We start from the raw sequence: 115,343 nt of genomic DNA, 5'->3' as shown, positions 1-115,343 counted from the left end.
CCGAATTTCAATATTCAATAAATCAAAAAGCTATAACTAATAATGAACGTAATCACAGTTAGGTTTCATCATTACAGTGACGTATTAAAAAAAGAAACACACTATTGAGTATTTGAAGAAATCGGCATTACTATAACGCTGATGTTAGAAACACACGTATTTGCCATTATCGATGCCATCAATGGTCCAGTTGCCCACGCGATAGCGCACCAAACGTAATGTAGGAAAGCCAATGTGGGCGGTCATGCGTCTAACTTGGCGGTTCCTGCCTTCACTGATTGTGATAGACAACCAGCTAGTAGGAATAGCTTGACGAAAACGAACTGGCGGGATCCTGTCCCATAGTTCAGGTGGGTCTATAGCCACAACTTTTGCGGGTTTGGTCATACCGTCTTTAAGCTCAACGCCGTTCCGTAAGGCGTCTAGCGCGGCCTCGTTAGGAATACCTTCAACTTGTACCCAATAAGTTTTGCTGGTCTTGGCTTCGGGGTGCGCCAGTTTATGTTGTAGTTTTCCGTCGTTAGTCAGCACCAATAACCCTTCGGAATCTCTGTCTAATCGACCGGCAGCATATACCCCAGGTATATCAATATAGTCTTTGAGGGTTTCTCGGCCGTCCGCATCGGTAAATTGAGACAGTACTTGAAATGGTTTGTTGAATAATACGATTTTGCTTTCGTTTGCCATGGTGTGAATAATTACTCTTATTCGAGGGATACTTTCTATTGCAAAAGCCTATCACAATGCGCGAAAAACTGCCCAAATAAGACACGGCTAAAACCAAAAAGGGCATAAAAATATGTGGGAAATTCGGTGAAATTCAGGCAAGTCGTCGGTTAAGACAATGGTATGACTTGTAACTAAAAGTTTCGACCTTATACTAATGTTCGCAGTTATAAAAATAACAGACTGCCCATTCGTGTTGAGTGCATGAAGGTTGCGTTAATCTCAGCACGAGGACGAAAACAACAAGTGGTTCTGTTGTTAAGTGCAACAGAACATAAAACATCAATTACGTATCGTAGTGACCGAAGGCTTTCCACATGCTTTGTGTTAGTGCGACTAATGGACTAAAACGGTAGTACGCTACCGACAACATTGAGGTACATAATGACCAAGTCTAAGATCATCTATACTAAAACAGATGAAGCGCCAATGCTGGCGACGTACTCGTTGCTTCCTATTATTAAGAAGTTTGCTAGTGCCGCTGATGTTGAAGTAGAGCTAAGCGATATCTCTCTTGCAGCCCGTGTTTTGGCTACTTTCCCCGAGTTTCTTTCTGAAGAGCAACGTGTGAATGATACGTTATCTGAACTTGGTGCGATGACGCAAGATCCTGAAGCTAACATCATTAAGCTACCAAATGTAAGTGCGTCTATTCCTCAGTTACGCGCCACTATCGCTGAACTTAACGAAAAAGGCTTTAACGTACCGGCTTTCCCAGATTCGCCTAAAACTGACGAAGAGCAAGATATTCGTGAGCGTTACGGCAAGGTATTAGGTAGTGCAGTAAACCCTGTATTACGTGAAGGTAACTCAGATCGCCGTGCACCTACTGCAGTAAAGAACTTTGCTCGTAAGCATCCGCATTCAATGGGTGAGTGGTCACAAGCATCTCGCACTCACGTAGCGCACATGCGTGGCGGCGACTTCTACTCAGGTGAAAAATCAGTAACCGTAGAAAAAGAAGGCTATGTTAGCATTGAGTTCACCGGAAAAGACGGTAGCAAGAAAACCCTTAAGCCTAAGGTGAATTTACTTGCTGGTGAAGTTATCGATGCAATGTACATGAGCAAAAAAGCCTTGTGTGAATTCTTCGAAGAACAGATTGAAGATGCGAAAAATACAGGCGTTTTATTCTCTCTACACGTTAAAGCTACGATGATGAAGGTGTCTCACCCCATCGTGTTTGGTCACTGCGTTAAAGTTTTCTACAAAGACTTGTTCGAAAAATGGGGCGACCTTTTTGAAGAGCTAGGCGTAAACGCTAATAACGGCCTTGGTAGCGTTTACGATAAAATTGCTAGCCTTCCTGAATCTCAGCGTTCTGAAATTCAAAAAGACATCAATGCTTGTTATGCCGACCGTCCACCTATCGCAATGGTGAACTCAGACAAAGGTATTTCTAACCTACACGTACCAAGTGACGTCATTGTAGATGCTTCTATGCCAGCAATGATCCGTAACTCTGGTCAAATGTGGGGACCGGATGGGAAGTCGCACGATACTAAAGCGGTTATTCCTGAAAGCACGTACGCCACTATTTACCAGGAAGTGATTAACTTCTGTAAAACTCACGGTGCATTCGATCCAACTACAATGGGTACAGTACCAAACGTTGGTTTGATGGCGCAGAAGGCTGAAGAATACGGTTCACACGATAAAACGTTTGAAATGGAAGCTGACGGTACAGTACAAGTTGTCGATCAAGACGGTAACGTATTGATGGAGCATGCTGTTGAAGAGGGTGATATCTGGCGTATGTGTCAGGTGAAAGATGCACCTATTCAAGACTGGGTTAAGCTAGCGGTTACCCGTGCACGCCAATCTGGTATGCCTGCTGTATTTTGGTTAGATGATGAGCGTGCTCACGATGCACAGCTAATCACTAAAGTAGAAACTTACTTGAAAGACCACGATACGTCTGGTTTAGACATTTCAATTATGGCACCTGTTCGCGCTATCCGTTTCAGTATGGAACGTGCTATTCGCGGCCTAGATACTATTTCAGTAACCGGTAACGTACTGCGTGACTACCTCACTGACTTGTTCCCCATTCTTGAGCTTGGCACCAGTGCTAAAATGCTTTCAATTGTGCCGCTAATGGCAGGCGGTGGTTTGTATGAAACTGGCGCTGGTGGTAGTGCACCTAAGCATGTTCAACAGTTCGTTGAAGAAGGTCACCTTCGTTGGGATTCACTGGGTGAGTTCTTAGCGTTAGCGGTTTCACTTGAAGACGTGGCTATTAAGCACGACAACAAGAAAGCGAAAATAATCGCTACTGCGTTAGACAAAGCAACTGAAAATTTGCTTAACAATGGCAAGTCTCCAATGCGTAAAGCAGGCCAATTAGATAACCGTGGTAGCCACGTTTATCTTGGTTTGTACTGGGCTGAAGAAGTGGCTAACCAAACTGAAGACGCTGACTTAGCGGCGCAGTTTAAAGCGGTATATGATGAACTATCGGCTAAAATCGATACTATCATTACTGAGATTGATGAATCTCAAGGTAAGCCTCAAGATATCGGCGGATACTACTACCCTGATTCAGAGAAACTAGAAGCGACTATGTCACCTAGTGAAACTTTGAAAGCGATTCTTAACGCTTAATAAAACTAATTAGGTTACTAATTTTTTAGTAACTTATATTTAAAAGCGCCCCTGGTTAAATAGTCAGGGGCGCTTTTTTTATATTGATTGAAAATAAAAAAATTAATGGTAAAAATTTATAAACATTTACTCAGCTTTATGCTAATTGATTTCGGTTTTTTACTGGTTAGTGCAATTTAATCTAACAATATGGGTAAGCAGAAAGGTAAATTATCTGAAGTAAGCTCAGAATATTTAAAAATAAGTAATAAATAAAAGAAGCGTTGCGAGGAAATAAATAAAATTTAATAAAAAGAGTAGGCCAGACATCTCTATGAGAGTGAACGATAGTCGACTCCCTAAGAAAAAACCCACTGCCGCCTAAGGAGGCAGCAACAGGTTTCTGTAGAATTTGTTCGGTGTTACTTAACGCTCTGGTTCTTCTTTAAAGCCTATGTTTTCGGCGTGTAGGCCTTTAGGGCCCTGTTGCACGTCATACGTGACTTCTTGACCAGCTTTAAGTGAGCGATATCCTTCCATTTGGATAGTTGAGTAGTGTGCAAAAATATCTTCGCCACCATCTTCAGGTACAATAAAACCAAATCCTTTCGCGTTGTTAAACCATTTAACTTTGCCAATCGCCATACTTCGACTTCCTCTTAATCCTTGAACTAACACGATTATGCCCCCACAATATAATTGAAGGCAGTGTGACGTGTCTTGTAAACAACAACGTCACCCCTAAAATGTAGATTTTTTAACCATATTATGTCAAGAGCAAATGTGAATTAATTTTATCCTAAAGTTAGTGAGACATCTGCCAACAAAGCACTATTATTAATTATGAGTAGAGACAACGCCATTAGCATCGAAAGGGAAAAACTCAAAGACGCGCAGCGCCAAAAACCGCAGCCGCCGCCAATGTATAAAGTGTTGTTGAACAACGACGATTACACGCCAATGGATTTTGTAATTGAAGTGCTCATGCAATTTTTCAATATGGATGCTGAGAAAGCTCATCAAATTATGCTAACAGTACACTACCAAGGTAAGGCGGTTTGTGGCATTTTTACTGCTGAGATAGCAGAAACCAAGGTGATGCAGGTGAATCAGTATGCGCGTAAGCACAGTCATCCGCTTATGTGTACTATGGAACAGGCGTAAGTCAATTTGTAGAGGGCGAGCGATATGTTAAATAAAGAATTAGAACAGACGTTGAACGATGCGTTTGTATTTGCCAGAGAACACCGCCATGAGTTTATGACGGTCGAGCATTTATTGCTGGCGCTACTTGATAACTCGGCAGCCCGTGAAGCACTGCATGCCTGCGGTGCGGATATTGAAGCAATTAAAAGCGAGTTGATCTCTTTCGTTAAAGACACCACCCCGTTGATTCTTGACGAGCAAATGAACGAACGAGAAACACAGCCTACTTTAGGTTTTCAGCGCGTGCTCCAACGTGCAGTCTTCCATGTGCAATCATCTGGCAAAGAAGAAGTAACGGGTGCCAATGTACTCGTGGCTATTTTCAGTGAGCAAGAGTCTCAAGCCGTATTCATTCTTAAAAAGTCTGATGTAACCCGCTTAGATATCGTTAATTTCATTAGTCACGGTGTGAGTAAAGCCGAAGATGACGCACCGATTAATTCAGATTCTGGTGAAGAAGGTGATGGTGCGGAAGAAAGTGGGTCGGCATTAAGTAAATACGCTACCGATTTAAATCGCCATGCCAAAGAAGGTAAGGTAGACCCATTAATAGGGCGCGACACTGAAGTAGAACGCACCATTCAGATTTTATGTCGTCGCAGAAAGAACAACCCGCTACTAGTGGGTGAAGCTGGTGTAGGTAAAACCGCTATTGCTGAAGGGTTGGCCTATCGAATTGTAAACGAAGACGTGCCTGAAGTTATCAGCAACAGTACCGTTTATTCCCTAGATTTAGGTGGCTTGCTAGCGGGTACTAAATATCGTGGTGATTTTGAGAAACGCTTAAAAGCGATATTGAAAGAATTGTCGAAAGACGAAGACGCCATTCTGTTTATTGATGAAATTCATACCATCATTGGTGCTGGTGCAGCATCTGGCGGTGTTATGGATGCGTCGAACTTGCTAAAGCCTAAGCTTTCAAGCGGTGAACTTCGTTGTATTGGCTCAACAACTTATCAGGAATACCAAGGTATTTTTGAAAAAGACAGAGCCTTGGCCCGTCGTTTCCAAAAAGTGGATGTAACTGAGCCAAGCGTAAGTGATACCACCAAAATTCTACTTGGCCTTAAAAGCCGATATGAAGATCATCACAACGTTCGCTATACACAAAAAGCGATTCAGGCTGCCGCCGAGCTATCGGCTAAGTACATTAACGAACGCCACTTGCCTGATAAGGCCATTGACGTAATGGATGAAGCCGGTGCAAGCCAGCGCTTGTTGCCACAATCGAAGCGTAAGAAAACGATTGGGGTAGGGGATATTGAGCAGATTATTGCGAAAATGGCCCGAATTCCTGAAAAGTCTGTGTCAGCGTCTGACAAAGAAGTACTTAAGAACCTTGGCCGCAACCTTAAAATGATGGTGTTTGGCCAAGACAAAGCCATAGAGACGCTTAACGATGCTATTTTACTGTCGCGTTCTGGTTTAGGTGCAGAAGAAAAGCCAATTGGTAGTTTCTTGTTTGCAGGGCCTACCGGTGTGGGTAAAACCGAAGTCACGCAGCAACTTGCTAAAATAATGGGCGTTGAGTTGGTTCGATTCGATATGTCTGAGTACATGGAACGCCACGCGGTAAGCCGTTTGATTGGTGCGCCTCCTGGTTATGTGGGTTTTGAGCAAGGTGGATTGTTAACCGATGCGGTTATTAAAAATCCATACTCAGTGGTACTGCTAGATGAAATCGAGAAAGCGCACAGTGATATCTACAACATTTTGTTGCAGGTCATGGATCACGGTACGCTTACCGATAATAATGGTCGTAAAGTAGACTTCAGAAATGTGGTATTGGTAATGACTACCAATGCGGGTGTACAGGAAACCGTGCGCAAGTCTATTGGCTTTAAACAGCAAGATCATAGCCACGATGCGCTATCTGAAATCAATAAGGTGTTTAGCCCTGAATTCAGAAACCGCTTAGACGGTATTATCTGGTTTAATCACCTTGATGCTGAGGTTATCTTGCAGGTTGTCGATAAGTTTATTATCGAGCTTCAGGCGCAGCTGGACGTTAAAGGTGTATCTTTAGAGGTTACCCCTGCAGCTAGAGCTTATTTAGCCGAGAAGGGCTATGACAAGGCCATGGGTGCCCGTCCTATGTCTCGCTTAATTAAAGAAGAGATTAAGAAAGAGCTTGCGAATGAATTGCTGTTCGGTGAATTAACGAAAGGCGGCGACGTTAAAGTAGATTTGAACGACGATAAGTTGGAGTTTGAATATTCGGGCGTTGATGCGGTTAAAGAAGAAACAGAGTCTAGCTAACACCTAATGAACTCGTTGTACTAGACGTTTAATGTCGAATAAAAAATGCTGCGCCTGAAAAGGGTGTGGCATTTTTTTTGTTTTTTGTGAAATGGAAGCTTTGAACATTTAAGCGTTGAGCCCTTAACGCGATAAATTTGAGACTGCTAGGCAGGTTTATTACCTGTTGATGCAAAGTACCAAATTCTAAGCGCTAACCCCAAATGCAAACCCAAACACTTTAATGCTAATCCCCAAGCGTAAGGGTATTGCTAAAATGCCTTCGCGGGGCTTAACCCGCCACATACAAAAAAGCCCAATGATCTACATTGGGCTTTTTTTTGGAATGCGTTGACCGCTTAATGGCTCATTATCTGGCGCGATAAATGATACGACCTTTTGTTAGGTCATAAGGAGTCATCTCAACAGTGACCTTATCGCCAGTAAGAATTCGGATATAGTTTTTACGCATCTTACCAGAAATGTGTGCTGTCACTACGTGACCATTTTCTAGTTCAACACGGAACATAGTATTAGGTAGGGTGTCTTGAACCGTACCTTCCATTTCAATACAATCTTCTTTTGCCATGTAAAGCAGTTACCTCAGTAATTCAAATTTTTTGCCGCGCAGACATTAACCAATCTTGCCTTGCGTGTAAAGCGATTAAGCAGGTTTTTTATCAAAACGCTGCCATTTGTTGCCAGAAAATTGCTCATAAGGGAAAAATTTGTGCTTATAAGACATTTTTTGGCATTCTTCTACGTAATATCCCAAGTAGACAAAATCTCGTTCTTGTCGTTTTGCCTGCTCGATTTGCATCATGATCATCCATGTCCCGAGAGACGATGAGTGATAATCAGGATCGTAAAAAGTATAAAGTGCCGATAAAGCCTGATGCTCTTCACCATTATCGATGGTGTCTGTTACTGCCACAGCAATTAACGTATCGCCATCATAGGCCTCAATAAATTGTGGGCGTTTCCATTCGCATAGAATAAAGTTTTCAAACTGTTCTCTAGAAGGCGGGTACATGCTGCCATCGGTGTGTCGGGCACAAATATATTTCTCGTACAACGGATAATATAAATGATTGGCGCTCTGGGCACGGGTTACCACAAAATGTTGGTTGCGATTGAGAATGCGCTTTTGACTTTTAGAAGGCCGAAAAGTGACAACCGGTATTCTCACTGATTCACAGGCATGACAGTCTGGGCAGTGTGGGCGATAAATTTGCTCGCCACTGCGCCTAAATCCTACTTGAATAAGTTGACCATAACGCCACGCGAGCTGGTTATCTGATTCCGCGTAAACCAGTAATTGTTCTTGTTGATTGGGCAAATAGCTACAATCAAAAGATTGCGTAATTCCAAATCTCACGGTGTAATAACCTGCGGATGCCACTGATGCATGTAGTCGGTAGTTAGAGAGCCTTCATCGGTTAGAGTGTGGTTGCTACTTTGCAGTTTTTCAATAAATTCGTCACGGAAAATCGTTTTTGCACCTAATGAGCCAAGATGATCCGTTGGCAGTTGACAATCAATGAATGCCATCTTGTTACGTTTCATGTGCTCAACTAATGCGAGCATAGCTAATTTGGAGGTGTTGCTTTGCTTGTGAAACATAGATTCACCGCAATACACTTTCCCTACACCAACCCCGTATAAGCCCCCTACAAGTGCATCACCGTCCCACACTTCGACTGAATGAGCTAAACCAAGCTGATGCAAATAACTGTAAGCTTTTTGCATATCTTCAGTTATCCAGGTGTCTTGACTGGGCGCCTGTGAATTCGGATTTTTACGAGGAATATTGGCACAGGCATTAATCACAGAATCGAATGCGCTATTCAGCGTAACCTTGTAGCGCTTTTGTCGAACCAGTTTGCGTAAACTTTTCGAACACACGAAATCATCTAATTCGATAATAGAGCGTGGATTGGGTGACCACCACAACAAGGGTTCGTCATCACTAAACCAAGGGAATATTCCGCTAGAATAGGCCGAAAAAAGACGCTGGGCGCTAAGATCTGCGCCAAAGGCTAGTAGGCCGTTTGGATCATCAAGTGCTTCAGATACAGGGGGAAAGGGTGTATCAATGTCTAAATAGGGCAGCGCTATCATAAACGGAAAGACTTCAAGCCCTGAAAATATCAGAGCTTGAAACCAAACAAGGCTTAGCCTTGCTCAGGCATAAAGCCATCTAGGTATTTTTCTGCATCTAACGCGGCCATACAGCCCGTTCCTGCGGACGTTATTGCTTGACGGTAAATATGATCGCTCACATCACCGGCGGCAAATACACCTTCAACACTTGTTTGAGTCGCGTTGCCGTGCAGGCCGCTGTTGACCACTATGTAGCCGTCTTTCATTTCAAGCTGTTCAGCAAAAATGTCAGTGTTAGGCTTGTGGCCGATAGCTACGAAAAGACCCATTACATCAAGTTCTTCGGTTGCTTCGCCATCGGTCTCTTTAATGCGAATTTTCGTCACACCCATTTCGTCACCCATAACTTCATCAAGGGTACGGTCTAGGTGTAATACCACATTGCCATTTTCCGCTTTGTCACGAAGGCGCTGTTCAAGAATCTTTTCACTACGGAAGGTATCGCGGCGATGCACAACATGAACTTCAGATGCAATATTAGATAAATACAAGGCTTCTTCAACGGCCGTATTACCACCGCCAATTACCGCTACTTTTTGATTACGATAGAAAAAGCCGTCACAGGTAGCACAGGCAGAAACCCCTTTACCCATAAACGCTTGTTCAGATTCCATACCGAGATATTTGGCAGATGCACCAGTAGCAATAATTAATGCGTCACATGTGTACGTACCACTGTCACCGTAAAGGGTGAAAGGACGCTTGGTTAAATCTGTTTTGTTAATATGGTCGAAGATAATTTCAGTATCGAACTTCTCTGCATGCTTTTGCATACGAACCATAAGGTCTGGACCTGTAAGCCCTTCAGGATCGCCTGGCCAGTTTTCTACTTCTGTGGTCGTAGTAAGCTGTCCGCCTTGCTGGATCCCCGTTAAAAGCACAGGTTCTAGGTTTGCTCTAGCTGCATACACTGCCGCTGAGTAGCCTGCTGGGCCCGATCCTAAAATAAGTAGGCGAACATGTCTGTTATCTGCCATTTGTATCTCCAACTAATGCCCATTTACCGGGCTGAATTCTGCTATAATTTTGAAACGAAGCTTGTCCACTGTCTGTTGCTGTAGCCAACTGCCGCTCTAGGTAGCTAGGTAAGGCCTGCACCTTGCTTTTTCAACTGCTAATTGCTCAATACCATCGAAAAACACGATGCCTTAATAAAATAGCATTGAAAGAAGGGCATTATGATGCCTTCATGATGATGAAAAGTCACCCATCTGATGTTCTAGGCTATAATTAATTATCTAATTAAGGCTATTTTTAAATTATTTATAATGAAAAGCGGCGTTATTGAGACGAACTTACGTTGAATTAGGCGAAATTCATATTACAATTCATGTTGTAGCGATAGTTTAATATTGTGCTTTAGAAATCATGTTTAGGCACCATATTAACGCTGAGCGTTGGGGTTATATTTAAGTGTTTGTGTTATCACTGAGCTTTTTTGCAAAAACAGCGTTTAAATAACTATGGCGTTTATACTTGCGATAATCACGAGCCAATCTGGCGTTAAAGCGGCGCTAACTGGCTATTGAAATGCAACGAACAGGCATCCATAGTGCGCTACTTACTGAAGTGAAATGAGGTGGTTTATGTCACAGTCTGTGATAACAATGCTAAAAGATGGCCAGCACTACATGAAAACCTGGCCCGTCAAAAAAGAACTGTATGCTTACTTCCCCGAATGTAGGGTGGTTGCCGCCACGCGTTTTGCTATAAAGACCATGCCGCCTGCGGCGATACTCTCGTGCGCATTGTTACTTCAGAACATGGGCACAGACTATATTCCACAAACTATCACCATAGGTGCATTCTTTCTCAGTATTCCACTTCAGGGGTTATTGTGGTTGGGTCATCGTTCAAACCAATACTTACCACCGCAATTAAAAAGCTGGTATCAAGATATCCACAGTAAGATGCGCTCTGAAGGTTGTAATGTATCGTCGGTTAAATCGAAACCTAAATATAAAGAATTGGCAGCGTTACTCAAAACCGCTTTTAATGATTTAGATAACGTATTTACTAAACATTGGTTCCGCTAAACCCAATTGGGCGCTGCTGTGCCTAGGCACGTATGCTCGCTAGCGAATTAACTAACCGACTAACCAACTAGATAGCTAACTTCTCTTCTACAAGCTCGCCATTGCATTTTCGGCACTTATACTGCGCTCCTTTTAAAATTTTATTGTGTCGTCTTATGGTCAGTTGGTGCGTACTGCAAAGGCAGGCATAGTTGAACTGCTTCCCAATCACTCCTTTTACATCAAAACTGTGGGTAGCGTTAGCCGGGCGCTGAAACACATCAATCATAATGGCTTGCCATTCCACACCGTGGGGCTTTACCTTTTTGAATAATTGCCAAGTCAGTAAATGGCTCACTTCATGGGGAATAACATCTTCTATGAATGCGTGTTCATTCTGTTTGAATAGTTCGGGATGTAAGTTAATGCGATTTTGTTGTAGGTACGCAGTGCCTGCATTCTTACCAGAGCGTCTAAAGCTAAGCGCAGGGCGGGGGAATGTACGCTTAAAATATTCATCAGCGCATTGATAGCAGCCTTCTACAGCATCAGCAATATGCTGACGCTGTAGAGAGGTTAAATCGCGACTTGCTATGGTAGTACCTTACCTAGGTTATTAATTACTCTACTTGGCACTGCAAGCAAAGAATATAGGTACCCATAGGGTCGTTCAGTTCGTTGAAAATATCGAACTCGCCTAATACACGTTTAAATTCGTTAATCAGCGCAGAGTCTGAGTTAGCAAACTGCCACTTTCCAACAAACGTAAAGGCTTGACCGAAGAACTCTTTCCAAAACAGCTCTTGTGCTGAAAGTGTACGTTGAACATAGAAAGTATCGTAGTTTTCTAGTGCAGCGAATTCTGCCGCTGCATTAACCGCGTCTTCTAATGTGCCCAGTTCATCAACTAGCCCAAGTTCTAAGGCATCTGTACCAATCCATACACGCCCTTGTGCAACGTCATCTACTTCATCTACCGTCATATCTCGGGCGTTCGATACCAAAGATAAGAAGTTACCGTAGCTGGTTTCAACGTTGCGTTGCAAAATTTGGCCAAATTCTGGCGCAAGTGGGCGTACCGCTGAGAACCCAGCTAGCTCATTCGAGCCAACGCCGTCACTATGAATACCTAAATAATCAAGAGAGTTTTCGTATGTCATAAACATGCCGAATACGCCGATAGAGCCAGTAATAGTGCTTGGGCTGGCAAAAATGCGATCGGCGTTAGCTGCAATCCAATAACCGCCTGATGCAGCATATGTGCTCATAGAAACCACCACCGGTTTACCTGCGTTTTTCAACTCAAGTACTTCTTGGCGAATAATCTCTGAACCTAACGTACTGCCCCCTGGCGAATCTATTTGCAGTACTACTGCTTTCACGTTTTCATCTAACCGTGCTTTGCGTAGTAAACGTGCAGTACTATCGCCGCCAATGGTGCCCGCTTTTTGATTGCCATTTAAAATAGTGCCCTTCGCTACCACAATTGCCACCTTGTTGATGTCACTGTTGATAGACGGTAGGGGAGGGTTAACCACTTTTAAGTAGGTGTTAAAGTTAGTCACGTTAACACCGTGATTGTCTTCGTTCTCGCCTACTAGGCCGGTAAGTTCTACGCGAACCTCTTCACGGGTTTTTAGTGCATCTACCCAATTATTTTGTAATGCGTAATTTGCAAAATCCCCACCAGCTTGTTCAAACTTAGCCAGTAAGCCTTCCAAGGTTTCATCAAAGTTTGAAAGAGGGATACCACGGGCAACCGCAACGTCTTCTTTATATTGCTGCCAGTAACCGTCTAACCATTTACGCTCAGCTTCTTTGGCCGCCTCAGACATATCGTTACGAATAAGCGGTTCTACAGCTGACTTATAAGTTCCCACGCGGAAAATGTGCGTCGTAACCTTGAGTTTTTCCAAGAAATCTTTGAAATACATGCCATAACGACCATAGCCATCTAGCAGTAATGAACCCATTGGATTGAGATAAACGTGATTCGCATGCGCTGCAAGATAGTACTGCTCTTTAGTGTAGTAATCACCAATGGCGTACACTGGCTTTTCAGAGGATTTGAAATCGTTGATGGCGCGCGCTACCGTACGAAGTTTGTCTAAACCGCCGCCAGATAAACCTTGAAGGTCTAAAACCAACGCTTTAATCCGTCTGTCTTGCTTAGCGTTTTCGATAACTTTTACCACATCACGCACTAGCACTTCTGGGTTATCGGGCTCTGACCCCATGGCATCTTGTAAAAACTGTTCGAAGGGATCGACAGACTCTTTTTCAATAACAAGTTGTCCGTTCAACGTAAGTAAAAGCGCACTATTCGTTTTTACCGTAAGTTGGTCGTCTTCTTGAGAGGTAATCGCAATGATTATGCCAACAAAAATCACCAGAAAAATGACATTGAAAAAAAGCTTACGGGTGAAGTTTAAAACCGTCCACAGGCCAATAAATAAGGATTTAGTCCAGTTTCCTTTGGCAGCCATAAATTACATTACCTTCTGTTTGTTTAACTCTATTATGTTACCGAATCGAAACTAGATCGCTAACTTATTTGTAATTGTTTGTGATTGTACCGCAAAGTCACTCACTTATGGGCATTCTCGTCATCTGTTAGCCATTGCGCAATCACTTCAGCGATGTGCTTATGATCATTCGCGCTTAGTTGCATCATTAAGTCACCAGTGGACTTTTTATAGCCTACTTTTTTGTGGCCACGCACAAACAACCGCTTAAGCGGTGATGTTTTTTGCGTATCACGTGGTTGTTTTCTATTGTTAAGTGAAAGTTTATTCACTTCATCACGTTCCTATAACAATACGTTAAATACCAAACTTCATTAACAAGGCGCTTGATAATGATAAAGCAATTATACGCGAACCTCTTTAAAAAACTAAGTGTGGCAGATGGAATACCATTACTGTTGTTAAGGCTTTATTTGGCCCCTGTCATGATTCAAGCTGGTTGGAATAAGGCGAGCAGCTTTTCGTCCATTGTTGACTGGTTTGGTAATGAAGACTATGGATTGGGATTGCCATTTCCGCTCGTGCTTGCTTTTCTAGCCACTGCTGCTGAGTTAGTAGGCGGTATATTCTTATTACTCGGTTTACTTACTAGGTTAGTGTCTATTCCGTTGATGGTAACCATGTTAGTGGCCATATTCACCGTGCACATCGACAATGGTTGGTTAGCCATTGCCGATGCATCATCTTGGCTAGCCGATGGCACTATTTTGATGAACGACAGTGTCATGGCGGCTCCTGAGAAATTAAGTGCTGCTAAATCTTTACTGCAAACGTATGGCAACTACGATTGGCTTACTTCCAGTGGTAGTTTAGTCGTGCTAAATAATGGTATTGAATTCGGTGCTACCTATTTTGTGATGCTGCTGGTGCTATTTTTCTATGGGGGTGGTCGCTATGTAAGTATCGATTACTTCTTTCGCCCTAAGTTGCGAGATAACAACTTTCGGTAGCCTGCCCCTAAAATAGACCCGCTATGCTGGTCTTTTCTCATGATAGAACGTAGGATCTTCATAACGCTTTGTTCGATAATAGGATACTGAAATGGATGCACTTACGTTACTGCTTAACAGAAGCTCTCAACCTAGACTTACTGCGCCTGCTCCGTCAGGTGATGCGCTTGAAAACATTATGCAAGCTGCACTTCGTGCCCCTGATCATGCGTGTTTAACGCCGTGGCGTTTTATCGTTTGTGAAGGTAAAGGGCTAGATAAACTAGGCAGTTTATATGAGCAATCTGCTATCGATAACGATAAGACTGAAAAAGAAATTGAGCGGGCAGTGCAGTTACCTCATCGAGCACCTATGATTGTGGTGGCGATTGCTAAGCATGTTGAACATGAAAAAGTCCCCCGTGTAGAGCAAATTGCTTCTGCATCGTGTGGGGTGATGGCTATGCAAATGGCTGCAGTAGCGCAGGGGTTCAATGGCATGTGGCGAACAGGAAGTTATGCCCATTGCGATACGGTAAAGCGGGGTTTAGATTTAAACGATGATGACGAGATTGTTGGGTTTTTATATTTAGGTACGCCCGCTTTTGAACCTGCGGCGAAACCAGAACGTGATACTTCTGACTACTTTGAATATTGGCGCTAACTTTTAGCTTTAGGTGTTTAGCTTGTCTTTGCCACCTACAGCAGCAAGCAAATCCTGCAGATAAAATATAAGCAGATTTTATCTGCAGGGAATGACTGGGAAGGGGCTATATTATATTTTGAGCCACATTTTATCTCACATTCAAATTTACATTGTATCCGGCGTATTTTCGGATATTGATAACACGGTCGCCATCAAGCATCCAATATTGCCCTTTAATTCCAGTGAGTACGCCTTCAAATTCTGGGGTTTTATCTAAGTTAATCGATTTAATTTTTTCAGGATAAGTATCGACAGGGTAGTGAATATCGTGTACTTCACCATCGGCCTCAGACACCGCTTGTAGCCCTTTTGTCTGCTGAATTTGTGCTAAGCCATCTGAAATTTTCGACAATATAGTGGCTTTTACCTCACGTAAATCAACCTTATCTGGGGCACTTTTGAGCATAGTGCGCCAATTGGTTTTATCGCCAATATGTTCTTTGCAAAGCATTTCTACTAGGCCGCTAGTGAGCCTGTCGGATACTCGTAACATGACCGTGGCTTGGGTAGCGCCTTGATCCATCCAACGCGACGATACTCCATCGGTAACGTGACGAGTGATCCCTACCTTTACATTGCCAGTGTTGGCCAAGTACACAAAGTGCTCGCTAAAGCAGTGTTCTTCGCCCCATTGCGGTTCTCGACATGTCCCTTCATGGTAGTGGCATTTTTCAGGTTTAATGATACAGCTATCGCACTGGGCTAACGAAATTAAACAAGGGTAGCAATAGCCTTGGCCAAAACTTTTCTTGGTCTTTCTATTACAATGTACGCAGTTGATGTCGCCCGTAAAATCGAGGGAAACCTGTTGTCCGATAACGGGGTTTATATCTACCTTATGTTCTCCAATAGGGAGCTGGTAGTTAACTGTGTTGTTGTCGTCAGCAAGTGTACGCATTTTTCTAAGCGCACCACTATAAGATGTGGTCATGGTGTATTCCTATTCGCTAAGCTCGCCGCAGAGGTTTTGAGTAAGCTTAGCTTTAATGGTTTCAAACGGCAGATTCTTACTTAATAAATAATGCAATTTTGCCAATGCTGCTTCGGGAGTCATATCGCTGCCAGATAACACGCCCACTTCCTGTAAACCATGCCCAGTGGCATACCCGCCCATGTTGACGCGACCGCGCATACACTGGGTGCAGTTAAGCACCGGTATTTGTCTGTCCCGTGCATATTCTAATTGGGCAATTAGGGCTGGGCTTTGCGGTGCATTACCTACGCCGTAGCTTAATAAAATGAGTGCATTTACAGGTTGTTGTAAGGTGTTTTTAAGCACTTCTGAGGAAATGCCAGGGTACAAACTCACCATACCAATGGGCTGGGCTTTTACGCTCGAAACCTTAAGGGATTTATCCGACTCAGTGGCAAGCTCACCCGCTTTAAGGCGGATGTTAATACCCGCTTCAAGAAGTGGTGGGAAGTTGGGGGAATCGAAGGCACTAAACCCATCAGCATCTACCTTACGACTGCGATTTCCCCGTAATAAGCGGTTATTAAAAAACAAACCGACTTCTGCAATGGGGAAATTAGCCGCAACGTAAAGCGCGTTTAACAGGTTAACTTGACCATCGGAACGCAATTCAGCAAGGGGAATTTGCGACCCAGTGACAATAACAGGCTTAGTTAAATCTTCCAGCATAAAGCTCAGTGCCGAGGCCGTATACGCCATGGTATCTGTACCGTGCAAGATGATGAACCCATCGTATTTATCGTAGTTTTCTGCGATGTCATCAGCAATGCGTTGCCAGTCAGAAGGGTTCATATCCGATGAATCAATCAGGTTATCGTACTCATGCAGAGTGAATAATGGCATTTCACTGCGATGAAACTCCGGCATGTCGTTCAATGTATCACCCAGGAAGCCTGCTGCTGGAATATAACCATGATCTGATGGCTTCATTCCGATGGTGCCGCCTGTGTAGGCAATATAGATATGTTTACGCATTGCGTAACCTCACTTCTTTTGTGGGTTTAGGCAGAATGACGGCATTCTAACAGCACATAACGTAAAGTCATCCTGTTCGCGCAAAAACCTTGTAATCAATAGGCGGTAACAGGCAATATTAGGCGGTAAATTAATAATAAATACACGACAGGTTATTTTTTATAATGAAAACAATGAAGATAAGTTTACTTAGTGCTGCCATAGTGAGTGGCTTAATTGCTGCACCCGCCTTAGGGCATCAGCAAGACAATACGGCGATTTCTACTCAATTACAGTCTACGGTTAGTGAAGCTAAAGACATCATAGAAGTGGATGCAAAGAAAACAGAGGCAGAAAAATTAGCTGCCTTAACGCTTAAATATTTCAACGAGTCGTTGGAACAAAACCCTGTAATGGCGACATTTTATGGTGTGAGCGATTATAACGATAAGTTTAACGAGCCTTTAAGCGAGGCGTTTATCGCTAAATCAAAGGCGCATGAGCAAACGTATTTAGAAGCCATAAATGCTATTGATGCGTCTAAACTTTCTGGACAAGACTGGATCAGTTACCATATTTTCAAAAGCGACAGAGAACACGGCATTGCGGGCTACCAGTTTGGTAGTCAATACATGCCAATTAATCAAATGTATGGCGTGCATACTTTTTTCCCAATGCTGGGTTCGGGCCAATCGGCGCAGCCCTTTGCTACGGTGAAAGACTACGAAAACTTTATTTCACGTACTAAAGGCTACGTAGCGTTTATCGATAGCGTAATCCTGTATATGAAAAAAGGCATTGAGGAAGGGGTGGTTTTACCGACTGCTATCACCGAAAAAATGGTACCACAGTTAAGTGCTCACGTTGTTAAAAAAGCCTCTGAGAGTGTGTTCTACGGACCAATAAAACAACTTGAGACAAATGAAGACATTAGCGACGATGAAAAAGCACGCTTAGCCGCAGCGTATGAGGGAATGATTACTGAAATGATTGTACCTTCGTATCAAAAGCTGCACGACTTCGTAGTAGAAGAATATTTGCCACACACTCGCGCTACCGTAGGGTACTCAGACTTACCGAACGGAAAGGCGTGGTACGAATACAAAATTAAAGACAACACTACCTTGCCGCTGAGTGCCGATGAAGTTCATGCGTTTGGGTTATCTGAAGTGTCGCGCATATTAGGTGAAATGAAATCGGTTAAAGAAACCGTGGGTTTTGAAGGAAACCTAGCGGCGTTCTTCGAGCATCTTCGTACTGACGATAAATTTTACTTTGAGTCTGATGAAGCCTTAATTAAAGCGTATACCGATGTGAAAACGGATATAGACGCCCGTTTACCCAAGCTTTTCAGTGTATTTCCGAAAGCCGATTATATTGTAAAAGCGGTAGAACCTTACCGTGAAGCGTCATCGGCAGCAGCTAGCTACATGTCTCCGGCACCAGATGGCAGCAGACCTGGCATTTTTTATATCAATACCCGTGACCTTAAAGCCCAGCCTAAATTCAGTTTGGAAACCTTAAGTATTCATGAGGCCGCGCCTGGTCACCATTTCCAAATTGCTATTCAGCAAGAGGTAGAAGGTTTACCCCTGTTTAGAAAATTCAATGGCTATACCGTTTTCAGTGAAGGCTGGGCCTTGTATGCGGAAAGCTTAGGAAAAGAGTTAGGCATGTTTACCGACCCTTACATGTGGTACGGACGATTAAATGACGAACAGCTTCGTGCGATGCGCCTCGTGGTTGATACGGGGCTGCATGCTAAGGGCTGGAGCCGCGAAAAGGCCATTGCATACATGCTTGAAAACTCTTCTATGGCTGAGTCTGATGCGGTTGCAGAAGTAGAACGTTACATTTCTATTCCTGGCCAAGCGTTAGCGTATAAAGTAGGTGAACGTCATATCAGACATTTGCGTAATCAAGCCACTGAAGCCTTAGGTGATGACTTCGATATTAAAGCGTTCCACAGCAATATACTGACCGATGGGGCAATGCCAATGCCTATTTTGAGTGACAAGATGTCGATGTGGATAGACGAAATAAAATCAAAAAGCCAAGGCGAGTAAGTTGATAACTGGCTGAGCAAAAAGAAAGGCAAATAAAAAAGCGGCTGTGAGAGCCGCTTTTTTTATACTTATTTTACTTCTTTACCCGCTGCCTGTTGGTCGGCATGGTAACTAGAGCGAACCATAGGGCCACTGGCTGCATGAGTGAAGCCAATGTCTTTAGCGTAAGCGCCTAGCGCATCAAACTCATCAGGGTGAACATAACGCTTAACAGGGAAGTGATGGCGACTTGGCTGTAAATATTGGCCTAGTGTCAACATATCCACGTCGTGAGCACGTAAATCACGAAGTACGCCTTCAATTTCAACGTTTTCTTCGCCCATGCCCATCATCAAGCCGGACTTGGTTTTAACATCTGGATGCTGCGCTTTAAATTTTTTGAGCAAGTCTAGCGACCACTGATAATTTGCACCAGGGCGACACTCGCGATACAAGCGAGGAATAGTTTCCAAGTTGTGATTAAACACATCAGGAACACCATTCTTGAAAATTTCTAATGCGCGATCCATGCGGCCACGGAAATCCGGTACCAGCACTTCAATAGTGGTAGTGGGGCTGTGTTCACGAATAGCGTTAATACAATCGACAAAGTGCTGTGCGCCGCCGTCACGTAAATCATCGCGGTCTACCGAAGTAATTACCACGTAACGCAGGTTCATTTCAGCAATAGTTTTCGCTAGTTTTTCTGGCTCTTCCGCACTTGGCGGTAGGGGCTTGCCGTGGGCAACATCACAGAACGGACAACGACGGGTGCAAATGTCACCCAGAATCATAAAGGTTGCCGTACCATGGTTGAAGCATTCAGCTAAGTTAGGGCAGCTGGCTTCTTCACACACAGAATGCAGTTTATTCTTTCTCAACGTCTTCTTGATGTGATCAATTTTATCGGTGCTACGTGGCAGCTTAATTTTGATCCACGAAGGCTTGCGCAGCATTTCTTCCTTTTCAGTAGGAATAATGGTGACAGGAATGTGTTTTACTTTTTCGTCGTCGCGGAGTTTAACTCCAGCTACAGGTCGTGCGTTACTCATCAAAACCTTCTTTATGTCGTTTTTCCGTAATGGAAAGCGCTTCAAGTAGTAAGTCGGTGAGAACTTCACCGGCAACACTTATCGAATCTGGGCCATTCAGACTGGCGGTATCAATCATTTCCATACCTGCATAACCGCATGGGTTGATGCGCTGAAACGGTGACAAGTCCATATTAACATTTAATGCCAAACCATGAAATGAGCAACCGTGACGAATTCTTAACCCCAGTGAGCAAATCTTTTTCTCATCTACGTAAACCCCTGGTGCATCGGGTTTAGGGTAGGCGGTAACACCGTATTTGGCCATTAAGCCTACCACAGCATCTTCCATCGCTGTCACCAAGTGACGTACACCTAACTTGCGTCTTCGAATATTGATAAGAAGGTAGATTACCTGCTGACCTGGACCGTGGTACGTTACCTGACCGCCTCTGTCGACTTGCACCACGGGAATGTCGCCAGGCATCAGGATATGTTCTGCTTTGCCTGCTTGGCCCTGTGTGAATACAGGATCGTGCTCAACCAGCCAAATTTCATCTTCAGTCGTATCGTTACGTTCATCCGTGAATGCTTTCATGGCAGCCCATGTTGGCTCGTAGCTTTGTCTGCCAAGTTGCCGAATAATGACAGAGTCGGTTAGGGTACTCACTTATAGCACGACTCTTACAAGTTCTAACTTAGCAAGTTCAGTGTAAATAGTTTCCATGTGCTCTTTACTGGTCACTCGTACACTTACTGATACAGAATGGTAATTACCTTTGCTGCTTGGCTTTACTGCTGGCGAATAATCACCTGGTGCATGCTGCTGTAAGCATTCAATTACGTGATTAGGTAAATCGTCATGGGCAATGCCCATTACTTTAAATGTTTGATTTGTTGGAAAATCTAGAAGTTCATCGAAACGGGTATCCATGCGATATCCTTTTTATACAGTCATTAAATACAAAAACGGCCCGATTATACCAATCAGGCCGCCCTTGAACTAGTGTAGCGATGCGTAATGTTACGCTTCGTCGAAACCCAGTTGCAGCATAATGTAATCTTTAATGCGGTTAAACATGCTGCCTTCTTTTACTTCTTGCAAAGTGACAAGGGGGTAGCTGGCCACATCTTCGCCTTCAAGTTGAAGGAAAAGTGTGCCTACAACTTGGCCTTTAGCCAGTGGCGCTTCTAGTTTTTTATCTAGTTCAAAATTGGCTTCCAAGTTAGCCGCTTGGCCGCGTGGAATGGTAATGGGGGTAGATTGGTTAATTCCAAGGTCTACGGTTTCTCTATCGCCCATATAAATGCGGTGTGCAACAAAACTGTCGCCAGCTTGGTATGGGGTTAGCGTTTCGTAAAAACGGAAACCATACTTAAGCAGCTTCTTGTTTTCAACCTTACGGGCTCTTTCACTGTCGGTACCCATGACCACAGAGATTAAGCGCATATCGCCTTGTGAGGCTGAAGTAATAAGGCTGTATCCAGCATCTGATGTATGACCGGTTTTAATGCCGTCAACGTTTAAGCTCTTGTCCCATAATAGGCTATTACGGTTATATTGTTTAATGCCGTTAAAGGTGAACTCTTTTTCGCTGTAAATTTTGTACATTGCTGGGGTTTCAGCAATAAGTGCACGAGACAACACAGCCATATCACGAGGGGTAGTGTAGTGATCTGGGTCGTGCAGGCCGTGGGCATTAACAAAGTTAGACGATGTCATACCAATGGCTTGTGCATGCGCATTCATCATGCTGGCAAAGGCCGCCTGTGAACCGGCAACGTGCTCTGCCATGGCAACGCAAGCATCGTTACCTGATTGCACGACAATACCGCGTAATAAATCGCTTACCGATACTTGCGTACCCACTTCGATAAACATCTTTGATGAATCTGGGAATTTCTTAGCCCATGCATTTTCAGAAATGGTCACTTCGTCAGAAAGACTAATGTTACCTGCTTGCAATTCTTTACCAATCACATAAATGGTCATGATTTTAGTCAAGCTGGCGGGTGCCAATTGCATGTCTGCGTTTTTCGACGCGATAACGTGTCCGGTTTCAAAGTCGGTTAAAAGAAAGCCTTCCGCCGCTACCGATGGAGCAGGTGGAGTAACCACTGCTGCATTCGCTGACAGTGCTAATACGCTGAAAAGCATAAAAGCGAAGGAGAGAAAAGACGGTTTAGCGCGTTGAATTATTCTGAGCATGATTTTATTTTCTTTGACCGTTTATTATCCGTTTATAACTGAACAGCAGGCATGCTACACAGTTAATACTACTACTTGATTTAGAATTCTAACGTAAGGCGCATAGTTCGACTAGGGTTAAACCAAAAAGTTTAGCTGTTAATGGAGATTAGGCTACGAAACAACGAAAAAGCACCATAAATGACAGATTTGAAACGCGTTTCGCCACATTGTTGCCATAGTTGTGGCGGTTTTTTAAACGGGGGGGTTATAAGGTTTGTTTTATCTTATAAGCTTGGGGGTAGCCGTTTTGTTTAAGTTGCTCTAACAATTCATGAGCTAGGGCTTCATCTTCAATAGGGCCAAGTTGAAGTTTGTACACGTTGCCTACTACTGGCATGTGTGTTGGCACCTGATAAAGTGCAGAAAGCACATTCGAAATAGACTCTGCTTTCTTCTGATTCGATAGCGCTGCCACTTGAATAAAGTAGCCGTCTAACGACATTGATGTTTGCTGAAGGTTATCGCTTTGTGCTGAGGCACTAGCCGCGACCTCAGATGATGAAGCTGAGGGAAGGGGGGCAATACCAATGTATTCATCGTAAGAAACGGTTGGATTTACACCAACTGTCACGTTATTTTCGGGGTCGAAGTGAATGACTTCAATTTTTACTTTTGCTGTACCTTTATTGTGATACCCCAGTTTTACCGCTGCAGCATAAGATAAATCGATGATACGATTATCGTGAAAAGGGCCACGATCATTCACTCGCACAATCGCTTGTTTGTCGTTGTCTAAGTTAGTTACGCGCACGTAAGAGGGGAGCGGTAAGGTTTTGTGGGCAGCCGACATGGCAAACATATTGTAGGTTTCACCGTTTGAGGTTAAATGGCCATGAAACTTCTGGCCATACCAACTGGCGTATCCCACTTCTTCAAATCCTTTACCTGATGTAAGCGGGGTATAATGTTTACCAAGCACTTTATAAGGGCGACTGTTAAACATTCTATATGCTTCATACTTGGGGACTGCATCCAAGGTTTCGGGCACTTTCGCCACATGATTTGGAGCAGTGTCTTGCTGCTGAGTATAGCGGCCACTCGGCGCTGACTTACACGCGGCGAGTATGAACGAAGCAATCAGTATTAACAGTAGTGTGCGCATGTTATCGAGACATTAGTCGTTTTTGAGTGGCAATAGACATTAGCATGCCAAAGCCTGCCATTAATGTCACCATAGAAGTGCCGCCATAACTTACTAAAGGAAGTGGCACTCCCACAACAGGTAGTAATCCAGATACCATCCCCATGTTTACAAATACATAAACAAAGAAGGTTAAGGTAATGCTGCCTGCCAGTAATTTAGAGTAGGCGTCTTGAGCGCGACTGGCAATAATAAGCCCACGTAAAATAACGCAAAGGTAAATAATCAGCAGAACAATAACCCCTGTAAGGCCAAATTCTTCACTGAAAACCGAGAAAATAAAGTCGGTATGTCGTTCGGGTAAAAATTCTAATTGTGATTGGGTGCCCTGCAACCAGCCTTTTCCATCTACGCCACCTGAGCCTATGGCAATTTTCGACTGAATAATATGGTATCCTGAACCGAGTGGATCGCTCTCTGGGTTTAAAAACGTCAACACCCGTTGTTTTTGATATTCAGCCATTAAAAAGAACCACATAATGGGCGCGAAACCACCGAGCAACAGCGCAACAAAACCGATAAGCCGCCAACTCATACCGGCGAGGAATATCGCGAAGATCCCTGAGCTGGCAATAAGCAGCGATGTCCCTAAATCAGGTTGTTTAGCAATGAGTACCGTTGGGATAGCTACCATTAGAAAGCCAACCACAATATTCATGGTGCGAGGAGGCAGCGTGAACTGGCTAATATACCAGGCGACCATCATGGGCACGGCGAGCTTCATTAACTCTGAAGGCTGAAAACGTATGACTTTTAAATCGAGCCAGCGCTGCGCGCCTTTGCCCATGTCACCAAATAATAACACCGCGATAAGCATTAAGAGCCCCGCGATATAAGCGTAAGTCGACAGGCGGCGAAATGCGCCGGGGGGAATTTGCGCAATGCCAAACATAACTGCCACACTTAGTGCTAAGCGCGTAATTTGGCGTTCTACTTGGCCGCTGTCTTGTCCTGACGCGGAATACAGGGTTATCAGCCCCACTGACATAAGCACTAACAGGCTTAAAAACAGCCAACCATCAATATGAATACGTTGTAAAAAACTGGTTTTATTTGGGTTGAGCGTGTTCTTTTTCATTGTTCGTCAACCTTGCTAATCTCGGTGTCGAAAACCCGATCGCGAAAATAAAAGTCCATGATTTTCTTGGCCACAGGAGCGGCATTTTTACTGCCGCCACCGGCGTTCTCAAGTACAACTGTCACAGAAATTTCAGGGTTTTCAAAAGGTGCAAAGCCCACATACATGGCATTGTCGCGCAAACGCTCATCAATTTTTTCAGCATCGTATTTTTCATCTTGTCCCACGGAAAATAACTGTGCAGTCCCAGTTTTACCGGCAGATTGATAAGGGGCGTCTGCAAAGGTATGACGAGCACCACCTTCTTCACCATGCACCACATCGTGCATTGCATTAAGAACAATATCGACATTATGCTGATTTTTAATCTCAATAGGCCTAAGGGTTTTAAGTGGAATAATTTCTACCGAGCTGTCTTCATGCCTGAACCCGCGAATAATTTGCGGAATTATACGCTCACCACGATTAACCAAGGTGTTCACTGAATGCGATAATTGAATAGGGGTGGTAGACCAAAACCCTTGTCCAATACCAACAGGAATAGTGTCGCCGATATACCAAGGTTGGTTAAACCTCGCACGCTTCCAGCCTCTACTAGGCATATTTGCATCAGACTCTTCATATAAATCGATACCAGTAAAATCACCAAATCCGAATTCGTACATAGCTTCACTGATTTTATCTATACCCAGCTTATAAGCTAAGTCGTAGTAATAGATATCGCAGGATACCTCTATTGCTTTTGCAATATCTACTTCGCCGTGGCCCCATTTTCGCCAGTCTCGCCACGTGTGAGATACGTTGGGTAACTGATAGCGGCCATTATCTTGAATGGTATATTCTTCGGTGATTATCCCTTCCTCAAGCCCCACTAGACCAAGGTGCGGTTTAATAGTGGATGCTGGTGGGTATTGACCTTGTGTGGCGCGGTTTATTAGTGGGCGGTCTGGTGAATTTAGTAGGGCAGAATAGTTCTTTCTGCTAATACCGTGCACAAACAAGTTCGGGTCGTAACTTGGGTTTGAAAACAACGCCATTATCCCCCCCGTTTTTACATCACTTACAATCACTGCGCCGCGTTGACCTTCCAGTGCTTGTTGGGTAGCAATTTGTAGCGAAAGATCGATGTTTAATACAATATCTTTACCAGGCACAGGTGGGTCGACGTTTAAGACACGGATTATACGGCCTTGGTTATTCACTTCCACTTGTTGGTAACCCACTGAACCGTGCAATAACTCTTCGTGGTATTTCTCTACGCCCAATTTGCCAATATCGTGGGTGGCAGCATAGTTATCTTCTTGCCCCGCTTCTACCAGCTTTTGAAGATCTTTTTTATTGATGCGTGCCACATAACCTAATACATGGGTGAGGGCTTCTTTGTATGGATAATGACGCGCTAGTCGCGCTTCAATTTGTACCCCAGGGTATAAATGTTTGCTGGCAGAAAACAGCGCAACATCTACTTCAGATAATTTAGTACGAAGGGCAATAGGTTTAAAACGACGTTGGCCCTTTAAGCTGCTATTAAAACTTTCACGTTCTTCGGGAGTGATGCCCATCAATTGGGTTAATCCGTCTAAGGTGGCGTCTAAATCGTTGGTTTGCTCAGGTGTGATCTCTAAGCTAAATACGGGGCGGTTTTCCGCAAGCAAAATGCCGTTTCTGTCGTAAATTAACCCGCGATTTGGCGCAACAGGTAACACCTTGATGCGATTTCCGTTTGAACGGGTTTGGTAAACGTCGTGTTGTTCAACCTGCAGGGAATAGAGGTTATTCAGCACCACGCCTAACATCATTACAACAATAATAAAGGCGATAGACGCACGTCTGGCAAATAAGTTTGCTTCAGCTGAGTGGTCTCGAATTGCTTGGCGCTTACGATGCATAAAAGGCTATTCTCTCACTCGCGATGATACGGGTGGTTCTGAGTAACAGACCAAGCGCGGTATAAGCTTTCAGAAAGAATAATCCTAACCAGAGGGTGAGGTAGGGTAAGTGCCGACAGTGACCATTTTTGCTCAGATACGGCAATACATTCAGGTGCTAAACCTTCAGGCCCACCAATCAAAAGGCTGACATCACGGCCATCCATTTTCCAATTATCTAACTGTTTGGCTAATGTGGGGGTGTCCCAAGGCTTACCAGTGACTTCTAATGTCACTACGCGGTTACCTTTAGGAATAGCAGCGAGCATTTGTTCGCCTTCTTTTTCTAAAATGCGTTTAATATCAGCATTTTTGCCGCGTTTACCAGCTGGAATTTCGGTGAAACTCACCGGTAAATCGGCGGGGAAACGGCGAAGGAATTCATCTACCCCAGCGGTGACCCAGGCGGGCATTTTTGTACCTACGGCGACAATTTGTATACGCACAGTGGGTAAATCCTTTAGAACATCAAACTACCAACAAAGTTGACCGCAGCCTTTTCTATAAGTCTGCGGTTAGCTTTGTTATGACCACAGCTTCTCTAACTGATAGAAATCGCGGGTTTCATCTTGCATTACGTGCAAAATAACGTCGCCAAAATCTACTAATACCCATTCGCCAGTTTCTTTACCTTCAACGCTTGTTGGTGCTTCGTCAGCGCTTTTAGCTTCCACTATTACATTTTCAGCAATAGCAACAACATGGCGCTTTGAGTTACCAGAGCAAATAATCATGGTGTCGGTAATGGTTGATTTGCCACGAACATCCAGTTCTATAATATCGCGGCCTTTCATGTCGTCTACTTTATCTTTTACGAACTGCTTGAGTTGTTGACTCTCCAAGTGTTTCCTCACTTATTTGATAATTCTTGGTATAACCGATGTGTATGAATATAGTCTTCGACTGCCTTAGGCAGCCACTTTGCTATTAATGTCGTGGCTTGAAACTTTGCGTCATGCAATGCTGTTTCGTTCAAATATGTTTCCTGCAATGTCGATGATGCGTTCGTTTGAACGGCGCTGCGCAATTGCGTTGATGAAACAGGGTGTAATGGGGTATCTGCAAGAAATACTAAGCCATTAGGCTGAGTATGTAGTTGCAGAACGTCCTCTGTTTTGTTGGCTTTTAACCACTCAACCAAGTCATCAGGTGGTGTAAATGTGTCACTGTCGCGACGCATTACTACTAGATGACAGAAATCAAGCAAACGCTCCCACTCAAACCAAGACTTAAGATTATACAGGGAATCGGCCCCAATGAAAAAACAGATTGTCTTATTGTCTCTTTCTTTTAATGCCCGAAGGGTTTTTACCGTGTAAGAAGGTGAAGGTAGCGAGAGTTCGATAAGTTCGGGGTACAAGCGTTTATCTTGCTCACAACACAGTTTCACCATGTTGACCCGGTGTTCTTCGCTAACGGCCACCGATTTGTGCGGCGGTAATTTACAAGGCATTAAACCTAGGGTGTCGATATTAAGCGCACGCAATAAATGGAGTGCGGGCGATACATGACCTAAATGGGGCGGATTAAACGTACCCCCTAAAATGGCGCAAATAGCCAAGATGTTAGGCTTCCATCAAAGGAAGGTGAAAAATACCCATTGCCATAAACATCATGCATAAATGGCAAAGTTTCACGAAAGGGCGTGAAATAACGTTTTGTTTAAACGCTAAATCCGCTTGGGTGAGAGCATCCTGAATTTGCAGCAATTGTTCTATGCTAAGGCGATTTAACGCACTTTGATAGAAGCCTTGCCTGTTACGCCAAATACCAAACTTTTGCCATTGAATAGCTTCACCATTAGCGGCAGCACTTTTCAATTTCCATAAGACTTCCCACTCACGAATGAGCGCCCAAATAATAATATTTGGCTCTAAACCTTCACTTTCTAAGCGGTAAAGCATTTTCACGCAGCGATTGGCGTCGCCGCTTAGCATGACATCCACTAACTGAAACACGTTGTAGCGAGATTGATCTACCATCGCCCGTTCTATTTGTGCTTCAGAGACTGACTGCTGGGGGTAAAGTAGGGCTAGCTTATCAATTTCTTGTTTTGCAGCCAGTAAATTACCTTCACAAAAATCGGCAATCATTTTCATTCCAGCTGCATTAATGGTTAGCTGATGATGTTTCACTTGATTGCTGATCCACGCACTGAGCTGTCTGCCCTCTAGGGGGTAACACAGAACAGAAACGCCCATGTCATCAAGTACTTTAAACCATTTTCCACGCTGTACGTCTTTGCCAATTTTCGGGCCGTGAATTAACAGTAAGGTGTCTTGGGTTAACCCTTTGGCGACTTCTTGCAGCATTTTGCTGCCTTCTGCGCCAGGCTTTCCGGTAGGAAGTTCTAACTCAATAAACTGTTGGTTCGAAAACAACGACATGCTTTGGGTTGCTTCAAGCAGCTGGTTCCATGAAAAGCCGGTGTCGGCCACAAGTACTGTGCGCTCATCAAAACCATTGGCTTTTGCAGTAGTGCGTATTTGCTCTATTACCTCAAATTTTTGCTGAGGCTCATCACCAAACACCAAGTAGCAGGATGCTAATCCTTTACTTATCTCATTGGAAAATTGGTTTGGGTAGAGTTGCATGCTTAATCAATCAGCTTAGCGGCAGAGGCTTGGCTTGAGAGCCTACGAATAATAATGTCCGCTGCCTCGGCACGCATTTCATCCAGTACTAGCTCAAGCTCTCTCGATTTAGCAAGTACCTGATCGGGATCATCTTGATAGTCACGCATTACATCAAAGGTAGCCATAATGGCTTCTTCTTCAGGGAATTGAACCCGATAACGCACGGTATAAATTAATTCGTATTCAGCAACTTGACCTGAAGCGTAAACCGAAAGCAGTCTACGCTCTAATTTTTCAGGCAATAGATACAAAGATACGCCGTCGGTAGACGACGTATTATCTTGCTGGTAAACGCCATTTAACCCGTACACGGTAAGTCGATTGTGAAGCGCTCTTGCAAGAGGTGCATGAGCGCGAGCACTGGTGATAAGCACTGATTTTACATTTTCAGGAAGGCTAGGGGCGCTTCTTAAATGAAATCCACAACCGCCAAGTGCAAAAAGTGCACTCAATACTACTGTGTAACGGAGTAAACGGCGCATATTAATTAGCCACTATGTTGACAAGTTTTCCTGGTACCACAATAACTTTACGTATTGTTTTACCTTCAATAAACGGCTGCACGTTATCTTGTGCTTTGGCCGCTTCTTCAATGGCCTCTTTGCTGGCATCAGCAGCCACGGTCATTTTAGCGCGAACTTTACCGTTAACTTGCACGATAATAAGCTTTTCGTCTTCAACCAGGGCTGCTTTATCGGCGACAGGCCAAGGGGCATGATCGATATCGCTTGTCTGACCCAATACTTTCCACAATTCATGAGAAATATGCGGTGTGATAGGGTTAAGTAGCAAGACTAATGACTCTGCAGCTTCACGCATAATGGCAATATCTTGCGCATCTTCTTGTGGTGCTTTTTGAAGATGGTTCAATAACTCCATAATAGCAGCGATAGCGGTATTGAACGTTTGGCGACGACCTAAGTCATCAGACACTTTTTCAATAGTCTTGTGCACTTCGCGGCGTAATGCTTGTTGGTTCTTATTCAGCGCCTTTGCGTCAAGGGCAACAGGCGTACCTTTTTCAACGTGCTCGGTTACCAGCTTCCAAATACGACGTAAGAAACGGTTAGCACCTTCTACGCCCGAATCTACCCACTCTAGTGTTTGCTCTGGAGGCGCAGCGAACATCGTAAATAAACGCACCGTATCGGCACCATATAGGTCGATAACTTCTTGTGGATCAATACCGTTGTTTTTCGACTTCGACATTTTAGTCATGCCGCCATGAATTACCGGTTCACCATCGGCGGTTAGCCATGCTTTTACAATACGGCCTTTCTCGTCTTTTTCGGTAGACACTTCCGTTGGTGAGTACCAACTTTTCTTGCCCGCGTCATCTTCACGATAGTAAGAATCTGCTAGCACCATGCCTTGGCATAACAAACGTTTAAACGGTTCATCAGAATTTACCAAGCCTTCGTCACGCAATAGTTTGTGGAAGAAGCGAGAGTACAATAAATGCAAGATGGCATGCTCGATACCACCAATGTATTGATCGACAGGTAGCCAGTAATTAGATGACGTAGGGTCAAGCATAGCATCGTGATTGGTGGCGCTTGCGTAGCGAGCGTAATACCACGACGATTCCATAAAGGTATCAAAGGTATCTGTTTCACGCAGTGCAGGTTCACCGTTGTAGGTGGTTTTCGCCCATTCAGGATCTGCTTTAATCGGTGATGTTACCCCGTTCATTTCCACATCTTCAGGAAGTACTACAGGCAGTTCGCTTTCTGGTACAGGAACCGATTCACCATTTTCCAAGTTAAGCATTGGAATAGGTGAGCCCCAGTAACGCTGACGGCTTACGCCCCAATCTCGTAAACGGTAATTTACTTTGCGCTTACCAAAGCCGTTTTCTTCAAGTGCAGTTGCGATGTTATTAAATGCATCGTCAAACGCTAGGCCATCGAATTTTTCAGAGTTTATTAACGTGCCTTTTTCGGTATACGCAGAAGCCGTTAAATCACATTCTTCTTTTGCATCTTCATTTGGCGCGATAACTTGCTTAATGGTTAAGCCATATTTGGTTGCAAATTCCCAGTCGCGCTGGTCGTGACCCGGTACTGCCATTACTGCGCCTGAACCGTAATCCATCAATACAAAGTTCGCCACCCAAACAGGTAACAATTCACCGGTTAAAGGATGTACTGCGTGAATGCCCGTATCGCACCCTTTTTTCTCCATGGTAGCCAATTCTGCTTCGGCTACTTTGGTGTTTTTGCACTCATCAATAAAGGTGGCAAGTTCAGCATTCGATTTTGCTGCAAATTCAGCTAATGGGTGTTGTGCAGCAACTGCCACATAAGTCACACCATAAAATGTATCAGGGCGAGTGGTATAAACGGTTAAATCGTTTATGTCACTGCCGTTTTTACCTAAGTTAAAGGTAATGTCTACTCCTTCAGAGCGACCAATCCAGTTCGCCTGCATGGCGCGCACTTGATCAGGCCATTCGTCAAGCTGTTCTAAGTCAGCCAACAACTCTTCGGCATAGTCGGTAATTTTAATGAACCATTGTGGAATTTCTTTTTGTTCCACTAATGCGCCAGAGCGCCAACCGCGACCGTCAATAACTTGTTCGTTAGCCAAAACGGTTTGGTCTACCGGATCCCAGTTTACGGTTGAGTTCTTTTTATAAACCAAGCCTTTTTCGTAAAGACGAGTGAAGAACCATTGTTCCCAGCGGTAGTAGTCTGGCTTACAGGTTGTTACTTCGCGATCCCAGTCGTAACCAAAACCCAAAGAGCGAAGTTGAGTTTTCATGTAATCAATATTGGAGTAGGTCCAATTGGCAGGCGCGGTATTATTATTAATCGCGGCGTTTTCTGCTGGAAGACCGAAAGCATCCCAACCCATAGGTTGGAGAACGTTTTTACCCTGCATGCGCTGATAACGGCTAATAACATCACCAATGGTGTAGTTACGCACGTGACCCATATGCAAGCGACCACTTGGGTAAGGGAACATAGAGAGGCAGTAGAACTTCTCTTTTTCTACATCGTCATTTGCTTGAAATGAGTTGTTTTCTTCCCAGTATTGCTGAACACGTTGTTCTATATCTTTCGGGTTGTACTGATTTTCGGCCATGAAACTTAGGCTTCCGCATTATTAGAGTTAAAACGTTCATGAAACCTGCTCCCCCAAATTTCATCGTGGGGTGTGAGTCGTCGTTGGACAGAATCACAATATTGCAGGTTTAACTTGCATGTAGCCGCATAGAATAACCCAGCGCAACACTTAGCCTCAATAGCTAGTGCTAGGTTACCACGACTTTTTTGTGACTACTTGTTGAAAAAGTAAGCGAATTGGCAAAGGTTTCACTTGATAGCGGTTTCGTACATAAAAATTAATAGCCGCGATTGTTCGTTAATTCATCGATTAGAGGCCCGAAACAGTGCTTTACGGCATAAGGGTTTGACACACTACTTAAATAGGGTTTCACTTACCCTAAAGCACAATAAATAGAACACTATGCCAGGCGAAAGCACCACTATGGCCCTAGATCCAATTGACCTAACCCCAACCATCAATCGAAAAGCAGTGAATGCTGCCTTAAAAGACGATGAAGCCCTAAATGCCACATTTATAGGGCAGGAGCGCGCGCGAGAAGCGTTAACCTTCGGTCTTGGCATTAACGCGAAAGGTTATAATCTTTATGTGATGGGTGAACCGGCTACGGGTCGCTTTACCTTGGTAAAAGATTACATTGAACGCCAAGTAGCCGTACTGCCTGCACCCGATGATTGGTGTTATATCAATAACTTTGATGAAGAGCGCGAGCCAGTAGCCCTTCGTTTTCCGCCTGGTGGCGGTAAAGCATTTCAAAAAGACATCACTAGCTTAATTGATGACGTGCTCGATACCTTTCCGGTGGCATTTGATAACCCGGGTTACCAGCGCCGTAGAACCAGCATATCCCGCGAATTCGATCAAAAATACGATAACGCCATTGATGCGGTAGAGCGTTTTGCAAAAGCCAATGAAGTGGCTATGAATGAAGACGGGGGCACTATCACGTTTTCACCTATTGTTGATGGTAAACCCATTAGCGATGCCGAATTTGCGACGGCTAGCGACGAAAAGCGCCAATTCTTTTACAACTTGATAGACGAGCTAGAAAATAGACTAAGTGAAAGTTTATTAAGTTTACCGTCGTGGAAGCGTGAAAACTCAGAGCGCTTGCGTGAGCTAGACAAGCAAACTGCCGAGCAAGGCATTAAGCCACTTCTAAAGGTACTAGAGCACAAATACGCGTCAGATTTAGGCATTTTAAAATACTTAAAGCAGCTTAAAACCGCACTTGTGAATGCTATTTTACTTATTTTAGCTGAAGAGCAAAAAGACGAAAAAAGTGATGATTTCGACAAACGCTTATTCTTAGAAGAGCAATTTCTGCCTAATGTATTGGTTGCGAATCGTCTAGATGACTCTGCGCCAGTAATCTATGAGCCAAACCCAACTTATCAAAACCTGTTCGGGAAAATTGAATACACTAATATTCATGGCAGTGTTTACACTAATTACAGAATGATCCGCCCTGGCGCATTACATCGTGCCAATGGCGGTTATTTGCTGCTTGATGTAGACCAGTTAATAGAACAGCCCTATGTGTGGGATACCCTTAAGCTGGCGGCGAAATCTGGTAGTTTGAAAATGGATTTACCACAGCAAGATGTAGGTATGGTAAATGCGATTACCCTAAACCCTCAACCTATCGATTTGAACGTAAAGATAGTGCTGTTGGGGTCGCGAGACTTGTATTACACCTTGCAAGATTACGATGATGAATTCGATGAGCTGTTTCGTGTGTTGGTCGATTTCGATTTAGAAATTCAGGTGACTCGACAAGCTTTGTTCGATTTTGTGGGCAAAGTGCGCAAACACATTTTAGCGCTTAACTTAACCGGTATTACCGCGAATGCTATGTGCCGGTTAGTCGAATATTCATTGCGCATGGCTGAACACCAAGAAAAGCTTTCAGCACATTTTGCTGAAGTGATTGAGTTGGTGAATGAAGCCCATTATTTTTGCGTAAAGTCAGGTAGTGAAACCCTAGAACTTGACCATTTGCGCACCGCGCTTAGTGCTAAAAAACGGCGAACAGGGCGCGTAAGCCAAACCCTACTTAATGATATTAAAGAAGGGCATGTGCTTATTGCTACCGATGGTAAAGCCATAGGAAAAGTGAATGGACTTACGGTGCTAGATATTGGCGATACCGCCTTTGGTACGCCTGCGCGCATTACCTCTACGGTATTTGCTGGCGCAAGTGGTGTCGTTGATATTGAACGTGAAGTAGAGCTTGGCCAACCGATTCACTCAAAAGGCGTGATGCTATTAACAGGGTATTTAGGTTATAAATACGCTCAGCACTTCCCGCTAACCTTATCGGCTAATATTGCGTTGGAGCAATCGTACGGACACATCGATGGTGATAGTGCGTCATTAGGTGAGTTGGTGGCGTTAATTTCTGCGTTAACCGAAATTCCATGCGTACAAACCCTTGCCATCACAGGCTCTATAAATCAATACGGTGAAGTGCAAGCGGTGGGTGGGGTGAATGAAAAAATTGAAGGCTTCTTCGACTTATGTCAGCACCGCGGCTTAACTGGTACACAAGGTGTGGTCATTCCTAAATCGAATGCGATTAACTTGGTGTTAGATGCCACTGTCATTGATGCGGTGAAAAAAGGCTTGTTCCACATTCATACTGTAGAAACGGTAGATGATGCCTTGGCCGTATTAATGGGGCAGGACGCCGGTACATTAAGTAGCCGAGGTCGTTACCCCAAAAACACCATCAACTATCATGCGGTGAATCGTTTATATAATATTGCACTCATGGTTAACGGTGGCGATGGTGAATAATGCTAGTGAATTAGTCGCGTGTTAGTACAGTTTTACTTGGGCGGCATTCTTAAGCCGCCGTCTAAGCGAATGGTTTCACCGTTTAAATAGTTATTTTCGGCAATATGCAGCACCAATTTACCGAACTCTTCAGGCAAACCTAAGCGTTTGGGAAACTGCACGTTAGCAGAAAGGGCGTCTTGTACCTTTTCTGGCATGGCAAGCAACATGGGGGTTCCCATTACCCCAGGAGCGATGGTGTTTACGCGAATACCCAGTGGGGCAAGATCTCTCGCCATAGGTAGTGTCAGTGCAATAATGCCGCCCTTACTAGCTGCATAAGCGGTTTGTCCTATTTGCCCCTCATAGCCTGCTACAGAGGCAGTATTGATAATAACACCACGTTCGCCTTCCTCATTTAGTGGTGCTTGCTTCGCCATTGCTGCGGCCACAAGACGAGCTACATTGAAGCTGCCCACCAAATTTATATCAATCGTGTTTTGAAAATCACCTAAAGGGACTGGGTTACCATCTCGGTCTAGCAAACGTTTTGCAGGGGCAATGCCAGCGCAGTTTATGCATAATGAAAGCGTGGAAAAGCGAGAAAGGCACTTATCAATAGCATGGGTAATATCATCTTCGCTTCTTACGTCAACCTTAATAAACAAGGTATGTTCAGCACCGAGTTCCTCAACGCGTTGCTTACCCATTTCTTCATTAAGATCGAGTAAACATACATTGGCACCGGCAGCACGAAGGGCAATAGCGGTAGCATGACCTAGACCGGAGCATCCACCGGTGACTATTGCGGTTCGCTTTTCAAGCGGTTTTTGTTGTATATAGGGAGTATGAAGCGAGTTGGGAATAGGCTTTGTTTCTGTCATAGGGTTTCCGTGTAGGTTCCGTATTATTTTTTGTTAATTTATGTCCACAACGACATTATCATGTTTATTAACATAATATTAACGGCAATACGGTACGAAAACTATGGTGCCGGCAAAAACCGACACCATGGTATGACTTATTTTGGCAACTGAATTTTACGCTCTTCACTCGGACGGTAAAGAATAAGCGTGTGTCCAATTACTTGTAGCTTGTCTGATTTCGTTTCGCGAACAATCGCATCCATGATGAGTGATTTTTCTTCACGATCATCAGTAGGAACTTTAACTTTAATCAGTTCATGGAAATTTAATGCGTTGTCGATTTCCGCAACAACACCTTCAGTTAGGCCGTTTGAACCTAGCTGTACGATAGGCTTTAGCGGGTGCGCTAGGCCTTTTAAAAATTGTTTCTGTTTATTTGAAAGTTTCATGTAGTCAATTTTCTTACAATTAATCTATAAATTTAAGCTTGAATTAACGTATTCTAACGCCATCTTCTCTACAATCCTAATGACAATGTATTGGAATGACAAAAAAGAAGCACTCTGCCAGCAGTAAACGCTGGTTAACAGAACATTTTAACGACCATTATGTGCAAAAAGCACAGAAGCAGGGTAAGCGTTCGCGCGCCTTCTTCAAATTGGAAGAAATTCAGCAAAAAGACAAACTTATCAGCACAGGTAACACAGTAGTGGACCTTGGTGCTGCGCCAGGAGGCTGGTCTCAACTGGCTTCTGAACTGGTAGGAGACAACGGGCAAGTTATCGCATGCGATATTTTACCGATGGATTCTATTGTTGGCGTTGATTTTTTGCAGGGTGACTTCAGAGATGAAGCTGTTTTAAATGCGTTATTGAACAGAATTGGTGGGAACACCGTAGATATAGTGTTGTCTGATATGGCACCGAACCTGTCTGGAAATGCAGCAGTAGACCAAGCTGGCTCGATGTACTTGTGTGAACTGGCACTCGATATGTGTCATCAAGTACTGAAACCAGGTGGCAGTTTTGTTATTAAAGTCTTCCAAGGGGAGGGTTTTGATACTTACCTACGTGCATTACGTGACGCGTTCACAACCATAAAAACACGTAAGCCAGACTCATCGCGTTCACGGTCTCGTGAAGTGTATTTGGTGGCTCTTGGGTACAAAGTGTAGTACGCTTTGAGTAAGCGATTTTCGTTGCGAAAGTTTATGTGTGTAAGGGAAGCACTCGTGGTTTTATCTTTCACAAGTATATTCTTTCGGATTTTTAGAGGTTAGTAGCATTGAGCGATATGGCAAAAAATTTAATCTTATGGTTGGTTATCGCCGTTGTGTTGATGTCTGTTTTTCAGAGCTTTTCACCTGGTGAATCGTCGAAAACACAGACCGACTACACAACTTTTTTAAGAGAAGCTGAGCAGGGTAACATCCGTGAAGTTCGCATTAATAATAGCGGCGAAATTCGTGGTACCCGACGTTCAGGCGAAACATTTCAAACGTACGTACCGTATTTTGATGACAAGTTAGTTTCTGACTTGGTCAAAAACGATGTACGCGTTTACGGTGAGCCGCCAGAAGAACAATCATTTCTCACATCTATTTTCATTTCTTGGTTCCCAATGCTTCTGCTTATTGGTGTATGGATTTTCTTCATGCGTCAAATGCAAGGTGGTGGTGGTCGCGGCGCAATGTCTTTCGGCAAAAGCAAAGCTCGCCTATTAGGTGAAGACCAAATCAAAACCACCTTTGCTGATGTTGCAGGTTGTGACGAAGCAAAAGAAGATGTGTCTGAATTGGTAGATTTCTTACGCGACCCATCTAAGTTCCAAAAATTAGGCGGTAAAATTCCTAAAGGCGTACTGATGGTAGGTCCTCCTGGAACGGGTAAAACATTGCTTGCCAAAGCGATTGCAGGTGAAGCAAAAGTGCCATTCTTTACCATTTCAGGTTCAGATTTTGTTGAAATGTTTGTGGGTGTAGGTGCATCGCGTGTTCGTGACATGTTCGAACAAGCGAAAAAAGCCGCTCCTTGTATCATTTTCATCGATGAGATTGATGCGGTAGGTCGTCAACGTGGCGCAGGTTTAGGTGGTGGTCACGACGAACGTGAACAAACACTTAACCAGATGTTGGTTGAAATGGATGGGTTTGAAGGTCATGAAGGCATTATTGTTATTGCCGCGACTAACCGTCCAGACGTACTAGACCCTGCATTGTTGCGTCCAGGTCGCTTTGACCGTCAAGTGGTTGTTGGTTTACCTGACATCCGTGGTCGTGAGCAGATTCTTAAAGTTCACATGCGCAAAGTGCCTGTGGCCGATAACGTGGAAGCAAGTGTTATTGCCCGTGGTACACCAGGTTTTTCCGGTGCCGACTTAGCTAACTTAGTTAACGAAGCTGCGTTATTCGCTGCACGTGGTAACAAGCGTTTAGTGGCGATGGAAGAGTTTGAGAAAGCGAAAGACAAGATCATGATGGGCTCTGAGCGTAAGTCAATGGTGATGACTGAAGCTGAAAAAGAGATGACGGCATATCATGAAGCGGGTCACGCCATCGTAGGTCGTTTAGTGCCAGAGCACGATCCGGTTTATAAAGTGTCTATCATTCCTCGTGGTCGTGCATTGGGTGTAACCATGTACTTGCCAGAGCAAGATCGTGTGAGCCATTCTAAGCAACACCTTGAGAGCATGATTTCAAGTTTGTTTGGTGGTCGTATTGCTGAGCAAGTGATTTACGGCGACGACAAGGTCACCACTGGTGCCTCTAACGATATTGAACGTGCTACTGAGATTGCTCGTAAGATGGTAACGCAATGGGGGCTTTCTACTAAGATGGGTCCAATGCTTTATGCTGAAGACGAAGGCGAAGTGTTCTTAGGCAAATCAATGTCTAAAGCCTCTAGCATGTCTGATGATACTGCTCGCGCAATCGATGCAGAGATTAAATCACTCATCGACAGCAACTATGATAGAGCGCACAATATTCTAGAAGAGAACATCGATATTCTGCATTCAATGAAAGACGCACTGATGAAGTACGAAACGATTGATGCAAAACAAATTGATGATCTTATGGCGCGCACTGAGGTTCGTCCTCCTTCAGACTGGGATGATCGTCGTCCTTCTGATGGCGACAAACCAAGTGGCGGTAAGCCTGCTCGCGAAGGCGAGATTACTAACGATGGCGTAGATAAGCCGTCGGTTGGTAAACCAGGTGACTTACCTAGCTAGAAATTGATACAACGTTAATAAAACGCCAGTCTTTCTGGCGTTTTTTATTTGTGCAGTGATAATTTTGAACGATCAATACCACGCCGAGTTGGCAGATTGAATTTAAGAGTAAATAAATGCAGTTTTCCTCCCACAAATTAGACTTATCCCGCCCACAGGTTATGGGCATTTTGAATGTCACACCGGACTCCTTTTCTGATGGCGGCAAGCATGCGCTTTTAGAAAATGCGGTAAGACATGCTGAAAAAATGCTGTCTCAAGGTGCCACGCTAATAGATGTAGGTGGTGAGTCGACACGACCAGGCGCCGCGCCGGTTTCTCTTGAAGAAGAGCTAGACCGTGTTATTCCGGTTATTGAAACATTGCGCGCAAATACAGACTGCATTATTTCAGTAGATACCAGTAAAGCTGAGGTAATGACGCAAGCGGTTAGCGCTGGAGCAGGGCTCATTAACGATGTAAGAGCCTTGCAAGAACCTGGCGCTCTGAAGGCCGCGGCAAACGCGAATGTGCCAGTGTGTTTAATGCATATGCAAGGCCAGCCTAAAGATATGCAGCAGCAGCCTCATTACAAAGACGTTGTGGCTGACGTTAAACAATTTTTATTAGCAAGAGCATCAGATTGCATTGAAGCTGGCATTAAAAAAGACCAAATTTTGTTCGACCCTGGCTATGGCTTTGGGAAATCCCTTGAACATAATTATGCATTGGTTAAACATCTTCCAAGTATACTCGCACTAGGCTATCCGGTGTTGGTAGGGATGTCTCGTAAATCTATGATTGGCAATTTGTTAAATAGAAATGTGGATGAACGCTTGGCGGGAAGTATTACCCTCGCTACAATTGCAGCACAGCAAGGTGCGCATATTATCCGCGTTCACGATGTACAGGAAACAACGGACGCAGTTAACATTGTTAATATGCTAACAACAATAGAATAAGGAACCTTCATGGGGCAGCGTAAATATTTCGGCACTGATGGCATACGCGGTAAAGTTGGCGAAAGTAATATTAATCCCGAATTTGCAATTAAGCTTGGTTGGGCAGCAGGAAAAGTGCTTGCCGGGCGAGGTACCAATAAAGTACTAATTGGCAAAGATACTCGTATATCAGGCTACATGCTAGAGTCTTCTTTAGAAGCGGGCTTATCAGCTGCTGGTATTGATAGCGGTTTACTAGGCCCCATGCCTACGCCCGCAATTGCCTATTTAACGAAAACATTCCGCTCTGAAGCCGGTATTGTGATTAGTGCTTCACATAATCCTTATTATGATAACGGTATTAAGTTCTTCTCGGCAGACGGTTTCAAACTCGACGATGATATTGAACTAGCTATAGAAGATATGCTTGATAAACCAATGACATGCGTTGCCTCTGATAAGCTAGGGAAAGCAACCAGAATTAACGATGCTGCAGGCCGCTATATTGAATTTTGTAAAGGTACTTTCCCTTCAGATCTGTCTCTCACCGGATTAAAGATAGTCGTAGATTGTGCCCATGGTGCCACTTACCATATTGCGCCGAATGTATTACGTGAGCTGGGTGCTACGGTGATTGAAATTGGTACGGCGCCAAATGGTTTAAATATCAATGAAGGTGTTGGCGCCACTTCGATGGATGCGATAGTGGAGAAGGTAAAAGAAACGAATGCTCACCTTGGTTTCGCCTTAGACGGTGACGGCGACCGTATTATGATGGTTGATCATTTAGGCAATGTGATAGATGGCGACCAAATTGTATATATGATTGCCCGCGATGCACTTAAAAATGGCCGCATGCAAGGCGGTGTTGTAGGTACATTGATGAGTAACCTTGGGTTAGAAATTGCCTTTAGCAAGCTAGGCGTTCCTTTTGCACGAAGTAAAGTAGGGGATCGCTATGTAATGGAAATGCTTCAGCAAAAAGGCTGGGCAATTGGCGGCGAGAACTCGGGTCATATACTGAATTTGGCAACGTCTTCTACCGGCGACGGCATTATTGCAGGCTTACAAGTTATCGCTGCAATGTTGCGCTCAGACTTAGATTTACATGATTTAAGTAATGGCTTTGATATGTATCCTCAGTGCTTAGTCAACGTGCGTTATCAAGATGCTAGTCAAGATTATCTAGCGCATGCTGATGTGCAAGGTGCTAAAGAAGAAGCAGAAGCTTCATTGGGCAAGAAGGGCCGCGTTTTATTACGTAAAAGCGGAACTGAACCCCTTATTCGCGTTATGGTAGAGTCTGATAACGAAGGGCATTCTTCCAAGTGGGCAGAGCATATTGCTGAAACTGTTCGTAAAGTCGCCAATTAGTTGGCAGAACTGGAAATTTCGCGTTTTATACTTGTATATTTTTACTGAAATCGTTAATATCACGCCCGCTTTAAGACAGGGCTAAGGTCTGCATTGTGAATAACAATAAAAGAAAGCCGCTGGTAGCGGGCAATTGGAAAATGAACGGTAATCGTTCTCTGGTCACTACGTTCAACGATGCATTTGAGAATAATGCGGTTGATAATGTTGATGTAGTTATTTGTCCTCCTGCTCTATATCTTTCAGCATTTTCTACTCAAGCCTTTGCGTTGGGTGGACAAGATGTCAGTCATCTTGATAATGGCGCTCATACAGGTGACCTTTCTGCTGACATGTTGAGTGAACTTGGTTGTAAGTACGCCATAGTAGGGCACTCAGAAAGAAGAGACGACCACGGAGAAAGCAATAGCTTAGTGGCCGAGAAAGCAAAGAAATCAATTGCAAGTGGATTGACCCCTATCATTTGTGTGGGTGAGTCACTTGATATTAGAGAAAGTGGTCAGGTTGAGTCTTTCATTGGCGAACAACTTGACGCATTAGTTAACGGTTTATCTGTTGAAGAGCTTTCTAAATCAGTACTTGCTTATGAGCCTGTTTGGGCCATAGGTACTGGAAAGACAGCTTCACCTGAACAAGCGCAAGACGTACATGAATTTATTCGTGGATACTTTGCAAAAGTAGACGCAGAGCTTGCTCAAGGGTTACGAATTTTATACGGCGGCAGTGTTAAAGCAGATAATGCTAAAACATTGTTTGCACAACAAGACGTAGATGGTGGCCTCATTGGCGGCGCCAGCTTAAAGACAGAAGATTTTATTTCAATTTGCCAAGCGGCAAACTGACGAGGTAATTATGGTTTACGAAGTGCTACTGGTAGCATATTTAATTGTTGCATTGCTGTTGATTGGTTTTGTTCTTATTCAACAGGGTAAAGGTGCAGATATGGGCGCTTCTTTTGGTAGCGGCGGCTCAAATACAGTATTTGGTTCAGGTGGTTCTGGTAACTTCATGACTCGCACTACAGCCATTCTCGCTGGTTTGTTTTTCTTTATCAGCCTTACGTTAGGCGCGATGACAGCGAACCGCGAAAGTGCAGTAGATGAGTGGGATAATTTGGAAGTACCAGCGGCTGTTGAAGCCCCGGTTCAAGCGCCAGCTGATATGGACGTTCCTGTTATGGATACGCCTGCGAAAGACGCAGCAACCACGAATGATATTCCAATGGGTGACGCTCCTAACGCTGAGGCTCCCAACGCTGAGGCTCCTCAGGCTGAAGTTACTGAGGAAGACGTACCTAAGCCTGACGATTCAGACGTACCTAACTAAGATTTTTGCGGAAGTGGTGGAATTGGTAGACACGCCATCTTGAGGGGGTGGTGAGCATAGCTCGTGCGGGTTCAAGTCCCGCTTTCCGCACCAACTTTAAAAACCGGCTTTTAGCCGGTTTTTTTGTGTTTCTAATTTTTTTATAAAATGAACAATTACGCCAACCTCGCGACTATTAGTCTTGCGGTAATTGGGCTATGCTACTAGCTGAATTAGAAAAAGTGAATGTACGTATTATGTATAAAACGGTGCGCTGGGAGCGGTAGGTTGCAAATATCACTTCGACAAAGTCTTTTTAGAACGCTTCTTGGCGGAATTTTTATAGCCTCACTCCTCATTGTTGCAGGGGTTTGGAAGTCAGCCAACAACTTGGTTAAACAAAATATCAGCCAAGATATTGCTGTTACCGAAAAGGTGCTGCATAGGCTAATTGAAGACCGCCAAGCTATCATTAAAAGCGTCTCCAACGTACTTCTTCGTTCTTATGATTTTCGCCAAGCCGTGGGGACCTCAGATTTACCCTCTATACAAACTGCGTTAGAAAGTTACGCGTCGCGAATTAATTCCGATGTGATTGCATTAGTGAATTTAGATCACACTATTGTCGCTTCTCACAGTGCCCTTTTTACACCGGGTGAAACCTTAGAAGCCAGCACTTCACTTGTTGCAAAAGGCTACGAAAACGGTTTTTTCCTCATTGATGACTCATTAATACAGTTAAATCTCTATAAAGTAGAAATTCCGACATTACGTTATTACATGATCATCGGTGTGGAGTTTGATGAAACATTACTACAAGAACTAAGAAATCTTGTTGATGCTGAAATTATTATCACCAATGTTAGTGACAATACGCCGATTGCGTCAACGCTTTCGCCTGCGCAAGTAGAGTCAGTTTTAACGGGTGATCCCACACCATCTTGGGTCGATGTAACTTTCAAGCAGAAAAATACCTACATAAGTCGTGAAGTTAGCTTAGTGTCGATGTCGGCGCTTCCTGTACGCATTACTATAGCTGTAGATGTATCAGACGCCTTCCACGCGTTTACCGACATCCAATTAAGTATTTTAGTGTTAACCCTAATTGCAGTTTTGGTGGCGTTGGGGTTCTCAATGCTACTGGCTCGAAATGTCAGCAGTTCCGTTTCTAACCTTGTCAAAGCAGTCAATAGGGTAGCTGGCGGTGAATATGGCGCTACACTAGACAAACCATCAAAGTTACGTGAAATAAGTGAACTCGCATCGGCAGTGGATAGCATGCAAGAGAGCATTCAACACCGAGAAAAGCATATTCGGTATCAAGCGCAACATGATGTGCTAACAGGTTTGTTCAATCGAAATTACGTTGAAGGTTATTTTGATGGAAAAATGTCTGAGAATATAAATTTGCAGGTTGTTGCTATCACGATTATTGGCTTTAGAACGACCAACGACCTTTATGGGTATTCAAATGGAGACAACACGCTCAAGGCACTTGCTACGCGTTTACTTCGCTGGCCTGGCACATCTGCACGTTTAGCCGGGGGAGAAATTCTCTATATTTCCGATACGGCGTTAGATGAAAATCAACTAGAAACGTTGAAACATATTTTAGAGCAGCCCGTCGAGAGTAACCTAATCTCTATCCCTGTCAAAGTGGCGATGGCAGTGGTGTCTTGCCCTCAAGATGCCACCAACTCAGAAGAACTATTTCGTAAAGTTAATATTGTTACCGATGAAGCTATTCACTCTAATGCATGGTGTGTTCATTATCGCCCCGAGCTTGAGGCTAAGTACGTTAGGCGTTTAACCATTACCACCGAGCTTAAGCGTGCGCTTTCTAGCAATCAAAGTGAGCTTTCTATGGTGTATCAACCCAAAATTGATCTCAGTACGATGAAAGTATGCAGCATGGAAGCGCTGATAAGATGGAATAACGCGACGCTTGGTTTCGTACCCCCAGATGAATTTATTACCATCGCTGAGCAGGCTGCACTAATCGAACAAGTCACAACTTGGGTTATGCAGCAAACGATTACTGATTTGTCCTACTTTAGGCAAAAAGGCTATGGCTTTACAGTAGCCATGAACCTATCAACCCAAGATATTCAAAATAAGCCGTTACTCGATAAACTGGTTTCTTTACTCACCGATGCAGCTCTCTCGCCTGATGCCCTAGAGCTAGAAATCACAGAAAGTGATTTGGTAGCCGATGCTTCACTTGCCATTGAAAACCTGAACGCATTGACGAGCAGGGGATTCCATTTTGCCATCGATGACTTTGGTACTGGCTACTCATCGCTCGCGTATTTGAAAAATTTGCCTGTCGATACTATCAAAATTGATAAAAGCTTTATTTTGTCTTTAGCGACCGACGACAACGATAAGCAAATCGTGCATACCGTGCTGGGATTAGCTGCTGCCTTCGACTTAAAAGTGGTAGCTGAAGGTGTAGAAGACGAGATGTCGCTAAATATTTTGAAAGAGTGGGGCTGTGATATTGCGCAGGGCTACTTCATTAGCCGGCCATTGGCTAAGCATGCGCTAGAAGAATGGTTAGAAAATTCACCTTTAGGCGAATAGACGTGTGCCAGTAAATTCCTTATTGTTGGCAGTATATATGCATTATAAAAGCAAAGCCTGCTTAAAAACTTAAAATACCGCAGTTAGAGTGGGTGAACTGTGAAATTACTTCAAAAACAAGGATATTATTATGGACATTATTCGCATTATACTTTCAATCTTACTGCCTCCTTTAGGTGTGTTCTTACAAGTTGGTATTGGCGCTCAGTTTTGGATAAACATCCTTTTAACGTTGTTAGGCTACTTCCCTGGTGTTATCCACGCCGTGTACATTATCGCTAAACGATAGTTTATTTTACTAACTTTTAGTAAAACCAAGCATGAAAAGAAAGGCCAGTCTATGACTGGCCTTTTTCGTATCGTTATGATTTGAGTAACACTTGAGCCTAAAGAGGCGCAAGTTCTTTTGCCATTTCCTCTTGGTAAGCATCGGCAAGTTTATTCTTCTGAGAATCGTTAAGAAGTCGACCAGCCACCTGGAAAAACTCTTGCTCTTCATCAGCAAGGTGATGCTCAACTTTTTCCTGAAGCGATTTCAAGTGACGTAGCCATCCTGGTGAGTCCATTTTAGTCTCATCCAGTTTTTCGATTAGCTCATCAATTTCGTGATGTTCTGCAATACCGTGACGGGTTAACTCTACGGCGTCATCCTTTTTAAGGAGGGGAGAATAAAAATGGCGCTCCTCCGCAATGGCATGACTTTCGAGCTGATTTTTAAGCTCTTGGTAATACTCTCGGCGTGCAGCCGTGTCTCCACTGGTCTCAGCGAGAATTTTAAGTAACAATCTTTGTTTCTCATGATCTTGGCGTAACGCTTCGAAAATCTTCATCGGTAATCCCTCAACTAGTTGTACTAAAATGTGGCGTAAAAAGCACGTTAACCAATGCGAGAAGCGTTCCACTATATTGCGTTCACTAAGTCACTGTAAGTAAAGCTTTTAGCGGCTGATTATCGTTTCAATACATAAGCAGCCGCTTAATTAATGCATTTCTTACATAGCGTTTGCGGTAATCTTTACTTATCGTTTTTCTGTCGTGAATTGACTGTTATTTTGCGCATGGTCTATGCCCGTTAATACTCGGAGACTCGCGGGGTGTGTGGTGATACTGATTTCACTTGCGCTGAATATCTCACCATCAACCGCGTAAGATATTTCCTCGTCAAAATAAAGGGATATCGATGGGGACTGTTTATGCCTGATACTGTCTGAACTGGTTTTGTAATCTTCAGGACCAAAGACGAGCTCTGCCAAAGAGAGTAATTGACGGTCAGATGAATCTTGTGGGGTTAGCCACGTGATATCTAATTTACCATCAGTCACATCTGGTAAGTCTCCGCCTTGCGCGAGTGCGGTGGTAATTGGCGCAGCATTGGCGATCACTAAGCTTGGTGTTTCTAAGTGCTGGGCTTCTTCATCATTAAACTTTACCTGAAGACCAAGGTTTTCGTTTTTGCCAATGGCCTCCCAAAGCCCCTTAAGGTAGGCAAATTGTCCACCAGAGTCTTTTTCTCCTCGTCCTGCGGCAGATATCATATGCTCTTCAAACCCGACAGCCGCAACCAGTAACATCATTCTGCCATTACACTGGGCAGTATCAATATCTGCAGTTTTACCGTTAATAATGACGTCACACGCTGTGCTGATGGGAACAATTTTGCTAGCATAACCATGAAGTACCTGACAAAGGGCATTGGCCGTACCAAGGGGAATAACCCCTAGTGTTACATTCTTATCGGTGAGGGCATTGGCCACCTCAGTAATGGTACCATCGCCACCACAGGCAACAATAATTTGTGCCCCATCGGCTAAGGCTTCTTTAGCCAAGGCTTCACCGTTTATTTCTTCTGTTGTTTCTTTAACGGTGACTTTAAATTTTTCGTTCAATCTTGCCAGAATGTCGGCCTTTTCAACTTCCCATTTACCCCCGCCAGCAACAGGGTTGGCAATGAGGGTAAGGCGCTTAGTTAATGACAAGCTTCCACCATTCTTTATTTTTTCCAGTGCTGCTAACTGATGTTTATTTAGCCTTGCTGTCGTTCGAACCGATTGAATCTTGTCCATCGCATCTAGAATTGATAACGAGGGCTCTCTCGCTAAAAGGTAGGCGGCTAGCACTAGTACAGAACGCCCTCGACCAAGTGCACAATGCACTACGACATTTTTACCTTCAACGAGTTGTTGATCTAACCAGTTAATTGCAAGTGTAAGTTGTTCTTGGGTGGGGCTGGTATGGTCAAGAACAGGAATGTTTAAATAATCAAAATCCAATTGATAGGCTGTCCAATCTAAGCCATCGAATTCGGCGGTAACGTCTAAAATAGCGTTAATATTGTTGTTTTTCAGCATATCCACATGTTGAGAAGACATGCGACAACCTAAATAGAGTTGGTCATCTATTCTTTGGAAGGGAGGAACCTTGTCGGTACGCCTTGCATACTCATTGTACAACCAGCTTCCCAGTAAAAATGGAACGAATACCCACCGAATATAAATAGGGATTGAACCATCTTCACGTTTTCTGAACAATGCAGGATAGTTAAGCAAGTAGGCGCTACTAACTGCAATAAGTGAAAAACTGATCCAAGCAAAGATGACAGAGAGCCATAGTGTTGGGCTAAACCAGGTTAGCACTAGTGCTAAGATTGCGCCGAGTACATAATATTTAACCATCTTCATACTGTTCACATTTCCTTTGTTCAAAGATTTAATTAACTTATACAGTGGTTCCGCTTTTTTTGTTTATTACTAATATGCATCTATGTAGGTAGAATGAAATTAAACATCAAAAATTACGTTTTATTAAAACTTTACAAGTGAACTGGCTGACAAACAGTACCGTAAATGTTCCATCTGACTTTCAACTGCAGTATTCACATTCATAAACGGGCGAATTCAATGTCGAACAGTTTCATTATCAAATTGGTTAACTTTCTATGGTTTCAAACCATTTGGTGGTTAGTGGTTTTATACCAAAGTACTTTTTTGGTTTTGGGTTTACTGATCGCGTGGCTTGTTTACTCACCATTGCGAAAGTCAGATGGTAAAATAATGATAGCAGTTTTATTACTAGGTACAGTGGTTGACTCACTACTGATGTTGACAGGGGTATTTAGCTTTGAGCGTGGGGCTTGGTTTAGCGGTGGTGCATCTCATTGGATAGTACCCATTTGGCTGGTGTGCCTATGGGCAGCACTAGGGGGCTCAATACAACACAGTTTGAGTGTATTTGCTAACAAGCCATGGCTAGCAATGATCGGCGGTGCGGTTTTCGCCCCGTTAAGTTACTTTGGTGGCCAGAAGTTTGGGGCTGTTAACTTCGGATACTCACCGCTAATTACGCTGTTTATTTTGACTCTTGTATGGGGCGTAGTATTTCCGGTGTGTTTTTTACTGGCGAAAAAGTTATCGGCTCACGATGAGCAAGATTAAGTAAGTCTAGCAACTCCCTTTAACTTACGTTATAAGGGAGTAAGCTGCTAATTTGGGTTCAAGAGATACTAGCGTACCGCTTCGACCACATTCTTGCTTCGCGAATGTAAAAACGATGCAATGTCAGACGCCGATTGGCTCTTTTTCAAGTTAATAACCACAGCCACATGATTTCTTCGTATAGCATGCCTAACAGCTTGCACTATTTCTGTACGGTCTGGGCGCAGGCCAACTAAACCTGCTACAAATAAACCAGTAAAGATGCCTGGGCTTATTAACGCGATGTAAGTAAATAGTGGGTTTTGCTTCGTTAGTTCAGGGCCGAACGAAACCAAAAGAAATGCTCCTAGCATGCCTACAAGAAAGCCTACACCACCAAGCACTAAGTGGGAGTGCCACAAATTTTTGCCTATGCTTCTGCTCTCTCGTTCTAACTTCTCACTTATTTCAGTATCGCTTCCGTCGATGAAAGACACTTGGTCAGTACTGATATCAGTTGAATTTGCCAGTTGTTGAATGGTTTTTTTTGCCATCAATTTGTCTTCAAATATGGCAGCAACTTGAATTTGGTCATTTGGCGCTAGAGATGCGCGAAGATTTTCATGATTAGCAGTTTGCATAACTTCTCCGATAAACCCAGTCAATTTATACCTAAGCGGTACCCTTCAACGTTTTTGCCAAAGGCGGGTAAATTCATAACTATTAAACGAATTTACAAATATTCATTGATAACCATTCAAAATGCGTTCCGCTGGCGGGTTAAACTTTAGTTTACATGCTTTCGAAGCGCTCTATTTTTATGTAAGATGTTGAATTTCATCGTTAATATTGGTTTTTTGATAAGGTTGGCTTAACTTTATGTCGATAATACTTACCCTAGGTCTATAGATAACATTTTCGCTATGTTACATATTTACTCACAGTATGAAAATTTGTCTCAGTCTGTTAATTTAGCTTTCAGCGGTTGTCTTACTGCTTACTAATATGATGGCGCCAAATCATTAACCCAATGTAAAATTACATCGATAACCTAATGAATGTAATAGAAAATAATTTTTAATCGAATCAATTGCCTCGCAACGGGCCATGGCTTTTGGCTGGTGCGTCAACACGCACGTAACTTGCATCTCCGTTTGCATTCAAAATAGCGATTTTAAGTTACCACACTGTTAAGCAGCCTTGATGTAAGTTTGCGGTACACATTATTTTAGAAGGGAGTTGACGTGACCATAGGGCAAGTCGTTGATGGGAGTATGCGTCATCCACACCTTACAATTAAGCGCATTGCTTGTGGTAAAGGTGCCTATTATCTTTACACCAGCGGTCGTAAGGTTGAAGGGCAACGTGTGCTGCGTAGAATCAAATCACTCGCCATTCCTCCTAACTGGAAAAGTGTCACTATCAGTCGCGACCCTAAAGCAAGTATTCAAGCGATTGGCCTAGATGCTAAAGGGCGAAAACAATACCTCTATCATCCTGATTGGCATAAACAGCAACAAGTAGAAAAATTCAAACGTTTGACTTTATTTGGTCAGAAGGTACCTGAGTTTAGAGAATTTTGCAGGGCACTCGTTAGTGGCGAGCAGTGGACAATAGAGCGAGCGTCAGCCTTGGTGTGCCTGTTATTAGATTACACCGGCGTAAGAATTGGCAATGCTCAGTACAGTAAAGAAAATAACACCTATGGCTTAACTACGCTTCGTCGTAAACATGTTCAAGAAGCAACGCTTGAAAAGGTGTCTCTTGAATATTCTGGTAAACACAGTAAGCGACGCACCATTACTATCGACGATCCTTTATTGGCATCCTTAGTGTGTGAATGTACTCAGCTTCAAGGTTACAGCTTATTTAGGTATCAATTATCTGATGGCTCTTGGTGTGATATTCATAGTGAAGACGTGAATGACTTTATTCACGCGCACTTGGGTGAAAGCTTCAGTTGTAAAGATTTTCGAACCTGGGCGGCCAGTCGATTTGCACTGCAAAGCTTCCCTGACGTTGAAAGGTATTTGCGAGAAGGGCGTAACCGTAAATGGCCTAACTCGTTGAGTTCACATGTGTCAAAAATGCTGGGAAATACCCCTTCCGTTTGTAGACAGTATTACATTCACCCGAAATTATATTCTGTGTTTGATGAGAAAAATACGTTTGAAAATTTATTAAAGACACTCCAGCAGTTTAATCAGGAAATTTGCGATCCTATTGAACGAGAATTAAGCACTGAAAAGCTTTTGTTGTCGATTATTTCATCTGAGTGACAACTAGATTAACTTTTAATAATAAATGTTTCTATTGATGCTAATAGTGTACTGGTTGAACGACGTAGAGTACAAAATATTGCGTTTCACGGAACCGCATGGTTGCATTAAAGTTGCTTTAAATCAGTGCCTTGTAGGCAGTTTTGAAAGAGGTAATGTATGTGGAACCTTTTTGGTTATATTCACGCAGCAAATAGGCTTCATAACAAATTGACTACTATTTAAACTTGAAATCACACCAGTGATACTTATATAATTAGAGCTCTAATCATTATTGTTCAATTTAAATGTTTGATTCTGAGTTTGGCATAAGGCTAAAGTCGGAAACAAATGATGCGTGTTATTCAAGCCTTCAAACCTTGTATAGCACTTCGATGGAATGCAATGTCCTTCGAACATCTGAATGATGTAATTTTAACTAACATAGGAGAGCAATCTCACATTATGCCAATTGAAAGTTATATATCGCTGGCAATTTATTTTCTAGCGATGTTGGGTATAGGTCTTTTTGCATATCGTCAATCTACTAGTGATATTTCTGGTTACATTCTAGGTGGTAGGAAGGTTAGCCCTCAAGTTACTGCACTATCAGCAGGTGCTTCTGATATGTCAGGTTGGATGTTAATGGGATTGCCAGGGGCAATGTTCTTAACCGGGTTCGACGCAGTTTATATTGCTATTGGTCTTGTCGCAGGGGCATTAGCAAATTATATATTGATTGCACCTAAGCTTCGTGTTTACACCGAAGTCGCAGATGATTCCTTAACCGTGCCGGAATTCTTCGCAAAGCGCTTCGACAACCCTAAAGCAAACGTACGCATCGTTTCAGCTGTCATCATTGTCTTATTTTTTACTTTATATACGTCTGCAGGGCTTGTAGCCGGCGGAAAGCTTTTTGAAAGCGCGTTCTCAGTTGATTATCAGCTTGGGCTGTTTATCACATTGGGCGTTGTCGTTTCATACACCTTATTGGGTGGATTCTTAGCGGTTAGCCTTACCGATTTTGTGCAAGGTTGCATCATGTTTATTGCCCTTGTTCTCGTGCCGGTTGTGGCCTTTACCGAGTTTAATGGTGTAAACCAAATGACGGCTGCTGCGTATGAATCAGTACCGAATTTTACTGAGTCATGGGGTGCACTCACTCTTGTGGGCTTGCTTTCAAGCCTTGGGTGGGGCCTTGGCTACTTTGGTCAGCCTCACATTATTGTAAGGTTTATGGCTATTCGCGATGTTAAATCGGTGAGCACCGCACGAAATATTGGTATGTCTTGGATGCTAGTTACTATACTTGGAGCATTAGCAACGGGTTTTGTAGGGATAGCCTATGCAAATCAATTCAATTTAAGCGTGGACGACGCTGAGACTATTTTCATCGTTTTTTCTCAGTTGCTATTTCACCCGCTTATTAGTGGCTTTTTAATGGCTGCTATTTTAGCTGCCATTATGAGTACTATTTCGTCTCAGTTATTGGTATCGGCTAGTTCGTTAACCGAAGACATTTATCGAGTTGTAGCGAAAAAAGACATCAGCGAAAAAGAGACAGTGACCATCGGAAGAGTTGGTGTAGCGGGCGTTGCCATAGTGGCATTGCTATTGGCGATGGACTCGTCGAACTCTATTCTTTCGTTAGTGAGTAATGCATGGGCTGGCTTTGGAGCCGCATTTGGCCCGTTGGTATTGTTCAGCTTATACAAAAAGGATTTAACACAGAATGCGGCATTAGCCGGCATTATTAGTGGTGCAGTAACTGTCCTATTTTGGATATACGCACCCGTGTTGGCTGACGGTAAAACGTTAAGCAGTGTTATTTATGAAATTATTCCTGGCTTTGCGGTAAGCACCGCAACCCTTTGGTTGGTATCGCGTGCAGGTGCTGCGCCGTCTGAAAATGTTCAGCGCTTATTTAGAGCAACCAACCAGCAATTAGCAGATCAACAATCTTTAGGTGAATGAAATATTATGAGTCATCCCAATTGGAAACGCGTGGTCATTAAAGTAGGCAGTGCACTAATCTCGCCGAACAAGCAAGGGTGCAGCAGCCACTACTTGCTAAGTATTGCCCAGTTCATCGTGCGTTGTCGGGCAAATGGAACACAGGTAGTGTTAGTGTCTTCAGGTTCAGTCGCCGCTGGAGCACATCTGTTCCCGGATCACGAAAAATCAAATATTGCTGTGAAAAAGGCAATGGCTGCAGCAGGGCAGACAGAAATGATTGCGACCTGGGACAGGTTATTCGACTTCCCATCGGCGCAAATGTTGTTAACCCATGCTGACCTGCGTGATAGAGAGCGCTACGTTAGTATTCGTGAAACCATTTTTAGTTTGTTAGAGCATAACGTTCTACCTATCGTAAATGAAAACGATACGGTAACGACCGATAAACTAAAAGTAGGCGATAACGATAACTTATCCGCTATGGTGGCAGCAGCAGCTGACGCAGATGCACTTATCATCTGTTCTGACATTGACGGTTTGTATAACAAAAACCCTCATGATCACGACGATGCTGAGTTGCTCAAGAAAGTAGATACCATAGACGCCAGTATTTATGCCATGGCTGGTGGTGCAGCAGAAGGCGGTGTTGGCACCGGTGGTATGCGCACAAAAATTGAAGCGGCTGAAAAAGCAGTTTCGCATGGTATAGATACATATATTATTAACGGCTTTACCGAACTGTCATTTAACATGTTGCTTGCGGGTAAAAACCCAGGCACGCACTTTAGTCCTTACGATAAGCCTATGCTAGAAAACGTGCATTGGATGCGCCATACGTCGAACGCGCAAGGCGAAGTGATAGTTGAGGGAGATTTTGATTCCTCATTGGAAAACGACAGTGAACAACTTACCAGCAGCGAGATAGTTGATGTAAAAGGCGAGTTCTCAGTGGGCGATACCATTTTGGTACGCAAAGCTGATGGAACTAAGCTTGTTAAAGCGAAATCAAACTACAGTAGCTGTTTACTGAATTTTATCGCGAATCAGGAAAACGATGACTTCGCCAGTGAATTTGAAGATAAGACTGGCCCTATTATTTCTGATCAGCATGTAGCAAATTTGGAGAAAGAATGAGCATTATTACAGAATTAGCAAAACAAGCGAAACAAGCGGCACAAACACTTGCCATCTTAGATGAAGCTGAGAAAAATGCGGTGTTAAAGGATATGGCTGCGGCTATTCGTGGAAATAAAGACACCATTAAAGCGGTTAACGAAAAAGAAGTGGCGCGTGCTAAGGAAAATAACCTAGACGATGCCATGATTGACCGTTTGATTTTGGATGATGCCCGCATAGAATCTATGGCAGAAGGCATTGAAGTTATTATTAGCCTTGACGATCCTGTTGGTCGTGAGCGCGTAATTGGCACCCGACCAAACGGCATTGAAATTAAAAAGATGCGTATTCCATTAGGTGTAGTGTGCATGATTTATGAAGCACGCCCTAATGTAACAGCCGATGCTGGCGCACTGTGTTTTAAATCGGGTAACGGCGTTATTCTACGTGGTGGTAAAGAAGCACTGGATACCAGTCTAGCCATCGCTGGGCTTATGCAAGACGTGCTTGAAAAGCATAACTTACCAAGAGCATTGGTTACTGTAGTACCAAATCCAGATCGCGCGCTTATGCAAGAGCTAATGGAACAACGTGACTACATTGACGTTATTATTCCACGTGGCGGCGAAGGATTAATTAACTATGTAACCGAACACTCTAAAGTGCCTGTGATACAGCATTTTAAAGGCGTATGTCATTTATATGTCGATAAAGACGCTGATTTAGATAAAGCGTTGGCTATCTTGTTAAATGGTAAGACGCAACGTACTGGCGTATGTAATGCGTTAGAAGGTTTGGTAGTACATCAAGCTATTGCGGGCGACTTCTTACCTCGCGTTGCCGAAGCGTTTGAGCAACATAAGGTGACAGTGCATGTGAATGAAAAAGGCGCTCAGTATTTCAACGGCGCGGATGTCATTAGTGAAGATGCATACGGTGAAGAGTACTTAGGTTTAGAAATTGCCATTCGTGTAGTGGATGATTTCGCAGGTGCCATTTCTCATATTGCTGACTTTGGTAGTAACCATACTGAAGTTATCTGTACAGAAAACGAAGATAGCGCTAAGAAATTTCAGCGTGCCGTAGACGCCAGTGTAGTAATGGTAAACGCATCTTCACGTTTCTCTGATGGCAGCCAACTTGGTTTAGGTGCTGAAATTGGTATCGCGACTACTAAGCTTCATGCCTATGGGCCAATGGGATTAGAATCGCTAACGTCTGAAAAATACCTAGTGAATGGTGTTGGTCAAATTCGCGAATAAGCGACTAGCAAACTAACACGAAATAGCTTCGTTCAACGTAAGCATAAAATCCCGGCCTTTGAATGGGAATAATCCCACTGGTCGGCATTGTGCCCATCAATAGCATGCTTCATAATAAAGGCGCTGTATTTACAGCGCTTTTTTTATTTTCTATCAAACGGTTAACTGGAGCATCTACATGGAAATAGCGATAGACCCAACACAAATGTGGCATAACCTTGTTCAATTTGTGTTGGATTACAAGCTATTGGCCTCGCTCTTTTTAGTGGTATTACTCCACTTTTTCAAGAAGGGTACCCTTCGCCTTATTAAGCGTCGGAGCTCGCGCAAAGGGGAAGATCGACGTAACCAGATTAATATTTTAGAGCAGCTAGGTAATGCATTCATTATTGTGCTGCTGATGATGGTGTGGTCATCTGAAATTCAGAACCTTGCCATTTCAATTGCCGCTTTCATGGTGGCTATTGTGTTAGCTACCCGCGAATTTATTCAATGCTTTATGGGCTTCATTTACTACCTAGGCGCACGGCCATTTAGGGTAGGGGATTGGATCCAGATGAATAACGTCATCGGGGAAGTGGTAGAAATGGATTGGGCAAAAACCGCCTTATTAGAAGTTGACCCTGAAACCTTCAATTATACCGGTAAGCACGTATATGTGCCTAATAGTCAGTTAGTTACTCAGACAGTGCGTAATTTAAACTTCTTACGTCGTTATAAATTGCACTCTTTTAATATTGTGAACGAGCCGACGGTAAATGCGTACAGCTTATTACCAGCATTTAGGGCCAGTGCACAAGCGCACTGTGAATACTTTCGTGATGTAGCAGAACGGTATAAAGGCCTTATTGAGCGTCACTTAGAACAAGACTTTATTCAAATTGACCCTGAAGTTGAAATTAAAACCAATGAACTGGCTAAGGTAGTCGTGAAAGTTAGTTTGTTTTGCCCGACAGCAGAGGCACACGAACTTGAACACAAAATGTGTTCAGATTGGCTAAGCCTGTGGTTTGAGGCGCTAGAAAAAAGTGCCTGTCCGCCAAACACTTCGTCTAGCTCTCAATCGCTAGGGGAAACCGTTTAAGTGCCAATCTCGCTTATCGGTAAAGTGGCCTTTTAAAAATTCCATTTGGTCAGCCAATATTCGTCGGTTCACTAAATAGAACCTTTCATAAACGTTTGGCCTGAAGGGTACAGCAAGCAAAGGCATGCCCGCTTCCTCAGGGGTTTTGGCCGCTTTAGCATGGTTACAGCGCTGACAAGACGTTGCCACATTAGTCCAGCTATCTTTGCCACCCCGTGAGCGTGGAATAATATGATCACGGGTTAACAGGCTAGGTGAGAAGCGTTGGCCGCAGTAAAGGCATAAGTAATTATCACGCCTAAACAGATACCGATTGGTTAACGCTATTTTTCCGCTTAAATCTGTGACTTTGCCATCGCAAGCAATAATACTCGATAACGTTAACTGACTTTGATGGCCATGGTGATCCCAGCCACCTTTAAGCGTAACAGCATCACTGCCTAATTCGAATAATACCTTTTCCTGACAATAGAGTTTTGCAGCTTGCTCAACATGGATCCATTCCTGTGGCATGCCAGCTTTATTTAGTCTGAGTACTAGCATTGCATTCCCCTTAGCGCACCGTGTAGGTTTAGTTATAGCATACGAGGTTTTATGTCATTATGATGAAAATACATACAATTTGAGCGTATTAATACAAAATTCATCTGGTTATGGTGATATTTACGTTGCGGTGAGTATTTGTGCGCTTATTTGTTCAATGTGAACTACATTGTGTAGTGGGTTAATCACAGTGAATACGTGATGTGGACGAAATTGCCACAAACCGCAACGAATTCTACGAATAGAAAATTTGTTAATGGTATTAGCGTTAGTTCATCGCTATACTATGCACCGCGATTATAAGCGATAAATAAGATTGAAATTAAAGGACAAATAGTGACTCCTATTACTAAATCATTTCAGTATGGACAGCATACTGTAACACTAGAAACGGGCGTTATCGCTCGTCAGGCCACAGCAGCCGTCATGGCAAGTATGGATGACACCGCTGTATTAGTTACCGTTGTAGGTAAGAAAGAAGCGAAAGCAGATCAAGATTTCTTCCCACTAACAGTAAACTATCAAGAAAAAACATATGCTGCGGGTAAAATCCCTGGTGGTTTCTTCAAACGTGAAGGTCGCCCTTCTGAAGGCGAAACCCTTACAGCGCGTTTGATTGACCGTCCAATCCGTCCATTATTCCCTGAAGGGTTTAAAAACGAAGTACAAGTTGTTATCACGGTAATGTCTGCTAACCCAGATATTCCAACTGATATCATCTCTATGATTGGTACTTCAGCAGCACTAGCCATTTCTGGTATTCCATTTAATGGTCCAATTGGTGCAGCGCGCGTTGGTTACACTGACGGCGAATACATTCTAAATACCCGTGTTGAAGAACAAGCTGACAGCGATTTAGATCTTGTTGTTGCTGGTACTGAAGGCGCAGTATTAATGGTTGAGTCAGAAGCTGATGTGCTTTCTGAAGACGTTATGCTTGGTGCAGTAATGTTCGGTCACGAGCAACTACAAACGGTAGTAACAGCAGTTAAAGAATTTGCTGCTAACGTTAGTATCGACAAGTGGGACTGGAAACCAGAAGCAGAAAACACAACTCTTAAAGATAAAGTGAAAGCATTAGCTGAAGCTGAAATGGTTGCTGCTTACCAAATCTCTGACAAGCTTGCGCGTAAAGACGCAGTTACTGCTGCAACTGAAAAAGCACGTGATGCTATTCTTGCTGAAGACGAGACCCAAGATAAGAAAGAAGTATCAAACCTTCTTCATGATCTTGAGTCTGACGTAGTGCGTTCACGCATCCTTGCTGGCGAGCCTCGCATTGACGGTCGTGATCCTAAGATGATTCGTGCACTAGACGTTGCAACGGGCATTTTACCACGTACTCACGGTTCTGCTGTTTTCACTCGTGGTGAAACTCAAGCAATCGTTGCTGCTACGCTAGGTACAGAACGTGACGCGCAGATGATTGACGAGCTTCAAGGCCGTCGTGACAGCCGCTTCATGCTTCATTATAACTTCCCTCCATACTGTGTTGGTGAAACCGGTATGATTGGTTCTCCTAAGCGTCGTGAAATTGGTCACGGTCGTTTGGCGAAGCGCGGTATTCAAGCAGTAATGCCAAGCGAAGAAGAATTTCCGTACGTAGTACGTATCGTTTCTGAAATTACAGAATCAAATGGTTCATCTTCAATGGCCTCTGTATGTGGTACTTCACTTGCGCTTATGGATGCAGGTGTACCAATTAAAGCTTCAGTTGCTGGTATTGCAATGGGTCTAGTGAAAAGCGACGAAAACTTCGTTGTACTTTCAGACATCCTTGGTGATGAAGATCACCTTGGTGACATGGACTTCAAAGTTGCCGGTACTACCGGTGGTATCACTGCATTGCAGATGGATATCAAAATTGAAGGTATTACTAAAGAAATCATGCAAATTGCCCTTAAACAGGCAAAAGAAGCACGTTTGCATATTCTTAACGTAATGGACGAAGCTATTGGCGGTCATCGCGAAGAGCTTAGCGAATTTGCTCCACGCATTTACACTGTTAAAGTCGATCAGGACAAGATCCGCGACGTTATCGGTAAAGGCGGCGCAATGATTCGTTCAATTACTGAAGAATCTGATACCAACATCGAAATCGAAGATGATGGTACTATCAAAATCTTCGCAACTGAGCGTGCGAAAGCCGATATTGCTATCAGCAAGATTGAGCAAGTTACCGCTGAAATCGAAGTGGGCAAAACTTACCACGGTAAGATTACCCGTATCGTAGATTTCGGTGCGTTTGTTGAAGTATTACCAGGTAAAGAAGGCCTTGTACATATTTCTCAAATCGCTCACGAGCGTGTTAACAAAGTAACTGACTACCTTACTGAAGGTGCGATGATTGACGTGAAAGTGATGGAAATTGACCGTCAAAACCGTGTACGTCTAAGCATTAAAGAGTTACTTGAAAAGCCTGCTCCTAAGTCTGACGACGCAGAGTAAGGTTTTATTTGCTAATGAGCTATAGCGAAGGTTTTGCCCTAACGTTATAGCCAGATGCAAATTGAAGACAAATGTAAGAAAAATTAGAAAAGGGAGCTTAGCTCCCTTTTTTGTTTTTAAAGAAAGGAGCAACATGGAAAAGCAAACGCAAACCGAAATTGAAGCGGCTGTGTTTCGACGTTTGGTCGATCATTTAGACGCGAACAAAGACGCACAAAACATCGACCTAATGATTCTGGCTGATTTCTGTCGCAACTGTCTTGCTAAGTGGTATTCGTCTGCCGCTGCAGAGCAAGGTGAAGACATTGATTACGATGCTGCTCGAGAAGTCGTGTACAAAATGCCGTATTCCGAGTGGAAAGAAAACCACCAACTACCGGCCAGTGATGAGCAGCTAGAAAAACTAGCAGCACGCCACAAAAAATAAACAAAAAGCCCAGCTAGAAGCTGGGCTTTTCATTGATAAACGCGCAAACCGTTTCATGGAAGCCGTATCCACAAAATCCTTATCCACAAAGCGACATACGGAAACCGCTTCACGAGAATCAAATACATATAAGGCAGTTATCCTTGGTAATCTCGCATATCAAGCACGTTATCAATACCCTCAATCGCCTCATCGGCTATGTGAGTAACATAAAGCAGGGTGGTGTGGTTCGATGCTGCTAAAAGCTTTATTAATGCCAGCACATTGGTGCGATTTATATCATCTAACCCATTACAAGGCTCATCAAGTATTAACACCACAGGGTGCTTCACCATGGCGCGAACAATAAGTAATAATCGCTGTTCACCAAAAGAAAGGCTGTTGAACGGTGTGTGTTTGTTATCGGTAAAGCCTATTATATTAAGCCATGCATCGGCAATCGCATTTTCAGCATTGGTCGGCATGGTATAAAGTCCGATGCTATCGTAAAAGCCAGAGGTCACTACATTGTGAGCGCTGCAATTTACCCGGTACTGCATGTGCAGTGCGTTTGACATAATGCCAATGTGTTGTTTGATATCCCATATACTTTCCCCAGACCCTCGCTTTATACCAAACAAGGTTAAATCATTGGTGTAGCAGTGAGGGTTATCGCCTGTAATCATGGTTAGCAAGCAGGTTTTTCCAGATCCGTTGGGCCCAGAAATTTGCCAATGCTGGTCCGGGTAAACCATAAAATCTAAATCTTTGAATACGGTGTTGTCATCGTACTTAACAAACCCATTTCGAAGCGCAATTAACGGCTCGTCTTTGGCAAAGGTTTTAGACGTTTCGGTGCTAGGTGGCAATGTTGGTTCAGCCGTACTTAAACTGAACCACGACGATAAATGGTTAACTAACGCTTCAGGTGCCAAGCGGTCGTCGCTACACGATACAATTTGTAATGCCTCAACCAAGACTAACTTACATGCCACATTCGGCACGTCGCGCACTGTATTTGCGGTAATCACTAAGGTGGACTGTGTTTGTTGGCTTAAGAAGGTGTTGAAACGTGCCCGTGCGTCTTTATCTAGCCCTTCAAAAGGTTCGTCAACTAAAATTACGTCGGCATTGCTCACCCAAGCTAGTAACAAGAGGACTTTGCGTGTTTCACCGGTAGACAGTGAAAGAAAGGCCGTATTGAGTAAATGGGCAACCTGCAAGGCGGTTGATAAGATTTTATACGCGCTGTGTTGTTGATAGTCAGAATTTGCTTTGCTTAAAAGCTCGTGCACTAAGGTAGGCTCAGCCACAATATCGAGAAGATCTGCACTGTCTTTTTGTTTTTCTTCAAGAATCATCGCGTGCTGAACGGCTACGCTGACTTCAGCAACCGATACATTCAATGAGCGTGTACCAGCAAGCGGCTTTCCGCGACCGGCTAATGCTGCCATAAGCAAGGATTTTCCTGCACGGTTTCGCCCAGCAATTAATACATGCTCACCTTGATTAACGGTAAAAGTAAAGGCAGGGGTGGTGAAGTTGTTATCTAGTTTTACTTGGTAGTGGTGTAGCGATAGCGTGGTCAAAATACAGACATTTCAGTTGGATGTTATATTGGCATTTTGGCGGGAATAGCAGGGATATGCAATGCAAACAAATTGTTATGTTTTTTCGATACGCTTGTCGGCTTGTGCTTCCACTTCAGGGGCTTGCTGTTGTATGTCTTTGAAATCAGCAAAGGATAGGAAAGGATACTGAAGTAGCGGGCTTTATTGTTTTCTAATTACAGGGGCCCTTTCGGGGAATATCAGCTTGGTCATAAAGTGGCTATTGGGATCAAGCTGATATTCCCCGAAAGGGTCACAGGCCTTAAAACCATGTTTTGAATATAACCGCCGGGCGGCGTTGAAATAGTCTTGCGTGCCCGTTTCCAGGCTTAACGTTTGGTAACCGTTTGCTGCAGCGAATTCAATTACGAAGGTAAGCAATTGACTTGCTATACCTTTCTTACGAAACATGGCGCTGGTACGCATAGATTTTAATTCTGCTTCAGTGTTACTGAGCTTTCTGATGGCTACGCATCCGGCTAATAGTTCGCCTTCCCATGCACTAAAAAAGGTAATGTTAGGCGACTTCAACGCCTTAACATCTAAGGCATGCACGCTTTCTGGGGGAGACGTGGCGTACATGTCTTTTAAGTGCTCTTCTAGCAGGGCGATAACGTCGCCGCTGCTAAGGTCGTCTTGCTTAATTGTTATCAAAGGGCTCATTTAGAAGACTCACACAAGAATCAGAAGCAAGGCTTATGGAACATGTTCATACGTTATTTAATAAACCTAATGCTAAGTGGGTACACCCATAATTCGCCCTTGTTGGCTTTTATCGCGGCAACAATAGCGAAAATGAAGTTCAAAATAGCAAGGATCACTAATCCAAACATACCAATAATGATTAACGTGAGCAGGCCACAAATAAGCGAGTAAACAAATAAGCTGATTAACCAATTAACGGTGACCTTTCCATGCATATCAATATCTTGGTGCTTATCTTTATTCACAGCCCACATAACGATGGGCAGGATTAACCCTAAACCAGGCACTATAATACTGGTTAACTGGCTAAGGTGAATAAGCATGCAATAGGTGTTAAGTGGCATACCCCAATATTCTTGAATACTTTCATTTTCTTTGCTGACGTCATGGTCATCATTGATGTTGTTACTCATACAACTTTCCTTGTTTTATCGGTTTTATATATATGCTTACGCTAGTTACTTCGAATTTTTCGAAGGGAATGCCAACATACTCTGTTAAAATAACAAAATCAACGTACTAGCGAGCTGGTTAATCGCGATACGTATTTGTTTCTATTCGGAATTAGCATTATGAACCAACAGCAGCCAAATAATCCTCTTCACGGGCTTACCCTTGAAAAAATTCTTGTTCGTCTCGTTGAACATTATCAATGGGAAGGCTTGTACTCTGAAATTAGGGTGAACTGTTTTAACAACGACCCTTCTGTGAAATCTTCGCTTAAGTTTTTGCGCAAAACTCAGTGGGCGAGAGACAAAGTAGAAGCGTTATATATTCGTACATTTAGCTAATCTACTCGTGTAATAGGCAAGCTAACAAACAACATCAAAAAGGACTAACCATGGATAACGTTGCGCTTTTCGTCGACGTGCAAAATATTTACTACACCACGCGACAAATTCATAAGTGCAATTTTGATTACAATCAATTTTGGCGCTTGGCTACCGAAGGTAGAAACGTGGTGAAAGCAGTGGCGTATGCTATTGAGCGAGGCGACACAAAACAGCGAGAGTTTCAAAATATACTCCGTGGTATTGGCTTTGAAGTTAAGTTAAAACCTTTCATTCAGCGAGCAGATGGTTCAGCGAAAGGCGATTGGGATGTGGGTATAACGATTGACGCTATGGAGTATGCTGATCTCGCTGACACCATTGTGTTTGCTACAGGAGATGGTGATTTCGATATATTGGCCAGTAAGCTTGTTGATAAAGGTAAAGAGGTGGAAGTGTACGGCGTTCAAGAACTCACTTCGGTTTCTCTTATAAAGGCTGCCAGCAAATATGTTCCTGTACAAGGTGACTTGTTACTGCGTTAGTCTATGTGGTTTAAGCTATGTCATTGTTGCTGATAAAAAATTTATTTTGGCAGTTTTATTGATGTCGGTCAGTTTGACTTTCTCTACTAGCGAGTATCCTAGCCTAATCTGAGTAGTAACACGACGAGGGATTATGATTTCTCAGCTTCCTAAGTGGGTAGAGTTCGGCGCATTTATCTTGGCGCTGGTGGCTGGGTATGTGAATGCGATTGGACTACTTGGGTTTGACCATCAATCTGTCTCGCATCTATCGGGTACTGCAACCCTGCTAGGTACTGGTGTTTACCAAGGGTCTCTGCAAAATGCATTTCATCTTGTAGGGGTTTTGCTTTCCTTTCTTGCAGGCGCTTCCATTGCTGGCTTCTTACTGCATGGTTTTACATTGAAACTTGGCCGGCATTACGATACTGCCCTTGTGATAGAAGCACTTTTATTGCTTATTGCGTTGGCGTTTTTGTATAACGAACAGTTTATTGGGCATTTTTTTGCCTCAGCGGCTTGTGGGCTTCAAAATGCGTTAGCTACAACCTATAGCGGGGCTATTATTCGCACCACTCATGTTACTGGTATTTTCACCGATTTAGGCATTATGCTTGGGGCCCTGTGCCGAGGGGAAAAGCTAGATACCAGAAAAGCCAAGCTATTCTTGTTAATTATTACCGGTTTCATTTTTGGTGGCACAGCGGGGGCAATTCTGTTTGGCATGTTTCAGTTCTTTTCGCTTATTGCGCCAGCTGGCGTATGCCTATTGATAGCAATGATTTACAACGTCTATTTGCGAAAAGCGGTATAAGTGAAACATTGGCAAAGGTAAACGAGGCCGCTGACATTAGCGGCCTTGTTTCGTTCTATTTTAAAGGTTATTTATGCGCTAGATGTGGCTTAACAGCACCATAATGGATACAAGCAAGTACTGGACATGCAAGTAACACAGACAAACCAAAGATGTGTGGCGCAAAATAAATAACCAAGGTGTTTAGTGCAGCTAACATGGCGAAAGCACTAGGCTGTGCAGAAACAATCGAAAAGGTTGTTGCCATACTTTGTTTAAAAGTGCGTTTAGCTATTAACATTAGTGGTGCAACAAACAGAAATAGCATAATAAATGGCACTGCCGATGAGAATAGTAAACCTAACGTGTGGGCGCTTATATCAATAAGCTTTTGGAATAAAAGCAAATCTACACCGCTACTTCCAAGTAGTACCCAAGAAAACAAAAGCTGACTTAAAAACGGCAGCAAAAGGAGAGGGCTAATAAGTAGAAATTTACCCCACGATGCATTGCTTATTGCAGAGAACGACCATAATTTCCCTTTTGTCGCCAAGTTATGAATGCATAGCCAAGTAGCGCCAATAACAGGCACCATTATCCATTTTGAAAGCATTATGGACATGGGGGCTGCTAGTAGGGGATCAGGTATTAGTTGCGCAGGTAATAGCTGTATAATACCTTCAATAATTAACGGGCTCAGCATAAGAACAAATAATGAAAAAGGGGCTTGCTTAAATAATTGCCACCCTTGTTGAAGCCACGCCTTGTTATCTAAACGCCCTGTATTTTTCCCATAGGTATTGTTTTCGTATGTTTGGGGGGCTTGTAACGCTAGCTCATTTTGATTGCCTGAAGTTTGTGCCGTCATCGTGATTCCCTGTATATGCTTTGGTGATTATTAATTAACCTTCAAAGCTATAGTCACGGGCAAAAAATAAAAATTACAAAATGATTGAAAAATAATCTAATTAAAGTCGAAAGTGCCTTTAACGCTATGAAATATTTGGCTTTATTTTATTTTTTTTACTCTAGAAATTATTCATAAGGACGTGTTAATGAAAACTATGGCGAGACTGGCGATTCTTTTCAATGTGCTTTTAGTGTCTTCTTGCTCTGACAGCCCCCAACAAGCAGACGCGACATTTGAACCCTGCAAGCGGACAGCAACTTACACCTCAAATGCCAGCCCAGTGGTACAGGTCGATGAAGCTCACCACAACTTTCTCACCATCAATAATCGTTTCAAACCCTTTGCTCAGGTGTTGCTCAGCGATGGAGTCACGGTTGAATCAAACAAGGTAAGTTTCAGCCAACAGGCCCTTAAAAATGTGGATATTCTTGTTATCGCCAACGCCCTTGATAAAAAGCGAAGCAACTGGCAACCCCCTTTTAATCAAGCGCTGACTAATGATGAAGTATCTGTTGTTATTGAATGGGTACGAAATGGCGGCTCACTTTTTCTTATTGCCGATCACGCCCCTTTTCCGAAAGTAATAGAAAGCCTAGCAACAGCGTTGGGCTTCACTTTTACTAATGGCCACGTCAAAGCAACACTATTTAGCAAGGCCACGGGTACGCTGATTAGCCATGAAGTAACCTATGCACATGAAAATGCTAAGCAAGATGATAATTCTAGCGCTAATGCCAATTCTGAAGCCAATCCAGAAGCCAAACACCCAAACCATGTCGAACTTCCTGTATTTATGCAAGAAAGTCAAAATGGCGCATTCACATCAGTATTAAACAGTCAGTTGCACGTAAAAGAAGTGATACAAGTTAAAACTTTCGGCGGCGCTGCCTTTTTACCACCAGAAGAGGCCACTTCACTGTTAACCCTTGGGCCACGTACTGTATCTATTGAGCCAGAAGTTCCTTTTGAAATAACGTCAAGCACACGCCGAAGTGCCATCGAAGGCTGGAGTCAAGGTGCCTTGTTGGAATTGGGTAAAGGGCGGGTTGCGGTGTTTTCTGAGGGTATGATGTTTTCTTCACAGGTTGATACGAACACAGGAGCGAAGCATGGTATGAGGTCGGTAGGAGCTGAACAAAACGAACGATTTTTACTTAACATTATCCATTGGCTAGCGGATTAAACAGAGCTGACAAAAAAGTTGAGTGGCGAATAGATGCAAACTCAATGTCAGCTCTGTAATCGCTATCAGGGCGGTAGCATTAACGCGTTAATTCTTGTCTAATGATTTCGGCCCCTGCACTCAATGCGTTGAGTTTTCCGCGTGTTACATGTTGTGATAACGGCACCATGCCACAGTTAGTACAAGGGTATAGTTTGTCAGCATCAACGAACTGTAAGGCTTTTCTTAGGGTATTAGCGACTTCTTCTGGTGTTTCAATAGCATTGGTGGCTACGTCTATAGCACCAACCATCACTTTTTTCCCACGAAGCAGCTCGATTAGTTCCATGGGAACCCGAGAATTTTGACACTCTAGCGAAATAAGGTCGATAGAGGACGATTGCAGTTTTGGAAAAATTTCTTCGTACTGTCTCCATTCATCACCTAGTGACTTTTTCCAATCGGTGTTGGCTTTAATGCCATAGCCATAGCAAATATGAACGGCAGTTTCACATTTTAACCCTTCTGCAGCACGTTCAAGTGCCGCAATGCCCCAGTCATTCACCTCATCGAAAAATACATTAAATGCAGGCTCATCAAACTGAATAATATCAACGCCTGCGGCTTCCAGTTCTTTCGCTTCTTGATTTAATATTTTGGCAAACTCCCATGCTAGCTTTTCACGACTTTTATAGTGACTATCGTACAGGGTATCTACCATCGTCATTGGGCCGGGAAGTGCCCATTTAATTGGTTGGCTAGTTTGTTGACGTAAAAACTTGGCATCATCAACAAACACAGCTTTTTGACGAGTCACCTCACCAACCACCATAGGCACACTGGCATCATATCTGTCACGGATTTTTACCGTTTTACGCTGCTGAAAATCAACACCGTTTAAATGTTCAATAAAGGTGGTAACAAAGTGTTGGCGAGTTTGTTCACCATCGCTAATGATATCAACGCCAGATTGTTGCTGATTGAGTAACGACAAGCGTAAGGCGTCTTGTTTGCCCTGAGTCAGTTCATCACCGTCTAATTTCCAAGGTGACCAAAGTGTTTCAGGTTGCGCAAGCCAAGACGGTTTAGGCAGACTGCCGGCAATTGAAGTAGGTAATAATTTTTTCATAATAAGTACTACACGTTTGAATGAGTTAAAGGGCGCAGTTTGCAGACCATTGTTGAAGAATATTGTGGTAAGGCTTGATGAAATTTTCTTCAACAAACTTACCTTGTTGAGCCGCTAAGTGATTGCGTTCTTCTCGGTCATATTCTATTTGTGTGAGTGAATGATCTTGGTGTTTTAAATTCGGCTGATACACTCTACCGGCGACCGCGTTTGCGTTATAAATCTCAGGGCGATAAATCTTTTGGAAGGTTTCCATGGTGCTAATCGTGCTTATCAATTCAAGATTGGTGTAATCGTTTAGCAAGTCACCAAAATGATAGAATGCCAAAGGGGCAACGCTATTAGGCGGCATGAAATAACGAACCTGCAGTCCCATCTTTTGGAAATACTGCTCGGTTAACGAAGCGCTATTAGGCTGGTATTCAATACCTAATACAGGGTGCTGATTTTCCGTTCTTTGGTAAGTTTTGTTTTCCGACACACTCAGGCAGATAACAGGTAACTTACTGAAACTTTCTTTGTAAACGTCTGAGTTCACGAATGCTTTAAACATCTTCCCGTGCAAATCACCAAAATCATTGGGAATGCTAAACTGGTCTCGGTCTTTATTATGCTCAGATAAGATCACGCTAAAGTCGTAGTCTCGTACATAAGACGAAAAGTTGTTCCCCACAATTCCTTCAATAGTCGTATTGGTTTTGCGATCAAGAATATTGGTTTTTAGTATTTCAATGGTAGGAAAGGTACAGCCGTTACCTTCAACATCAATATCAACCGAAATGATTTCAAGCTTTGCCGAATAACGATCGCCGCTAACATTGTCCCAATACGCTAGAGCATTAAAACGATTGTCTATCATCTGTAATGCGTTTCGAAGATTATCCTGGCGTCGTCTACCTCTAGCCAAGTTAGCAAAGTTAGTAGTGATGCGTGTGTTGTCAGATGGACGGTAGTTCTCATCAAAACAAACGCGCTTAAGCGAAAAAGTAAAAGTGTTATTCATGGTGATCTGACATTCCATTTGTGAACATAAACCCAAATTTTTAGCTCAGTTCAACTGTTCTGTATTTTCTAATTAAGCGCCTAGTAGCTAATTAAAAACGAATGCAATACGTTAGTTGTGTCGAGCAGAGAAGGTTTTATACGCAGATTAACTGATGAATAAAAATGATTTAATTTCATTAAATTATGAACTTTACTCATAATTGTCAGTTTTAAGTTTTAATTTGAATAATGACAGCGGTGCCGTAAAAGCAATCTACTTGTGTGAAAGGATGTGAAAATTCAACACAATCAGTAAAAAGAATGAGCAAAAAGAATGAATAAAAAGAATAGAGGTAAATGCTTCAAAAGCCAGAAGCAGCAGACTTGTTTGCTTCGAACTTATCTGCTTCGGGTTTTGAACACTTTGAATGACAGGGTGACTATTAGTTCGCCGGGTAAAAGCGTTTTGTATTAAAGGGGATAGGGGAATACAGCCACACAGCTAATGAAGCTTTACCGCGCTTTTACCGTGCTTTGGTTGCACAGCATTGCTTAAATTTTTTCCCACTGCCGCAAAGGCAAGGTAAGTTACGGCCGTATTTTACTTTGCCGCAGTCATCATGGAGTATCCCGTCGTGATAGCACCATTTGCCATCTTCAACAATAAAGTTCGATGTCTCATGTAACTGATATAGGTTTTTATTTTCAAAATAATAAGCCGTGAAATCTACCGTATCCGTTGCACCTTCATTAATTTGCATAATGTCCTCAGTAAGCCCTTCAGCTTGGGCAGTAAGAGGCACATTGTGGGTTTCACCCACTTCCAGTGCAAACCACGTAGCATTAGCTGCATTGGCAGTTAATTCATTAACACTTAATTCCGGTTGACGTACTTTTGTATAGGTAGCCAGTACATAATCGAATTGCTTACTGGCATACGCAGAAAAACGAGAGCGCATTAACTGGGCAGCAGTTTGAGGTGTGGCATGCCCTTTTAAAAAAGGTTCACAGCATGAAGAAAATGGTAAATTTGAACAGCAAAAACATCGCATAATTTTTTACAACCAAGTTAGCAGTGCACATATTGAATATATGTGCAGGTAAACGTGCACTCGGGCGCAATGCTAACGGTTAATCAAACGAATTACCATGGCCCTTCTGCAAGGTTGCCTTCATTTAACGCTGAATCTACTCGCACATTTACCAAACATACAGAATAAAGTTCGCAAAGCTTTCTGATCATATCGCTGTCGGTAGGCTGCAAATCTAAATCAATATTTTCAACATACAGTGTTTTGCATTGGCCGCCGGTTATCAGCTTGCTTATCCACTCTGGCATTTTTTCCTTTTCAGGTTTTTGTATACGAATAGCGTGGTTTACTTCTTTTGAAAATGACACTGAGTCGGCCAATAGATAATTCCAGCCCTTACTTGTGCCACCTTTACTTTCACCTGGATAGCCTTCGAAAGGTAAGGGGAGTTGTACAACGTTTGAAATAGACGTGCTTGAAACAGACTTATTGGTCACTGAGGTACGTAATGCCTGTAAACGTGCAATTGGAGATGTGTTCATAGCGTTACCTTTTCATAAGTTATTTTTGTAAGTTTATTCCCGAGTTATCGTAGATACGGGCTTGAAGAGCGTTTAAATGATAAAGCTGTTTGTCTATACAGTGTGTATGTGTATACAGTAGTTTTAAGTTGAAAGGATTGCAAGCACTTAATTGTGTTTTTTTCACACAATGGTTTTTTATGGAGTGCGCTTGAACGGTTATAGCACTGTTAAGAGGGGGAACTATTTGCACAGAAGCTCAACAATACCAAGGTGAGCAGGCTCCTTGCGTTACGTTGTTGGCAAACTTAATGACTAAACTGGCGACTTAGGTACACTACAACCGCATAAAATTTCATTAGGTTAAACACGATGACGTGAACCTAGTAACAATAAATAAGGCATGATTTGCGGTGAGCAGTTTAATAACATTAGGGTATGTTGGTATGTTTGTTTCAGCGTTTCTTGCTGCCACAATATTACCCTTAAGTTCTGAACTGGTATTTACCACCTTGGCGCTAAACGGTTCATCTGCGTTAGTGTTACTGGTTGTTGCATCTGCAGGTAATGTGTTGGGTTCAATCGTAAATTATGTTTTGGGCTTTCGCTTCGGCCAATTGGCAGCGACCAAGTTGCTGCGCGTTTCTCACGCCACCTTTATGCGGGCTGAAGTCATGTATAAAAAGTGGGGGAAATGGTCTTTACTGCTAGCCTGGGTGCCAATTATTGGTGACCCATTAACTCTGTTAGCAGGCACCTTACGTACGCGCTTTTGGTTTTTCTTACTGATTGTGGGAATAAGTAAAGCTGCGCGATATGCCGCGCTGTTGTTTTTTATCACTCACTAATTTTGCACCAGTACTGGTTAAGTCTGTACAGCGTGTTTCCGGTTTTTATTACGAACATGTTTTTTTCGTGCAGTAGTCACCAAACCTTTAATTCGGTTGAATAACAATACAAAGGCAAACAGCCAATACCATATGGGTTCTTGCCATAGGGTTTTTTGAGACCACGAAAAGTGCAGTAACACCAAAGGCACAATTATATAAATACTGTTGTGTAGGTGTTGCCAACGCTTGCCCATACTGCGACGAATTTTCTGAAAAGACGTTACTGTTAATACGAAGAGTAAAACCAAAGCGGTAAGCCCTACTACAATATAGGGCCGTTTAACCAACTCAGTAGCAATCAAGCCCATGTCTAGTTGCAGTTCGAACAGGATGTAAGTCACAAAATGCGACAGTGCATACACAAAGCTATATATCCCCAGCATTCGCCTGAATTTAATTGGCTCTGGGCTAGGCAGTATTTTTGCTAATGGGCTTAACATCAGCGTAATAAGTAAAAGGTGTATTGCCCATATACCGGTTTCGTTTAGCAACGTATCAACAGGGTCGGGCCCTAAATTATCGGTTACGCCAGCGTAAAAAAGGCCAACTAAATACCCAAGTGCCAGTAAATGAATGATGCCCTTTAATGACCTGCGAGTTAAATTTGAAACACGAACGGGTTTTTTGAATATTTTCATTAGAAGTTACGGGTTAAATCCATGTTTGCATAAAGCGGCGCTACTTCGCTGTAACCATTGTACATTTCGGTAGGTATTCTATTGCGTGATAACAAGCCACCAGTGGTAATACGGCGTTCGCTAGCTTGACTCCAACGAGGATGTGAAACTTTGGGATTCACATTAGCGTAAAAGCCGTATTCGTTAGATGCTAAGCGGTTCCACGTAGTGGGGGGCTGTTTATCGGTCAACCGAATGCGAACAATCGACTTAATACTTTTAAAGCCGTATTTCCATGGCACCACTAAACGAACGGGCGCGCCATTTTGCGGCGGGAGGGTTTTACCATATAGCCCTACCGACATTAGCGTAAGCGGGTGCATGGCTTCATCTAAACGCAGGCCTTCAACATAAGGGTATTCAATACCCCCACCCAAGAAACGGTTACGCTGCCCCGGCATTTGTTCAGGTTCGTATAGGGTTTCAAACGCGACATATTTGGCTGACGATAAGGGCTCTGCCGCTTTTAGTAATGCGCCTAACTCATAACAAATCCAAGGAATAACCATAGACCAGGCTTCTACACAGCGAAGGCGATAGATACGCTCTTCAAGAGGAAAGCGTTTCGTTAAATCATCAAGATTTAGTGTAAGCGGTTTATTCACCAACCCATCGACTTTTAATGTCCACTCAGAAGTATCAAATTCTTGCGCGTTTTTAACTGGCTCGTCTTTGGCAGTGCCAAACTCATAAAAGTTATTGTAAGAGGTGGCTTTAGATTCTGGCGTTTGAGTTTCGCTAATTTGATATTTTTCTGGTTGGCTAAATTTCAGCGCTTGGGTTTTAAATGCCGCAGCTTGCTCTTCATCGTCTTCCCAAAACCAACCTGCTGCATTCGCGGAGTTTGAAAGCAGAGCAGAAGCACCTACAAAACCAAGAGATTTTAGTAACTGGCGACGATTAAAGTAAACACTTTCATCGGTTACGTGATTGTCGGTTAACTTTACTGATGGTTTAAAAGGTTTGGACATACTTACACCACTATTATTGAGCGCGCTTTAACATTAAAAATCGATTAGCAGAGTACCGTCGACGTCGCGCGAAGGCGCCGAGCTTACATTACTTACGTGAAGGCAAGGTTTTAAGATTGCACAAGGCAACAAACACGCACTATTGTAACGATAAGTAAAAATTTTTGCGTAACTACAAAGACCCACCAACTAAGAATAAAATTTCATGTATTACCAAGAACACAGTGAGACACAATGGTAAGTAAGGGATACCAATTGAACTAATCAGGCTTTTTTGTGCATAGTAATCAATAGCTTTAGCTTGAGCTAAAAATAAAAAGCGCGTAACTTAAATGGTTTATCTATTTTAATAACAAGTATAAAAATGAAAGCCAACGAAATAGAGCAATTAGCGCTATCTGGCTCAGAGCTATCTGGCTCAGAAACCAGAGATGTGATCACCCCGTATGCCTTTAAAATTGATCAAGCGCTATTAGGCATCCCTTTAGCTCCTCCTATTAAACGCGCAATGGCAATGACCATTGATGTCGTTTTAATATTTATGGCTGCAAAGCTTAGCGCAACGTTAATTGCTTTTGTTGCTGCTATGGCTTTTTATAAAGGCACTGCACAACAGTACCTTCCTAAAATGTCGCCGTTTTGGCGCAGAGCCCTAAAGCTTTTTGCGGCAAGCTTTTTATTTGTAAGCTCGCTAACGGTACTCTCGTTAGCGATAGACTTTTTTGATGACGATAGTACTGTTCATGGAACACAAATAAAAAAAGCAGAACAAAAAGATGAGTTAAGTGAGTATGATAAATCAATAATACGTGCCTATTTAGCACAGACAGACGACGATAAAAACTGCGATGACATTTGCCAAAGTGCTGCTAGTGCTAATTTAGTTGCTCAATTGCCTGAACTTGCTGAAATTGAAGGCGCTGGAAGTATTCAAGTTACTCGATCGCTATTGCACTTAATGGCTATAGCAGATGATGAGCCTATTGCAGCAAATGATGTTAAGAATATAGATTTAGCGCCAGAGAGCATTTCGCGCGAAGTTACAACTGAAAGCAACACGACACCTGTAACCAGTATTTTGCAGTGGGGCAAAGGCATTATTCAAGACCTAGGCCTAGGTTTTGGTTGGGCTGCTGTTTACTTTACCTTGTTCTCGTTACTTTGGCGCGGGCAAACCCCAGGTAAAAAAGTATGTAATATTCGCGTGGTTTCGCTAAGCGGTGAGCCACTTGGCATGCTTGATTGCTTTGGCCGGTACGGCGGTTACGGAGCAGGTTTTGCGACGGGGTTATTAGGCTTTTTACAGGTGTACTGGGACCCAAACAGACAAGCCATTCAGGACAAAATATCAGCCACCGTGGTTATTCAGGGGAGTGTGAACCAAATTGTAAATGCACAAATCGTTGCAGATGCCGTTAAAGATTAGTGCTGCTTAATTTAACGTAATAACTTTGTACCACGCTTAACGCTAACCGTGAAAGTTATCTTGAATGCCACCTTGTCGAGGAGAAAAGAGTGTGCCATATAAGCGAGAGGCAAATTCATCGGTCATACCGGAAATATAATCAGCAAGCACGCGCATGCCGTTATTTTGTTCGCACGCTTTTAACCAGCGCTCTTGCGTGTTTTCGGGCAACAGGCGCGCTGGATCAGAACTAAAAGCTTCTAATAATTCCATCACTACTAACTGGCCCTTGTACTCAAGTTGTTGTACATCGGGGCGGCGAATCACTTTGTTATAAACAAAGCGTTTGAATAGTTCTAGGCCACGCTCAAAGTCGTTAGGCATTTTAGCATTGTACGCTAGAAGGGGGTGTTCGAAACCGTCTACACCCGCAATTTCAATAGCAGTAATGAAACTGTTTACCAATGCGCCAATTGCATTTTTGCGCTCGTGATGGGCTTTGCTGAAAAGCTTATCGGTAAGTTCATCAATGTTGCCTGATAACCATTTTATACCCAATGCTTTTAGCGGAAGGGTGACATCGCTAATAAAGTCTTGTCGATTCACCATGTCCATTACAATGGCGTCTTCTAAATCGTGTATGGCATAAGCAATATCATCGGCAAGCTCCATGATTGAGCAGTCAAAAGACTTGAAGCGCGTTTTACTGTGCTTGTTATCAAATTGGTTGAATGACATTAGTTTGTCTTTGTCTTGCAAACTAAAAGGTGCTAATAACCAATCAAATAGTGGTTCATCGCAGCGAAATAAACCTTTAGGCGGGTGCCATTGGCTGGCTTTTACTTGGCGCAAAGACGCTGGGCGCTCACCATTAACATCAGGAGAGCGTAACGTATCTATAAAGTTGGGGTATTTCACCAAGCCTAATACACTTCGTCGGCACAAGTTCATACCATGTTCGGCGGTATAGGGCTCTAGTTGAGTAATAATGCGAAAGGTTTGGCCGTTGCCTTCAAAGCCACCATGTTCGTGCATCATATAATGAAGGGCAATTTCACCGCCGTGCCCAAATGGTGGGTGACCGATATCATGGGCTAAGCACAAGGTTTCAATCAGCGTAGCATCAAGGGCTAATTTATTGGCGATATCTGGAAACTTACCGCATAGCTGCGCAGTAATACCGGTACCTATTTGCGCGGCTTCTAAAGAGTGGGTAAGGCGAGTGCGATAAAAATCACTTAGGCCAACACCCAATACTTGGGTTTTGGCCTGTAAGCGCCTAAAAGCGGCACTGTGAAGTACGCGAGCTTTATCTCGCTGATAGGGATTGCGATGATCGCCGTCGCGAGAAACACTGCGCGGCAGTCTGCGAGCGTGTAATTCTTGTTCCCATTTTTGTACTATCACAGTGCGTTCCTTTTTTAAATTTCTTCCTGGGTAATTTCGTCTAAACTGAGCGAAAAACTAGGCACATAACGGGTAAGGAAATAATCGACTTCATCTGAATGGTATTCTTTTAAAATCTTATCTAACCGTTTTTTAGCTAATTTGAATTCTTGGTTTCCTGCTGAAAGTTCTTCTAAGGTTTTCAAATAGGCGCACAGTACATCGGCAGCTTTAACAATAAAGGCTTCTTCTTTAGTGTGAAAATTAGCATCAATCAGTGAGGCGTAATCTTCTTTAAATGCGTCTGGTGCCATGTCGATTAAAATGTTTTCGGCTATCTTTTCAATCTTTTTGTATTCGTGCTTTATGTCTGGATTATAATATTTTACCGGTGTTGGAAGGTCGCCAGTGAGCACTTCAGACACATCATGAAACATCGCAATGGTAGCAATACGTTCTGCGTTTAATGTTCCGCCAAAAAACTTGTTCTTTATTAAGGCGAGGGCGTGAGCCACCATGGCCACTTGTAAACTATGCTCCTGAACGTTTTCGGTGCGTACATTGTGCATAAGCGGCCAGCGATTAATGAGCTTTAATCGGGCAAGGTGAGCAAAAAAATGGCTTTTATCTGACACGTTAAGCGCCTTGTTGATAGTGTTGAAAGAAGTTACCTATACGGTGAAGCGCCGGAACTAGCACATCACTATGAGGTAAAAACACTAAACGGAAATAGATGCCATCTGTCAGATTGAACGCTTTACCGTGTACTAGTAGTATCTTTTCAGCACGCAGCAAATCTAAAATCATCTGCTCATCATTGTTTATATTGAATTTTTTCTCATCAACTCGGGCGAAGCAATACATAGCACCTTTGGGCTTAACGCAGTGTATACCGTCAATACTGTTAAGCATGTCTACCGCTACATCACGCTGAATGCGAAGGCGACCAGTGTCTTTCACTAAGTCATTAATGCTCTGATATCCACCTAACGCGGTCTGGATTGCACTCTGACAAGGTACATTTGCACACATCCTCATAGACGATAAAATATTTAAACCTTCTATATAGTCCCGTGCTAAGCGCTTGTTCCCACTCACTACCAACCAGCCAGAACGAAAGCCCGCTACACGGTAGTTTTTAGACAGTCCGCCAAAGGTAACGAAAAATACATCGTCAGCAAGAGAGGCTATACAGGTGTGCTCGGCATCGTCGTATAAAATTTTATCGTAGATTTCATCGCTAAACACCACTAAGCCATGTTCTCTGGCTAAATCGACAACGTCTTGTAATAGCGCTTTGTCATAAACCGCGCCGGTGGGGTTATTCGGGTTGATAAGTACGATAGCACGAGTCTTACTGGTTATCTTACTCTTGATATCATCTAAATCAGGAAACCAGCCGGCTTGTTCATCACATCGATAGTGTACCGGTGAACCCGAAGATAAGCTTACTGCAGCGGTCCAAAGTGGATAATCTGGGCTTGGGATTAGTACTTCGTCGCCATGATTGAGTAGCGCTTGCATGGCCATCATTATCAATTCACTAACGCCGTTACCAATATAAACATCGTCTACACGAATATGCTGAATGTTGCGCTGTTGATAATATTGCATCACTGCCACACGTGCTGCGTAAATTCCCGTTGAATCTGAATATCCTTGGGAAGTAGGCAGGTTGTGAATAACGTCTTTAAGGATATCGTCGGGGGCTTCAAAGCCAAATGGGGCAGGGTTACCAATATTTAATTTTAAAATACGGTGGCCTTCATCTTCCATTTTTTTAGCTTGTGCCGCAATGGGGCCGCGAATGTCATAACAAACGTTATCTAATTTGTGTGAGCGAGATACAGTTTTCATGGTCTTTCTGGTTAATTTACAGACCTTGAGGTTAACGTAAACCACATACCCTTGCGAAGCCTAATTTAGCGCTAAACGTGAAAAATATTTCGATTTGGTTAAAAAGCGTGCGGGGAATTGAGGTTTGCATCATAAAATTGGTCGGAAATACCTAAAAAGTGATTGATAAACACAATATTAAAAAAAACTTCATAGAGTAAACTTACCAATTAACAGCTAATTAGAAATAGAAACTCATCAAAAAGGCTAAAATCTTGTTAATTAATTGTAAAATTAAGTGAATCGGCCTATCGTATAAGTACGGCGCATTAGGATGGGCGCGCCAACACCTTTTACGTGTAATAGCAGAGGTAATTCTCATTATGTCGCACCATTTTAAAGAAACCCCAGAAAATGCGATAACTCAAAGCGGTATTGCAAGGGTAATCCCTTGTAAGGAACTCGATATAGGCGATCCTATAAAATGGCTTTCACTTGGTTTGCGCGACGCTATGCGCACGCCTATTTTAACCGCGGTATATGGCGTTATGTTTGCCGTTATTCCTTGGTTCATAATGTACCTAGTAGAGATGACAGGCTGGCACTTGGTGATAATGCCCGCCATAGTGTGTTTTATGTTGATTGGTCCGTTCTTGGCTGCAGGTTTATATGATATAAGTTGGGAATTGGAAAAAGGGCACAAGCCTACCTTTATGCATTCATTGCGCGCCATGCGAAGAAATGCAGTGAATGAATGGGGGTTTGGTATTTTGCTAATGGTGATGATGATATTTTGGCTGCGGGTGGCTTCGCTCATTCACGCACTATATCCGTCGAATATAGAAACCACCCTTCAGAGTTTAATGCCATTTCTGGTACTGGGCTCGATAGTGGGGGCAGGTTTCACCTTAGCCATGCTATTTGTTACAGCCTTCACTCAACCTATATTAATGGAACGTAAGGTCGATTTAGCCACGGCGTTACTCACCAGTGTTAACGCGGTATGGGTAAATAAAGTTCCCATGCTCATATGGGGCGCCATTATATTTACGGCGGTGGCTATTGGCTTCGTTACAGGCTTCGTTGGCTTTATCATATTAATGCCGCTAATCGGTTATGCATCGTGGCACGCATATATCGACGCTATTTCGACTAAGCGTGCAAGAAAATATGACTAAAATGTAGTTTTATTACAACAAAGTTGGGCGGGGTAACGGGGTTTTATCTCATTGCTCTGCCTTTTTTTGTGAAAATTTCATACATCAGGCTTTTATTTGTACAAGAATAGACAAAAGTATTAGACCTTTTTAATAGTAAAAAGCTCACAGCTATAACGAACCGTTATAAATCAAACTAATAACTCTTTATAAATCAGGTGTGTAGTTTGTTAATGACTTAGTAACATTCTGATTTACCGTTAGTTTACTCGCCTTATACAATCTTTAAACAGCATTAATTTCCATTTTAGGTCATAAATAAAGGGCACTCAGGGAATTCCTTCCTTGAACTGCTTTTACCGAGTTTGCCAAAACCTTTGAGGATCTAATGATGAAATTACTTAAGACTTTAGCTGCTACTGCTGCACTAGCTTTTGCTGTTAATGCTAACGCTGCGCCAGAAAAAGACGTTCGTTTTGTAGGCGAAACACAATTTTCAGGCTTCTGTAAAGCGGTTGTACTTGATGATATTAAAGTATTACGTTCAAACCTTGCCCGTAACGTAGGTCGTATTGGTGCTAGCCAACGTGAAGTATTACGCATGGTTACTGCAGAAGACGGTTTAACATGTAACGGTGTTAACTTAATCAAGTTCTCTGTTGAGCGTGATGCCAACTCAGTTCACGAATACCTAACGTCACGTAGTTAATTGTGCGTTTACTAAGTTAGCGGGTGGCTGTGCTGTTATGTTTTATCAGCAGAAACACCCGCTACGTAAGTAATGCTTAACACTATTTACGGCTTAGTCATCGTAACTACACTATTCACACTTTAATAAGTTTAGCTATTCTAGCTTGTCCGTTGACTATCATTCGCTGAGTATTAAAACGCAGCTTGAGTAGCAACACATAAGCAAGTGGTACCAAAAATAAACTGGTCATGGTAGAGAACACTAGCCCACCAATAATGGCAATGGCCATTGGCGAGTAAGGCGGTCCGTCGCCACCTATTCTTGTTGCACCCATAGCAAGGGGCACTAAGCCTAGAACAGTTGTTGCTACCGTCATTAAAATGGGGCGAATGCGAGATTGTGCGCCTTGCACAACGGCGTCATAAAGGGTTATCCCCTCATTAACCAGTTGATTAATTCTATCGACTAATACAATCCCATTATTCACCACAATACCCATGAGAATTAGCATGCCAATCATGCCCATTATCGACATGGATGTACCCGTGACCATAAAGGCCCAAAAGACGCCGGTAAATGAAAAGAGTAACGACGTAATCACCGAGGTAGGTAGCACTAGCGATTCAAACAGCGCCGCCATCACCACATAAATCATGCACAAAGCGAGCAGCATATTCATTTGCATCACCCCATTGGCCTCATCTTGGCGTGAAAAGCTGCCATCTAGTGTCCACTGGTAACCCGTGGGGAGTTCGATATGGGCTAGTGCCTGTTGAATACGCTCTTTGGCTTCTTCTATAGTGGCATCATCTTCCAAATTTGCGCCTATATCTAACGCCGTTTGTCGGTAGCTTCGATTTATCTGCGAAAGTTGCTGCTCAACCGAAAAATCCGCCACCATAGCAAGGGTGATTGCCCGGTCTTGGTTAAACCCAATATTAATATGCTTAAGAGCATCCAATGATTTTTGAACATCACTGCCGTAGCGAAGCTGAACATTCACTTCACCTGCATCACCATATCGAAATGTGCGTAAATTCGCGCCTCTTAATGCCGTAGCCACAAGCTGGGCTACGTCACTCACTTGAATTCCTAACCTATTCGCCTTTTCTCTATCAATTCGAATCTGAAGTTCGTCACGTTTAGAGCCAGTATCGGCTTTCACATCGGTGAGTCCATCAATATTAGCGAGTATAGGGATAAGGCGTTCTGATATTTCTAGCAAGGTATCTGAAGATTCGCCCAACAAGGTAATACGCACACCGCCGCCGTTACCACTGTCCCATTGAAATGATGGTCGAGCTCTAACGAAGGCAGGCATGTTTTCTCGAATATCTTCTTTAATCGTACCCACACTCACAGGGAGATCGTCGTTTAGGGTTATTCCACTTACTGCATGCCCTGGCGTGAAATAGGTATAAACTTGTTTAATGTGGAAGCGTTTTTGGTTTTCATATAAAAACGCCTCCATTTTATCCACCGTTTTTTCTACTTCATCAAGCGTGTAGTTCTGAGTAACGTGATAATTTAGCCAAATTCGTTCTTGATTATCGTTACCTTCATCATCGGAGGTAACGACCTGCATAGGAATAGCAGTAGAAAGCAAAATACCTAATGCAATCAGTGATGTTTTTCCTTGGTTTACCATTACCCAAGACAGTATTCGACCATATCGCGTGATATAGCCAGGCGTGCTGTCTTCTTTCGCTTCAGGAATCGCTATTTTTGTAGTAAGTAAAGGGATTAAGGTTTTGGCAATAAACAACGAGGCGAAAAGCGAGATACAAATGGCGATGGCGACGTGCTCTAAAAATATCGTTACATCAATTTTCACGCCCACAATGTTAGGTAAAAATACAATAGCGGTAGTGGCGGTTCCTGCAATAACGGCCAAGCTGACACTGTTAACTCCACGCTGGGTGGCGCGGCTAATATGGTTATCTTGTTGTCGTTCTTGAAAGATACTTTCGGTAATAACCACCGCATTATCAACCAACATACCTACTGCTAACATCAAGCCCATCAGAGACAAGATATTTAGGGTGTAGCCCATCAAGTACATCACTCCCAATGTAATGCAGATTGAGAATGGAACTGACAGTACGACAATGAGAGTTGTGGTAAGCTGGCGCAAAAATAAATACAGCACCACGATAGAAAGTAATGCACCTAACAATCCAGCACTGAGCAAATCAGACAGCGATGAGGTGACGCTTTTTGCCACATCGTCCATAACAAACAGGTTAATACCCGTAAACGCAGGGTCAGACTTGGCTTCCTCTATCACTTTCATAACGTCAGAGGAAACTTCGACTAAATTGCTACCAGACTCTCTGAATATATTAAACCCAACCGCAAAGGTTCTATCTAGGTGGCGGCCTTCGCTTTGCTCGGGCAATTCAAAGCTGATTGTGGCAATGTCGGACAAACGCACATTGGGTGAAACCCACATGTTTTCGAAATTGGCCATATCGGTAAATTCCCCAACGGGATTAACCAGTATTTTCTCGCCGTTGTCATACATGTAGCCTGCGGTTAACGAAAAGTTGGCGTTTTGAAGCTTTTGCCCCAATGCAGTGACATCCACTTGATAGGCCGTCATTAATTTCGGATCTAACCGAATAGTAATTTGCCTTTTGAGAGTGCCGTATAGTTCAACCTTAGACACACCAGCAACGCGCTCAATAGGGCGCTTTAAATTACGCTCTAATAAGTCATACGCGAGGGATAAGTCACGATCGCTCGAAACGCGGAGTTGAAAAATGGGCATATCATTGGTGTTGAATTTGTACACCATGACACGCTCTACATCAGCAGGAAGTAAGTGGCGAATAGCGTCAATTTTTTCCCTGGCTTCTACGCCCTTTGCCTTAAGGTTTTCATCCCAATCAAACTCAACAATGATTTCCGCTTTGTTTTCATACGACCTTGCCCGCAATCGTTTAATACCCGACATGGTGGCGATGGCTTCTTCCACCGGGCGGGTGATCATGGTTTCAATTTCTACCGGCGTAGCATCGGGGTAGGGCACTTCAACTACCATTTCAGGAATGTCTATGCCAGGGAATTTCTCCAGGGGCAACAACTTTCCAGACACTGCGCCAAATAACAACATGGAAATAAACACCATGCCTATAGTCACTGGGCGGTTTAACGCAAAGCGTGCTAGTGCCGCGCCAATGCCATTGATAGTATTTTCAGTGGGCTTATCAGGTTGCGTAGCGCCCTTGTTATGCTCATCGTTAGGCGTTTTCATAGGCGCCTCCCGAAACGTCTGCCCCTTGGTTTTTTTCTACCACAGTCGAGACCTTTTTATCGAAAAGGCTGTAAAGCACGGGCAGCAATATTAGGGTAAGCAAGCTAGAAAATAGCAATCCGAAAATTACGGTAATGGCCATAGGTGTGCGTATTTCAGCGCCTTCACCTAATCCAAACGCCATGGGCATCAAGCCTAAAATGGTCGTCAGGGTTGTCATCACAATGGGGCGTAAACGGGTTTTTCCTGCATCGATGATGGCTGCGTTTTTTTCCATGCCGTTAGCACGTAATTGGTTAATGCGATCAACAAGCACAATGGCGTTGTTAACCACTATACCGCAAAGCATAATCAGCCCGATGAAAACCACTACGTTCAATGGTGTATTGGTAAGCCATAGGCCGTACACAGAACCTGCACCAGCAAGGGGAACCGCAAACAGTATAAGCAGTGGATGAAGTAGTGATTCAAATTGCGACGCCATCACCAAGTACACCATGAAAATAGCCAACGCTAAGGCAAATTGCAGCGACCTGAAGCTATCTTGCATATCCTCACTTTGCCCAGTCACTGTGGCATCCATCGACAAAGGTAACTGTGTATCGTTAAGCACCTTATTGACCAATGAAACGGCCTCATCTAGCTTCCCTTTTGCTAAATTCGCGGAAATTAATGCCACCCGTTGCTGCCCAATGCGCGTAATTTCACTGGGCCCTACACTCATGTAAACATCGGCAACGGCACCAAGGGGAATAGGCTGTGATGAGTCAGGGTTCACGACAATGGCGCGTACATCATTGATGTTGTCGCGCTGACTGTCTTTGGTACGCACGAGTACATCAACCTTTCTATCTTCGAGGCTGTATTGTGTGGCAACGCGGCCACCAATTTTAGCGGCAATTAAAGACGACACCGTGGCAGCATCAAGGCCTAAACGAGACAGCTTGGCATGATGAAACTCAATTTTTAGTTCTGGGTTACCTTCACGAATACTGGTAGAAATATCGGTGAAATTGTCATGTGTACTTAATTCGTGGGCAATTTTATCGCTATACGTTTGAAGTTGGCGTAAATCATAGCCACTCACTTCAACTTGAATAGGCGAGGCAAAGGTAAAGAGTTCTGGCTCAGTAAAGGTAGCTTGAACATTTGGGTAACGGTTAAGTGCGTCGCGTAGAGCGGTCTTTACGTTATCCATATTGCTACTCGCATTTTTGCTTTCGCTCGAGCTTGTATTGGCATTAGGGGCCATTACGATGTTGAGTCTTCCCCAGTGATCGCCACCTTGGCTAGGCGCGGCACTAATTAAACTTCCGGTACCCGACATGGCGTAAGTTCTTGCTACGTTTGAATCTGCCGATGCTATTGCCGATAAGTTCGATAACGTTGCATCAGTTGTGCTTAGGGGGGTACCCGCTGGTAGGGTAATATCTATCGAGAATTCACCTTGCGACATAGTGGGAATAAGCTCCATACCCAGTTTAGGGACAAGGAAGAGCGCACCACCCGCTGAAACTAAGGCTATCATGACCACAAGTGTTCTAGCCTTCAAGCTTGCAATTAAGGCTTGGTGATACACTTTTTCCAGACCATTAAAACCTTTGTTAAATAACCACACTAAGGGCGTAAACAACAACGACAAGCCCTTGGCAAGAATATGCCATGCACCAATCACTAAGGTAATTAGCGCAGCCGGCAAATAAACGAACACAAAGCGAAGTAACATTGCAAAAGGCCATTTTACGACATAGCCAATTTTCCCTAGCAAGGTCGTGGGGCGGGCTTTTGTGGGTGATGAAAAAGTATCTTCGTGTGCAAGCTGCGTTTTTTGCTTTCTTCGCGCCATGGCGGGAATAAGTGTGAGCGCGACAACTAACGAGGCGGCGAGTGCAAAACTGACGGTTAGCGCTTGATCTCTAAATAGCTGACCGGCAATGCCTTCTACAAAAATAAGCGGCACAAATACGGCCATAGTGGTTAGTGTAGAAGCAACAATGGCACCCGATACTTCCTTAGTGCCTGATGCGGCAGGATCGTCAGCCAAAACAGGAGTACTGTGACTAATATCACCATGAGCATTGTTTGCCAACATGGCTTGTTTACGTTTTTTGTGGCGGTCGATGTTTTCTAACACCACAATACTGTTATCGACAAGCAAACCCACAGCCAGTGCAATCCCCCCTAAACTCATCATGTTTAGGCTTATATCGTTGGCATACATCAGGTTGAAGGTGGCAATAACCGAGACAGGAATAGACACAGAGATGATCACTGTAGTCCAAAAATCCTTAAGAAATAGATATAACACTAGCATGGCAAGTAAGCCGCCCATAATAGCCGCTGACTTAACATTATCGATAGCTTGTTTTATGAAAACACTCTGATCGTATATTTGCGTCAGTGTGTAATTCGCAGGAATGTCATTCTCAATTTCACTAAGGCGGGAGGCTATTTGCTTTGCTACATCAACTGCATTTGCATCGCCTTCTTTGTAAATCGCAATTTCAACCCCTTCACTGCCATTGAAGCGAGTTACCACACTGCGATCTTTATAAGCACCCTCTACCGTCGCCACATCTTTTAATTGAATATTTCTACCTTCAAAGCGGCCAATAAACAGGTTCTCTATTTCCGTTAGGTTTTCGAATTGATTCAGTGTGCGCACTAAGAACGCTTGGGCATCGCCTTCAATACGACCACCCGCGGCGTTCACATTTTCGGCTTTAATACGATCAATAATACGGGTAATAGGGATAGATAACTGACTGGCTTTACGTTGGTCGATAAGAATGTGTACTTCGTTTTCAAGGCCACCGCCAACACGCACAGCTGCCACACCCTCAACAGATTCGAGGGCGCGTTTCACTTGTTGCTCGCCGTATAACCGTAGCCTTTTCATTTGGGTGGTAGACAGTTGGCCAGTGAGTACATCTTCTGTGAGCCCTAGTTTGATAACCGGATCTAAACTTGGGTTAAAGCGCAACAGACGAGGCTTTTCAATGTCGAGAGGGAGTTGAAGCACATCAAGCTTTTCGCGCACTTCTAAACTCGCGAAATCCATATCTGTGCCCCATCTAAACGCCATCACCACGTCTGATTGGCCAGCACGTGAAGTAGAAGTTACTTTTCTTACCCCTTTTACTACGCCAATGGCTTCTTCAATAGGTTTAGAAACAAGTTGTTCCACTTCGCCTGGAGCAGCACCCGTGTAATCGGTTCTAATGGTTAGCGTGGGGTAGGAGAGGTCTGGCAGTAAATTTACCGATAACCGACCTAATGAGACCATACCAAACAACAGTACAGCAAAAGTAAACATAGACACGGCAACCGGGCGTTTAACCGCTATATCAACAATACGCATGGTATATCCTTTTTATAGCGGGCTTAGCCGTTAACGACATCAACAGGGGCTTGGTCTTTTAGGTTTTGGTGGCCAGCAGTAACCACTTTTTCATCACCTTGTAAGCCGCTTAATACCTCAATCATTTCATCCTGTTCAAAGCCAGTCACAATGTCGACTTTTGTGGCTATATTGTCTTTAACAACAAAGACGCTATGTTGGTTGTCCATGGTAATAAGGGCACGTCGAGGAAGTAGCGTAGCGCTATTGTGAAGTGCATACTCAAGGGCTACGTCAGTGAACATGCCCGCTTTTAATACGTGTTTTTCATTTGGCACCGCAAGGGTAACTTTAAACGTGCCGGTGGTTGCATCAATAACAGGGCTAATGCGCTCTACTGATGCCATTAACGATTTATTGCCAAGTGCAGCAATAATAAGGGTGGCGGGTTGACCTACCGCCACATTCTGCAATTCATTTTCAGGTAAATACACCACACCTTGTAAATTCTGCTGCTGCACAATATGAAACATGCGCTCTCGCTGGAAAGATTCAGTCAAGTTACCTACTTTGGCGTTTCGAGAAGCGATAAAACCGCTAATAGGGGCAGTAATGGTGGTTTCTTTTAAATCTAGTTCAGCAAGATGAACCGACGCTTTGGCTGATTCGTATTGGGCGGTTAGTTTGTCGTAAGTATCAACGCTGATAAGGTTCTTAGAATACACTTTGTTTACTTTATCTAATTCACGCTCTAAACCGGTTAAATCTGCCTTTGCCTTCGCAAGGTTGAGTTCGTATCTGCGTTTGTCTAATTGCGCTAGAATTTGACCTTTTTCAACGTAGTCGCCTTCTTCTACCACTATCTGTTCAATTATGCCGGAAGCCCTTGCTACCACAAACGCTTCTTCTCTCGCTTCCAAAATAGCAGTGGTTGTATAAGTGGAACTAATTGAGCCATTGGTTACCACAGCGGCTTCTACCGGGATTGCGATCACCGTTTCAGCGATGTCTTCGGTTGGGTTTATAGCGTCGGCGTCGGTACACGCACCTAGTAGCAAAGATAAAGAAAGTATGCCGCCAGTAAGGGACAGTGTGCGAAGAGAGTTAAACGAAGCGTCCATGGTTAAATACCTGATTGTTGTCGTTAATTATTAGAGTAATACCAATTTACAGCAGCAACCATGCCAGTAAATGTAAGAAGATATTTATTCTTTAACAATCAGGTGGTTAGATTGGTTTTTGTGGGGGAATAAAAAAGGGCCATCAATCTCTGATAGCCCTTTACACTAATAGGTGGTGTATTAGCCTAATTGTGTGTGGATTCAACTAAAGTATAGCTGGTGGTGATCTCCACATTGCCGGTTAGCATCAACATAACCGAGCAGTATTTTTCAGTAGAAAGTTGTACTGCACGCGCTAATGCTTTCTCGGTCACGCTGCTCGCTACCACAGTGTAGTGGGCATGAATTTTTGTAAACACGCGAGGGGCGTCATCAGCACGATCGGCTTCTAGTTCACATTCACAGCTTTCAATTTCGTGGCGGCCTTTTTTAAGGATCTCTACCACATCAATACTGGAGCATGCGCCAACAGCTAATAATACTGACTCCATTGGTGATATTGCATTTCCACTACCGTCCATGACGGTCTTATACCCACTGTCGGTAGTACCGGTGAAAGTGAGGTCTTTATCCCATGAAACTTGTGCTTTCATTTCGTATCCTGCTTACGATTGGGTGAGACGAACGGCGTCTGCGCCAATGGTGATTTTCTTTTGTTTGTACAATGCGCCTAACGCTTTTTTATACGCGGCTTTACTCACATTAAAATGCTGGTAAATGGCATCGGGCGGACTTTTGTCCGTTAAGGTTGAAATACCACCGTGGGCGTCCAAATCATCTAAGATGGCTTGCTGCAAGGCATCACGGGTTTCCTTATCATGACGCTGTAACACCACATCAATCTTGCCATCTTCACGAATGGTTTTGACTACGCCATCGGTAGATTGCCCTACTTTAAGCGGTTTGAATGCATCGCTATGGAAAATTAGGCCTAGGGCTTTTTCGTTCAATACCACTTTAAAGCCTAAGTCAGATTTGGCATAAACCAAACAACTCACATTTTCACCTTCGCTAAGATAGGCGCTACCTTCTTTAAGGAAGTAGTGCAAACGAGTTGCACCTAAAATTCGATTTGTTTTTTCATCAAAGAAAGCGTGAACAACATAATACATGCCGGGATCTATAGGCGATTCTTGATAATCGGCGGGTATGAGTAAGTCGTTCTCTAGGCCCCAGTCGAAGAATGCACCGAAATGTGTAGCCGAGACTGCTTTGAGTACCTTGGTTTCACCTACTTGTATGCGCGGTGGCTTCAAGGTAGCAAACAAATCGCCGCGCTGATCGGTAGCCACAAACACATCTAGGGTTTGTTCCACTTCCAGCGACGTGGTTACTTCGTCGTGAGGTAAGGTTACAGTAGGCATATCTTCACTACTGTAGTCGGTTTCATCTACATTATCGGTAAGTGGTGCTAGCGCATAGCCAAACGGATATTCGGCGACCACTTTTAATGTATTAATTTTTCCAATATTTATCATTAACACTGACTTTTAAAAAAGAACAGGTAACATGATATCGGATTGAGGTTAAGAGCTAAACACTTATGAAGTTAAATTGCGATTTAGGTGAAAGTTTCGGTGCATGGCAAATGCCTGTAGATGCCGACATTATGAAATTTATCGATCAAGCGAATATTGCGTGCGGCTTTCATGCCGGTGATCCCGTGGTGATGAAACAAGCGTTGTATCTGGCTAAAAACAGTAATGTGGAAATAGGTGCACACCCATCTTATCCCGATTTACAAGGGTTTGGACGTCGAAGTCTCGCTATGCCGATAAAAGAACTGATAGCCTGTATTCAATATCAAGTCAGTGCATTGATGGGGATGGCAAGTATTGTCGGGGTGCCAGTGAGTTATGTGAAACCCCATGGTGCGCTATACAACGACATGATGCTTGACCCTCAAGTGCGTACTGCGGTCATGCAAGCTGTGGGGAGTATTAACAAAGGCCGGTTGGGGTTGATGGTGCAATCTCACGCACACAATGAAGCGCTGGTGCTTGAATCACAAGAATATGGATTGGCGTTAATATTCGAAGCGTTTTCAGATCGTCGCTATACCGATGAAGGTTTTTTGCAGCCTCGCTCACAAGAAGGCGCGGTGTTAACCGCCGCAGAAGCGCTAACCCAAGCGAAGCTTTTGATTGAAGATGGGGAAGTCATCACCGTTAGCGGGCAAAGACTGCCATTGCAGGCTGACACACTGTGCGTACATGGCGATACCGCAGGTGCTGTAGACATTGCGCAGCAAATTCGTGCATGCATGAAATAGACGGTGTGCAGGCATAAGGAAAAGTAGAAGCTAAAGCACAAGAAATAACACCAAGTGAAATTACCTTTTACTCATTAAATCATGTGAATGCCTTAACTTCGCCATAATTTCACCCTTTTTACTAAGGATATTACTATGCATCCCTTTGGGGATATTAAGCAGATAGTACCTGCAGGTTTAGATGCCATACTTTTGTACTTCGCGGGCGATACGGTAGATATCGCCAATGCGCGATGTCAGCATTGGTTACACACCATCACAAATTTGATGTTTCCATGGCTGAAAGAATGCGTTCCAGCCTACGATTCTTTGCTGTTGGTGTTTGATGCTCATAAAGTGGATAGCCATTATGTTTATCAGATGCTTCGTTCGCTGGCAGCGCAAGATGCAAGCATGAGTATAAGTAGTACGGGTGGTATTAGCGTGAAAACTCATGAAATACCTGTGTGGTACGGGGCAGAATCGGCAAACGACTTAGCTTTGGTTAGCCAGAAAACGGGGTTAAGTGAGCAGGATGTTATTGATGCTCACATCAGCATGACTTACAAAGTTTACGCTGTGGGCTTTGCGCCAGGCTTTGCTTATATGGGGCATGTACCTGAAACGTTGCACTGCGCAAGATTAGAAACGCCTAGAAAGCAGGTGCCCAAAGGAGCGGTTGCTATTGCCGACGCGCAAACCGCTATTTATCCTTCGTCATCGCCTGGCGGCTGGCACTTGTTGGGTTTATGCCCACTGAACTTGGTGGATACCAGCCATAACGCGCTTTTAAAAGTGGGTGACAATGTAAAGTTCGCGCCTATTACAGAACAGGAATTCAGAGACTTGCATGAAGGTTAGTGTTGAAAAAAATGGTTTGCTGAGCCTAATTATCGACAGCGGTCGGCAAGGTAAACAACATCAAGGCTTCTGTCAGTCAGGCCCCATGGATGAAGATGCCTATTGGTGGGCAAATTATTTGGCTGGTAACCAAGAAGGTACGCCCTGTATTGAAATTATAGGGTGCGCAGAATTTGTATGTGATACCAATGCGCAGGTGGCTGCCACGGGGCGCAGTGTGGTTTGCCTGGTAAATAATCAGTCAGTTTCTCCATTTGAAACTATCTTTGTGAAAGCGGGTGATCGGGTATCGATTGACAGTGAACACATGGGCAGTAAAGCCTATCTTGCAATACACGGTCGGTGGCAAGTACCTTCACCTTTAGGCAGTGCGTGCACGGTCTTGCGCGAAGGCATAGGCGGCCTTGAAAATAAAGGCGCACCGTTAGGGGTTGGCGATACCATCAATATTGAAACCCCAACAATACAAAGTGCTCACAGGGCTCTTGCACCGAAGCACTGGCCGCGATACGACTTAAGTCAGCCCTTAGCGCTTATCCTAGGCTATCAAGAAGAGAAGTTTAGCTCGTCTGAAAAAGGGCGATTGTTTTTGAGTGAGTACACGGTAACAACAAATATTAATCGTATGGGCTATCGACTGTCTGGTTCACCCATACATAGCAATATGACTAAAATGCGTTCTGAAGCAATACATATCGGAGCGATGCAAATTCCGCCCGACGGACAACCAATTGTGATGATGCGAGACAGACAAACCTTAGGCGGTTATCCGAAGCTTGGCAGTGTAAGTTTGCTTGATGTTAATCGTTTAGCGCAAGCCGTGCCGGGGGAAACTGTTACTTTCATGAGTCAGCATTACGACGATGCTCGCGCCGCATTTTTATTAAATTGGCAAAAACGACTTCGCCTTACAGGAGAATAAGAGTGACCATTGCATTTTTAAACGGTGAGTTTATGCCGTTATCAGAAGCTAAAATTTCCCCCATGGACCGAGGCTTTTTATTCGGTGATGGTATTTACGAAGTTATTCCCACTTACCATGGTAAAGCGGTTGGCATGACCGGCCACTTAAGCAGAATGCGCGATGGATTGGCGGCTATTTCTATAACTAACCCTTACAGTGCACAGCAGTGGCAGCAAAACCTAGACGGGCTTATCGACGCCAATGCCAGCTATCTCCCAAGCGGAAACATTGGCGTGTATTTTCATATTAGTCGTGGAACGGACACCAAGCGTTATCATGCCTACCCGCAAAAAATAACGCCTACCGTATTTGGTTTTGCCTTTGAAATTGCACCAGCTCAACCACTAGAGGCAGCCAATGTTAAGCCCTTTAAGGTGGCGCTTGAAGAAGACAAGCGCTGGCAGCGATGCCATATCAAATCAACCTCATTGTTAGGTAATGTGATGCATTTTCAGGCGGGGGTAGATAGTGGTGTGCAAGAAACTATTTTGCACAACAGTGACGGCATTATCACTGAGGCGAGCTCTTGCAACGTGTTCATGGTAAAAGATAATGCCATTTTTACCCCACCATTAGACAACCAGCTGTTGCCCGGAATTACCCGTCAAATAGCGTTAGAAGCATTTAAACGAGCGGGTTTGGCAGTAGAAGAAAAGTGGTTTACTAAGGAAGATTTATTCAATGCAGATGAAGTATGGTTAACCTCGTCAAGCAAAGAAATTGCCCCTGTCATTGAAGTTGATGGTAAAACCATTGGTACTGGTGAAGTAGGGCAGATGTGGGAGAAAGCCATAAAGGCTTATCACAATTATAAGTTTGAGGCTTAGGGCATAGAGTTAAAAACTAAAGGCTTAAAACGAAACGCTTGATGTTTTAAGCCTGAACATAAGTCATTTAACACTGCTGCAAAATGAAGGATAGGGAAGCGCAAGCAGGCAAAATGCCTAGGCGGTTTCCCTTAACTTAATGTGATAGGGGAACACTTTGCTTGTTTCGCTTACACTTTTACCTTCAATAATTGATATCAATGATCGGGTGGCTAATTCAGCCATCTCCCTTCTTGGTGTAGATACCGTGGTAAGGGAAGGGTAAATAGCTTTCGCAAAGCTCAAATCGTTGAAACCACATATATCAATGTCTTTTCCAGGTTTTATTCCCCTGCGATTACATTCCATTACAGCTCCGGCTGCAAGTTCATCACTAACAAAAAATAGGGCATCTAAGTCTGGCCATTTATGAAGCGATTCCACTAGCAATTCAGCGCCCGCTTGAAATGAGGCGTCAGCACGTGACTGAAGGCACATATCATCTTGCAACTGTGCATTATGAAGGGCTTGCTCCCAGCCTCGTTTTCTAAGTACAGCACGCCAATCAAGCAGCAATGAACAAAAAGCAATTTTCTTTCTGCCCTTCACGTTTACTAAATAGTCCGTCATTTCTTTTGCCGCATTGAAATGATCTACACCATAGTTAATATCAAAAGTAGACTCCGACATATCCATAATTTCCGCAACCGGCGCATCGGTGGTTTTTAACATTCTTATCGTTTCGTCGGTATGACGACTAGAAGTGAGAATAAACCCCGAAACCGCTTGCTGAATATAGGATTCAACAATTCGTTCCTCCCCTAACGCTGAATAGGTAGAGTCACCAATCATTAATGCATAGCCAAGTTCATCAGCAACCGCTTTTACGCCTGAAACTACATCATTAAAAACATTGTTTCCAAATGAAGGGAGTAGCAACGCAATTGTTTTATTGTTTTGAATAGATAAACTTTGTGCTGCACGGTTGGGGATGTAATTTAATTCCTTAGCCGCTTTCTTTATTTTCAGCGATAACGCTTTAGAAATACTACTTGAATCTTTAAGTGCGCGAGAAACGGTAGTTTTGTGAATACCTAAATGTGCGGCGATGTCTGAAATGGTTGTGCGTTTTTTAATATTTTTCATAGGGTAGATTCATTTTTTATTATTGTTGCACAGTTTACTTATTTCACCGTGATGTGGCGCTATACTCTTGTTTAAAAAGGGCGTCCAATCTAAGGGGGCTATGTAGCATCTATCACTGAGCTGATAAACGTCTTGCATATTTCCACTACCTCATCGACACTTTGTGAAACATCCACAAAGAAAGCCTCATCTTTATTTGGTACTTCCAGGGTAGAAAACTGACTTTTGAGCATATCATCGCCCACAAAAAAATGCTGTCTTTGTTTAAGCCTTTGGCCAATGGTATCGGTAGAGCCATGTAAGTAGATGAACCTTACATTTGATTGAACGCTTTTAGCTAATGGAATTTTTTTCTCTTCAGCTTGCCTTCCTGTTAGTTCTTTACTAAGCCCTTCACATAATATTGCTCGGTAGGATGCTTTAAGCGCTGAACAAGAAATAATAGCGCTTTGATCATTTGCCAAATGATCTTTGGCTATTTTATTCAAACGCGTTAGCCAGTCCCATCTGTCGGCATCTTCTAACGGAATACCAGCAGACATTTTTTCTACGCTAGCAGCAGGGTGATAACTATCACCTTCCTCAAAAACAAGTCCCAGTTCAGAAGCCACACGCTCGCCGATGGTAGATTTCCCTGTGCCTGAAACCCCAGTAATAAAGAAAACGGTATTTGCAGTCATTCAACTACCTCTTTGATTCAATGCTAAGCAATGAGCCCAAACTACGTTAATTAATTTAAACTAAGCATAATTCGGAAACCGGTTGCGTTCAAGGTTTCTTTATAATATTGTTACGGCGAATATATAATTTGTTAACGTAGTGTTGCATAGAATAACAACGGGTTGCCTGGGTGTTCTCTGTTTACTAGATAATAAAAATTTTCAACGTGTACCTCAGAATTTTACGTGCCGCTAACTGCAGGTTTGAGTGCAGGTTTATAGGGAAGAAACATGTCAGATACCTTTTCACTTCTTTTTTTCGCCATCGTCAGCATTGTACTGCTGGCCTATTTGGTTATTGCTAGAAAAGTACATGCATTTATTGCCATTATTATTGCGGCAGCCTTTGTGGGGATAGGCACGGGAATGGACGCTACAGAAGTTCTCAATTCCATGCAAAGTGGTATGGGAAATACACTTGGTTTTGTTGCTACCATAGTGGGATTAGGGGCAATGTTCGGGCAATTCCTAGAAGAGTCGGGTGGCGTGGATAGACTGGCGCTAACGATCAAGCAGAAGTTCGGTGAAAAGAATAGCCAATGGGCACTGGTTATCACCGGTTTCCTAGTGGCGATACCTGTATTTTTTGAGGTAGGACTCATTATATTAATGCCGCTGATATATTCGATGGCGCAAAAAACCGGTAAGTCATTAATTTATTATGGCATTCCCTTAGCAGCAGGACTTGCGGTCACCCACGCATTTATTCCACCAACGCCAGGGCCTGTAGCCGTAGCCTCTATATTAAATGCCGACATTGGACTAGTGATTTTATTTGGTTTTATCGTTGGTGTGCCATGTGCTTGTATTGCGGGCCCAATTTACGCTTCCTATATCGCTAAGAAAATCCATGTGCCAGTGCCGGAACATATTAGAAACATTGAAGCAAGACCAGTTGAAGCATTGCCCTCATTTTCTTTAGTAGCGGCATTGTTATTCTTTCCTCTCATTGTGATCCTCATCGGGTCAATTGCGAAATTTGTGTTAGCTGACGGTGTACTAAAACAAGTATTTATTTTTGTTGGACACCCATTTATCGCCCTAACCATTGCGACATTGGCATGTTTTAAGTGGCTGGGAAAAAACCAAGGCTTAAGCGCAGATCAAGTGAGAAATGTGGCATCGAAAGGGTTAGAGCCAGTAGCGTTAGTGATATTAGTTACTGGTGCAGGTGGTATGTTCAAACAAGTATTAATCGATTCGGGGGCAGGTCAAGCCTTTGCCGATGTAGTGGCACTTTCACCTCTTCCACCGCTTATGGCTGGGTTTCTTATTGCCATTTCCGTCAGGATTATTCAAGGCTCAGCTACCGTTGCAATGCTAACGGCTGCAGGTTTGATGGCACCCGTGGTAAATGCATTGTCGTTATCACCATCTTTATTAGCGCTAATGACTATATCTATTGCTGCCGGAGCTACAGCAATGTCGCATGTAAACGATACGGGATTTTGGATAATTAACCGCTATTTCGATATTTCAGTAAAAACCACCTTAATATCCTGGACGTGCATGGCCACTATTATTGGCTTTGTTGGGCTAACGTTAACCCTACTCTTAGCCATGTTCATCTAACACTTATTCATCTGTAGGTACACATACCCAAACGGTGTTTTAACGCGTTGGATCTTATGGCCTATTTTTGTATTTAGTATGGAAACCGGTTTCCAGAATAATTAAGCGTAAAAAATTACATTTATACAAACCATCAGGGCGTTAAAACCAAAGTAAACGGCTGACGATAAAATTTCAAATAGAGGTAAAGACATGCGTGAAAGCAATAGAGCAGTTAAATTAAATAAGCAACTTAGCAAGGTTGCATTAGTAGTCATGTTGTCTAGCCCATTCGTTTCTGTGCAATCGGCACAACAAGAAAATACAGCGGGCTATTCATCAAAAGTCTATCAAGCAGAAGACGCGTTCCCTGGGCTTTTTGAAGCAGTACAAACCGCAAAAATTCTGGGTGACTACAAAACCTTTGTCGACGCCGTTCCGAAGCAAGAGCCACGTGATATTTTACAAAAGTATGGATCGTTGAAAGACACAAAAGGTTTTGATCTGAAGGCATTCGTATTAGACAACTTCTCCTTGCCTCAAGCGACTAAAGAGACAAAAGTCACTCACGAAGCGTCATTGCAGATCCACCTTGAAAACCACTGGAAGAACTTAGTGAGGCAACCGGTTAAAACGTCTGAGTTTTCTAGCTTGATAGAACTGCCTAACCCCTACGTGGTGCCAGGAGGGCGCTTCAGGGAAATGTTCTACTGGGACAGTTACTTTACCATTGTGGGGTTATTGGCATCGGATCACACCACACTCGCTAAAGGGATGATTGATAACTTTGCTTACCAGATTGACCAGTTTGGTTTTGTTCCAAATGGTAATCGAAGCTATTTCTTAAGTCGTTCACAACCACCATTATTCGCAGCCACTTTAATGGCGTATGCACAAAAGGAAGGTCTTGAAAGTATTGTTCAGTACTTACCTCAACTTGAAAAAGAATATCTGTTTTGGATGGACGGAAATACTGATATTCCCACAAGTGCCAAGGAAGGAGAGCACTTAGTTACCTTAGAAAACGGAGACTTTTTAAATCGGTATTATGGTGCTATCGCAAAGCCCCGTGCTGAAGCGTACGGCAAAGAAAGTCGCTGGGCTCAAAATAAAACGTCCTCAGAAAAAGACAGTTTCTTTAGAAACCTAAGGGCGGTGTGCGAGTCGGGTTGGGATTTTAGTAGCCGTTGGTTTAGTGATGGAAAGAATAAAACAACCACGCATGCGATGGACATTATTCCTGTTGATTTGAATAGCTTACTGTACCAGTTGGAATCCACCATCGCTTTGCTGCACAAGCAAGAGAACAACGAAAGCAAAGCCAAGTACTTTACAGACCGGTCAGAAGAACGAAAAGCGCTAATCCACAAGTACCATTTCGATGAAGAAACCGGCACTTATCAAGACTACGATTTCAAACGTAAAGCCCATACTAAACGCCCCTCTATGGCAATGGCTTACCCGCTATACGTGGGTGCAGCTAAGCCGCTTGCAGCAAAGCAAGTTGTTAAGTACCTCCATAACCATTTTCTTAAGGCGGGTGGTTTTGTCACTACATTATCGAATACTGGTGAACAATGGGATTACCCAAATGGGTGGGCACCACTTCAATATATTGGTGTAAAAGGCCTTTTAAATTACGAGGAAGGCGCTTTCGCTAACGAGGTTATGCAACGCTGGTTGGCACTCAATGAAAAGGTGTATGCGCAAGAAGGCAAAATGATGGAGAAGTACAACGTTGTTGATACGTCAATGAAAGCCGGGGGAGGGGAATACCCCACACAAGATGGCTTTGGTTGGACCAATGGCGTCGATTTAGCTTTTTATGAAATTTTAAACACTGATCAGTAGTAAGCACACGGTTTTAACAGGCGGTACGGAACGGGAATTAGCAAGCGTACCTGCCGCCAAGCACACAGCTAAAACTTGGAGAAATACATGAAGAATGGAATATTCAAACTGGGGTTAATTGCATCATCGATTTCCTCGATACTTTCGCCCTCAATTACGTTAGCACAAGATGCAGACAATGCCGTAAATAACGATATTGAGGTCATTTCAGTTTCAGGCATTCGTGGCGCATTAGCCCGCTCTCAAGCCGAAAAAATGAATGCATCTTCTATTGTTGAATCAATATCAGCAGAAGATATAGGCAAGCTACCAGACTCATCAATTGCAGAATCACTGGCTAGACTCCCAGGACTAGCAGGGGAGCGTAGCGGTGGACGTACTTCGGGAATTTCTATTCGAGGTTTTAAGGAAGATTTTACTGGCACGTCATTGAACGGCAGGGAGCTTATTGGAATTGGTGACAACCGAGGGGTTGAATACGATTTATACCCTTCTGAAATCATGACAGGCGCCACCATTTATAAAACCACCGAAGCCGACTTAATGGTACAAGGGATTGGTGGCACGGTTGATTTGCAAACCGTTCGTCCCTTGCAAGCAAGCGACACTATCACAATCAACACAAGTTACGAGCTGGGGGAGCGCGATTCAGATAACCCAGAGTACAGTAATAAAGGTCACCGTGCGGCGCTTAGCTTTAACAAAAAATTTGCCGATGATACCTTTGGTGTTGCAGTAGCACTGGCCACAACCGAGTCGCCAAACAATCATCGTAACTATGGTGTTTGGGGCTATGCGACTAATGATGACGGACAAATTTTGCCAACGGGAATCAGTAGCCACGTTATTAGCACAGAGCTAAAGCGAGATACCATCTCAGCCGTGTTTCAATACCGTCCTACCGATAAACTGGATATTGTGCTTGATGTATTGAATATAGATTATTCAGACTCGGGCATAAGACGGGGCATCATTGACCCGTTCTCGGCTGTTAACGTGGTAGGCACGGGAGCAAATAGTACCGGCACGCAAATTAACGCTAACCCCGTCCTTAGAACTGATCCTAGGCAGAAAACCGGTGAACTGAATACGCTGGGGCTTAATTTAGAATACTTTGTTACCGACAACTGGTCGGTAGAATTGGATGCGGCCACCAGTAAATCGGATAAGCGGGACTTACGCGGCGAATCGTACGCCGGGTTAGGGCGCTCAGGCACCGTGGACCCCTCTCAATTTGTAACTCGACAATTTCAAATGTCACCAGATGGCATCGTGTTCTCTGATTCATCAGGTTTAGACGCATTTTCCGACCCTACCTTGTTACAACTTGCAGGCCCACAAGCGTGGGGAGGCGGAATGGCGAGTTTATCTGATCAGTTTGAAACCGACGCGTTACAAGTGAATGGAAACCCGCTTTCCTACTTAGACGCACAAGACGGTTTCCTAAATTATGCTGATTTTACTGAAGAGCTCACCACTGTAAAATTTGAAGTGGTTGGCAACCTATCAGGTGATATTTTCACCAAAGTCACCGCAGGTGTTAATTACTCAGATCGCTTTAAAGACAAAGTAAATAAGGGCTTTTTCGCTACCTCAGATACATACCCATCTAGCGAATCAATTCCGTCTGACTACGTTTACGGCTTGGCAGACTTAACTTGGATGGGACTCGGAGAGGTGGTGGCTTATGATGGTTTTGCTCCCTATGAAGACGGTACATATACCCAAAATGATGCAGGTTTCTTAGAGCCCGATCGCCTAGGTGATACCTATGAAGTCAACGAAGAAGTGATTACCTTGTATGTGAAAACGAATTTTGAATATGCTTTTAATGACATGTTCTTGGTGGGAAATGTAGGTGTGCAATATGTAGATACCCAACAGTCTTCTACAGGCACCATAGGCGTAGTAGGAAGCAACTTTAAAGTTTGTGATGATAACGATGACGGTGTGGTTGATGAAAGCTGCCAAGTCGATTTGGGCACTGATTATAGTCATGTGCTACCCAGTTTAAATCTGAGCCTCGAATTTGCCGATAGTCAGTTTATTAAGTTAGCGGCGAATAAAACAATAAGCCGGGCAAGAATTGATCAAATGAAAGCGTCGGGATTCGTGAAGTTCACACAAAATATTGATCAGATCTCCATTCCTAATTCTGCCGAAGCCGTAGAAAATTATGGCTCACCATGGTCTAAATTTACCGGTAACCCTCTACTTCGGCCGCTGGAATCAAATAACTTTGATTTGTCATACGAAAACTATTTTAGTGACGAAGGTTATTTTGCTGTTGCCTATTTTTATAAAGACTTAGTTAATTGGACTAGAGACGGTGATCAAACTATTGATTTCACAAACGACGAAACCAATAACGGAGCAAATTACTTCGTTCCAGGTTATCACGACCGTGTTATCGAAAATGATGGTACTTATGGCCCTGCGGGTGTGTTCTATTCCCAAGGTGATGTGGTGACACCGCCTGACTTAGGTACCTATTCATTCTTTGAAGATGGGTTAGAAGGCACGGTAGAAGGTATAGAACTAACGGCTAACGTACCATTGAATGTGGTAGCTGATGTTCTAGACGGCTTTGGTGTAGCGGCATCATACACTTACGTTGATGCTGAGTTAGAAGATGGGTCACGCGTACCAGGGCAATCAGACAAGTCATACTCAATCACTATGTACTATCAATATGAAGGGGTTGAATTTAGAGTGGCCACAACCGATAGAACAGGCTTCTTGACGTACGAGCGGGGAGGGTCGAATAAGATATCAGAAGCAACGCGTAGTGCGGTAACTCTGGTTGATGCACAAATCAGTTATGACTTTGCAGATGCTGGAATTGACTCACTAGAAGGGCTGCGCGTATCAATATCAGGCACGAACTTAACAGATGAAGATGAAGAAACCATTGATGATGCTACGGGTGTCGTGTCGTCACGTCGTCAATTCGGACCTTCTTATTTATTCAACGTAAATTACTCCTTCTAAAACAAAAAGGCCCTTCAATTCACATTGTAGGGCCTTCTTTGTACCGTAGCAGTTCTAAACGGTATCAGCTGCGGTACTAGTCTTTACCTTCGCAATTCTCATCTGTGCATTCGCCATAAAGATACAAACTATGGTGAGTAAGCTTGATATTATGCTTCTTCGCAATCATATCTTGGCGCTGCTCGATAATATCGTCTTCAAATTCAATTACCTTGCCGCATTTTAGGCATACCAAGTGATCGTGATGTTCTTTGTGGCTTATTTCAAAAACTGATTTGCCACCTTCAAAGTGATGGCGATTCAATATACCCGCATCATCGAACTGGTTTAGCACGCGATAAACTGTAGCAAGGCCAATCTCTTCCTCTTGCTCGATCAGAATCTTATACACGTCCTCTGCACTGATGTGTTGATTTTCAGGTTCTTGCAAAATTTGCAAAATCTTGAGGCGTGGCAGGGTTACTTTTAAACCTGCTTTTTTAAGTTCTTTATTCTGATCCATTACAACCTACTGAGAACGAGATGTTTATCAATGGAGCTATTATAGGTAACTCGTCAGGATTTAAAAGAAAAACCGCTGTTTCTTGTTCGGTACGATGAAAATTCGAACGAATGGGCAAATTTTTCTTCTGTGACTTGTTGTGGAACGCTTTGTTTTTCGAGGACTGACCAGTTTGTAAGTGTCAGTTATTGTTAATAATTAATAGCAATTATATATACTTGGGGTGCATATCATTAACATTCTGTTAAACTGAGTGTATGACGGTAAACGAGGTTAGTACGTTGAACTTCATCGCGTACTTTGAATTATGCCAATGAAATTGACGGTTATAAATAAAATAAAAATAGGTTTTGGCCTCTTTGGATGCTTGTTACTTATCACAAGTATTCTTTCTTATTTCGGTTTAAACGACATTAGGCGTTCAGCAGAAAACGTGGTTGAACGTAAAATGCCGGCTCAAACCAGTATGCTTAAAGTCAAAACCGAGATCCTATCTTTATCTGTGGTTACGGCCAATGGTTTTCACGAAAATACCCCCAGCGCTTTGGCCCAAAATCGCCAAGAGTTTGAAACTCTATCGAACGAGTTTGTTGCTGATCTCAAGAGCCTAACCATTATTCTGCCGAGCAATCCAATTGCGGTAGAGGCAGTAGATGCAAGTTTAGCCTACGTAGAAAATAGTCATGATATGTATAGGGCGTTAGCGCAGCGAATGGTGATAGAAAGCGCGTTAGGCGACAAATTAAGAGAAGTAATGAGCGAAGCAGATGAAGCAAGCGCCTTAATGCTAGATTTGTCTTACTTAGAGTCAGACAGTCCAAGCCTAGATACACTAATTGGTGCAGGGACGAATATCGATAATAAGCTGCTTACCACCACTGATTCTTTTAGCGAACTTGCCGCCAGCGTAGACGCACAAGACACAGCCAATATTATTGATGATATAAAATATCAAATTAGTAATATTACGGTAGATAAGGACTACTTAAACCGCCTTGCACTTGATATTGATGATGGAGGCACGGTAGCTGCCTTTAATGAACAATTTGCTTTACTCATTGAAAACGTTAACAGCACCAACGGGTTGGTGGCTCTGCAACAACAAAAGTTAACTGAAATAGCTGTAGCACAAGCGAAAAAAGACGAAGCATTAACGGCGTTGCAATTAGCGTTAAGCAGCATTAATACATTATTTGATAGTGTGCAGTCTGAATCTATTCAGGGGCAAAATGCTATTTTAGAATCTGTGCAAACCAACTTAGTTAAAAACTTTGTTGTGGCAGTTATTGGCCTGATTGCCGCCATCACGTTAGGTGTGCTGGCGACCCGCAGTATCTCTACGCCTCTTGGAAGAATCAATGAAGGGTTAACCCAACTAAGTAAAGGAGATTTAAGCCATACACTGCCTGAAATAGGAAACGATGAATTCACGGCACTTTCCGTCAAAGTGAATAGTTTGACCAATAGCTTGCGAGAGTTAGTGGGGAATATTTTAGAGCAAGAAAAACGCTTAATTACCATTACTAAAGAAAGTGTCGCCTTAGGTGAAAAAAGCTTACAAGGTGTGGATGAACAACGTAAACAAGTTACGGTAATTTCTACTAATACACAAGATGTGCAAAACACGAGTCGTAGCAATTTAAGTCAAATTAATGATGCTATGGAAGCGCTGCATACAGTGACCGCACAAAGCGAAGAAATTAGTGTGCTAGTTGCCCAAAACCGCAGTCAGGTAGACAGCCAAGCCCGACAGGCTGAAGCATCCGCAGATATTATAAATCGTTTAGATGGACACTCACGCAGCATTGGCAGCATTTTGGACGTTATAAAAACCATTGCAGAGCAAACCAATTTATTAGCACTTAACGCAGCAATTGAAGCCGCTAGGGCAGGAGAGCAAGGCAGAGGCTTCGCCGTAGTAGCCGATGAAGTGCGCACCTTGGCAAATCGTACACATAACTCGACCGAAGAAATCGAGTCTATGATAGGCAATCTTCAAAAAGATGCTGAGAAAGCGGTAAAAGCAATAAATGCGGGCAGGGAACAAGCCCAAGAAGGGGTGGAAATTACCCAACAAGTCTCTCAGCAGGTTGAAAGTATTCGAGAAATTATTGCTCGTTTAAGTCAAATTAATGAGCATATTGTTACAGATACCCAGCAGCAAGATGTATTACTGGCAGATGTAGCCTCAAGCTTAAATACCATTGTTGCATTGGCTGATTCTAGTGCCGAAAGTACCCGCCAAGCCAACGAGTCGACCATGATGCTAGATGCGCAAACTGACAGCCTTAGAAAAGCGGTAGAGCGTTTTCAGCTTTAATCCTGCTACGTTTTTATAAAAGAGTCGTTGATATAAAGATGAAGCGTGATTTACTCAAACAAAAACGCCGCTGATAAAAGCGGCGTTTTTATTATTCATAAGCATGAAGCTGATGAACTAGGCTAGCTCAGATAAGCACAATTCGTCGTGAATTTGCTTACACCAAGATTTTACACGCGACTCGGTAAGCTCGGGTTGACGGTCTTCATCAATACCTAAGCCCACAAAGTGGTTGTCGTCTGCCATACCTTTGGATGCTTCGAAATCGTAACTCTCGGTAGGCCACTGACCTACTAGAATGGCGCCACGGCCTTCAACGATATCGCGAACCATACCCATAGCGTCAAGGAAGTATTCAGCATAGTCTTCTTGATCACCACAGCCAAAAATAGCCACGAGCTTGTCGGTAAAATCAATGTCTTCTAATTCTGGGAAGAAATCATCCCAGTCACACTGTGCTTCACCATAGTACCAAGTAGGGATCCCGAAAATTAGCAAATCGAACTCTGCTATATCTTCTTTGCTGCTCTTGGCAATGTCTTTTACATCAATTAGCTGTTTACCCAGTTCCTTCTGGATCATTTTCGCAACATGTTCGGTATTACCGGTGTCACTTCCGAAAAACAGGCCAACGCTTGCCATATCAAACCTCTATTATTCGTTACTAGTTACTATACACCTGTGCTTAGCCAGAACCATTCAATGATTCCTTTTGCTAGGAAACCAATGGCCCCTAAGCCTAATACCCCATAAGTCACAACACGCCCAATTAACGGCACATTATTTTTTGATAGGACATCGTGTACCGCGAAGCTCATCAATACAAATAGTATAAATAAACCGCCGTACAGCATGATGGATTCAATTAGCTCAAAGTTTTCTGCAAGCATAGTGTCTTTATTGAAAAAAATCTGGCGCAACTATATCACAGTATATACGCCTAGCAGAGTCAAAAAGGGTCAAAAAAAAGTAATAATAGTCATTCGCATCTGTGATGGTGCTAACTTGCTGACTTTTCTAAGGTGCGAGCCACAATTGCATTGAAAACACTCGGTTTCTCAGCATGTAGCCAATGTCCTGTACTCTCTATAATATGGGCTTTGGCACGAGGGAAATATTTTGTAATTTCCTTCCTATAAGAATTATTAATGTAATCTGACTCGGCCCCCTTAATGAACAAGGTTATCCCTTCGAAGGTCAAATTACTTTGAGGCCAATCAAGTATTCGTGAATAACTGGCAATTAACCCATCTACATTAAAGCGCCATTGCCACTCGTCGCTATCAGTTTGGTACAAGCTTTTAAGCAAGAACTGCTGTACGCCAGGTTCTTTAACGAATTCAGAGAGGGCGGCTTGGGCTTCTTTTCTATCACTTATAGTGTGTAGAGGAACGTTTTTAATGCCATCAAATACTGCTTGGTGACTATGTGAATATTTAACGGGAGCAATATCTGCCACAATTAAATGGCGAACACGGTCAGGGTTTAATAACGCAAATTGCATTACCACTTTACCGCCTAAAGAATGGCCTAGTAAGGCAGCTTTATCAATCTGGTTATTATCAAGTATTTCTATAATTCCGGCTACCGCAGCTTCCAACGTAAACCCGTTAGTCCAAGGGGATTGTCCGTGATCAGGTAAATCAATACTGATAATATTATAAGTGCTTTCAAAGTGACGCTTAACGCCTGCTAGATTGTCAGCACTACCAAACAAACCATGAACTAATACTAACCATGGTGAGTCTTTTTGGGCTTCGGATAATTTGAAATGCAAAGACATTTTATACCCTATTAAAATAGCAATTAAGACTAATAGTGGGGGGAAATTTAAAAATGACAAGAGGTAGGGTCAGCAGCAAGTTTATTCACCGCTAACCCATCTTTATAGCACTATCACTATGCGTTTACTGAATAGTCTTCCAGCGACTTTCCGTTTTCAAGTGCTGCTTTGTATACGCGAGGCATACGGCCAATGCCTGTCCAAGGATGAGTAACACCTTCGCTATCCGTCAATATATATTTAACGGGGCGCTTTTTACCTACCTTTTTAGGGGTGTCTTCATTTAACGATTGTAAGTCTTCGAATTTTAAACCCGCTTCTTCCATTTGTTTTTTAATTTCTTCAAGCTTGGCACGTTTTTCTTTACCAACTTTTTCTTCTTCAAGCGCTTTTTCTTTTCTTTTATCAATAATGTTTGCAAGTTTTTCTTGCACGGTTTCTAGCTCTTGAATGCTTAATTCCTTTACAGCACCTTGTAAACGTCTTCCATGGGTTAAAATATCTAAAAATTCGTTCATTTAATAACCTTAGCGTTTCGTAGTGTATTTATCCGGCGAATGATAATTAAATTTAGCACAAAAAAAAAGCGGAGAAAGTCCGCTTTTTAATTTTTTAAGATAAATAGCTTAAATTACATGTTTGGGTAATTTGGTCCACCAGCACCTTCAGGTACAACCCAACGAATATTTTGTGAAGGATCTTTAATATCACACGTTTTACAATGCACACAATTTTGTGCATTAATTTGAAAACGCTTAGACCCTTCTTCTTCAATTATTTCATAAACGCCAGCAGGGCAGTAACGTTGTGCAGGCTCTGCATATTTAGGGAAGTTAACTTCTAAAGGAATAGAGGCATCTATTAATTGTAAATGACAAGGTTGCTCTTCTTCATGGTTTGTATTCGATAAAAATACAGAAGAAAGCTTATCAAAACTTAAAACACCATCCGGTTTAGGGTAGCTAATTTCTTTAGCATCAGAGGCTAAATCAAGTTGCGCATAATCTTTATGGTCGTCTTTCATGGTGAAAAACAAATTACCATTAAATAAGTTCTGTTCTAGCGTATTAAATGCACCACCCCAGAAATTACCTAGCTTATGAATAGCAGGCCCGAAATTACGTGAACGGAATAATTCATCATATACCCACGAATTTTTAAATTTTTCGGTATAGCTGCTTAATTCACTTTCAGGGGCTTCTGCGTTTTTAGAAAGGGCATCAATAATAGCTTCAGCGGCCAACATGCCTGATTTCATAGCCGTATGATTGCCTTTAATTTTGGCAAAATTGAGTGTACCTGCTTCACAGCCTACTAATATGCCACCCGGGAACGTCATTTTAGGTAAAGAATTAAAGCCACCTTTTGCAATTGCACGGGCGCCGTAAGATACACGCTTACCGCCTTCCAAATATTGCTTAAAGACAGGGTGGTGTTTTAACTGTTGGAATTCGTCAAACGGGCTCAAATACGGGTTGCTGTAATTCAAATCGACAATAAGGCCTACAAACACCTGATTATCTTCTGCATGGTAGAGATAACTACCACCAGTTTCGTCATTTAGCGGCCAACCAGCACTATGTACGACTAGACCAGGCTGATGTTTAGCAGGGTCGATATCCCAAATTTCTTTGAAGCCTATCGCGTAATGTTGTGGCGACGCGTCTTTATCAAGTGAGAAGTGCTCGATAAGATCTTTACCTAAATGCCCACGGCAACCTTCTGCAAATACGGTGTATTTCGCTCGAAGTTCCATGCCCGGCATATAGCCATCTTTGGGTTGGCCATCTGCGCCAACACCCATGTCACCCGTTAATACACCACCCACACTGCCGTCGTCATTATAAATGACCTCTGAAGCTGCGAAGCCAGGGAAAACTTCCACACCCAGTTGTTCCGCTTGTTCAGCTAACCAACGACAGACGTTGCCCATCGACACAATGTAGTTACCATCGTTATGCATGGTTTTAGGGGTAATCGCGTTTGGTAGGCGTTTTGATGATGATTCACTATTCAATAAATAAATATGATCTTCGGTCACTGGGGTGTTCAAAGGTGCGCCTTTTTCCTTCCAATCTGGAAAAAGTTCGTTCATTGCTCTAGGCTCAAATACCGCACCTGAGAGAATATGTGCACCCACTTCAGAGCCTTTTTCGACAACACAGACCATGAGTTCTTGGTTGTTTTCATTGGCAAGCTGCATAAGCTTGCAGGCGGTTGATAGTCCAGCTGGGCCGGCACCGACGATGACTACGTCAAACTCCATCGATTCTCGTTCCACGGGTGGCTCCTTATGTTCGATTTTTTATAGTGCACTATTGATGAAACAAATAATGCGATGTGTCAAAAACATGTAAATTAATTGTCGTCCTGAAAGGTAATCTAGGTTGACGTTTACGTCAACAGTAAGTACATTGCAGGGAGTTTACGTTAACGTTAACTAGCAGCACAAATACTGTGCAAGTAAACGTGGTGTTAATGATATTTTGGGTCTAGCCTTTTGAAAATGTCTTCGCCGCAACGCAAAGTTAGCGTAAAGCACATTGTTTAAGTTTCAGAATGCGTGGTGAAGTAACGCTGTTTCCTTAACCGCTTATTAGCATGGAATAGCAACATACACCGACGAACTCAACAATTGAGGTAAATATGAAAATACTCGTCCCGGTCAAACGCGCGATCGATTATAACGTTAAAGTAAGAGTGAAGGCCGATAACTCTGGCGTCGATCTTACTAACGCTAAAATGGCCATTAACCCTTTTTGCGAAATTGCTGTTGAAGAAGCAGTAAGACTAAAAGAGAAAGGGATAGCGACAGAAATCGTAGTGGTTTCTATTGGCGATAAAAGCTGCCAAGAACAAATTCGTACTGCGTTAGCACTAGGCGCCGACCGCGGTATTCAAATTGATACAGACCAAAACCTAGATTCTCTTCAAGTGGCTAAGCTGCTTGCTAAAGTTGTTGAAGAAGAACAGCCTCAGTTGGTGGTGTTAGGTAAACAAAGTATTGATTCAGACAATAACCAGACTGGGCAAATGCTTGCTGCATTAACCGGTATGCCTCAAGGCACCTTTGCATCAGAAGTAGCGGTAGACGGAACAAGCGTTAACGTTACCCGTGAAGTTGATGGCGGTTTACAAACCGTTGCCTTAACGTTACCTGCTGTTGTGACTACCGATTTACGTTTGAACGAACCTCGCTATGCTTCGCTGCCAAACATTATGAAAGCGAAACGCAAGCCGCTAGATGTTAAAGCAGCTGCCGACTTCGGTGTGGCACTTGAATCTAACGTAAAAGTACTCAAAGTAACGCCGCCGCCTCAACGTGAAGGTGGAGTGAAAGTTGCGGATGTTGCTGAGTTGGTTGAAAAACTTAAGAATGAAGCAAAGGTGATCTCATGACAGTTCTTGTATATGCCGAGCACGACAATGCTAGCTTGAAGTCAGAAACTGCTAAAATGGTTCATGCTGCAGCGAAAATGGGCGGCGACATTCATGTGCTTGTAGCGGGTGAAGGTTGTCAGGCTGTTGCTGACAGTGCTGCGCAAATTGACGGTGTAAGCAAAGTATTGCTTATCGACAATGCAGTATACAAATACCAGCTTGCTGAAAACGTTGCTGATCTTGTTTTATCACTTGCTGATGATTACAGCCATTTATTAGCGGCCGCTACCACTACAGGTAAGAACTTCATGCCTCGTGTTGCTGCACTTTTAGATGTTGCTCAAATTTCTGACATCATTGGTGTTGAAAGCGAAGATACCTTTATTAGACCTATTTATGCTGGTAACGCTATTGCGACTGTACAATCTTCTGATAGCAAAAAGGTGATCACCGTACGGGCAGCTTCATTTGATGCGGCTACAACAGGTGGAAGTGCTGAAGTAACGACACTAGATGTGGTTAAAGAAAGCGAAAAATCTAGCTTCGTCTCTGAAGAGCTTACTGAGTCTGAGCGTCCTGAACTAACCGCTGCTGAAGTGGTTATCTCTGGTGGTCGTGGAATGCAAAACGGCGAAAACTTCAAGTTGCTTGAAGGTATTGCTGACAAACTTGGTGCTGCTATTGGTGCATCACGTGCCGCAGTTGATGCGGGCTTTGTACCAAATGACATGCAGGTAGGCCAAACCGGTAAAATTGTTGCACCGCAGCTGTATATTGCTGTAGGTATTTCTGGTGCCATTCAGCACCTTGCCGGTATGAAAGACTCTAAAGTCATTGTTGCTATTAACAAAGACGAAGAAGCGCCTATTTTTCAGGTAGCGGATTATGGTCTTGTTGGCGATTTATTTGATGTGTTGCCTGAACTAGAAAACACACTGTAAATACAACGCGTTTATAAAAATCAAAAAAGGCTGCTTTTGAAAGCAGCCTTTTTTAATGCTCGCAGTCACCGTTAGAAACCGCAGGCGAGGGCAGTGTTAAACACGAACCACAGAATTATCTTCGCTTCCTATGGTAGAGGGTAGATATGCATCTGCGGCCCAATCGTTTTCCCACAAATCACCATCGAGTAAATAGCGAAATTGGTACTCATGGTCGGTTTCTAGATTGATAGTCAGCGTAAAATCGCCGCTCTTTAGTTTTTTCATCGACAGAGGTTGCTTGTCCCATTCGGTAAAGTCACCCACTAAGCTAGCCTCATCGGCATTTTTTGCTTCTTCAGCTGAAAGGCGGAATGTTACTTTACAAACGGGTTTAGATTTCAGGTATTGCTTTTTTAGGCTCATGACAGGTCATCCCTTTTAGCGTAACAAATTCGTTGTTGCATCGATAAGTGCAACTTTTCCTGCGAGTGTGCAGGTGTTTAAATAATCAACGATTATTACTCATTTAGCAATCTTACATTTAAATTCTGTGCGGATTTTTTTATATTACGGTGAGTAGCGCAATAATTCACAATTTTTAACAAACGAAGACAAGCGCTTCACGTCGAAACACATTACACTAGAACCAATAAAAAAATAATAAATCACGTATAGCTTTAACCCTTTGTTCGCCAGACAAATTTCACTTATGCAGGTAGGTGAGCCTCGCTTCATCGGTTAAACTTTAGTACTACGTTTTATAGGGAAAATAATGAAAAACTCCATCTGGATAAAAAGCGGTATTCCTCTTATCATCATACTGGTCGCGTTTGTAATTGCGGCAATTATGATTTCCTCACGTAAGCCGCCAGAGCAAATTCCCGTTGAAACGCAAGCTTTCCTTGTTGATGCCAAATCAATGAGTTACGAACCTGTCAGCTTCGTGGTCGATTCTCAGGGCAACGTAGTACCTCGTAATAAAACATCGCTTAGCGCACAAGTCAGTGGGCGAGTAGTTAGTTTGTCCGATAAATTTATTGTTGGGGGCATGTTCAAAAAAGGGGATGTGCTAATTACGCTTGAACAAGATGACTACCGCACTGAAGTGAAGCTTGCCGAAGCTGAACTAGCTCAAGCACATGCTGCGCTTGAAGAAGAACTCGCAAGAGGGAAAGTAGCAGAACAAGAATGGCGTTCAGTAAGCAGTGTTGTGCCGCCTGAACTTGGCTTGCGTAAGCCTCAATTAGCCAAAGAGCAAGCGAATGTTAAAGCCTCAGAAGCAAAACTAGAGCGTGCCAAGCGTAACCTTGAGCGTACCAAAATTAGAGCCCCATACAATGGCATAGTGGTTGAGCGAAACATCGATTTAGGTCAATTTATTTCAGCAGGCGCCACAGTAAGCACCGTTTACTCAACTGACACCGCCGAGGTACGTTTACCTATAACCGATAAAGACTTGATGTTTGTAAATATTGGTAACCAATCTAACCATCAATCTGATGTCACATTAAACGCGACGGTAGGCGGTAAAAATAGAACTTGGACTGGTAAGTTAGTTCGTTCTGAAGGTATTTTGGATTCAGGCAGCCGCGTACTTTATGCTGTGGTTGAAGTTAAAGACCCTTATCAATTTAATGGTGGTGACAATGCGCCACTTCGCTTCGGCCAATTCGTTCAGGCCGAAATTGTGTCTCATCAAAAGCAAAACTTAACCGTGCTGCCGCGCTCGATATTGCGCCTTGATAACACAGTGCTAACCGTTAACGATAACCGCGAGATTGAAATTGTACCGGTAGACGTAGTACGTACCACAGCAGAACAAGCTTTCATTGGTGGCGGCTTAAACAGTGGCGCGCTGGTAGTAACCAGTGCGGTTCCGAATCCCTACAATGGCATGAAAGTAAGACTGCCAGGTGATGAGCTTGCTATGCCACCAGAAGCAGAGAACGATAAAGAGGAAGACACTCAATCAGTAGGCGTTAAAGAAGATGCTACTGAAAGCAGCCCTGCTTCTTCTGGGGGTAACTAATGAGTCAAATTGATACGCAAAAAGGGTTAATTGCTTGGTTTGCGCGCAACAATGTTGCGGCAAACTTGTTGATGTGGCTGCTAATAGTTGGCGGGCTATTTGGTGCTTTTAGTATACAAAAACAAGTTTTCCCTAGTTTTGAAATAGATATCATCAACGTTCGCGTGCCGTATTTAGGTGCTGCGCCTCAAGAAGTAGAAGAGGGCGTGATCCTAAAAATAGAAGAGTCGATTAAAAATCTAGAAGGGATTAAACAAGTTACCTCTACCGCGGTAGAGGGGATGGGTACGGTCAGTATTCAAGTTGAAGAAGATTACGACATTCAATCTTTACTCGATGAAGTGAAGGTGCAAGTTGATGCTATCCCTCTTTTTCCAGCCGATACAGAAAAGCCGGTTATCTATCGTCAAAAAATTCAGCAAGACGTTATTTGGATATCTGTGTTTGGCGATGCTAGCGAACGTGAACTAAAAGAGTTTGCTAAAGATATTCGTGATGATGTCGCCAATCTTCCAGGTATTTCAAGCGTGCAAGTTGTTGGGGCTAGAGACTACGAAATATCGGTTGAATTGTCTGAGGTAGACCTACAAAAATACAACCTGACCTTTGCAGATGCGGTCAGTCGTTTAAGTCAGTCGAGTATTGATTTACCTGGTGGGTCTATTCGCACAGAAAATGGCGACATTCTGCTTAGAACGAAAGGGCAGGCTTACACTGGCTGGGATTTCTCTCAAATAGTGTTAGTCACCAATGCCGACGGTACCCGAGTTACGTTAGGCGATGTTGCTTACATTAATGATGGCTTTATTGAAAACAACCAATATGCATTATTCGATGGAAAACCAGCGGTTAGCCTTCGCGTGCAAGCGGTGGGTGATCAAAATGCATTAGAAATATCCGAACAAGTCAACGGCTACATCGATGAGAAAAAGAAGGATTTTCCAGCCCATATTTCCGCTGACACATGGGGAGATAGTTCGTTTTATCTAGCGGATAGATTGAACATGATGCTTGAAAATATGTTCTTTGGTGGCCTGTTGGTGTTCTTAGTACTGTCGTTGTTCTTGAGAATAAAGCTCGCGTTTTGGGTTATCGTTGGCCTGCCGGTTTGTTTTCTAGGTACGTTGTTAGTTATGCCTATTGATATGCTTGGTGTGTCTATCAATATGCTGAGTTTATTTGCCTTTATTCTTGTGCTTGGAATAGTGGTGGACGATGCCATTATTATGGGGGAGTCGGCCTATTCCGAAATTGATCAAAAAGGGCACAGTACCGAAAATGTGATTGCAGGCGTTAAGAAAGTGGCTATGCCTGCCACCTTTGGTGTACTTACTACCATAGCGGCATTCTCACCTATGTTAATGGTATCTGGGCCCTTTGGCGTCATTTGGAAAACCATAGGGCTTGTGGTGATCATTTGCTTAGTGTTTTCACTTATTGAATCGAAGCTTATTCTCCCTGCACATTTAGTGCATATGAAACTAAAACCTTACGACCCAGCTAAGGCCAACAAACTGCAAAAGTTTAGAGACTTTTTTAGTGAAGGTATTAAGCGCTTTATTCACAATGTTTACGCACCATTTTTAGAAAAGACAATACGCAATCGTTACACCACGGTATCGGTTTTTTTAGCCATGCTAATTCTGACTATTGGCTTATTTGGCGGCGGCATTGTTCGATTTGTTTTCTTCCCCAGTATTCCTAGCGACTTCATGTTTGCAAGTTTCGAACTAGAGCCAGGCTCTTCGCTAAAACAGCGGGACGAAGTGCTTACTGCGTTACGTGAAGGCATGATGCGTATGGATGAAAAAGTACGTGGCGATACCGGTGAAGGCGTAATTAAACACTCCATGGCCTTTGATAACGGTGACTTGGGTGGGGAGGTATTTGCCGAACTGACCAAAGGTGAAACACGTACCATGGCCGATTATGAAATTCATCAGCTGTGGCGCGATGAAATGTCTGAAATTCCAGGTGTTAAGACATTCAGTATTGGCGCTCCGGGTGGCCCTGGTGGTGGTGCTGATCTCAGCTTCGAATTTAGCTCTGGTGATATTGCGTCTTTAAGAGCCGTAAGTGATGAATTAAAAAGTATCTTGTCAGGCTACGACGGCGTAACCGATATTAATGATACGTTCTCAGGTGGTAGTGAAGAGATTCAATTAGCATTGAAACCTCAAGCCGACGCATTAGGTATTACGCTACAACAACTAGGGCAGCAAGTGCGTTTTGGCTTTTACGGCGCAGAAGTTCAGCGTATTCAACGTGACGATGAAGAAATAAAAGTCATGGTGCGTTACCCAAGAGCAGAACGTAGTTCTATTGAACACTTAGAAAATATGCGTATTCGTGCGCCTAACGGCCAAGAGATACCTTTCCAGCAAGTGGCTAGCTTTACCGTGGGCGAAGGCTTCGATTCTATCATTCGTGTAGATGGCAGCCGCTCTGTTACTGTCACCGCCGTAGTTGACAAGGCGTTGATGGATCCGTCTGAAATTACAGGTGAGGTTATCGAATCTGTTATGCCTGATTTGTTAGCACGCTATCCTAAAGTGGATTTCCAGTTACAAGGAAATGCAAAAGAACAAGCTGATGCAATGATGAGTTTGGCGCAGGGCTTATTATTTGCCTTATTTGCGATTTACGCGCTATTGGCTATACCCCTTAAATCTTACAGCCAACCGTTTATCATCATGTCAGTCATACCATTTGGTGTGGTAGGCGCTATTATTGGGCATTTAGTATTAGGCATGGCGGTAAGTGTACTGTCGATTTGCGGCATTATTGCGTTATCAGGGGTTGTCGTTAACGACAGCTTGATTATGGTGGACTTTGTTAACCGAGCACGCCAAGAAGGCCATTCATTAATGCGCGCAGCAATTAGTGCTGGTACGCAGCGTTTCCGCGCAATTATATTAACGTCGTTAACCACCTTTATGGGGCTAATGCCAATTGTATTTGAGCGAAGCCTACAGGCCCAAATTGTTATTCCTATGGCAATTTCATTGGCCTTCGGTATTTTGTTTGCCACGATTATTACCTTACTACTAGTACCTGCCTTGTACCTCATATTAAATGACATTAAAAATGTATTTAAAGGTAGAAAGCATACTGAGTCTGTTGGTTCGGCATCGATAGAGCAGCACTAACACGGGTTAATGAACAGAAAAACTCCCGCCTAGTTCGTTAATCGGATTATAAAAACACCGCATTGGTTTGCCAATGCGGTGTTTTTGTTTGCATTTTGTACGATTAGCTATATACTGTATAAATAAACAGTGAATAGGTGAACGCGATGACTACAGGTGTTAAAGCAGTTGATCAACTTATTGAAAAGTTCGGAATATTATCTTCGCCAGGGCAAGATAAGTTCCAGCGCTTAACGCATTTATTTGGCGGTGATAAACGGGCGGACTCGTTGCCTTTTTGTATGTATCAAAAAGTCATGGGCGCGCCTGTGTCTCGTCGATTTACAGTCCACCACTTTTATCTGCCCTACAAAAACTGCAAGTTAGCCAGTTTCATGTTTAATGAAAAAGGCGAATTAATAGAGCAGGTTTATTTTACCAAGATGTCTCGGATGGTGAATGTTTGCCGTAAGTTGCAGCGTATGCTCTTGCAAGAAAGAGTATTGCAAGGAAGGCAACAACAAGGAAGGCTACAGCAGGAAAGTGAGTGGGTGCATACCGAGCAATTTGCGGCCTAATCACTTATGCAGATGAAGTGTAAGCCATAAGCATGAAAGCCTAGAGTAAGTGGCAAGTACGTAAAGATGATCACCTAAAGAAGATTACCTAAAAGACAGTCACCAAAAAACAAATGCCTACGAGCACATGGCCAAGCAGGCAAGGATAAATTGCCAAGGTTAGAAGGCCCAAGGTAAAAGTAGAGAACAAAAAAGCGAAGGGGCGGTAGAACGACACCTTCGCTTTTTTAAATTTATCAATCTTAAAAACGGAATGTGATAAGGCTTAAAGTAAAAGTGCAGAATAGGGCTGCACTTTTAAGCTATATCAACATTGCGCTTAGTAGAAAGAGTATTTCACTTCAACACCAAGAATACGTGGTTCGTTCACAATACCGGTAAGGTTTGCGAAGTCGATTGCACCTTTAACGTTATCTTCATCGGTAATGTTACGACCAAACAAGGCTACTGTGTAGTTATGTTCGAAGTTTTCGTAACCAATACGTAAACCGCCTTCAAAGTTGTCATCAGTCGTAAATTCAACCGCTTCGTAAAGGAAGAGGTTAGTTTCGCCTTGGAAAGCCCAATCAGTGAAGATAAAGAATTCGCCGTCGTCACCCATTGGTACTGTGTAACGTGCGGTAAAGTTAAAGATTGATTCTGGCGCTTGAGGGAATGGGTTACCATCAATTGATGCTGAGAAGCCATCGGCGCGAGGATCTAATACTGTGCAGTAACCTGTGAAGTCTGCATCAGCACTTGTACCACAAGGTGCAACAGTTAATGTATCGTCTTTTATTTCTGTGTGGTTATAACTATAACCAGCAGTGAAAGTAAGTTCGTCTGTCGCTAGCCATTGGGCATCAACTTCAAACCCGTAGGCTTCCCCTTTGTCGGCATTTACCAGTGCCGTAAAGTTGTTACCACCACCAATGGCGGAGAACTGCATGTCGTCTACTGTATAGTAGAAAGCA

The 115,343-nt window shown here is 43.2% G+C and carries 103 protein-coding genes and 1 tRNA gene (1 of these 104 only partly in view); 46 read left to right on the top strand and 58 right to left on the bottom strand.

The genetic code is table 11. From position 1 onward, the window contains the following. Positions 1-144: 144 nt before the first annotated feature. Positions 145-687, bottom strand: a complete 543-nt coding sequence (locus JKP82_RS12625; protein ID WP_013784396.1) for an rRNA large subunit pseudouridine synthase E — start codon at positions 685-687, stop codon at positions 145-147. A gap of 423 nt (positions 688-1,110) precedes the next feature. Here JKP82_RS12625 and JKP82_RS12620 point away from each other — a divergent pair, with 423 nt between their 5' ends. Then, positions 1,111-3,330: an NADP-dependent isocitrate dehydrogenase gene (locus JKP82_RS12620; RefSeq protein WP_159530765.1), complete on the top strand. Its 2,220-nt coding sequence runs from the start codon at positions 1,111-1,113 to the stop codon at positions 3,328-3,330. Between the two features lie 405 nt (positions 3,331-3,735). Here the strand turns inward: JKP82_RS12620 and cspD are convergent, their stop codons facing one another. After that, on the bottom strand, positions 3,736-3,954 hold the full coding sequence (gene cspD / locus JKP82_RS12615; RefSeq protein ID WP_013784394.1) for a cold shock domain-containing protein CspD: 219 nt from the start codon (positions 3,952-3,954) through the stop codon (positions 3,736-3,738). A gap of 198 nt (positions 3,955-4,152) precedes the next feature. Between cspD and clpS the strand changes: the two genes are divergently transcribed. Both clpS and clpA read left to right on the top strand, forming a co-directional pair. After that, entirely contained in the window at positions 4,153-4,473 is a 321-nt protein-coding gene (gene clpS / locus JKP82_RS12610) for an ATP-dependent Clp protease adapter ClpS (RefSeq protein WP_159530763.1), read from the top strand. 24 nt (positions 4,474-4,497) lie between these two features. Next, positions 4,498-6,774: an ATP-dependent Clp protease ATP-binding subunit ClpA gene (clpA, locus tag JKP82_RS12605; protein ID WP_159530761.1), complete on the top strand. Its 2,277-nt coding sequence runs from the start codon at positions 4,498-4,500 to the stop codon at positions 6,772-6,774. 349 nt (positions 6,775-7,123) lie between these two features. Here clpA and infA read toward each other — a convergent pair whose 3' ends face one another. The 4 genes from infA to trxB form a co-directional block, all read right to left on the bottom strand. Further along, entirely contained in the window at positions 7,124-7,342 is a 219-nt protein-coding gene (gene infA, locus JKP82_RS12600; protein ID WP_013784390.1) for a translation initiation factor IF-1, read from the bottom strand. Between the two features lie 75 nt (positions 7,343-7,417). Further along, a complete protein-coding gene (locus JKP82_RS12595; RefSeq protein ID WP_159530759.1) occupies positions 7,418-8,131 on the bottom strand; it encodes an arginyltransferase in 714 nt (237 codons plus the stop codon). After that, entirely contained in the window at positions 8,128-8,874 is a 747-nt protein-coding gene (aat, locus tag JKP82_RS12590) for a leucyl/phenylalanyl-tRNA--protein transferase (protein WP_159530757.1), read from the bottom strand. Before aat ends, JKP82_RS12595 begins: the two co-directional genes overlap by 4 nt. A gap of 53 nt (positions 8,875-8,927) precedes the next feature. After that, positions 8,928-9,893, bottom strand: a complete 966-nt coding sequence (trxB, locus tag JKP82_RS12585; RefSeq protein WP_057792262.1) for a thioredoxin-disulfide reductase — start codon at positions 9,891-9,893, stop codon at positions 8,928-8,930. A 609-nt stretch (positions 9,894-10,502) separates the two neighbouring features. On the opposite strand from trxB, the gene yfbV reads away from it, so the two are divergent. Next, positions 10,503-10,952, top strand: coding sequence for a terminus macrodomain insulation protein YfbV (yfbV, locus tag JKP82_RS12580; RefSeq protein WP_159530755.1), 450 nt, complete (start codon positions 10,503-10,505; stop codon positions 10,950-10,952). Between the two features lie 67 nt (positions 10,953-11,019). Here the strand turns inward: yfbV and JKP82_RS12575 are convergent, their stop codons facing one another. The 3 genes from JKP82_RS12575 to JKP82_RS12565 all read right to left on the bottom strand — a co-directional run bounded on the left by JKP82_RS12575 (position 11,020) and on the right by JKP82_RS12565 (position 13,728). Further along, positions 11,020-11,487, bottom strand: a complete 468-nt coding sequence (locus JKP82_RS12575) for a SprT family zinc-dependent metalloprotease (RefSeq protein ID WP_159534539.1) — start codon at positions 11,485-11,487, stop codon at positions 11,020-11,022. 64 nt (positions 11,488-11,551) lie between these two features. Further along, a complete protein-coding gene (sppA, locus tag JKP82_RS12570; RefSeq protein WP_218397249.1) occupies positions 11,552-13,417 on the bottom strand; it encodes a signal peptide peptidase SppA in 1,866 nt (621 codons plus the stop codon). Positions 13,418-13,518: 101 nt separating this feature from the next. Beyond that, positions 13,519-13,728 carry a hypothetical protein gene (locus JKP82_RS12565; RefSeq protein WP_159530751.1) on the bottom strand — a complete coding sequence of 70 codons (210 nt, stop codon included), beginning with the start codon at positions 13,726-13,728 and terminating at the stop codon, positions 13,519-13,521. Between the two features lie 60 nt (positions 13,729-13,788). Between JKP82_RS12565 and JKP82_RS12560 the strand changes: the two genes are divergently transcribed. Together JKP82_RS12560 and JKP82_RS12555 are read left to right on the top strand one after the other, a co-directional pair. After that, positions 13,789-14,406: an HvfX family Cu-binding RiPP maturation protein gene (locus JKP82_RS12560; protein ID WP_159530749.1), complete on the top strand. Its 618-nt coding sequence runs from the start codon at positions 13,789-13,791 to the stop codon at positions 14,404-14,406. A gap of 91 nt (positions 14,407-14,497) precedes the next feature. Then, positions 14,498-15,049 carry an NAD(P)H nitroreductase gene (locus JKP82_RS12555; RefSeq protein WP_218397247.1) on the top strand — a complete coding sequence of 184 codons (552 nt, stop codon included), beginning with the start codon at positions 14,498-14,500 and terminating at the stop codon, positions 15,047-15,049. 130 nt (positions 15,050-15,179) lie between these two features. Here the strand turns inward: JKP82_RS12555 and JKP82_RS12550 are convergent, their stop codons facing one another. Both JKP82_RS12550 and ansA read right to left on the bottom strand, forming a co-directional pair. Then, the gene (locus JKP82_RS12550) at positions 15,180-16,022 is read right to left on the bottom strand and encodes a DUF2797 domain-containing protein (RefSeq protein WP_159530745.1); all 843 of its coding nucleotides are present in this window, start codon (positions 16,020-16,022) and stop codon (positions 15,180-15,182) included. 9 nt (positions 16,023-16,031) lie between these two features. Beyond that, positions 16,032-17,039, bottom strand: coding sequence for an asparaginase (ansA, locus tag JKP82_RS12545; RefSeq protein WP_159530743.1), 1,008 nt, complete (start codon positions 17,037-17,039; stop codon positions 16,032-16,034). A 164-nt stretch (positions 17,040-17,203) separates the two neighbouring features. On the opposite strand from ansA, the gene JKP82_RS12540 reads away from it, so the two are divergent. Then, positions 17,204-19,084 (top strand): DUF885 domain-containing protein, encoded by a 1,881-nt coding sequence (locus JKP82_RS12540; RefSeq protein ID WP_159530741.1) that lies wholly within the window; start codon positions 17,204-17,206, stop codon positions 19,082-19,084. A 68-nt stretch (positions 19,085-19,152) separates the two neighbouring features. On the opposite strand, the gene lipA is transcribed toward JKP82_RS12540, so the two are convergent. The 13 genes from lipA to leuS form a co-directional block, all read right to left on the bottom strand. Continuing rightward, positions 19,153-20,115, bottom strand: a complete 963-nt coding sequence (gene lipA / locus JKP82_RS12535) for a lipoyl synthase (RefSeq protein WP_013784376.1) — start codon at positions 20,113-20,115, stop codon at positions 19,153-19,155. Beyond that, the gene (gene lipB / locus JKP82_RS12530; protein WP_159530739.1) at positions 20,108-20,764 is read right to left on the bottom strand and encodes a lipoyl(octanoyl) transferase LipB; all 657 of its coding nucleotides are present in this window, start codon (positions 20,762-20,764) and stop codon (positions 20,108-20,110) included. Before lipB ends, lipA begins: the two co-directional genes overlap by 8 nt. Continuing rightward, entirely contained in the window at positions 20,765-21,028 is a 264-nt protein-coding gene (gene ybeD, locus JKP82_RS12525; protein WP_013784374.1) for a DUF493 family protein YbeD, read from the bottom strand. 90 nt (positions 21,029-21,118) lie between these two features. Further along, on the bottom strand, positions 21,119-22,303 hold the full coding sequence (locus JKP82_RS12520; RefSeq protein WP_201299255.1) for a D-alanyl-D-alanine carboxypeptidase family protein: 1,185 nt from the start codon (positions 22,301-22,303) through the stop codon (positions 21,119-21,121). A gap of 247 nt (positions 22,304-22,550) precedes the next feature. Then, positions 22,551-23,447 carry a septal ring lytic transglycosylase RlpA family protein gene (locus JKP82_RS12515; protein ID WP_218397246.1) on the bottom strand — a complete coding sequence of 299 codons (897 nt, stop codon included), beginning with the start codon at positions 23,445-23,447 and terminating at the stop codon, positions 22,551-22,553. Position 23,448: 1 nt separating this feature from the next. After that, positions 23,449-24,564, bottom strand: coding sequence for a rod shape-determining protein RodA (rodA, locus tag JKP82_RS12510; protein ID WP_159530735.1), 1,116 nt, complete (start codon positions 24,562-24,564; stop codon positions 23,449-23,451). Next, a complete protein-coding gene (gene mrdA / locus JKP82_RS12505; RefSeq protein WP_159530733.1) occupies positions 24,561-26,453 on the bottom strand; it encodes a penicillin-binding protein 2 in 1,893 nt (630 codons plus the stop codon). The genes rodA and mrdA overlap by 4 nt, the downstream gene beginning before the upstream one ends. Before the next feature lie 14 nt (positions 26,454-26,467). After that, positions 26,468-26,938 (bottom strand): 23S rRNA (pseudouridine(1915)-N(3))-methyltransferase RlmH, encoded by a 471-nt coding sequence (gene rlmH / locus JKP82_RS12500; RefSeq protein WP_218397244.1) that lies wholly within the window; start codon positions 26,936-26,938, stop codon positions 26,468-26,470. A 78-nt stretch (positions 26,939-27,016) separates the two neighbouring features. Continuing rightward, a complete protein-coding gene (rsfS, locus tag JKP82_RS12495; RefSeq protein WP_013784368.1) occupies positions 27,017-27,334 on the bottom strand; it encodes a ribosome silencing factor in 318 nt (105 codons plus the stop codon). An 8-nt stretch (positions 27,335-27,342) separates the two neighbouring features. Next, on the bottom strand, positions 27,343-28,053 hold the full coding sequence (gene nadD, locus JKP82_RS12490; protein WP_159530729.1) for a nicotinate (nicotinamide) nucleotide adenylyltransferase: 711 nt from the start codon (positions 28,051-28,053) through the stop codon (positions 27,343-27,345). Between the two features lie 4 nt (positions 28,054-28,057). Further along, the gene (holA, locus tag JKP82_RS12485) at positions 28,058-29,086 is read right to left on the bottom strand and encodes a DNA polymerase III subunit delta (RefSeq protein WP_218397242.1); all 1,029 of its coding nucleotides are present in this window, start codon (positions 29,084-29,086) and stop codon (positions 28,058-28,060) included. Between the two features lie 2 nt (positions 29,087-29,088). Further along, a complete protein-coding gene (locus JKP82_RS12480; protein WP_159530725.1) occupies positions 29,089-29,610 on the bottom strand; it encodes an LPS-assembly lipoprotein LptE in 522 nt (173 codons plus the stop codon). Position 29,611: 1 nt separating this feature from the next. Then, positions 29,612-32,215 carry a leucine--tRNA ligase gene (gene leuS / locus JKP82_RS12475; protein WP_218397239.1) on the bottom strand — a complete coding sequence of 868 codons (2,604 nt, stop codon included), beginning with the start codon at positions 32,213-32,215 and terminating at the stop codon, positions 29,612-29,614. A 405-nt stretch (positions 32,216-32,620) separates the two neighbouring features. On the opposite strand from leuS, the gene JKP82_RS12470 reads away from it, so the two are divergent. Continuing rightward, positions 32,621-34,996 carry a Lon protease family protein gene (locus JKP82_RS12470; protein ID WP_246604362.1) on the top strand — a complete coding sequence of 792 codons (2,376 nt, stop codon included), beginning with the start codon at positions 32,621-32,623 and terminating at the stop codon, positions 34,994-34,996. Positions 34,997-35,028: 32 nt separating this feature from the next. Here the strand turns inward: JKP82_RS12470 and JKP82_RS12465 are convergent, their stop codons facing one another. Together JKP82_RS12465 and yhbY are read right to left on the bottom strand one after the other, a co-directional pair. Then, positions 35,029-35,859, bottom strand: coding sequence for a 3-hydroxyacyl-CoA dehydrogenase (locus tag JKP82_RS12465; RefSeq protein WP_220099938.1), 831 nt, complete (start codon positions 35,857-35,859; stop codon positions 35,029-35,031). Between the two features lie 137 nt (positions 35,860-35,996). Then, positions 35,997-36,290 carry a ribosome assembly RNA-binding protein YhbY gene (gene yhbY / locus JKP82_RS12460; protein ID WP_218397235.1) on the bottom strand — a complete coding sequence of 98 codons (294 nt, stop codon included), beginning with the start codon at positions 36,288-36,290 and terminating at the stop codon, positions 35,997-35,999. Between the two features lie 95 nt (positions 36,291-36,385). Here yhbY and rlmE point away from each other — a divergent pair, with 95 nt between their 5' ends. The 9 genes from rlmE (at position 36,386) to JKP82_RS12415 (ending at position 45,543) form a co-directional block, all read left to right on the top strand. Further along, on the top strand, positions 36,386-37,015 hold the full coding sequence (gene rlmE, locus JKP82_RS12455) for a 23S rRNA (uridine(2552)-2'-O)-methyltransferase RlmE (RefSeq protein ID WP_159530719.1): 630 nt from the start codon (positions 36,386-36,388) through the stop codon (positions 37,013-37,015). A 110-nt stretch (positions 37,016-37,125) separates the two neighbouring features. Further along, entirely contained in the window at positions 37,126-39,072 is a 1,947-nt protein-coding gene (gene ftsH / locus JKP82_RS12450) for an ATP-dependent zinc metalloprotease FtsH (RefSeq protein ID WP_159530717.1), read from the top strand. 116 nt (positions 39,073-39,188) lie between these two features. Then, complete coding sequence (gene folP, locus JKP82_RS12445; RefSeq protein WP_159530715.1) at positions 39,189-40,013, top strand: dihydropteroate synthase; 825 nt, start codon at positions 39,189-39,191, stop codon at positions 40,011-40,013. A 9-nt stretch (positions 40,014-40,022) separates the two neighbouring features. Next, positions 40,023-41,366 carry a phosphoglucosamine mutase gene (glmM, locus tag JKP82_RS12440; protein ID WP_159530713.1) on the top strand — a complete coding sequence of 448 codons (1,344 nt, stop codon included), beginning with the start codon at positions 40,023-40,025 and terminating at the stop codon, positions 41,364-41,366. A gap of 95 nt (positions 41,367-41,461) precedes the next feature. Beyond that, positions 41,462-42,208 carry a triose-phosphate isomerase gene (tpiA, locus tag JKP82_RS12435; RefSeq protein ID WP_159530711.1) on the top strand — a complete coding sequence of 249 codons (747 nt, stop codon included), beginning with the start codon at positions 41,462-41,464 and terminating at the stop codon, positions 42,206-42,208. 10 nt (positions 42,209-42,218) lie between these two features. Continuing rightward, positions 42,219-42,692 (top strand): preprotein translocase subunit SecG, encoded by a 474-nt coding sequence (gene secG, locus JKP82_RS12430; RefSeq protein ID WP_218397233.1) that lies wholly within the window; start codon positions 42,219-42,221, stop codon positions 42,690-42,692. Positions 42,693-42,699: 7 nt separating this feature from the next. Beyond that, a tRNA-Leu gene (locus JKP82_RS12425) sits at positions 42,700-42,785 on the top strand. 174 nt (positions 42,786-42,959) lie between these two features. Further along, positions 42,960-45,254 carry a bifunctional diguanylate cyclase/phosphodiesterase gene (locus tag JKP82_RS12420; protein ID WP_218397231.1) on the top strand — a complete coding sequence of 765 codons (2,295 nt, stop codon included), beginning with the start codon at positions 42,960-42,962 and terminating at the stop codon, positions 45,252-45,254. 130 nt (positions 45,255-45,384) lie between these two features. Further along, positions 45,385-45,543, top strand: a complete 159-nt coding sequence (locus tag JKP82_RS12415) for a YqaE/Pmp3 family membrane protein (RefSeq protein WP_159530705.1) — start codon at positions 45,385-45,387, stop codon at positions 45,541-45,543. 97 nt (positions 45,544-45,640) lie between these two features. Here the strand turns inward: JKP82_RS12415 and JKP82_RS12410 are convergent, their stop codons facing one another. Together JKP82_RS12410 and JKP82_RS12405 are read right to left on the bottom strand one after the other, a co-directional pair. Further along, positions 45,641-46,084, bottom strand: a complete 444-nt coding sequence (locus JKP82_RS12410; RefSeq protein ID WP_159530703.1) for a hemerythrin domain-containing protein — start codon at positions 46,082-46,084, stop codon at positions 45,641-45,643. 189 nt (positions 46,085-46,273) lie between these two features. Continuing rightward, complete coding sequence (locus JKP82_RS12405; RefSeq protein WP_218397229.1) at positions 46,274-47,932, bottom strand: diacylglycerol kinase family protein; 1,659 nt, start codon at positions 47,930-47,932, stop codon at positions 46,274-46,276. A gap of 165 nt (positions 47,933-48,097) precedes the next feature. Here JKP82_RS12405 and JKP82_RS12400 point away from each other — a divergent pair, with 165 nt between their 5' ends. Next, entirely contained in the window at positions 48,098-48,685 is a 588-nt protein-coding gene (locus tag JKP82_RS12400; RefSeq protein ID WP_309475337.1) for a DUF2878 domain-containing protein, read from the top strand. 68 nt (positions 48,686-48,753) lie between these two features. Here the strand turns inward: JKP82_RS12400 and JKP82_RS12395 are convergent, their stop codons facing one another. Continuing rightward, positions 48,754-49,305 (bottom strand): hypothetical protein, encoded by a 552-nt coding sequence (locus JKP82_RS12395; protein WP_159530697.1) that lies wholly within the window; start codon positions 49,303-49,305, stop codon positions 48,754-48,756. Between the two features lie 603 nt (positions 49,306-49,908). Between JKP82_RS12395 and JKP82_RS12390 the strand changes: the two genes are divergently transcribed. The 5 genes from JKP82_RS12390 to JKP82_RS12370 all read left to right on the top strand — a co-directional run bounded on the left by JKP82_RS12390 (position 49,909) and on the right by JKP82_RS12370 (position 56,340). Beyond that, positions 49,909-50,943 carry a DNA topoisomerase IB gene (locus JKP82_RS12390; RefSeq protein WP_309475336.1) on the top strand — a complete coding sequence of 345 codons (1,035 nt, stop codon included), beginning with the start codon at positions 49,909-49,911 and terminating at the stop codon, positions 50,941-50,943. A gap of 444 nt (positions 50,944-51,387) precedes the next feature. Continuing rightward, positions 51,388-52,896, top strand: a complete 1,509-nt coding sequence (gene putP, locus JKP82_RS12385; protein WP_218397330.1) for a sodium/proline symporter PutP — start codon at positions 51,388-51,390, stop codon at positions 52,894-52,896. Between the two features lie 6 nt (positions 52,897-52,902). Next, entirely contained in the window at positions 52,903-54,012 is a 1,110-nt protein-coding gene (gene proB, locus JKP82_RS12380; protein ID WP_129738012.1) for a glutamate 5-kinase, read from the top strand. Beyond that, positions 54,009-55,256 (top strand): glutamate-5-semialdehyde dehydrogenase, encoded by a 1,248-nt coding sequence (locus tag JKP82_RS12375; protein ID WP_218397224.1) that lies wholly within the window; start codon positions 54,009-54,011, stop codon positions 55,254-55,256. The genes proB and JKP82_RS12375 overlap by 4 nt, the downstream gene beginning before the upstream one ends. Before the next feature lie 178 nt (positions 55,257-55,434). Continuing rightward, entirely contained in the window at positions 55,435-56,340 is a 906-nt protein-coding gene (locus JKP82_RS12370) for a mechanosensitive ion channel family protein (RefSeq protein ID WP_218397222.1), read from the top strand. Here JKP82_RS12370 and JKP82_RS12365 read toward each other — a convergent pair. Next, complete coding sequence (locus JKP82_RS12365; RefSeq protein ID WP_159530691.1) at positions 56,323-56,883, bottom strand: HNH endonuclease; 561 nt, start codon at positions 56,881-56,883, stop codon at positions 56,323-56,325. The two genes, JKP82_RS12370 and JKP82_RS12365, sit on opposite strands and share 18 nt — an antisense overlap. Before the next feature lie 336 nt (positions 56,884-57,219). Here JKP82_RS12365 and pnp point away from each other — a divergent pair, with 336 nt between their 5' ends. Beyond that, positions 57,220-59,331, top strand: coding sequence for a polyribonucleotide nucleotidyltransferase (pnp, locus tag JKP82_RS12360; protein WP_013784342.1), 2,112 nt, complete (start codon positions 57,220-57,222; stop codon positions 59,329-59,331). A 133-nt stretch (positions 59,332-59,464) separates the two neighbouring features. After that, positions 59,465-59,758 (top strand): DUF1244 domain-containing protein, encoded by a 294-nt coding sequence (locus tag JKP82_RS12355; RefSeq protein ID WP_159530689.1) that lies wholly within the window; start codon positions 59,465-59,467, stop codon positions 59,756-59,758. A gap of 137 nt (positions 59,759-59,895) precedes the next feature. On the opposite strand, the gene JKP82_RS12350 is transcribed toward JKP82_RS12355, so the two are convergent. From JKP82_RS12350 to JKP82_RS12340, 3 genes are all read right to left on the bottom strand, one after another. After that, positions 59,896-61,326, bottom strand: a complete 1,431-nt coding sequence (locus JKP82_RS12350; protein ID WP_218397220.1) for an ATP-binding cassette domain-containing protein — start codon at positions 61,324-61,326, stop codon at positions 59,896-59,898. 183 nt (positions 61,327-61,509) lie between these two features. After that, complete coding sequence (locus JKP82_RS12345; RefSeq protein WP_159534531.1) at positions 61,510-61,998, bottom strand: GNAT family N-acetyltransferase; 489 nt, start codon at positions 61,996-61,998, stop codon at positions 61,510-61,512. A gap of 65 nt (positions 61,999-62,063) precedes the next feature. After that, positions 62,064-62,465, bottom strand: a complete 402-nt coding sequence (locus JKP82_RS12340) for a DUF4870 domain-containing protein (protein ID WP_159530685.1) — start codon at positions 62,463-62,465, stop codon at positions 62,064-62,066. A 159-nt stretch (positions 62,466-62,624) separates the two neighbouring features. On the opposite strand from JKP82_RS12340, the gene JKP82_RS12335 reads away from it, so the two are divergent. The 3 genes from JKP82_RS12335 to JKP82_RS12325 all read left to right on the top strand — a co-directional run bounded on the left by JKP82_RS12335 (position 62,625) and on the right by JKP82_RS12325 (position 64,160). Further along, a complete protein-coding gene (locus JKP82_RS12335) occupies positions 62,625-62,843 on the top strand; it encodes a VF530 family protein (RefSeq protein WP_013784337.1) in 219 nt (72 codons plus the stop codon). 50 nt (positions 62,844-62,893) lie between these two features. Beyond that, the gene (locus JKP82_RS12330) at positions 62,894-63,367 is read left to right on the top strand and encodes a LabA-like NYN domain-containing protein (RefSeq protein ID WP_126872244.1); all 474 of its coding nucleotides are present in this window, start codon (positions 62,894-62,896) and stop codon (positions 63,365-63,367) included. 133 nt (positions 63,368-63,500) lie between these two features. Beyond that, positions 63,501-64,160 (top strand): YoaK family protein, encoded by a 660-nt coding sequence (locus tag JKP82_RS12325; RefSeq protein WP_218397218.1) that lies wholly within the window; start codon positions 63,501-63,503, stop codon positions 64,158-64,160. A 67-nt stretch (positions 64,161-64,227) separates the two neighbouring features. On the opposite strand, the gene JKP82_RS12320 is transcribed toward JKP82_RS12325, so the two are convergent. Beyond that, entirely contained in the window at positions 64,228-65,007 is a 780-nt protein-coding gene (locus tag JKP82_RS12320) for a hypothetical protein (protein ID WP_218397216.1), read from the bottom strand. 187 nt (positions 65,008-65,194) lie between these two features. On the opposite strand from JKP82_RS12320, the gene JKP82_RS12315 reads away from it, so the two are divergent. Beyond that, positions 65,195-66,232, top strand: coding sequence for a DUF4350 domain-containing protein (locus JKP82_RS12315; RefSeq protein ID WP_218397214.1), 1,038 nt, complete (start codon positions 65,195-65,197; stop codon positions 66,230-66,232). Between the two features lie 79 nt (positions 66,233-66,311). Here JKP82_RS12315 and JKP82_RS12310 read toward each other — a convergent pair whose 3' ends face one another. The 4 genes from JKP82_RS12310 to JKP82_RS12295 form a co-directional block, all read right to left on the bottom strand. Then, entirely contained in the window at positions 66,312-67,340 is a 1,029-nt protein-coding gene (locus tag JKP82_RS12310; RefSeq protein WP_218397212.1) for a methionine synthase, read from the bottom strand. Positions 67,341-67,365: 25 nt separating this feature from the next. After that, complete coding sequence (locus tag JKP82_RS12305; protein ID WP_218397211.1) at positions 67,366-68,343, bottom strand: DUF1852 domain-containing protein; 978 nt, start codon at positions 68,341-68,343, stop codon at positions 67,366-67,368. Positions 68,344-68,848: 505 nt separating this feature from the next. Then, the gene (locus JKP82_RS12300; protein ID WP_159530675.1) at positions 68,849-69,376 is read right to left on the bottom strand and encodes a YchJ family protein; all 528 of its coding nucleotides are present in this window, start codon (positions 69,374-69,376) and stop codon (positions 68,849-68,851) included. Positions 69,377-69,468: 92 nt separating this feature from the next. Beyond that, positions 69,469-69,897: a deoxyguanosinetriphosphate triphosphohydrolase gene (locus JKP82_RS12295; RefSeq protein WP_218397209.1), complete on the bottom strand. Its 429-nt coding sequence runs from the start codon at positions 69,895-69,897 to the stop codon at positions 69,469-69,471. 392 nt (positions 69,898-70,289) lie between these two features. Between JKP82_RS12295 and JKP82_RS12290 the strand changes: the two genes are divergently transcribed. Beyond that, a complete protein-coding gene (locus tag JKP82_RS12290) occupies positions 70,290-70,724 on the top strand; it encodes a YqaA family protein (RefSeq protein WP_373996601.1) in 435 nt (144 codons plus the stop codon). A 17-nt stretch (positions 70,725-70,741) separates the two neighbouring features. On the opposite strand, the gene msrQ is transcribed toward JKP82_RS12290, so the two are convergent. Both msrQ and msrP read right to left on the bottom strand, forming a co-directional pair. Continuing rightward, on the bottom strand, positions 70,742-71,404 hold the full coding sequence (gene msrQ / locus JKP82_RS12285; RefSeq protein WP_218397207.1) for a protein-methionine-sulfoxide reductase heme-binding subunit MsrQ: 663 nt from the start codon (positions 71,402-71,404) through the stop codon (positions 70,742-70,744). Next, entirely contained in the window at positions 71,404-72,414 is a 1,011-nt protein-coding gene (gene msrP, locus JKP82_RS12280; protein WP_218397205.1) for a protein-methionine-sulfoxide reductase catalytic subunit MsrP, read from the bottom strand. Before msrP ends, msrQ begins: the two co-directional genes overlap by 1 nt. A 364-nt stretch (positions 72,415-72,778) precedes the next feature. Between msrP and JKP82_RS12275 the strand changes: the two genes are divergently transcribed. Continuing rightward, entirely contained in the window at positions 72,779-73,840 is a 1,062-nt protein-coding gene (locus JKP82_RS12275; RefSeq protein WP_218397203.1) for an RDD family protein, read from the top strand. 42 nt (positions 73,841-73,882) lie between these two features. Here the strand turns inward: JKP82_RS12275 and JKP82_RS12270 are convergent, their stop codons facing one another. Genes JKP82_RS12270 through JKP82_RS12260 form a run of 3 tightly spaced genes read right to left on the bottom strand, consistent with a single transcriptional unit; the run spans position 73,883 to position 77,062 of the window. Beyond that, positions 73,883-75,226, bottom strand: a complete 1,344-nt coding sequence (locus tag JKP82_RS12270; RefSeq protein ID WP_218397201.1) for an anti-phage deoxyguanosine triphosphatase — start codon at positions 75,224-75,226, stop codon at positions 73,883-73,885. Positions 75,227-75,240: 14 nt separating this feature from the next. Continuing rightward, the gene (yfbR, locus tag JKP82_RS12265; protein ID WP_218397199.1) at positions 75,241-75,840 is read right to left on the bottom strand and encodes a 5'-deoxynucleotidase; all 600 of its coding nucleotides are present in this window, start codon (positions 75,838-75,840) and stop codon (positions 75,241-75,243) included. 1 nt (position 75,841) lies between these two features. Further along, positions 75,842-77,062, bottom strand: coding sequence for a pyridoxal phosphate-dependent aminotransferase (locus JKP82_RS12260; RefSeq protein WP_159530663.1), 1,221 nt, complete (start codon positions 77,060-77,062; stop codon positions 75,842-75,844). 362 nt (positions 77,063-77,424) lie between these two features. Here JKP82_RS12260 and JKP82_RS12255 point away from each other — a divergent pair, with 362 nt between their 5' ends. After that, positions 77,425-78,219 (top strand): DUF2189 domain-containing protein, encoded by a 795-nt coding sequence (locus JKP82_RS12255; RefSeq protein WP_159530661.1) that lies wholly within the window; start codon positions 77,425-77,427, stop codon positions 78,217-78,219. A 370-nt stretch (positions 78,220-78,589) separates the two neighbouring features. Then, positions 78,590-78,907, top strand: a complete 318-nt coding sequence (locus tag JKP82_RS12250; protein ID WP_057792150.1) for a DUF3718 domain-containing protein — start codon at positions 78,590-78,592, stop codon at positions 78,905-78,907. A gap of 115 nt (positions 78,908-79,022) precedes the next feature. On the opposite strand, the gene JKP82_RS12245 is transcribed toward JKP82_RS12250, so the two are convergent. The 5 genes from JKP82_RS12245 to JKP82_RS12225 all read right to left on the bottom strand — a co-directional run bounded on the left by JKP82_RS12245 (position 79,023) and on the right by JKP82_RS12225 (position 88,084). Then, positions 79,023-82,145 carry an efflux RND transporter permease subunit gene (locus JKP82_RS12245; protein ID WP_220099936.1) on the bottom strand — a complete coding sequence of 1,041 codons (3,123 nt, stop codon included), beginning with the start codon at positions 82,143-82,145 and terminating at the stop codon, positions 79,023-79,025. Beyond that, complete coding sequence (locus JKP82_RS12240) at positions 82,132-85,506, bottom strand: efflux RND transporter permease subunit (RefSeq protein WP_218397196.1); 3,375 nt, start codon at positions 85,504-85,506, stop codon at positions 82,132-82,134. Before JKP82_RS12240 ends, JKP82_RS12245 begins: the two co-directional genes overlap by 14 nt. 23 nt (positions 85,507-85,529) lie before the next feature. Then, the gene (locus tag JKP82_RS12235; RefSeq protein WP_159530657.1) at positions 85,530-86,606 is read right to left on the bottom strand and encodes an efflux RND transporter periplasmic adaptor subunit; all 1,077 of its coding nucleotides are present in this window, start codon (positions 86,604-86,606) and stop codon (positions 85,530-85,532) included. A 185-nt stretch (positions 86,607-86,791) separates the two neighbouring features. Further along, positions 86,792-87,199, bottom strand: coding sequence for an OsmC family protein (locus tag JKP82_RS12230; RefSeq protein WP_159530655.1), 408 nt, complete (start codon positions 87,197-87,199; stop codon positions 86,792-86,794). Between the two features lie 12 nt (positions 87,200-87,211). Next, entirely contained in the window at positions 87,212-88,084 is an 873-nt protein-coding gene (locus JKP82_RS12225; RefSeq protein WP_159530653.1) for a CvfB family protein, read from the bottom strand. A 65-nt stretch (positions 88,085-88,149) separates the two neighbouring features. Here JKP82_RS12225 and JKP82_RS12220 point away from each other — a divergent pair, with 65 nt between their 5' ends. The 4 genes from JKP82_RS12220 (at position 88,150) to JKP82_RS12205 (ending at position 91,509) form a co-directional block, all read left to right on the top strand. Next, a complete protein-coding gene (locus tag JKP82_RS12220) occupies positions 88,150-88,878 on the top strand; it encodes a 5-oxoprolinase subunit PxpA (RefSeq protein WP_218397194.1) in 729 nt (242 codons plus the stop codon). A gap of 135 nt (positions 88,879-89,013) precedes the next feature. Then, entirely contained in the window at positions 89,014-89,718 is a 705-nt protein-coding gene (locus JKP82_RS12215) for a 5-oxoprolinase subunit B family protein (RefSeq protein WP_159530649.1), read from the top strand. Further along, positions 89,708-90,640, top strand: a complete 933-nt coding sequence (locus JKP82_RS12210; protein ID WP_218397192.1) for a 5-oxoprolinase subunit C family protein — start codon at positions 89,708-89,710, stop codon at positions 90,638-90,640. The genes JKP82_RS12215 and JKP82_RS12210 overlap by 11 nt, the downstream gene beginning before the upstream one ends. A gap of 2 nt (positions 90,641-90,642) precedes the next feature. Next, positions 90,643-91,509, top strand: a complete 867-nt coding sequence (locus JKP82_RS12205) for a D-amino acid aminotransferase (RefSeq protein WP_159530645.1) — start codon at positions 90,643-90,645, stop codon at positions 91,507-91,509. Positions 91,510-91,626: 117 nt separating this feature from the next. Here JKP82_RS12205 and JKP82_RS12200 read toward each other — a convergent pair whose 3' ends face one another. Further along, positions 91,627-92,634, bottom strand: a complete 1,008-nt coding sequence (locus JKP82_RS12200) for a LacI family DNA-binding transcriptional regulator (RefSeq protein WP_159530643.1) — start codon at positions 92,632-92,634, stop codon at positions 91,627-91,629. Positions 92,635-92,732: 98 nt separating this feature from the next. Next, on the bottom strand, positions 92,733-93,314 hold the full coding sequence (locus tag JKP82_RS12195; RefSeq protein ID WP_159530641.1) for a gluconokinase: 582 nt from the start codon (positions 93,312-93,314) through the stop codon (positions 92,733-92,735). A gap of 270 nt (positions 93,315-93,584) precedes the next feature. Between JKP82_RS12195 and JKP82_RS12190 the strand changes: the two genes are divergently transcribed. From JKP82_RS12190 to JKP82_RS12180, 3 genes are all read left to right on the top strand, one after another. Beyond that, a complete protein-coding gene (locus JKP82_RS12190) occupies positions 93,585-94,925 on the top strand; it encodes a GntP family permease (RefSeq protein ID WP_218397190.1) in 1,341 nt (446 codons plus the stop codon). A 192-nt stretch (positions 94,926-95,117) separates the two neighbouring features. Beyond that, entirely contained in the window at positions 95,118-96,755 is a 1,638-nt protein-coding gene (locus JKP82_RS12185; protein WP_232370617.1) for a trehalase family glycosidase, read from the top strand. Between the two features lie 87 nt (positions 96,756-96,842). Then, entirely contained in the window at positions 96,843-99,746 is a 2,904-nt protein-coding gene (locus JKP82_RS12180) for a TonB-dependent receptor (RefSeq protein WP_218397188.1), read from the top strand. A 76-nt stretch (positions 99,747-99,822) separates the two neighbouring features. Here the strand turns inward: JKP82_RS12180 and fur are convergent, their stop codons facing one another. Beyond that, positions 99,823-100,248, bottom strand: a complete 426-nt coding sequence (fur, locus tag JKP82_RS12175; RefSeq protein WP_159530635.1) for a ferric iron uptake transcriptional regulator — start codon at positions 100,246-100,248, stop codon at positions 99,823-99,825. 313 nt (positions 100,249-100,561) lie between these two features. Between fur and JKP82_RS12170 the strand changes: the two genes are divergently transcribed. After that, positions 100,562-102,568, top strand: a complete 2,007-nt coding sequence (locus JKP82_RS12170) for a HAMP domain-containing methyl-accepting chemotaxis protein (protein WP_159530633.1) — start codon at positions 100,562-100,564, stop codon at positions 102,566-102,568. A gap of 117 nt (positions 102,569-102,685) precedes the next feature. Here the strand turns inward: JKP82_RS12170 and fldA are convergent, their stop codons facing one another. The 5 genes from fldA to JKP82_RS12145 form a co-directional block, all read right to left on the bottom strand. Continuing rightward, positions 102,686-103,210 carry a flavodoxin FldA gene (gene fldA, locus JKP82_RS12165; RefSeq protein ID WP_013784294.1) on the bottom strand — a complete coding sequence of 175 codons (525 nt, stop codon included), beginning with the start codon at positions 103,208-103,210 and terminating at the stop codon, positions 102,686-102,688. Between the two features lie 29 nt (positions 103,211-103,239). Further along, complete coding sequence (locus tag JKP82_RS12160; protein WP_013784293.1) at positions 103,240-103,458, bottom strand: DUF2788 domain-containing protein; 219 nt, start codon at positions 103,456-103,458, stop codon at positions 103,240-103,242. Between the two features lie 110 nt (positions 103,459-103,568). After that, positions 103,569-104,351, bottom strand: a complete 783-nt coding sequence (locus tag JKP82_RS12155; protein ID WP_159530631.1) for an alpha/beta fold hydrolase — start codon at positions 104,349-104,351, stop codon at positions 103,569-103,571. A gap of 116 nt (positions 104,352-104,467) precedes the next feature. Next, positions 104,468-104,869, bottom strand: a complete 402-nt coding sequence (locus JKP82_RS12150; protein WP_159530629.1) for an H-NS histone family protein — start codon at positions 104,867-104,869, stop codon at positions 104,468-104,470. A 113-nt stretch (positions 104,870-104,982) separates the two neighbouring features. Beyond that, on the bottom strand, positions 104,983-106,632 hold the full coding sequence (locus JKP82_RS12145) for an electron transfer flavoprotein-ubiquinone oxidoreductase (protein ID WP_218397186.1): 1,650 nt from the start codon (positions 106,630-106,632) through the stop codon (positions 104,983-104,985). A 365-nt stretch (positions 106,633-106,997) separates the two neighbouring features. Here JKP82_RS12145 and JKP82_RS12140 point away from each other — a divergent pair, with 365 nt between their 5' ends. Then, positions 106,998-107,750, top strand: coding sequence for an electron transfer flavoprotein subunit beta/FixA family protein (locus JKP82_RS12140; protein ID WP_159530625.1), 753 nt, complete (start codon positions 106,998-107,000; stop codon positions 107,748-107,750). Then, positions 107,747-108,673: an electron transfer flavoprotein subunit alpha/FixB family protein gene (locus JKP82_RS12135; RefSeq protein ID WP_013784288.1), complete on the top strand. Its 927-nt coding sequence runs from the start codon at positions 107,747-107,749 to the stop codon at positions 108,671-108,673. Before JKP82_RS12140 ends, JKP82_RS12135 begins: the two co-directional genes overlap by 4 nt. 96 nt (positions 108,674-108,769) lie before the next feature. Here JKP82_RS12135 and JKP82_RS12130 read toward each other — a convergent pair whose 3' ends face one another. Then, positions 108,770-109,078 (bottom strand): isoamylase early set domain-containing protein, encoded by a 309-nt coding sequence (locus tag JKP82_RS12130; RefSeq protein WP_159530623.1) that lies wholly within the window; start codon positions 109,076-109,078, stop codon positions 108,770-108,772. A 349-nt stretch (positions 109,079-109,427) separates the two neighbouring features. Here JKP82_RS12130 and JKP82_RS12125 point away from each other — a divergent pair, with 349 nt between their 5' ends. The 3 genes from JKP82_RS12125 (at position 109,428) to JKP82_RS12115 (ending at position 114,390) form a co-directional block, all read left to right on the top strand. Next, complete coding sequence (locus tag JKP82_RS12125; protein ID WP_159530621.1) at positions 109,428-110,684, top strand: efflux RND transporter periplasmic adaptor subunit; 1,257 nt, start codon at positions 109,428-109,430, stop codon at positions 110,682-110,684. After that, entirely contained in the window at positions 110,684-113,833 is a 3,150-nt protein-coding gene (locus tag JKP82_RS12120; RefSeq protein ID WP_159530619.1) for an efflux RND transporter permease subunit, read from the top strand. Before JKP82_RS12125 ends, JKP82_RS12120 begins: the two co-directional genes overlap by 1 nt. Positions 113,834-113,979: 146 nt before the next feature. Further along, positions 113,980-114,390 carry a hypothetical protein gene (locus JKP82_RS12115; protein WP_218397184.1) on the top strand — a complete coding sequence of 137 codons (411 nt, stop codon included), beginning with the start codon at positions 113,980-113,982 and terminating at the stop codon, positions 114,388-114,390. Positions 114,391-114,709: 319 nt separating this feature from the next. On the opposite strand, the gene JKP82_RS12110 is transcribed toward JKP82_RS12115, so the two are convergent. Then, positions 114,710-115,343: the 3' end of a TonB-dependent receptor gene (locus JKP82_RS12110; protein ID WP_218397182.1), read on the bottom strand. The gene runs 1,613 nt beyond the window's last position; 634 of the gene's 2,247 nt are visible here — the last part of the coding sequence; its start codon lies beyond the right edge, outside the window; the stop codon is at positions 114,710-114,712.

The sequence above is a fragment of the Alteromonas lipotrueae genome, assembly GCF_019249215.1.
GTDB lineage: Bacteria > Pseudomonadota > Gammaproteobacteria > Enterobacterales > Alteromonadaceae > Alteromonas > Alteromonas lipotrueae.
The sequence above is the reverse complement of the archived record's forward strand: the minus strand, read 5'-3'. Positions and strand labels throughout refer to the sequence as shown.

Coding starts and splice junctions, on each gene's coding strand:
- JKP82_RS12625 (WP_013784396.1), bottom strand. CDS start 687: ATGGCAAACGAAAGCAAAATCGTATTATTCAACAAACCATTTCAAGTA.
- JKP82_RS12620 (WP_159530765.1), top strand. CDS start 1,111: ATGACCAAGTCTAAGATCATCTATACTAAAACAGATGAAGCGCCAATG.
- cspD (WP_013784394.1), bottom strand. CDS start 3,954: ATGGCGATTGGCAAAGTTAAATGGTTTAACAACGCGAAAGGATTTGGT.
- clpS (WP_159530763.1), top strand. CDS start 4,153: ATGAGTAGAGACAACGCCATTAGCATCGAAAGGGAAAAACTCAAAGAC.
- clpA (WP_159530761.1), top strand. CDS start 4,498: ATGTTAAATAAAGAATTAGAACAGACGTTGAACGATGCGTTTGTATTT.
- infA (WP_013784390.1), bottom strand. CDS start 7,342: ATGGCAAAAGAAGATTGTATTGAAATGGAAGGTACGGTTCAAGACACC.
- aat (WP_159530757.1), bottom strand. CDS start 8,874: ATGATAGCGCTGCCCTATTTAGACATTGATACACCCTTTCCCCCTGTA.
- trxB (WP_057792262.1), bottom strand. CDS start 9,893: ATGGCAGATAACAGACATGTTCGCCTACTTATTTTAGGATCGGGCCCA.
- yfbV (WP_159530755.1), top strand. CDS start 10,503: ATGTCACAGTCTGTGATAACAATGCTAAAAGATGGCCAGCACTACATG.
- sppA (WP_218397249.1), bottom strand. CDS start 13,417: ATGGCTGCCAAAGGAAACTGGACTAAATCCTTATTTATTGGCCTGTGG.
- JKP82_RS12560 (WP_159530749.1), top strand. CDS start 13,789: ATGATAAAGCAATTATACGCGAACCTCTTTAAAAAACTAAGTGTGGCA.
- JKP82_RS12555 (WP_218397247.1), top strand. CDS start 14,498: ATGGATGCACTTACGTTACTGCTTAACAGAAGCTCTCAACCTAGACTT.
- JKP82_RS12550 (WP_159530745.1), bottom strand. CDS start 16,022: ATGACCACATCTTATAGTGGTGCGCTTAGAAAAATGCGTACACTTGCT.
- ansA (WP_159530743.1), bottom strand. CDS start 17,039: ATGCGTAAACATATCTATATTGCCTACACAGGCGGCACCATCGGAATG.
- JKP82_RS12540 (WP_159530741.1), top strand. CDS start 17,204: ATGAAAACAATGAAGATAAGTTTACTTAGTGCTGCCATAGTGAGTGGC.
- lipA (WP_013784376.1), bottom strand. CDS start 20,115: ATGAGTAACGCACGACCTGTAGCTGGAGTTAAACTCCGCGACGACGAA.
- ybeD (WP_013784374.1), bottom strand. CDS start 21,028: ATGGATACCCGTTTCGATGAACTTCTAGATTTTCCAACAAATCAAACA.
- JKP82_RS12520 (WP_201299255.1), bottom strand. CDS start 22,303: ATGCTCAGAATAATTCAACGCGCTAAACCGTCTTTTCTCTCCTTCGCT.
- JKP82_RS12515 (WP_218397246.1), bottom strand. CDS start 23,447: ATGCGCACACTACTGTTAATACTGATTGCTTCGTTCATACTCGCCGCG.
- rodA (WP_159530735.1), bottom strand. CDS start 24,564: ATGAAAAAGAACACGCTCAACCCAAATAAAACCAGTTTTTTACAACGT.
- mrdA (WP_159530733.1), bottom strand. CDS start 26,453: ATGCATCGTAAGCGCCAAGCAATTCGAGACCACTCAGCTGAAGCAAAC.
- holA (WP_218397242.1), bottom strand. CDS start 29,086: ATGCAACTCTACCCAAACCAATTTTCCAATGAGATAAGTAAAGGATTA.
- JKP82_RS12480 (WP_159530725.1), bottom strand. CDS start 29,610: ATGCGCCGTTTACTCCGTTACACAGTAGTATTGAGTGCACTTTTTGCA.
- leuS (WP_218397239.1), bottom strand. CDS start 32,215: ATGGCCGAAAATCAGTACAACCCGAAAGATATAGAACAACGTGTTCAG.
- JKP82_RS12470 (WP_246604362.1), top strand. CDS start 32,621: ATGGCCCTAGATCCAATTGACCTAACCCCAACCATCAATCGAAAAGCA.
- JKP82_RS12465 (WP_220099938.1), bottom strand. CDS start 35,859: ATGACAGAAACAAAGCCTATTCCCAACTCGCTTCATACTCCCTATATA.
- yhbY (WP_218397235.1), bottom strand. CDS start 36,290: ATGAAACTTTCAAATAAACAGAAACAATTTTTAAAAGGCCTAGCGCAC.
- rlmE (WP_159530719.1), top strand. CDS start 36,386: ATGACAAAAAAGAAGCACTCTGCCAGCAGTAAACGCTGGTTAACAGAA.
- folP (WP_159530715.1), top strand. CDS start 39,189: ATGCAGTTTTCCTCCCACAAATTAGACTTATCCCGCCCACAGGTTATG.
- glmM (WP_159530713.1), top strand. CDS start 40,023: ATGGGGCAGCGTAAATATTTCGGCACTGATGGCATACGCGGTAAAGTT.
- secG (WP_218397233.1), top strand. CDS start 42,219: ATGGTTTACGAAGTGCTACTGGTAGCATATTTAATTGTTGCATTGCTG.
- JKP82_RS12415 (WP_159530705.1), top strand. CDS start 45,385: ATGGACATTATTCGCATTATACTTTCAATCTTACTGCCTCCTTTAGGT.
- JKP82_RS12410 (WP_159530703.1), bottom strand. CDS start 46,084: ATGAAGATTTTCGAAGCGTTACGCCAAGATCATGAGAAACAAAGATTG.
- JKP82_RS12405 (WP_218397229.1), bottom strand. CDS start 47,932: ATGAAGATGGTTAAATATTATGTACTCGGCGCAATCTTAGCACTAGTG.
- JKP82_RS12400 (WP_309475337.1), top strand. CDS start 48,098: ATGTTCCATCTGACTTTCAACTGCAGTATTCACATTCATAAACGGGCG.
- JKP82_RS12395 (WP_159530697.1), bottom strand. CDS start 49,305: ATGCAAACTGCTAATCATGAAAATCTTCGCGCATCTCTAGCGCCAAAT.
- putP (WP_218397330.1), top strand. CDS start 51,388: ATGCCAATTGAAAGTTATATATCGCTGGCAATTTATTTTCTAGCGATG.
- proB (WP_129738012.1), top strand. CDS start 52,903: ATGAGTCATCCCAATTGGAAACGCGTGGTCATTAAAGTAGGCAGTGCA.
- JKP82_RS12375 (WP_218397224.1), top strand. CDS start 54,009: ATGAGCATTATTACAGAATTAGCAAAACAAGCGAAACAAGCGGCACAA.
- JKP82_RS12370 (WP_218397222.1), top strand. CDS start 55,435: ATGGAAATAGCGATAGACCCAACACAAATGTGGCATAACCTTGTTCAA.
- JKP82_RS12365 (WP_159530691.1), bottom strand. CDS start 56,883: ATGCTAGTACTCAGACTAAATAAAGCTGGCATGCCACAGGAATGGATC.
- JKP82_RS12355 (WP_159530689.1), top strand. CDS start 59,465: ATGGAAAAGCAAACGCAAACCGAAATTGAAGCGGCTGTGTTTCGACGT.
- JKP82_RS12340 (WP_159530685.1), bottom strand. CDS start 62,465: ATGAGTAACAACATCAATGATGACCATGACGTCAGCAAAGAAAATGAA.
- JKP82_RS12335 (WP_013784337.1), top strand. CDS start 62,625: ATGAACCAACAGCAGCCAAATAATCCTCTTCACGGGCTTACCCTTGAA.
- JKP82_RS12330 (WP_126872244.1), top strand. CDS start 62,894: ATGGATAACGTTGCGCTTTTCGTCGACGTGCAAAATATTTACTACACC.
- JKP82_RS12325 (WP_218397218.1), top strand. CDS start 63,501: ATGATTTCTCAGCTTCCTAAGTGGGTAGAGTTCGGCGCATTTATCTTG.
- JKP82_RS12320 (WP_218397216.1), bottom strand. CDS start 65,007: ATGACGGCACAAACTTCAGGCAATCAAAATGAGCTAGCGTTACAAGCC.
- JKP82_RS12315 (WP_218397214.1), top strand. CDS start 65,195: ATGAAAACTATGGCGAGACTGGCGATTCTTTTCAATGTGCTTTTAGTG.
- JKP82_RS12310 (WP_218397212.1), bottom strand. CDS start 67,340: ATGAAAAAATTATTACCTACTTCAATTGCCGGCAGTCTGCCTAAACCG.
- JKP82_RS12305 (WP_218397211.1), bottom strand. CDS start 68,343: ATGAATAACACTTTTACTTTTTCGCTTAAGCGCGTTTGTTTTGATGAG.
- JKP82_RS12300 (WP_159530675.1), bottom strand. CDS start 69,376: ATGCGATGTTTTTGCTGTTCAAATTTACCATTTTCTTCATGCTGTGAA.
- JKP82_RS12295 (WP_218397209.1), bottom strand. CDS start 69,897: ATGAACACATCTCCAATTGCACGTTTACAGGCATTACGTACCTCAGTG.
- msrQ (WP_218397207.1), bottom strand. CDS start 71,404: ATGAAAATATTCAAAAAACCCGTTCGTGTTTCAAATTTAACTCGCAGG.
- msrP (WP_218397205.1), bottom strand. CDS start 72,414: ATGTCCAAACCTTTTAAACCATCAGTAAAGTTAACCGACAATCACGTA.
- JKP82_RS12275 (WP_218397203.1), top strand. CDS start 72,779: ATGAAAGCCAACGAAATAGAGCAATTAGCGCTATCTGGCTCAGAGCTA.
- JKP82_RS12260 (WP_159530663.1), bottom strand. CDS start 77,062: ATGAAAACTGTATCTCGCTCACACAAATTAGATAACGTTTGTTATGAC.
- JKP82_RS12255 (WP_159530661.1), top strand. CDS start 77,425: ATGTCGCACCATTTTAAAGAAACCCCAGAAAATGCGATAACTCAAAGC.
- JKP82_RS12250 (WP_057792150.1), top strand. CDS start 78,590: ATGAAATTACTTAAGACTTTAGCTGCTACTGCTGCACTAGCTTTTGCT.
- JKP82_RS12245 (WP_220099936.1), bottom strand. CDS start 82,145: ATGAAAACGCCTAACGATGAGCATAACAAGGGCGCTACGCAACCTGAT.
- JKP82_RS12240 (WP_218397196.1), bottom strand. CDS start 85,506: ATGCGTATTGTTGATATAGCGGTTAAACGCCCGGTTGCCGTGTCTATG.
- JKP82_RS12235 (WP_159530657.1), bottom strand. CDS start 86,606: ATGGACGCTTCGTTTAACTCTCTTCGCACACTGTCCCTTACTGGCGGC.
- JKP82_RS12230 (WP_159530655.1), bottom strand. CDS start 87,199: ATGAAAGCACAAGTTTCATGGGATAAAGACCTCACTTTCACCGGTACT.
- JKP82_RS12225 (WP_159530653.1), bottom strand. CDS start 88,084: ATGATAAATATTGGAAAAATTAATACATTAAAAGTGGTCGCCGAATAT.
- JKP82_RS12220 (WP_218397194.1), top strand. CDS start 88,150: ATGAAGTTAAATTGCGATTTAGGTGAAAGTTTCGGTGCATGGCAAATG.
- JKP82_RS12215 (WP_159530649.1), top strand. CDS start 89,014: ATGCATCCCTTTGGGGATATTAAGCAGATAGTACCTGCAGGTTTAGAT.
- JKP82_RS12210 (WP_218397192.1), top strand. CDS start 89,708: ATGAAGGTTAGTGTTGAAAAAAATGGTTTGCTGAGCCTAATTATCGAC.
- JKP82_RS12200 (WP_159530643.1), bottom strand. CDS start 92,634: ATGAAAAATATTAAAAAACGCACAACCATTTCAGACATCGCCGCACAT.
- JKP82_RS12195 (WP_159530641.1), bottom strand. CDS start 93,314: ATGACTGCAAATACCGTTTTCTTTATTACTGGGGTTTCAGGCACAGGG.
- JKP82_RS12190 (WP_218397190.1), top strand. CDS start 93,585: ATGTCAGATACCTTTTCACTTCTTTTTTTCGCCATCGTCAGCATTGTA.
- JKP82_RS12185 (WP_232370617.1), top strand. CDS start 95,118: ATGCGTGAAAGCAATAGAGCAGTTAAATTAAATAAGCAACTTAGCAAG.
- JKP82_RS12180 (WP_218397188.1), top strand. CDS start 96,843: ATGAAGAATGGAATATTCAAACTGGGGTTAATTGCATCATCGATTTCC.
- fur (WP_159530635.1), bottom strand. CDS start 100,248: ATGGATCAGAATAAAGAACTTAAAAAAGCAGGTTTAAAAGTAACCCTG.
- JKP82_RS12170 (WP_159530633.1), top strand. CDS start 100,562: ATGAAATTGACGGTTATAAATAAAATAAAAATAGGTTTTGGCCTCTTT.
- fldA (WP_013784294.1), bottom strand. CDS start 103,210: ATGGCAAGCGTTGGCCTGTTTTTCGGAAGTGACACCGGTAATACCGAA.
- JKP82_RS12160 (WP_013784293.1), bottom strand. CDS start 103,458: ATGCTTGCAGAAAACTTTGAGCTAATTGAATCCATCATGCTGTACGGC.
- JKP82_RS12155 (WP_159530631.1), bottom strand. CDS start 104,351: ATGTCTTTGCATTTCAAATTATCCGAAGCCCAAAAAGACTCACCATGG.
- JKP82_RS12150 (WP_159530629.1), bottom strand. CDS start 104,869: ATGAACGAATTTTTAGATATTTTAACCCATGGAAGACGTTTACAAGGT.
- JKP82_RS12140 (WP_159530625.1), top strand. CDS start 106,998: ATGAAAATACTCGTCCCGGTCAAACGCGCGATCGATTATAACGTTAAA.
- JKP82_RS12135 (WP_013784288.1), top strand. CDS start 107,747: ATGACAGTTCTTGTATATGCCGAGCACGACAATGCTAGCTTGAAGTCA.
- JKP82_RS12130 (WP_159530623.1), bottom strand. CDS start 109,078: ATGAGCCTAAAAAAGCAATACCTGAAATCTAAACCCGTTTGTAAAGTA.
- JKP82_RS12125 (WP_159530621.1), top strand. CDS start 109,428: ATGAAAAACTCCATCTGGATAAAAAGCGGTATTCCTCTTATCATCATA.
- JKP82_RS12120 (WP_159530619.1), top strand. CDS start 110,684: ATGAGTCAAATTGATACGCAAAAAGGGTTAATTGCTTGGTTTGCGCGC.
- JKP82_RS12115 (WP_218397184.1), top strand. CDS start 113,980: ATGACTACAGGTGTTAAAGCAGTTGATCAACTTATTGAAAAGTTCGGA.